At 63.2% G+C, this 114,745-nt stretch carries 106 protein-coding genes and 1 pseudogene (2 of these 107 only partly in view); 37 read left to right on the top strand and 70 right to left on the bottom strand.

Translation table 11 applies throughout. From position 1 onward, the window contains the following. The 9 genes from E7813_RS01295 to E7813_RS01255 form a co-directional block, all read right to left on the bottom strand. Positions 1–1,341, bottom strand: partial view of an MMPL family transporter gene (locus E7813_RS01295; RefSeq protein WP_291570057.1) — the 5' portion only. It extends 1,038 nt beyond the left edge of the window; 1,341 of the gene's 2,379 nt are visible here — the first part of the coding sequence; it begins with the start codon at positions 1,339–1,341; the stop codon falls past the left edge of the window. A gap of 204 nt (positions 1,342–1,545) precedes the next feature. Next, the gene (gene eutC, locus E7813_RS01290; protein WP_291570055.1) at positions 1,546–2,346 is read right to left on the bottom strand and encodes an ethanolamine ammonia-lyase subunit EutC; all 801 of its coding nucleotides are present in this window, start codon (positions 2,344–2,346) and stop codon (positions 1,546–1,548) included. Between the two features lie 6 nt (positions 2,347–2,352). Further along, positions 2,353–3,939: a B12-binding domain-containing radical SAM protein gene (locus E7813_RS01285; protein ID WP_291570053.1), complete on the bottom strand. Its 1,587-nt coding sequence runs from the start codon at positions 3,937–3,939 to the stop codon at positions 2,353–2,355. A gap of 168 nt (positions 3,940–4,107) precedes the next feature. Further along, positions 4,108–5,490, bottom strand: a complete 1,383-nt coding sequence (locus E7813_RS01280; protein ID WP_291570051.1) for an ethanolamine ammonia-lyase subunit EutB — start codon at positions 5,488–5,490, stop codon at positions 4,108–4,110. 709 nt (positions 5,491–6,199) lie between these two features. After that, complete coding sequence (locus E7813_RS01275; protein WP_291570050.1) at positions 6,200–6,652, bottom strand: GNAT family N-acetyltransferase; 453 nt, start codon at positions 6,650–6,652, stop codon at positions 6,200–6,202. A gap of 74 nt (positions 6,653–6,726) precedes the next feature. Beyond that, positions 6,727–7,389: an MIP/aquaporin family protein gene (locus E7813_RS01270; protein ID WP_291570048.1), complete on the bottom strand. Its 663-nt coding sequence runs from the start codon at positions 7,387–7,389 to the stop codon at positions 6,727–6,729. Continuing rightward, positions 7,389–7,805, bottom strand: coding sequence for an arsenate reductase (glutaredoxin) (arsC, locus tag E7813_RS01265; RefSeq protein WP_291570079.1), 417 nt, complete (start codon positions 7,803–7,805; stop codon positions 7,389–7,391). Before arsC ends, E7813_RS01270 begins: the two co-directional genes overlap by 1 nt. A gap of 2 nt (positions 7,806–7,807) precedes the next feature. After that, positions 7,808–8,278, bottom strand: a complete 471-nt coding sequence (locus tag E7813_RS01260; RefSeq protein WP_291570047.1) for an ArsI/CadI family heavy metal resistance metalloenzyme — start codon at positions 8,276–8,278, stop codon at positions 7,808–7,810. A gap of 11 nt (positions 8,279–8,289) precedes the next feature. Next, entirely contained in the window at positions 8,290–8,634 is a 345-nt protein-coding gene (locus tag E7813_RS01255) for a helix-turn-helix domain-containing protein (protein WP_291570045.1), read from the bottom strand. Between the two features lie 137 nt (positions 8,635–8,771). Here E7813_RS01255 and E7813_RS01250 point away from each other — a divergent pair, with 137 nt between their 5' ends. The 4 genes from E7813_RS01250 to E7813_RS01240 are packed head-to-tail and all read left to right on the top strand — an operon-like array spanning position 8,772 to position 11,526. Further along, positions 8,772–9,326: an SDR family oxidoreductase gene (locus E7813_RS01250; protein WP_363331142.1), complete on the top strand. Its 555-nt coding sequence runs from the start codon at positions 8,772–8,774 to the stop codon at positions 9,324–9,326. Next, entirely contained in the window at positions 9,266–9,529 is a 264-nt protein-coding gene (locus E7813_RS26090; protein WP_363331141.1) for an SDR family oxidoreductase, read from the top strand. The genes E7813_RS01250 and E7813_RS26090 overlap by 61 nt, the downstream gene beginning before the upstream one ends. 25 nt (positions 9,530–9,554) lie before the next feature. Continuing rightward, positions 9,555–10,811, top strand: a complete 1,257-nt coding sequence (locus E7813_RS01245; RefSeq protein ID WP_291570043.1) for an FAD-dependent oxidoreductase — start codon at positions 9,555–9,557, stop codon at positions 10,809–10,811. Between the two features lie 46 nt (positions 10,812–10,857). Next, the gene (locus E7813_RS01240; RefSeq protein ID WP_291570042.1) at positions 10,858–11,526 is read left to right on the top strand and encodes an amino acid ABC transporter permease; all 669 of its coding nucleotides are present in this window, start codon (positions 10,858–10,860) and stop codon (positions 11,524–11,526) included. Between the two features lie 131 nt (positions 11,527–11,657). Here the strand turns inward: E7813_RS01240 and E7813_RS01235 are convergent, their stop codons facing one another. From E7813_RS01235 to E7813_RS01215, 5 genes are all read right to left on the bottom strand, one after another. Further along, positions 11,658–11,843, bottom strand: a complete 186-nt coding sequence (locus E7813_RS01235; RefSeq protein WP_291570078.1) for a hypothetical protein — start codon at positions 11,841–11,843, stop codon at positions 11,658–11,660. Positions 11,844–11,984: 141 nt separating this feature from the next. Then, the gene (locus tag E7813_RS01230) at positions 11,985–12,863 is read right to left on the bottom strand and encodes a transporter substrate-binding domain-containing protein (RefSeq protein ID WP_291570041.1); all 879 of its coding nucleotides are present in this window, start codon (positions 12,861–12,863) and stop codon (positions 11,985–11,987) included. A 71-nt stretch (positions 12,864–12,934) separates the two neighbouring features. Beyond that, the gene (locus E7813_RS01225; protein WP_291570039.1) at positions 12,935–13,777 is read right to left on the bottom strand and encodes an amidohydrolase family protein; all 843 of its coding nucleotides are present in this window, start codon (positions 13,775–13,777) and stop codon (positions 12,935–12,937) included. 91 nt (positions 13,778–13,868) lie between these two features. Further along, the gene (locus tag E7813_RS01220) at positions 13,869–14,678 is read right to left on the bottom strand and encodes a hypothetical protein (protein ID WP_291570038.1); all 810 of its coding nucleotides are present in this window, start codon (positions 14,676–14,678) and stop codon (positions 13,869–13,871) included. 120 nt (positions 14,679–14,798) lie between these two features. Then, on the bottom strand, positions 14,799–14,960 hold the full coding sequence (locus E7813_RS01215) for a hypothetical protein (RefSeq protein ID WP_291570036.1): 162 nt from the start codon (positions 14,958–14,960) through the stop codon (positions 14,799–14,801). Between the two features lie 148 nt (positions 14,961–15,108). Between E7813_RS01215 and E7813_RS01210 the strand changes: the two genes are divergently transcribed. The 4 genes and pseudogenes from E7813_RS01210 (at position 15,109) to E7813_RS01195 (ending at position 18,926) form a co-directional block, all read left to right on the top strand. After that, entirely contained in the window at positions 15,109–15,888 is a 780-nt protein-coding gene (locus E7813_RS01210) for a sterol desaturase family protein (RefSeq protein WP_291570034.1), read from the top strand. 271 nt (positions 15,889–16,159) lie between these two features. Beyond that, the gene (locus E7813_RS01205; protein ID WP_291570032.1) at positions 16,160–16,783 is read left to right on the top strand and encodes a hypothetical protein; all 624 of its coding nucleotides are present in this window, start codon (positions 16,160–16,162) and stop codon (positions 16,781–16,783) included. Between the two features lie 163 nt (positions 16,784–16,946). Further along, positions 16,947–18,089, top strand: a pseudogene (locus E7813_RS01200) (glycoside hydrolase family 99-like domain-containing protein); the annotation flags it as partial. An 18-nt stretch (positions 18,090–18,107) separates the two neighbouring features. Beyond that, the gene (locus tag E7813_RS01195) at positions 18,108–18,926 is read left to right on the top strand and encodes a rhamnan synthesis F family protein (RefSeq protein WP_291570076.1); all 819 of its coding nucleotides are present in this window, start codon (positions 18,108–18,110) and stop codon (positions 18,924–18,926) included. Between the two features lie 168 nt (positions 18,927–19,094). Here E7813_RS01195 and E7813_RS01190 read toward each other — a convergent pair whose 3' ends face one another. From E7813_RS01190 to hpaR, 14 genes are all read right to left on the bottom strand, one after another. After that, positions 19,095–19,982 carry an MBL fold metallo-hydrolase gene (locus E7813_RS01190; protein WP_291570030.1) on the bottom strand — a complete coding sequence of 296 codons (888 nt, stop codon included), beginning with the start codon at positions 19,980–19,982 and terminating at the stop codon, positions 19,095–19,097. A 36-nt stretch (positions 19,983–20,018) separates the two neighbouring features. After that, positions 20,019–20,810 (bottom strand): alpha/beta hydrolase, encoded by a 792-nt coding sequence (locus E7813_RS01185; protein ID WP_291570027.1) that lies wholly within the window; start codon positions 20,808–20,810, stop codon positions 20,019–20,021. Between the two features lie 75 nt (positions 20,811–20,885). Further along, a complete protein-coding gene (locus E7813_RS01180) occupies positions 20,886–22,088 on the bottom strand; it encodes an NAD(P)/FAD-dependent oxidoreductase (protein ID WP_291570026.1) in 1,203 nt (400 codons plus the stop codon). Beyond that, positions 22,085–22,963: a transglutaminase family protein gene (locus E7813_RS01175; RefSeq protein ID WP_291570025.1), complete on the bottom strand. Its 879-nt coding sequence runs from the start codon at positions 22,961–22,963 to the stop codon at positions 22,085–22,087. The genes E7813_RS01180 and E7813_RS01175 overlap by 4 nt, the downstream gene beginning before the upstream one ends. Then, entirely contained in the window at positions 22,960–25,470 is a 2,511-nt protein-coding gene (locus E7813_RS01170; RefSeq protein ID WP_291570023.1) for a circularly permuted type 2 ATP-grasp protein, read from the bottom strand. The genes E7813_RS01175 and E7813_RS01170 overlap by 4 nt, the downstream gene beginning before the upstream one ends. Positions 25,471–25,498: 28 nt before the next feature. Further along, positions 25,499–28,786, bottom strand: a complete 3,288-nt coding sequence (locus E7813_RS01165) for a transglutaminase family protein (RefSeq protein ID WP_291570022.1) — start codon at positions 28,784–28,786, stop codon at positions 25,499–25,501. A 169-nt stretch (positions 28,787–28,955) separates the two neighbouring features. Then, positions 28,956–30,479 carry an altronate dehydratase family protein gene (locus E7813_RS01160; RefSeq protein WP_291570019.1) on the bottom strand — a complete coding sequence of 508 codons (1,524 nt, stop codon included), beginning with the start codon at positions 30,477–30,479 and terminating at the stop codon, positions 28,956–28,958. Between the two features lie 173 nt (positions 30,480–30,652). Next, entirely contained in the window at positions 30,653–31,429 is a 777-nt protein-coding gene (locus E7813_RS01155; protein WP_291570017.1) for an aldolase/citrate lyase family protein, read from the bottom strand. A gap of 96 nt (positions 31,430–31,525) precedes the next feature. After that, positions 31,526–32,611 carry a malate/lactate/ureidoglycolate dehydrogenase gene (locus E7813_RS01150; RefSeq protein ID WP_291570016.1) on the bottom strand — a complete coding sequence of 362 codons (1,086 nt, stop codon included), beginning with the start codon at positions 32,609–32,611 and terminating at the stop codon, positions 31,526–31,528. Between the two features lie 16 nt (positions 32,612–32,627). Further along, a complete protein-coding gene (locus E7813_RS01145; RefSeq protein ID WP_291570015.1) occupies positions 32,628–33,359 on the bottom strand; it encodes an ABC transporter ATP-binding protein in 732 nt (243 codons plus the stop codon). Beyond that, a complete protein-coding gene (locus E7813_RS01140) occupies positions 33,359–35,137 on the bottom strand; it encodes a branched-chain amino acid ABC transporter ATP-binding protein/permease (RefSeq protein WP_291570013.1) in 1,779 nt (592 codons plus the stop codon). The genes E7813_RS01145 and E7813_RS01140 overlap by 1 nt, the downstream gene beginning before the upstream one ends. Beyond that, complete coding sequence (locus tag E7813_RS01135) at positions 35,134–36,009, bottom strand: branched-chain amino acid ABC transporter permease (protein ID WP_291570011.1); 876 nt, start codon at positions 36,007–36,009, stop codon at positions 35,134–35,136. Before E7813_RS01135 ends, E7813_RS01140 begins: the two co-directional genes overlap by 4 nt. Positions 36,010–36,176: 167 nt before the next feature. Further along, positions 36,177–37,322 (bottom strand): ABC transporter substrate-binding protein, encoded by a 1,146-nt coding sequence (locus E7813_RS01130; protein ID WP_291570009.1) that lies wholly within the window; start codon positions 37,320–37,322, stop codon positions 36,177–36,179. A 202-nt stretch (positions 37,323–37,524) separates the two neighbouring features. Continuing rightward, on the bottom strand, positions 37,525–37,986 hold the full coding sequence (hpaR, locus tag E7813_RS01125; protein WP_291570007.1) for a homoprotocatechuate degradation operon regulator HpaR: 462 nt from the start codon (positions 37,984–37,986) through the stop codon (positions 37,525–37,527). A gap of 197 nt (positions 37,987–38,183) precedes the next feature. On the opposite strand from hpaR, the gene hpaH reads away from it, so the two are divergent. The 7 genes from hpaH to E7813_RS01090 all read left to right on the top strand — a co-directional run bounded on the left by hpaH (position 38,184) and on the right by E7813_RS01090 (position 45,508). Beyond that, positions 38,184–38,990, top strand: a complete 807-nt coding sequence (hpaH, locus tag E7813_RS01120; RefSeq protein ID WP_291570005.1) for a 2-oxo-hept-4-ene-1,7-dioate hydratase — start codon at positions 38,184–38,186, stop codon at positions 38,988–38,990. A gap of 34 nt (positions 38,991–39,024) precedes the next feature. Beyond that, positions 39,025–39,438: a 5-carboxymethyl-2-hydroxymuconate Delta-isomerase gene (locus tag E7813_RS01115; RefSeq protein WP_291570003.1), complete on the top strand. Its 414-nt coding sequence runs from the start codon at positions 39,025–39,027 to the stop codon at positions 39,436–39,438. Further along, a complete protein-coding gene (hpaE, locus tag E7813_RS01110; protein ID WP_291570001.1) occupies positions 39,431–40,978 on the top strand; it encodes a 5-carboxymethyl-2-hydroxymuconate semialdehyde dehydrogenase in 1,548 nt (515 codons plus the stop codon). The genes E7813_RS01115 and hpaE overlap by 8 nt, the downstream gene beginning before the upstream one ends. Positions 40,979–41,229: 251 nt before the next feature. Beyond that, positions 41,230–42,213: a 3,4-dihydroxyphenylacetate 2,3-dioxygenase gene (gene hpaD, locus E7813_RS01105; protein ID WP_291569999.1), complete on the top strand. Its 984-nt coding sequence runs from the start codon at positions 41,230–41,232 to the stop codon at positions 42,211–42,213. Between the two features lie 14 nt (positions 42,214–42,227). Next, positions 42,228–42,962 carry a molybdate ABC transporter substrate-binding protein gene (gene modA / locus E7813_RS01100; protein WP_291569997.1) on the top strand — a complete coding sequence of 245 codons (735 nt, stop codon included), beginning with the start codon at positions 42,228–42,230 and terminating at the stop codon, positions 42,960–42,962. A gap of 22 nt (positions 42,963–42,984) precedes the next feature. After that, the gene (locus tag E7813_RS01095) at positions 42,985–43,854 is read left to right on the top strand and encodes a fumarylacetoacetate hydrolase family protein (RefSeq protein WP_291569995.1); all 870 of its coding nucleotides are present in this window, start codon (positions 42,985–42,987) and stop codon (positions 43,852–43,854) included. Positions 43,855–43,882: 28 nt separating this feature from the next. Further along, positions 43,883–45,508 (top strand): thiamine pyrophosphate-dependent enzyme, encoded by a 1,626-nt coding sequence (locus tag E7813_RS01090; protein ID WP_291569993.1) that lies wholly within the window; start codon positions 43,883–43,885, stop codon positions 45,506–45,508. A 3-nt stretch (positions 45,509–45,511) separates the two neighbouring features. On the opposite strand, the gene E7813_RS01085 is transcribed toward E7813_RS01090, so the two are convergent. The 12 genes from E7813_RS01085 to E7813_RS01030 form a co-directional block, all read right to left on the bottom strand. Beyond that, the gene (locus tag E7813_RS01085; RefSeq protein WP_291569991.1) at positions 45,512–46,741 is read right to left on the bottom strand and encodes an MFS transporter; all 1,230 of its coding nucleotides are present in this window, start codon (positions 46,739–46,741) and stop codon (positions 45,512–45,514) included. An 85-nt stretch (positions 46,742–46,826) separates the two neighbouring features. After that, positions 46,827–47,480 (bottom strand): DNA oxidative demethylase AlkB, encoded by a 654-nt coding sequence (alkB, locus tag E7813_RS01080; protein ID WP_291569989.1) that lies wholly within the window; start codon positions 47,478–47,480, stop codon positions 46,827–46,829. Between the two features lie 6 nt (positions 47,481–47,486). Then, entirely contained in the window at positions 47,487–48,233 is a 747-nt protein-coding gene (locus E7813_RS01075; RefSeq protein ID WP_291569987.1) for a 2OG-Fe(II) oxygenase, read from the bottom strand. 260 nt (positions 48,234–48,493) lie between these two features. After that, on the bottom strand, positions 48,494–49,180 hold the full coding sequence (locus E7813_RS01070; RefSeq protein ID WP_291569986.1) for a DUF2848 domain-containing protein: 687 nt from the start codon (positions 49,178–49,180) through the stop codon (positions 48,494–48,496). Next, the gene (locus E7813_RS01065) at positions 49,173–50,522 is read right to left on the bottom strand and encodes an amidase (protein ID WP_291570074.1); all 1,350 of its coding nucleotides are present in this window, start codon (positions 50,520–50,522) and stop codon (positions 49,173–49,175) included. Before E7813_RS01065 ends, E7813_RS01070 begins: the two co-directional genes overlap by 8 nt. A 45-nt stretch (positions 50,523–50,567) precedes the next feature. Then, complete coding sequence (locus E7813_RS01060) at positions 50,568–50,882, bottom strand: hypothetical protein (protein ID WP_291569984.1); 315 nt, start codon at positions 50,880–50,882, stop codon at positions 50,568–50,570. Positions 50,883–50,886: 4 nt separating this feature from the next. Next, the gene (locus tag E7813_RS01055) at positions 50,887–52,227 is read right to left on the bottom strand and encodes an acyclic terpene utilization AtuA family protein (RefSeq protein WP_291569981.1); all 1,341 of its coding nucleotides are present in this window, start codon (positions 52,225–52,227) and stop codon (positions 50,887–50,889) included. Beyond that, the gene (locus E7813_RS01050; RefSeq protein WP_291569980.1) at positions 52,227–52,946 is read right to left on the bottom strand and encodes an ABC transporter ATP-binding protein; all 720 of its coding nucleotides are present in this window, start codon (positions 52,944–52,946) and stop codon (positions 52,227–52,229) included. The genes E7813_RS01055 and E7813_RS01050 overlap by 1 nt, the downstream gene beginning before the upstream one ends. Then, complete coding sequence (locus E7813_RS01045) at positions 52,936–53,667, bottom strand: ABC transporter ATP-binding protein (RefSeq protein ID WP_291569978.1); 732 nt, start codon at positions 53,665–53,667, stop codon at positions 52,936–52,938. Before E7813_RS01045 ends, E7813_RS01050 begins: the two co-directional genes overlap by 11 nt. Further along, the gene (locus tag E7813_RS01040) at positions 53,657–54,577 is read right to left on the bottom strand and encodes a branched-chain amino acid ABC transporter permease (protein WP_291569976.1); all 921 of its coding nucleotides are present in this window, start codon (positions 54,575–54,577) and stop codon (positions 53,657–53,659) included. Before E7813_RS01040 ends, E7813_RS01045 begins: the two co-directional genes overlap by 11 nt. After that, positions 54,570–55,496 carry a branched-chain amino acid ABC transporter permease gene (locus E7813_RS01035; RefSeq protein WP_291569974.1) on the bottom strand — a complete coding sequence of 309 codons (927 nt, stop codon included), beginning with the start codon at positions 55,494–55,496 and terminating at the stop codon, positions 54,570–54,572. The genes E7813_RS01040 and E7813_RS01035 overlap by 8 nt, the downstream gene beginning before the upstream one ends. Positions 55,497–55,539: 43 nt before the next feature. Further along, positions 55,540–56,784, bottom strand: coding sequence for an amino acid ABC transporter substrate-binding protein (locus E7813_RS01030; RefSeq protein ID WP_291569972.1), 1,245 nt, complete (start codon positions 56,782–56,784; stop codon positions 55,540–55,542). Between the two features lie 190 nt (positions 56,785–56,974). Between E7813_RS01030 and E7813_RS01025 the strand changes: the two genes are divergently transcribed. From E7813_RS01025 to E7813_RS01015, 3 genes are all read left to right on the top strand, one after another. Further along, positions 56,975–57,385 (top strand): Zn-ribbon domain-containing OB-fold protein, encoded by a 411-nt coding sequence (locus E7813_RS01025; RefSeq protein ID WP_291569970.1) that lies wholly within the window; start codon positions 56,975–56,977, stop codon positions 57,383–57,385. A 4-nt stretch (positions 57,386–57,389) separates the two neighbouring features. Then, positions 57,390–58,529 carry a thiolase gene (locus E7813_RS01020; protein WP_291569968.1) on the top strand — a complete coding sequence of 380 codons (1,140 nt, stop codon included), beginning with the start codon at positions 57,390–57,392 and terminating at the stop codon, positions 58,527–58,529. Between the two features lie 180 nt (positions 58,530–58,709). Next, on the top strand, positions 58,710–59,624 hold the full coding sequence (locus E7813_RS01015; RefSeq protein ID WP_291569966.1) for an SDR family oxidoreductase: 915 nt from the start codon (positions 58,710–58,712) through the stop codon (positions 59,622–59,624). 142 nt (positions 59,625–59,766) lie between these two features. Here the strand turns inward: E7813_RS01015 and ppc are convergent, their stop codons facing one another. The 3 genes from ppc to E7813_RS01000 all read right to left on the bottom strand — a co-directional run bounded on the left by ppc (position 59,767) and on the right by E7813_RS01000 (position 65,237). Then, positions 59,767–62,556, bottom strand: coding sequence for a phosphoenolpyruvate carboxylase (gene ppc, locus E7813_RS01010; RefSeq protein ID WP_291569964.1), 2,790 nt, complete (start codon positions 62,554–62,556; stop codon positions 59,767–59,769). Positions 62,557–62,746: 190 nt separating this feature from the next. Continuing rightward, positions 62,747–64,294: an acyl-CoA synthetase gene (locus E7813_RS01005; protein WP_291569961.1), complete on the bottom strand. Its 1,548-nt coding sequence runs from the start codon at positions 64,292–64,294 to the stop codon at positions 62,747–62,749. 130 nt (positions 64,295–64,424) lie between these two features. After that, positions 64,425–65,237 (bottom strand): crotonase/enoyl-CoA hydratase family protein, encoded by an 813-nt coding sequence (locus E7813_RS01000; protein WP_291569959.1) that lies wholly within the window; start codon positions 65,235–65,237, stop codon positions 64,425–64,427. A 108-nt stretch (positions 65,238–65,345) separates the two neighbouring features. Between E7813_RS01000 and E7813_RS00995 the strand changes: the two genes are divergently transcribed. After that, positions 65,346–66,218 carry an SDR family oxidoreductase gene (locus E7813_RS00995; RefSeq protein ID WP_291569957.1) on the top strand — a complete coding sequence of 291 codons (873 nt, stop codon included), beginning with the start codon at positions 65,346–65,348 and terminating at the stop codon, positions 66,216–66,218. Between the two features lie 69 nt (positions 66,219–66,287). Next, positions 66,288–67,865, top strand: a complete 1,578-nt coding sequence (locus E7813_RS00990) for a fatty acid--CoA ligase (RefSeq protein ID WP_291569956.1) — start codon at positions 66,288–66,290, stop codon at positions 67,863–67,865. A gap of 51 nt (positions 67,866–67,916) precedes the next feature. On the opposite strand, the gene E7813_RS00985 is transcribed toward E7813_RS00990, so the two are convergent. Then, complete coding sequence (locus E7813_RS00985; protein WP_291569954.1) at positions 67,917–69,191, bottom strand: acyl-CoA dehydrogenase family protein; 1,275 nt, start codon at positions 69,189–69,191, stop codon at positions 67,917–67,919. Positions 69,192–69,375: 184 nt separating this feature from the next. On the opposite strand from E7813_RS00985, the gene E7813_RS00980 reads away from it, so the two are divergent. Continuing rightward, the gene (locus tag E7813_RS00980) at positions 69,376–70,155 is read left to right on the top strand and encodes an enoyl-CoA hydratase-related protein (protein ID WP_291569952.1); all 780 of its coding nucleotides are present in this window, start codon (positions 69,376–69,378) and stop codon (positions 70,153–70,155) included. Between the two features lie 125 nt (positions 70,156–70,280). On the opposite strand, the gene E7813_RS00975 is transcribed toward E7813_RS00980, so the two are convergent. From E7813_RS00975 to E7813_RS00965, 3 genes are read right to left on the bottom strand one after another with little or no spacing between them, the layout of a single operon-like run. Further along, the gene (locus tag E7813_RS00975; RefSeq protein WP_291569950.1) at positions 70,281–70,661 is read right to left on the bottom strand and encodes a DUF6285 domain-containing protein; all 381 of its coding nucleotides are present in this window, start codon (positions 70,659–70,661) and stop codon (positions 70,281–70,283) included. Between the two features lies 1 nt (position 70,662). Next, on the bottom strand, positions 70,663–71,667 hold the full coding sequence (locus E7813_RS00970) for a phosphotransferase family protein (protein WP_291569948.1): 1,005 nt from the start codon (positions 71,665–71,667) through the stop codon (positions 70,663–70,665). Beyond that, positions 71,664–72,455 carry an enoyl-CoA hydratase/isomerase gene (locus E7813_RS00965; RefSeq protein WP_291569946.1) on the bottom strand — a complete coding sequence of 264 codons (792 nt, stop codon included), beginning with the start codon at positions 72,453–72,455 and terminating at the stop codon, positions 71,664–71,666. Before E7813_RS00965 ends, E7813_RS00970 begins: the two co-directional genes overlap by 4 nt. A gap of 169 nt (positions 72,456–72,624) precedes the next feature. Between E7813_RS00965 and E7813_RS00960 the strand changes: the two genes are divergently transcribed. Both E7813_RS00960 and E7813_RS00955 read left to right on the top strand, forming a co-directional pair. After that, positions 72,625–73,404, top strand: coding sequence for an SDR family oxidoreductase (locus tag E7813_RS00960; protein WP_291569944.1), 780 nt, complete (start codon positions 72,625–72,627; stop codon positions 73,402–73,404). A 49-nt stretch (positions 73,405–73,453) separates the two neighbouring features. Continuing rightward, positions 73,454–74,605: an aminotransferase class V-fold PLP-dependent enzyme gene (locus E7813_RS00955; protein WP_291569942.1), complete on the top strand. Its 1,152-nt coding sequence runs from the start codon at positions 73,454–73,456 to the stop codon at positions 74,603–74,605. An 18-nt stretch (positions 74,606–74,623) separates the two neighbouring features. Here the strand turns inward: E7813_RS00955 and E7813_RS00950 are convergent, their stop codons facing one another. Next, entirely contained in the window at positions 74,624–76,294 is a 1,671-nt protein-coding gene (locus E7813_RS00950; RefSeq protein ID WP_291569940.1) for an NAD(P)/FAD-dependent oxidoreductase, read from the bottom strand. A gap of 218 nt (positions 76,295–76,512) precedes the next feature. Here E7813_RS00950 and E7813_RS00945 point away from each other — a divergent pair, with 218 nt between their 5' ends. Continuing rightward, positions 76,513–77,646 (top strand): nitronate monooxygenase, encoded by a 1,134-nt coding sequence (locus tag E7813_RS00945; RefSeq protein ID WP_291569938.1) that lies wholly within the window; start codon positions 76,513–76,515, stop codon positions 77,644–77,646. A 106-nt stretch (positions 77,647–77,752) separates the two neighbouring features. Beyond that, positions 77,753–79,267, top strand: a complete 1,515-nt coding sequence (locus tag E7813_RS00940) for an acetyl-CoA acetyltransferase (protein ID WP_291569936.1) — start codon at positions 77,753–77,755, stop codon at positions 79,265–79,267. 6 nt (positions 79,268–79,273) lie between these two features. Here E7813_RS00940 and E7813_RS00935 read toward each other — a convergent pair whose 3' ends face one another. The 5 genes from E7813_RS00935 to ltnD form a co-directional block, all read right to left on the bottom strand. Beyond that, complete coding sequence (locus E7813_RS00935) at positions 79,274–80,467, bottom strand: efflux RND transporter periplasmic adaptor subunit (RefSeq protein ID WP_291569934.1); 1,194 nt, start codon at positions 80,465–80,467, stop codon at positions 79,274–79,276. Further along, entirely contained in the window at positions 80,457–83,642 is a 3,186-nt protein-coding gene (locus E7813_RS00930) for an efflux RND transporter permease subunit (RefSeq protein WP_291569931.1), read from the bottom strand. Before E7813_RS00930 ends, E7813_RS00935 begins: the two co-directional genes overlap by 11 nt. Before the next feature lie 271 nt (positions 83,643–83,913). Further along, complete coding sequence (gene otnK, locus E7813_RS00925; RefSeq protein WP_291569930.1) at positions 83,914–85,200, bottom strand: 3-oxo-tetronate kinase; 1,287 nt, start codon at positions 85,198–85,200, stop codon at positions 83,914–83,916. Then, the gene (otnI, locus tag E7813_RS00920; RefSeq protein ID WP_291569928.1) at positions 85,197–85,979 is read right to left on the bottom strand and encodes a 2-oxo-tetronate isomerase; all 783 of its coding nucleotides are present in this window, start codon (positions 85,977–85,979) and stop codon (positions 85,197–85,199) included. The genes otnK and otnI overlap by 4 nt, the downstream gene beginning before the upstream one ends. A gap of 24 nt (positions 85,980–86,003) precedes the next feature. Continuing rightward, positions 86,004–87,002 (bottom strand): L-threonate dehydrogenase, encoded by a 999-nt coding sequence (gene ltnD, locus E7813_RS00915; protein ID WP_363331140.1) that lies wholly within the window; start codon positions 87,000–87,002, stop codon positions 86,004–86,006. A gap of 24 nt (positions 87,003–87,026) precedes the next feature. Here ltnD and E7813_RS00910 point away from each other — a divergent pair, with 24 nt between their 5' ends. Continuing rightward, positions 87,027–87,698 (top strand): aldolase, encoded by a 672-nt coding sequence (locus tag E7813_RS00910; protein ID WP_291569924.1) that lies wholly within the window; start codon positions 87,027–87,029, stop codon positions 87,696–87,698. Positions 87,699–87,701: 3 nt separating this feature from the next. Here E7813_RS00910 and E7813_RS00905 read toward each other — a convergent pair whose 3' ends face one another. From E7813_RS00905 to E7813_RS00880, 6 genes are all read right to left on the bottom strand, one after another. After that, complete coding sequence (locus E7813_RS00905) at positions 87,702–88,406, bottom strand: ABC transporter ATP-binding protein (protein WP_291569922.1); 705 nt, start codon at positions 88,404–88,406, stop codon at positions 87,702–87,704. Next, entirely contained in the window at positions 88,390–89,121 is a 732-nt protein-coding gene (locus E7813_RS00900) for an ABC transporter ATP-binding protein (protein WP_291569921.1), read from the bottom strand. The genes E7813_RS00905 and E7813_RS00900 overlap by 17 nt, the downstream gene beginning before the upstream one ends. Beyond that, on the bottom strand, positions 89,118–90,098 hold the full coding sequence (locus E7813_RS00895; protein WP_291569919.1) for a branched-chain amino acid ABC transporter permease: 981 nt from the start codon (positions 90,096–90,098) through the stop codon (positions 89,118–89,120). Before E7813_RS00895 ends, E7813_RS00900 begins: the two co-directional genes overlap by 4 nt. Continuing rightward, positions 90,098–90,976, bottom strand: coding sequence for a branched-chain amino acid ABC transporter permease (locus E7813_RS00890; RefSeq protein ID WP_291569918.1), 879 nt, complete (start codon positions 90,974–90,976; stop codon positions 90,098–90,100). Before E7813_RS00890 ends, E7813_RS00895 begins: the two co-directional genes overlap by 1 nt. Positions 90,977–91,000: 24 nt before the next feature. Beyond that, the gene (locus E7813_RS00885) at positions 91,001–92,245 is read right to left on the bottom strand and encodes an ABC transporter substrate-binding protein (protein WP_291569916.1); all 1,245 of its coding nucleotides are present in this window, start codon (positions 92,243–92,245) and stop codon (positions 91,001–91,003) included. Between the two features lie 84 nt (positions 92,246–92,329). Next, entirely contained in the window at positions 92,330–93,154 is an 825-nt protein-coding gene (locus E7813_RS00880; protein WP_291569914.1) for a putative hydro-lyase, read from the bottom strand. 119 nt (positions 93,155–93,273) lie between these two features. On the opposite strand from E7813_RS00880, the gene E7813_RS00875 reads away from it, so the two are divergent. From E7813_RS00875 to E7813_RS00865, 3 genes are read left to right on the top strand one after another with little or no spacing between them, the layout of a single operon-like run. Continuing rightward, positions 93,274–94,188 carry a LysR family transcriptional regulator gene (locus tag E7813_RS00875; protein WP_291569912.1) on the top strand — a complete coding sequence of 305 codons (915 nt, stop codon included), beginning with the start codon at positions 93,274–93,276 and terminating at the stop codon, positions 94,186–94,188. A 38-nt stretch (positions 94,189–94,226) separates the two neighbouring features. Continuing rightward, the gene (locus tag E7813_RS00870) at positions 94,227–95,477 is read left to right on the top strand and encodes a Zn-dependent hydrolase (RefSeq protein WP_291569909.1); all 1,251 of its coding nucleotides are present in this window, start codon (positions 94,227–94,229) and stop codon (positions 95,475–95,477) included. Between the two features lie 18 nt (positions 95,478–95,495). Next, a complete protein-coding gene (locus E7813_RS00865; protein ID WP_291569907.1) occupies positions 95,496–96,407 on the top strand; it encodes an NAD(P)-dependent oxidoreductase in 912 nt (303 codons plus the stop codon). Positions 96,408–96,462: 55 nt separating this feature from the next. On the opposite strand, the gene E7813_RS00860 is transcribed toward E7813_RS00865, so the two are convergent. Then, the gene (locus E7813_RS00860) at positions 96,463–97,542 is read right to left on the bottom strand and encodes a tartrate dehydrogenase (RefSeq protein WP_291569905.1); all 1,080 of its coding nucleotides are present in this window, start codon (positions 97,540–97,542) and stop codon (positions 96,463–96,465) included. A 177-nt stretch (positions 97,543–97,719) separates the two neighbouring features. On the opposite strand from E7813_RS00860, the gene E7813_RS00855 reads away from it, so the two are divergent. Then, on the top strand, positions 97,720–98,496 hold the full coding sequence (locus tag E7813_RS00855; protein ID WP_291569903.1) for an SDR family oxidoreductase: 777 nt from the start codon (positions 97,720–97,722) through the stop codon (positions 98,494–98,496). Between the two features lie 17 nt (positions 98,497–98,513). Here the strand turns inward: E7813_RS00855 and E7813_RS00850 are convergent, their stop codons facing one another. Continuing rightward, the gene (locus E7813_RS00850) at positions 98,514–99,365 is read right to left on the bottom strand and encodes an alpha/beta hydrolase (RefSeq protein ID WP_291569901.1); all 852 of its coding nucleotides are present in this window, start codon (positions 99,363–99,365) and stop codon (positions 98,514–98,516) included. A gap of 112 nt (positions 99,366–99,477) precedes the next feature. Here E7813_RS00850 and E7813_RS00845 point away from each other — a divergent pair, with 112 nt between their 5' ends. The 5 genes from E7813_RS00845 to E7813_RS00825 all read left to right on the top strand — a co-directional run bounded on the left by E7813_RS00845 (position 99,478) and on the right by E7813_RS00825 (position 104,969). Beyond that, positions 99,478–100,902 (top strand): amidase family protein, encoded by a 1,425-nt coding sequence (locus E7813_RS00845; RefSeq protein WP_291569899.1) that lies wholly within the window; start codon positions 99,478–99,480, stop codon positions 100,900–100,902. Between the two features lie 112 nt (positions 100,903–101,014). Beyond that, positions 101,015–101,224 carry a ferredoxin gene (locus tag E7813_RS00840; RefSeq protein WP_291569897.1) on the top strand — a complete coding sequence of 70 codons (210 nt, stop codon included), beginning with the start codon at positions 101,015–101,017 and terminating at the stop codon, positions 101,222–101,224. Positions 101,225–101,307: 83 nt separating this feature from the next. Beyond that, complete coding sequence (locus tag E7813_RS00835; RefSeq protein WP_291569896.1) at positions 101,308–102,546, top strand: cytochrome P450; 1,239 nt, start codon at positions 101,308–101,310, stop codon at positions 102,544–102,546. Positions 102,547–102,746: 200 nt separating this feature from the next. Then, a complete protein-coding gene (locus tag E7813_RS00830) occupies positions 102,747–103,970 on the top strand; it encodes a bifunctional alpha/beta hydrolase/OsmC family protein (RefSeq protein WP_291569895.1) in 1,224 nt (407 codons plus the stop codon). Between the two features lie 45 nt (positions 103,971–104,015). Then, a complete protein-coding gene (locus E7813_RS00825; protein ID WP_291569893.1) occupies positions 104,016–104,969 on the top strand; it encodes a fatty acid desaturase family protein in 954 nt (317 codons plus the stop codon). Here E7813_RS00825 and E7813_RS00820 read toward each other — a convergent pair. Beyond that, positions 104,952–106,031 carry a YeeE/YedE family protein gene (locus tag E7813_RS00820; RefSeq protein ID WP_291569891.1) on the bottom strand — a complete coding sequence of 360 codons (1,080 nt, stop codon included), beginning with the start codon at positions 106,029–106,031 and terminating at the stop codon, positions 104,952–104,954. The genes E7813_RS00825 and E7813_RS00820 overlap by 18 nt on opposite strands. Positions 106,032–106,255: 224 nt before the next feature. Next, on the bottom strand, positions 106,256–107,281 hold the full coding sequence (locus tag E7813_RS00815) for a zinc-binding alcohol dehydrogenase family protein (protein WP_291570072.1): 1,026 nt from the start codon (positions 107,279–107,281) through the stop codon (positions 106,256–106,258). A gap of 182 nt (positions 107,282–107,463) precedes the next feature. On the opposite strand from E7813_RS00815, the gene paaI reads away from it, so the two are divergent. Beyond that, positions 107,464–107,928, top strand: a complete 465-nt coding sequence (paaI, locus tag E7813_RS00810; protein ID WP_291569890.1) for a hydroxyphenylacetyl-CoA thioesterase PaaI — start codon at positions 107,464–107,466, stop codon at positions 107,926–107,928. A gap of 23 nt (positions 107,929–107,951) precedes the next feature. Then, positions 107,952–109,283, top strand: coding sequence for a phenylacetate--CoA ligase PaaK (gene paaK, locus E7813_RS00805; RefSeq protein ID WP_291569887.1), 1,332 nt, complete (start codon positions 107,952–107,954; stop codon positions 109,281–109,283). A gap of 108 nt (positions 109,284–109,391) precedes the next feature. On the opposite strand, the gene paaE is transcribed toward paaK, so the two are convergent. From paaE to E7813_RS00770, 7 genes are all read right to left on the bottom strand, one after another. Continuing rightward, positions 109,392–110,474 carry a 1,2-phenylacetyl-CoA epoxidase subunit PaaE gene (gene paaE, locus E7813_RS00800; RefSeq protein WP_291569885.1) on the bottom strand — a complete coding sequence of 361 codons (1,083 nt, stop codon included), beginning with the start codon at positions 110,472–110,474 and terminating at the stop codon, positions 109,392–109,394. Between the two features lie 2 nt (positions 110,475–110,476). Then, positions 110,477–110,980 carry a 1,2-phenylacetyl-CoA epoxidase subunit PaaD gene (gene paaD, locus E7813_RS00795; RefSeq protein ID WP_291569883.1) on the bottom strand — a complete coding sequence of 168 codons (504 nt, stop codon included), beginning with the start codon at positions 110,978–110,980 and terminating at the stop codon, positions 110,477–110,479. Further along, positions 110,974–111,750, bottom strand: coding sequence for a 1,2-phenylacetyl-CoA epoxidase subunit PaaC (gene paaC, locus E7813_RS00790; RefSeq protein ID WP_291569881.1), 777 nt, complete (start codon positions 111,748–111,750; stop codon positions 110,974–110,976). The genes paaD and paaC overlap by 7 nt, the downstream gene beginning before the upstream one ends. Further along, positions 111,750–112,037 carry a 1,2-phenylacetyl-CoA epoxidase subunit PaaB gene (gene paaB / locus E7813_RS00785; protein ID WP_074280659.1) on the bottom strand — a complete coding sequence of 96 codons (288 nt, stop codon included), beginning with the start codon at positions 112,035–112,037 and terminating at the stop codon, positions 111,750–111,752. Before paaB ends, paaC begins: the two co-directional genes overlap by 1 nt. 27 nt (positions 112,038–112,064) lie before the next feature. Then, positions 112,065–113,048 carry a 1,2-phenylacetyl-CoA epoxidase subunit PaaA gene (gene paaA / locus E7813_RS00780; protein ID WP_291569878.1) on the bottom strand — a complete coding sequence of 328 codons (984 nt, stop codon included), beginning with the start codon at positions 113,046–113,048 and terminating at the stop codon, positions 112,065–112,067. 71 nt (positions 113,049–113,119) lie between these two features. Further along, complete coding sequence (paaX, locus tag E7813_RS00775; RefSeq protein WP_291570070.1) at positions 113,120–113,989, bottom strand: phenylacetic acid degradation operon negative regulatory protein PaaX; 870 nt, start codon at positions 113,987–113,989, stop codon at positions 113,120–113,122. Positions 113,990–114,098: 109 nt separating this feature from the next. Beyond that, positions 114,099–114,745, bottom strand: partial view of an alpha/beta fold hydrolase gene (locus E7813_RS00770; protein WP_291569877.1) — the 3' portion only. 124 nt of this gene lie beyond the right edge of the window; 647 of the gene's 771 nt are visible here — the last part of the coding sequence; the start codon falls outside the window, past its right edge; the stop codon is at positions 114,099–114,101.

Raw genomic sequence — 114,745 nt, 5'->3', positions numbered from 1 at the left:
ATAGACCGCTGCAAGACCGCCGACAAAAATCACCGCGATCAGGCTAAACAGGCCGGGGCGGCTGACCATGCGCACCGCGATCCAGTAACAAAAATTGCGTAACATCTGAACGCCGGCGTCGGCGCCCTGGAATTTCACGGCGAAGACCTTTTCGTTGCGTACCAGCAGCACCCCGAACACCGGCACCAGCGAGAGCACGGCGATCAGTGCGATGATGGTGGCGGCAAGTCCGGCCTCGCCAAACTTGCGGATCAGGTCGGAATCGGAAAATTGCAGGGCGATGAACGATATGCCGGCGGTGCCGTGAGTGAGCACGCAGGCCGGCCCGACCACGAGTACGGCGTTCTTGAACGCGGTGTATTTATCCTGGCCCGCGATCAGGCGGTCGCGCGCCGCGAAGGTGAGCTGCATCGAGTCCGAAAAACTGATCACCATGATCAGCGGCGTCATCACGTTCAGGAACATGTTGAGGTTGAAATTGGCCCAACCGAGGCCGCCGAGCGCCAGCACGATCGCGATAATCGGCGGGAAGGCGGCGACCACCATGAACGATATCTTGCGGAAGAAGATGATCGCGATGATGCAGCCGGCCAGGATGCCGAGGATATTGTAGGTCAGGCCGTCGCGCTTGACCGCGTTGCGGATTTCGAGCTGCATCACCGGAACGCCGGATAATTCCGCTTTAAGTCCGCTGCCCGAAAGATCATCGGCCATCAGTTTGCGAATGTCGCCGACGGTCTTGCTGAGGCTGTTGCTGGCGACAACCTCGGGTTCGAGCGACAGCACGATCAGCGCCAGCGTGCCGTCTTCGGACAACAGCTTGCCGCGGATGATCTCGTTGGTTTTGACGGTCTCGATGAACTTGTCGTAATCGGCGCCTTGCGGCAGTTCGGAGGGAAACAGCGCCGCCGGCAGCTTGCCCGGTGCCGGCGCCTGGCGCGCCGAGAACAGCGAAATCAGGCCGCGGGTGCCATCGACGAGTTGCAGGTCGGTGACGAGATCGCGCAGTTTCTCCAGATTGTCGCGCTCGAGCAGCGTCTTGCCTTCGACCACGACCAGCACGTCGAACTCGGTCGCCGGAAAGCGCTTGGTTTCCGCTTCGTACTGCTTGTAGTCCTTGGAATTGGAGCGGAACAACTGACTGAGCGAATCGTCGATCTTGATGCGCTCGATACCGAACAAAGCTGCAATGACCAGCCCGAGGAGGACGATGCAGGACAGCACCGGTTTCTGAACCGCGATGAGCCCGATCCGCTCCAGTCCGAAGGCGATGCTGGCTGTCGTTCGCTCCGGCTCGGTTTTCTCGACATGGACTTCACGGTCGCGATTCTTTTCGAGCATGCTTTGTCCAGTTCTCACATCGGCTCAATTTGTATAGCTTAAGTTCGCGGGCGCAAATGAAGCTGGACGGGCCACGTCCGATCAGCGCTAACCCTTGAAAACATGTGGTAAATTTGCCGCCAGAGGTGTAGCAGGTCTAACCGGCGCTTCGCAAGCAGGGCTCTCCTGTGCAAAATCGACGCGCGGGCGGCGATCTCGCCCCCGTTAAGTGGCGGGTTTGCCGGAATGGCTTGAACTCACCGTAATGCGCTGCGGCGTTCGGCCGCCGCTTTCGTCCTTTAATGCGACGCCGGTGATTTCCCGGGCAAGGCCTTCACGCACCAGCCACGCAATCCGCAACCCGGCTTCGTCGTAGCCGAGCCCCGCGCCATGGATGTTGGAAACGCAGTTGCGCTCTGCATCGGTGAGGCCGACTCTGGGCGCAAAGGTCAGGTAAGCCCCGAGACTGTCGGGAGCCGACAGCCCCGGCCGCTCGCCGATCAGCATGACGATCATGCGCGCGCCCAGGATGGCGCCGATCTCATCGCCCAACGCAACCCGCGCGCCGGAGGCGACCACGGCATGGCCGATCTCGATCCCGTCATCAGCCAACCGCGGAATGAGGCTCCGGACCAGTCCGACGGCATGCGCATTGACCGCCGATGGCGACAGGCCGTCACCGACCACGATCGCAAGCCGGCATGAACCGCAACGGCGGCTGGTCAGCAGGTGCCGCGACGCCTCGTCGAGCATCCGCCCCAGATCAGGCCGCCTGAGGTAGTCCTTGCGGTTGCGCGCGCGGCTTGCGACTGCGAATGCCTCAAGACCGAGATCGCCAAGACCGGCAGTAATGGCTTGAACATCGAATGCCGCATGAACCGCGTCGCGGGCCCGCGCATGGTCCAGCGTGAATTCGAGCAGCGCTTCGGTCGGCATGCTGGCCCCGGCCCGGCCGAGCCCGACGCGCGCCGGCGTCAGTTCCCGCAAATCCCGCAGCGAACGCGATGGCACCGATGGCGGCTTCATCGTTGGCTACTCGGCAGGGACCGACGCCTCGCCCAGCCGCAACGAATAATTCGACGCGATCTCCTGGCCTCGGGCAGCGCCGCGCGCGAACGTGATCAGATGATGGGCGATCAAGGTCACACTGATCAGACTCTCGATGTCGCCGTGTCGCAGCCGTGACAGGGCAAACTTCCAGAACACCTTGCGGTAGTCGCCGAGCACGCCGACCTTCCAGAAGATCTTGCCGAGCATGATCAGCCCGCGTTTGATATTGGCCCAAGTCTTCTGTTGCGGCGTCGAGGGCAACGGGATCCGGTTCGCATAGGTGTAATCGACCTGATACTGATAACGCGCGTAGAGCTTCTCCGGCTGATAGGCGATCCCCATGCATTTGCGCCACGAACTGACGACGTGGTCATAGGGCAATTTAAAATCGACGTTGGAATCGCGGCGGTCGTCGTTGATGAGCCGGTTTTCGCGCTCGAGGCGATCCCACAACGGCGTTTTGGGCAAAGCCTGCAGCAGGTTCATCGTCAGCAGCGGGATCCTGGATTCATCGACAAAGGCCAGCAACGCTTCGCCGGTTTCGGGCTTGTCGGTATCCAGGCCCATGATGATGCCGGAGACGACCTCCATGCCGTATCGATTGATGGTCTCGATCCCCTCCAGAATCGGGACCATCATGTTGTGGTCCTTGTGCATGGCCTTGAGCGCGTCCGGATCCGGGGTCTCGATGCCGCAGAAGATCGTGATGAAATAGGCATCACGCATCTTCTCGAGGATCTCCGGCCGCTTGGCGATGTTCAGCGTCGCTTCGCAGGCCAGCCGCATCACGTAGCCGGTTTTCTTCTGCCACTCAACCAGGTGCGGCAGTAAATCGAGCGCGGCCTTGCGGTTGCCGATGAAATTGTCATCGACGAAATACACCGAGCCGGTGACGCCGCATTCCAGCAGTTTGTCGAGTTCGGCGGTGATCTGCTGCGGCGTCTTGAGCCGCGGATTGCGGCCGTACAGTCCCGGGATATCGCAGAATTCGCACTGATAGGGACAGCCGCTGGAATACTGGATGCTGCCGAGGAAGTATTTTTTGACTTCGGCGAGTTCATAGGCCGGAATCGGAAACTTCGTCATATCGAGGCGATCGGCGGTCTTGAGCACCACCTGCTGCTCCGGACGCGAGGGATCGCGCGCGATCCGCGCGATCAGCTCATTGGTCGCGTCGCCCATTTCGCCGACATGGAGGTAGTCGAACGAGGGATAATAATCCGGGCAGGCGCTGACCGAGGGTCCCCCGAGCGCCACCGCCAGATCGAACGCGTGCGCCCGGCGGCAAATGTCGTTCATCTGCTGGCGCTGGATGTGCATGCCGCTGACGAAGACCGCTTCCGCCCACTCGAAGTCTTCGGCTGAGGCGGGACGGATGTTTTCGTCGATGAAACGGACCGGCCAGTTCGCCGGCAGATAGGCCGCGATCAAGAGCAGGCCCTGCGGCGGCATGAAGGCCTGGACGCCGTCGGTCAGGGGGTAGGCGTACTCGAAAGTGCCGAATGAAGACGTATAGCGCGGAAACACGCACAGAACGCGCCGAACCGTCTCAATACTTTCAACTCGCATCAAATTTCCTCTGCCGGCCCAGTGATCTAAGCACGCGCGTCAAAGTTGGGCTATAAATTCCTCAACATTGTGGCGGTGGTTCCAACCTGTCAACGGCGGGATGGTTGCGCTTATGGATCGGAAATAAGCGTTCACCCCCTCTTTCCCCTGTGGTGGCCGGCCTGCCCCTCACGCGAGCAGTCGCGAGGCAAAATCCGGGAGCAAGCCGGTACCGCCGGCCAGGCGAAAGTCGGCGCCGGCAAGCCCGCTACGAAACAGCCAGTCATCGTACTCCGGGGCCCGTTTCAGGCCAAAGAGGTCGCGAACATAGAGGGCGTCGTGGAACGAGGTGGACTGGTAATTCAGCATCACGTCGTCGGCCCCGGGTACCCCCATGATGAAGGTGACGCCGGCCGCGGCGAGCAGCGTCAACAGATTGTCCATGTCGTCCTGGTCGGCTTCGGCGTGGTTGGTGTAGCAAACGTCGACGCCGAGCGGCAGGCCGAGCAGCTTGCCGCAGAAATGGTCCTCGAGCCCGGCACGGATGATCTCCTTGCCGTCATAGAGGTATTCCGGGCCGATGAAGCCGACCACGCTGTTGACCAGCAGCGGATCGAAGGCGCGGGCCACCGCATAGGCGCGCGCTTCGCAGGTCTGCTGGTCGACGCCGTGATGGGCGTTGGCCGACAAAGCAGAGCCCTGCCCGGTCTCGAAATACATCACGTTGTCGCCGACCGTGCCGCGCCGCAACGATAGCCCCGCCTGATGGGCTTCCCGCAGCAGCGCAAGATCGATACCGAAACTCCGGTTGGCGGCTTGGGTACCCGCGATCGACTGGAACACTAGGTCGACCGGCATTCCCTGGCCGATCAATCCGAGCGTCGTCGTCACATGGGTCAGCACGCAAGCCTGCGTTGGAATTTGCAACGTTGCGATGATGTCGTCGAGCAGCCGAACCAATCCTCCGATGACTTCAGGATCGTCGCTGGCCGGATTGATGCCGATACAGGCATCCCCCGATCCGAGCAGGATGCCGTCGAGAACCGACGCGCTGATGCCCCTGGCGTCGTCGAAGGGATGATTGGGCTGCAGCCGCGTGCTCATCCGCCCGCGCAGGCCGATGGTATTGCGAAACCGGGTCGTGACCTCGCATTTCTTCGCCACCAGAATGAGATCCTGGTTGCGCATCAGCTTTGACACCGCGGCGGCCATTTCCGGCGTGATGCCGCCCGCGAGATTGCCGAGGATCTCGGTCGTGGCTGCGTCCGACAACAGCCAATCGCGGAAGCCGCCGACAGTAAGCGAGGACACGATCCCGAATGCCGCCGCATCGTGGCCGTCGATGATCAGGCGCGTGACCTCGTCCTCCTCGTAGGGGACGACCGCCTCAAGCAGAAATTGCTTGAGCGGGACATCCGCCAGCGCCATCCGTGCGGCGATCATCACCTCGGCGCTGTCGGCCGCGATCCCGGCCAGCCGGTCGCCGGAGCGGAGCGGCGTCGCCTTGGCCATGAGGTCGCGCAGATCATCGAAGGCGTAAATCGTGGCGCCGATGGCGTGGCGATAGATCATGGCCTTGCTTCCCGAACGAGGTTAAAGGTCAATGATCTATACATGAACATTTTGCATATGAGATAATCTCTCAACGTCGTCCCTGCGTTCGCAGGGACGACATAGGTGCGTGTTCGCGCCTGACGATTTTCAAATAGCCTCTCAACGTCGTTGCAAGCGTAAGCGAAGCAATCCATGTCGCAGCAAAAGAAGTTTGGATTGCTTCGTCGCTTGCCCTCCTCGCAATGACGAAAAGACACAGTTTCGCGATCTCGCGGCGCGATGCGACCGAGGTTTGCCAGAAAATTTCCTTCGCCTCGAAAGAGAGGGCGCAGGGAATGCCGGGCGCCCAATGCGCCCGCAGCCTGGCAGGGCAGAAAAACAAGCCATGCCAGCAAAGTCACCACGGTCACACCGGACATCACCCGGCATTCCCCGCACAATGGTTTTACGGCTTATTTCGCGCTCTCCCCGGTGACCGGGCTTTGTTGCCACCGTCATCGGCGGATAACTCCGACGACTTGACACCAGCGTCGGGGTGTCAGGACCACACGACTTCGCCGTCCGCGCCGGCGCCACTCGTCTTTGGCACCTCACGCGTCCACCGCATCCCGCCGCGCGTTGATGACGTTGCGCAACGCCCCTCTGTGGGCGGGACGCTGAAGGTATAGATTTGATTTGGGTCGGCTGTCAAGTTTAATTCTGAAATACAGAAATAAAATCGCAACCGTCACGATCGGTCCGCCGGGCGCTTGGCAACATAACCGGTCCGCACGCCCGGCTCAAAACCGCAGCTCTCGTAGAAACGATGGACCCGGCCGTCCTTCCGACCGCTTTGAAGCAGCACGTGATGGCAGTCCCTCGCCCAGGCTTCGGCGAGAGCAGCGCAAACCACAGCGCGGCCGTGGCCCTGACCGCGATATTCGGGGCGGGTCACCACGTTTTCGAGGAAAGCGTGGCCGCGGCCGCCGCGAAGAAGGTTTGGCGCGGTGATCAGCATGCAGGTCGCCGCGATCCCGGCGCCTGCATCCGAAACGAATACCGCCACGTCCTGCCGCGCCAGCATTTCCGCCCAGATACGCTGGGCACGTTCCGGTGGCTGCGCTATCGAACTCACTTCCGAAACCCGAAACAGATCGAGCAGCCGCTCCAGATCCGATATTTGGGCTGGTCTTGCCGACATCGATGCCCCGGAAGATCGATCCACCCCGGACAATTGCCGATCCGGGAGGCGTGATTCTATTGAACTCACCGAACTTAAGCGCTGTCAATCCAGAGCCAGCGGCTGACGGTGACCGCGACTGCCATTCCAACCAGCTGCGCCGCGATGAATGCAGCCACACCCGAAGGTGCGATCCCGGCGAAAGTGTCGGACAGCGAGCGTGCAATCGTCACGGCTGGATTGGCAAAGGATGTTGAAGCCGTGAACCAATAAGCCGACGTGATATAGAGGCCGACCGCGTAGGGAATGGCGGCGGGAGTTCGCGCCGCGCAGCCGAAGATCGTAAGCAGCAATCCAAACGTGGCGACTGCTTCAGCGAACCATTGCCCGGCGCCGGCGCGTGAATTGATCGAAAACTGCCATACCGGCAATTCAAACATCAGATGCGCCGCCCACACGCCTGCGATGGCCCCGATGATTTGCGCGCCGATATAGCCGGCGGCAATCGACCAGGGCAGTTCGCGCCGCAACGCGAGGGCGACGCTCACGGCCGGATTGAAATGCGCGCCGGAGAGCGGTCCGAAGATCAGGATCAGCACGGTCAAAATTGCGCCGGTCGGTATCGTGTTGCACAGAAGCGCAAGCGCGGCGTTCCCGCCCGCGAGCTTCTGGGCCATGATGCCGGAGCCGACGACAGCCGCCAACAGGAACGCGGTGCCGAGCCATTCCGCGAAGATGCGCCGCGCGAGGGACGGCATCAGCCCGCCGACGACCGTTTGTCGGCGACACGCTCGCCGTCTTCCTTGACGAACTCACCGCGCTGGGTCGGGAGCAATTCGATCACGGCTTCCGAAGGCCGGCATAAGCGAACCCCCTTCGGGGTAACCACTATCGGCCGGTTGATGAGGATCGGATGGGCCATCATGGCATCCAACAGCTGATCATCGGTCAAGCCCGCTTGGCCCAAGCCAAGATCATTGAACGGCGTGCCCTTCTCGCGCAGCAGCGATCTTGCGGTGATGCCCATGCGCTCGATCAGTTGTTTGAGCAGCGCGCGGGTCGGAGGGGTCTTCAAATATTCGATCACGTGCGGCTCGATGCCGGCATTGCGGATCATGCCGAGCGTGTTGCGCGAAGTCCCGCAATCCGGATTGTGGTAGATGATGACATCCATGACTAACAGCACGCCGAAGTCTTCGCCGCCGGCTGGGGAGCACAGCACGCGCCGTTCTGTTTCTCGTGCGCGATGCGCGCCTGGTTCTCGCCCGAGCCATCACCGTAGACGGTGCTTTCGCCGGTCGTGTGGAACGTTTCCCAGGCGATCCCGGCCGGATCATCGATCCATGACTTCTCCGATTTGGCGTAGCAGCATGTGGTCGCTCCCTGCTCGATGATATTGCCGCCAGCCTCCCGTAAGCGCGCATAGACCTCATGCAATTCATCGGTGTCCTCAACCTGAATGCCGAGATGATCGAGTCCGGGCTCGCGACCGCGCGTGGAAATCGCGAAGTTCACCCGCGGATCATCAAGCATCCATTTGGCGTAGTCGGTTTTGACCACGGCAGGTTTTGCCGCGAACAGCGCGGAGTAAAAGCCAATCGACTGTGGAATGTCGTTGACGGCGACATGAACATGCAGGCGCTTCATGGTCTTTCCTTTCAGGCTGGAATCTTCGTGCGCTTGCGCGCCGGCTTGCATTCGACGGCGGGCGCGCATGGCGCGCCGCCGCAGCAATTGTCGGTGAGATAGCCGAGCAGGGAATTCATCGTTTCGAACTGCGCGGCATAGATCATCGAGCGGCCATCGCGACGCACGGTCACGAGGCCGGCGGTCCGCAGCCGATCAAAATGGAAGGTCAGCGTATTCGGCGCGAGATCGAGCGCGGTGGCAACGGCACCAGCAGGCATGCCTTGCGGCCCGGCCTCGACAAGCAGGCGGAAAACATCCAGGCGGTTGTCCTGGGCGAGTGCGGCCAGGGCCGCGACGGCATCTGTTTTTTTCATATTTCAATGAATATCGAAATGACCGGGTGGCGTCAATTTTCATTTCAGCGTTTGTTGAAGTATTTTAAAGCCCCGCCGATGGACCCTTTTCGGACCTCGCGGTCACCTGTAGCTTGCCCAGTCAAAAGCGAGGATGCATGCGGGTTTCCATCATCACCGGCGGCGGGTCCGGGATCGGCGCCGCGGTCGCGCGCCGGCTGGCAAAACGCGATGAGAGCCTGATGTTGCATGGACAAGGCGCCGACGCGGCAGGGCTCGAGCGGTTGAAGGCCGTCGCCGCCGACTGCCAGCGTGCCGGCGCCGACGTTGCGTGGCACACCGGCGACCTGGCGCAGGCCGGGACGGCATTCGAGCTCGTTGGCGCGACGCGCAAAGCGTTCGGAAGCATCGATGCGATCGTCCATGCCGCGGGGTATGCCGACCGGCGCAGCTTCACGCAGTTGCCGCGTGCGAGCCTCGAACGGTCGTTCGCGGTGATGGCCACGGCGTTTCATGAGCTCGCGGCCGCCGCGCTGCCGGACCTGACGCGCGGACCGCAAGGGCGCGTCGTCGCCATCAGCAGTTTCGCCGCCACCGGTTCACGCCTGAGGCGACCTATCCGGGATCGGCGGCGGCCAAGGCCGCGCTCGAGGTGCTGGTCCGCTGTCTGGCGATCGAGCTTGCAAGCGCGGGCGCCACGGCCAATGTCGTGATGCCCGGCTACACGCGCAAGGATGCCGGCCTGTTGGGCGCGCTGGACCCAAAGACCTGGCAAGTGGTCGCCAAGGCCAACCCGATGGCACGCTTGGCCGAACCCGACGAGGTGGCCGCATTGGTCAGCTTCCTGTTGTCGCCGGAGGCCGGGCATGTGACAGGAGCCGTGTTGCCGGTCGATGGCGGGCTGACGCTGATATAGAATTCTCGGGGGGGAGATACGGCCGATGCCGGACAAGGTCACGGACAAGCAAGCGGATGTCGTCGTGCTCGGCGCGGGCATCGTCGGCGTGTCAGCGGCCTATGCCGCGCGGCGACGCGGGCTGTCGGTCGTCCTGATCGACCGGCGCGAACCGGGCAGCGAAACCTCCTATGGCAATGCCGGCATTCTCTCAAGCGGTTCGATCATGCCGCTCAACCAGCCACGACTCTGGCGCGCGTTGCCGGCCTATCTCGGCAACCGGCACCCGGCGCTGCGCTGGGATCCCGGCTGGGTTATCGCGAATATCGACTGGGTCGCTCGCTTCCTGGCCAATGCGGCGCCGTCTCGTATCAAGCCGCGGGCGACCGCCCTGCACGGGCTGATCGGCGCGTCGCTGAAACTGCATCGCGAATGGATCGTCACGGCCGGCGCGGCACAGCGCATCCGCGAGACCGGCTGGCTGAAAGCGTGGCGCAGCGAGGCCACGGAAGCGGCCAAGCAGGAGCAGGCCTTGCTGGCTGACTATGGCATCGAAAGCCGGCTTCTCGACCGCCAGGCCATCTCTGCGCTCGAGCCGAACATTTTGCCGGTCTACAAGGTTGGTCTCTTGCACACGCAGACGGCCTCGGTCGACTCGCCCGGCGCCGTGGTCAAGGCCTATGCCCGGATGTTCGCGAGCGCCGGTGGCGAGATCCGTCAGTCGGAGATCAGGGTTATCGCGCCGGACGGCGAAGGCTGGCGCGTGACGCTCGTGGAGGGCGCGATTTCGGCGCGCCATGTCGTGGTGGCGCTGGGACCGTGGTCGGCGGACCTGTTGCGGCCGCTGGGCTATCGTGTTCCCCTGGCTTTCGAACGCGGCTACCATCGGGAGTTCAAGCCGAACCCGGCACGTTCGTTGCAGCGTCCGATCCATGACGCCGAAGGCAGCTTCCTGATGACGCCGATGGAACAGGGGATCCGCGTCACCAGCGGCGTCGAGCTGACCGCCCGCGACGCGCCCTCCTCGTTCGCCCAGCTCGATCAGGTGGTCCCGCTGGCGCGCGGCGTGGTCGAATTCGGCGACGCCGTCGGCGAGCCATGGCGCGGAGCGCGCCCCACCCTACCCGACAGCCTGCCGATGATCGGACCGGCGCCGCGGCATGCAAATCTTTGGCTCGCGTTCGGCAACCAGCACATCGGCTTCACGACCGGGCCTGGGACGGGAGCTGCGATCGCCGCCATGATCGACGGCGCGCCGCCACCCTTCGAAGTCGGCGCCTTTTCGCCGGGCCGCTACCTCTGATGCCCGGCGAACGACACACGCGAGGCGCGCGGTCGCGGGAGCAGACATGAACTACGTTTGGGATTTCGCGATCCTCGGCAAATACAGCCACCTGTTCTGGCTCGGACTCGGCTGGACCATCGCCTACACCATCGGCACCATCCTGCTGGGAACAGCGATCGGTCTGATCGTCGGCATCCTTCGCCTGCGCCGCTTGCCGGTGATCGATTGGCTGCTGGTCGCCTACATCGAACTGTTCCGCTGCACGCCGCTGCTGGTCCAGATCATCTGGTTCTACTACGCTTTTCCGGTCGTCATCGGCGTGAATATCCCGGCGAATGTCGCCGCCGTCACCGTGCTGTCGCTCTATGGCGGCGCGTTTTACGCCGAGATCGTCCGCGGCAGCATCGAGAGCATTCACCGCGGACAATGGGACGCGGCGCAGGCTTTGGGATTGCGGCCATGGCGCGTGCTGCGGCTGGTGATCCTGCCGCAGGCGCTCAAGCCGATGATGGCGCCCTACGTCAACCAGTCGGTGACGCAATTGAAGAACACGTCGCTGGTATCGATCATCGCGGTTCCGGATCTCGTCTACAACGCGACGCTGATCAACGCCGAGACCTATCGGCCGCTGGAGGTCTACACCATCGTGGCCCTGATCTATTTTGCGATCCTGTTTCCGGCCACGCTGGTTGGACGCAGGCTCGAGAGCGGCCTGACCTACGACAAGGCGTGACTCTTGGCACTTTTGAGACATGCCAACGCGCTGAGAATGTCTGCTTTTCCGGTGTATTTCGAAAGTCCCGGCAGGATCGACAGGGCCGGTTTGACTCATTGCGGAACCACGCTCCGAAACGGCGCCTGGAATCATCGGATGCTGACAAAAGCGCCCCATGCGGCCGCAAGATCGGCACCGACAAGAACATAAAGCGGGTTGTCGCAAAACGTGCCACCGTACCGGCACATCTCAACACCCATGCTGCCCAACTCATGATGACCGGCGGCGTAAAATAGCCCGGACAGAACAACCAAAATGCCTGCCACGAAGAACATCTTGAGTTTCCGATCCAAAGCAACAGATGTGATAATGTACCACATTCGGAAATCGCACGGTAAGATTGCGAAAGCGTTCTGTGAAGACTTGGCTGAATACGCTCACTCGATGCGGTTTAGAAATTCTCTTCGAGAACCGCGTCAGATGTTGAGTTCGACCGGCACGTCTTCCGGCTTCACGCCGCTCAGCGCCAGGCCCTTGGTGAACCATTCGCGCATCTGGCCGATGCCACGGTTGTAGTCGACCCACACCGAGAGGAAATCGCGCCAACGCTTGTCGGGCTCGCGCCGCACCGCCATGCTGCTCGGGATGGCGACGCTGGGGGTTTGCAGGATCTTGTAAGTACCGAGGTTGGGGTTCTTGGCAATCGCGGTCAGGCCAAGCACCAGCGCATTGACCACGCAATCGACCCGGCCCGACGACATCTCGAGCATGACCTCATCGCGCGACTTCAGCGACTTGATGATCGCATTGGGCGCGAAACGGCGCGCGACGGCCTCGTTGGCCGAGCCCACGTCGACCGCGATGTTGACCTCGGGCTTGTTGATGTCGGCCCAGGTCTTGGCGTCGAGCCCCTTCCTGAGCATCGCGCCAAATGGATGAAGAAATACGGCGCCGCAAAAATCCACCACAAGCGCGCGCTGCGGTGTCGGATTGAGGGCGAAGCCGAGATCGATCTTGTTCGATTGCAGGTCGAGGATCGAATTTCCGTAAGTCGACTCGGTGTATTCAAGCTTGACGTCGAGAATCTTCGCGATGTCGTTGGCCATCTCGATCGAGAAACCGGACCAGTTGCCGGTGGCAAGGTCCTTGTTGAAGTAAGGAAGCTCGCCGGGCAGCACGGCAATGCGCAGCACCTTGTTGGCGCGGATGCGATCGAGCGTGTTGTCGGCCGCCGCCTGGGCCGATGCCGGGCCCGCCAAAGCGGATGCCAGCGCCGCGCCGCCGCCGACTGCGAGCGCGTAGCGTAGCGCTTCGCGGCGATCTTCCGAAACCTTGCCGTCATCCGATGGGGTCACGCATGCCTCCTGCATCAACTCGGCGGAGCCTAGCGCGGGCCCCGCGACGCGACAAGCGGCACCTGCCGGCACTAGCCCTTGTTCGGCGACCAGCGATAGGCCCTGGCGCAGGCGCCGCCCATCAGCATGGCCCGCTCGGTATCGCTCAGGCGGGTCGTCTCGAGGAAGGGCTTGACCGCCTGCTCGTAGTTGACGACGGCGAACGCGCGGGTCCAGTCGGTGCCCCACAGGCAGCGATCGAAACCCCAGGCATCGAAAATACGGGCCAGCGGATCCCAGATGTCCGGGAAAGGATACAGCTGCCGCGACAGCGTGCAGGCGCCGCTGACCTTGATCACCGCGTTCGGGCGCTTGGCAAGTTCGAGCACCTTTGGCAGATCGGCCCACGGCTGCGGCGGCGCCGGCGGCACGCGCGGCTGCAGGATGCCGAGATGGTCGATGATGAACCTGTTGTCGGGATGACGATCGATCAGCGCGGTGCCCGCCTCGAGGTTGCCCCAGCACAGCATGTTGACCGGGAAATCGTGGCGAACGGCCGCGCGCAGGATGCGGTCGATGCCGGGGTGATCGGGCGCGCACCCGTTCTCCTTGGTCAGCATGATGCGGACCCCGACCGCGCCCGGCGTCTTCTTCCAGTCGGCGACGACGTCGGCCACATCGGGATTGTCAGGGTCGACCGGCTTGACGATGGCCATCCGGCCGGGATGGGCCCGCTGCACGTCCACGGCGTAGCTGGCGTCATAGCGGTACATCGAAAACGAGGAGATGAAGATCGCGCCATCGACGCCGACCTTGTCCATCGCCGCCACCATCTCGTCGCCGGTGACGTGATCGGGCCAGTTCGGCACGGTGTGCCAGGGCCGTTTCGGCGTGTTGGCCTCGTAGGCATGGACCTGGGAATCGATAATGTTCATCGGGGCTGCTCCTCACTCATGATCAAACGCATCAGCCACCCCGATGCCACGACCGCGACCGACTGCGCAAGGCGGCCCCGAGGCGGGCCGGTCAGAATGGCATGCGGTGGCGAATCTCGTTGCCCAGGAAATTGCCCAGCCGCTTGCCGCGGTTGCGCAGGGTTCGCAGCAGCCCCTGATCCACGAAGTAAGTCAGCAGAATCGAATCGCGGGATTTCACGCGGTCATGAACGGGATCGGCCGAATGCCAGGTGTCGTCGCCGACCGCGAACGCATAGCCGGAGTTGGGCGCAAAGCGCATTTTCGCTCTCTTCGGCATCGAGCGGTCAGGCAGCCGTTCGTGGAAGATGGTGCCGATGTCCGTGTTGGCGTCGTCCTTCGGCAGATAGATCTGGACGGTGATGCCTTTCCACTGCGTATCGGTGTGCGGCCGGATCAGATAGCCGGGAATATCGCGCGTCAGGACCGGTATCGGATACATGCCGACCTTGGCGAAATCGGCGCCGAACCGCTTCGACAGCCCCGGCGCAAGCTTGCGGATGAACGCCTGCTTGACCGGCTCCGAACAAAGCGCCCTGCCGACCACGTCCCACAGCGCGCGTTTCTCCACCGGCAGATTTCGGATGTATTCCGGGAACAGGTCGATCTTCACCCGGGTATGGACGCCGTTGGCAAGATCGAGTTCCTTGCTGCGGCCATGCATCGGGCGATAGTCGGACGACTCCGGCATGAGCGCCAGGATTTTGGCGTACACGTCCTCCGGGAAAAGACGGTCGAATTCCAGATGAAAGAACGGCTTTTCCACCGCACGCGCGGCATCGATCGACCGCACCACGAATTCGGCCAAAGTCTCGACCGCCCGGCTGCGGTCGCCACTGTCAAGGAAGGTTGTCTGGTCCATCTCGTCAGCTCGATCCAGGAAGCGGAAATTCAGGCGAAACCTTCGCTGATTTAATCCCAAATCCAGCCAGCGTCTACGGCCCCAAGGCCTGGCGATGCCGCTCTATTGCTTTCCAACGGCTCATACGACCGCGCCATCCAGGACTACGATCAGGCGATCGGGCTCGATTCGAACAATGCCGGCGCGGTCAATCGCCCTCATTGTTCGATCGATCGATGGAACGGGTTCCACCGGATTTGCGGTGACTTCCAATTGCAAGCTTTTTTGCCGTTGTTCCTTCATGACTGCCTCATCAATTCGCGTTGACAGCGGCCTGACGGTTTTTTAGCTATGACTGCGAAAAGGGCGTTGGGGGCGGTAGTGAATCAAATTTCCCGGTTTGGTGGGCTATGTCGCTGCGGTTTGGCTGGTATCGCTAATCATCAACCTGATGGCCTATATCGTTTGCACATCGGCCGTCATTTATGCGTGTCGGCTGTTCTGGAAAAAGGGCCCGGCGGAAAATAAAATTCAGGGAAGGCAAGCCTCGCCGGCCGATGTTCGCCGTGAGATAACAAGCTCGCTCCGCACCGTGTTGATCTTTTCGATCACCTACACCGGCACCTATTTCGGCGTGAAGGCCGGTATCTTCACCGTATATTCGGGCATCGATCCTCTCGGCTGGGGCTACATGCTGTTCAGCATTGCCGCGATCATCGTGGCGCACGACGCCTATTTTTACTGGACGCATCGGCTGCTCCACCTTCGCCGGTTCGCCCGGTTTCATCGGACCCACCACCGGTCCATCACTCCCACCCCGTATTGCGGTTATGCCTTTGACATTTCGGAAGCGGCCATGCACGGCGTTTTTCTTCCGATCTGGCTGCTGATAGCCCCGATGCAGTTGCCGGCTCTCTGTATCGCCCTGGGTATCATGCTGATCCGCAATATCCTTGGCCATTCCGGCGTCGAGTTGTTCGGGCGCGGCCCCGAACGCAGCAAATGGTTCGGCTGGCTGGTTACCAATACCGACCACGATCTGCATCATACGACCTACCGTCACAATTTCGGATTTTACTTTACCTGGTGGGATCGTCTGATGGGGACCGAACATCCGGGCGCCCGCGAACTGCGGAAAACGTGGTGGTCGGGGAAACCAGCCGCGCTGGCTGCACGCACGGCCGGAGCCGGAAGCAAGCGGCAAATCGCCATTGAAACGGCGCCGCCCTAAACCGCAAAGGCCTTCGCGATCGCAAGCTATCCCACCTTGCGCGCTACACCGCATCCGGCGTGTGGCGCCAGGCCTCGGGATAAAGCGCATAGGCGTCCCCTCGCTGCGCCAATGCCGGAAAAATGCAGGTGCATCCCGGGGGCAAAAAGGGTAGATGCCCGCTTGCGACAGGCCGGCGATTGATTTATCCGAACAGGGCACCGATGCAACGGACTCTGATATCTTGCCGTACCAATTTGCTGTTGGATCGGGGCGCTAAAAGGACCTGGCTGTGCAACGTATCTTGCTTGTTACGGGAACGTGCGATGCGTTTCGCCCTGTCTCCGATATGACAATTCCGAGTCTCAAGGCCCTTGCAGACCAGTTTGGCTATCGGTTCGTGGTCGAATGGGAGATGAGCGCTGATAGTCTCCACCCGGCGTGGGCGAAATTGCCTCTCATTGTGGAGTCGCTCGACGGAGAAACCGATTTTGTTCTATGGGTGGATGCCGATATTATCGCAGTTCGTCACGACCGCGATATTCGAAGCGAAATCTCACCGTCTCATGATCTGCAGATCGTGCGGCATGATCACTTCGGACCTTACACTGAGCCCCACTACAACACAGGCGTGATGCTGATCCGAAATTGCGATTGGTCAAAGGACTTTTTCACCCGAGCATGGGAGTTGCGCCACGCGCGCGATTGGGCTGTCGTCGAGGAGTCGGCCATACATCATCTTCTTGGATTCCATGGCTGGGTTGACGGAAAACCGGATCAAGCGACCGCGGATACAAAGCACTTCACCTCATTGCCCTTGGAGTGGAATTCTGTTCCGGGGGGAAAATTGTCGCGCCCGATCCGATTCTCCATCACTACGCCGGTTATTCGATGGACGAGCGGCTTCGATTCATGACGAGAGACCTATCGACGCTCGGTCTCAGGCTCGGACTGACCGATCTGAGGAAGGCCGTTGCGAAAGATGTAAATGATTGGATTGCCGACATTGAGGATGCCAAACGCAGGATTGCCTGAGTTTGAACAGGATCTCGCTTGGAACTGTCAAGTCAAGTACCGCAATGAGTGCGAAAGAACCGCGTGTGAAAGAAAAAGAGTTCGAGATTTTGGATAACGTCAGCGATTATTTCGACTATTCTGCGGATGCGAGCCAAGATATTCGCTCTCTTTCGACGATGCGGACCCCAAAACCCGGCGTCAAGCTGGTGGCAACATATCTTCCGCAATTCTATCCTATCGAAGAAAACGACAAGTGGTGGGGGAACGGCTTCACCGAGTGGAGAAATGTCACCAGGGCTGTCGGTCACTATCAGCCGCGGCTGCCCACCGAGCTTGGTTTCTATGACCTTCGCCTGGGGAAAGTTCAGGAGCAGCAGGCCGCCCTGGCGAAGCAGGCCGGAATTTCCGCCTTTTGCTTCTATTTTTACTGGTTCAACGGCAAGACACTGCTGGAAACTCCGATCAAGAATTTTGCCGAGAACAAGAACATCGATTTCGAATTTTGCCTGTGTTGAGCCAATGACGACTGGAGCCGGGCATGGAGCGGCGACAGCGAAATCCTGATGCAGCACTCCTACGATGCACGCGACGATATCGCATTCATCTCGCATCTTTCGCCGTATCTGAAGAACGAAAAGTATCTGCGCGTCGACGGCAAGCCCCTCATCATGGTGTGGAGGCCGACCTTGCTGCCTGATGCTCGCGCGACCGTGCAACGGTGGCGCGATTGGTGTCTGGAAAACGGAATTGGCCCGATCCATGTTTGCTGCTCGCAGGCTTACGAGCGGCTGGATCCCGCAGAACATGGAATGGACAGCGCTTACCAAAATCCGCCGAGCGACACCCGTTGGATCGAACCTAATATCGATCGATTTGCGGGGCCGGTTGACTGGCTCAACACGAAATTCTCAGGTCGATTGTTCGACTATCGCTCGCTGGTGCGTCGCGCGCGCGGATTCGTTCCACCGGATTATATCCTGTTTCGCGGGGTTTGCCCGTCCTGGGACAATGAAGCGCGGCGTCCGGGAAGGGGAATGGTGTTAGTGGGCGCCAATCCGCAGAGGTACCTCGAGTATCTGGAAACGGTGCTGGACCAGACGCTCCGCGATGTACCCGATCCTGAAAGGCGAATGGTATTCATCAATGCGTGGAACGAATGGGGCGAGGGAGCGCACCTCGAACCCGATCGCCGCTTTGGTTTTGGCGATCTTGAGGCGACCAAGATGGCGACTTTGCGCTCGGCACTGCGGCATTGCAAAATCGATGAGCCCGAGCGGCTCGCGGTCGTAATCCACGCCTATCACATCGATCTTCTCGAGGAGTGCCTTGGATGGCTCAACGATCTCACCATACCGCATGATGTCTTCGTCACGACGGCGCACGACAGGCGGCCCATGGTGGAAGCGTTTATCGCGCGTCAGGGGTTTCCGGCGACGGTGATTTCGGCCGAAAATCGCGGCCGTGACGTCGCGCCATTCCTGCAAGTCTTGCAGTCCCTCGACTTTCGACAGTATGGGAAGATCCTCAAGCTGCACTTGAAAGGCTCAACTGAAGGCGGTCACGGATCATTGTGGCGAAGGGGCTTGTTCGATGCTCTCGCGCACGAAGCGTCCCTGAAGCAAGCTCTTGGGCTTTTCGAGAGCCATGCCGAGGTCGGCATATTGGGTCCGAGTGCATTTCTCCTCTCGATGAGGCCATTCCTCGGCCGTAACGAACAGGCAGTCCGGCGGCTGGCGGAGCGGATGGGCGTCTTCGACGCCGATCCTGACAAGGACACGTTCTTCGCGGGAACGATGTTTCTTGCGCGAACCAAGGCGCTGCTTCCATTGGGAGCCTTGGGCTTGCTTCCGGATGATTTCGAGCCGGAGCAAGGTCAGTCAAACGGGACGTTGGCTCACGCGATCGAGCGCGCAATTACCTATAGCACGAAGGCCGCAGGCCTCGAGGTCGCCGCCTTCGACGTGACGGACCGCGGCTTGATTTTTGAAGGTCGGCCGGATTTTCCATATGTCACGACGAGTGTTCGTGGTGCCTTCGCTTGACGGAAGTCTCAAAACTTCTGCTACCTGCCTGGCTTTCTTTTTTGGGGTGCCAACTTCGGTTTTGGGTCAAGAGAAAACTTCGGATCGAGCACTGTTAGCAGGCGGCAAATCACCATTGAAACGGCGCTGCCCTAACAGCAACCCTTCGCGGTCGGAAGCTATCCCGCACTACACCGCATCCAGCGTGGGACGCCAGGCCTCGGGATAAAGCGCATAGGCGTCCCCTCGCCGCGCCAGCCGCGCGAATGCCGGAAAATGCAGGTGCATCCCGGCGACCAGGATGCCATCGGCGGCGACGCGGTCGAACATGCGCTTGCGCGAAGCCGCCGCAGCGGCCAGATCGGTATCGAAGGCCATGCCGGCTTCGGGAAGCGCGGTCTGGACTTCCGGCACGTGAACGGTGTCGCCCCAGATCATCAACTGGTCGTTGCCGGATGCGATGAGAAACGCGGTGTGGCCCGGCGTATGGCCGAGGCTCGGCACCGCGGTCACGCCCGGAAACACCTCGCCCTGCCGGAATAATCGGGTCCGCTTCCGGTAAGGCGCGACCTGTTCGCGGCCCGCCAGAAAATACAGTTTTCGCGACCGCTCATCGACCCTGGCCATGGCGCCGTCGTCGAACCAGTGCGCCGGTTCGTTCTCGTGCATCGCCAGCTCCGCATTCGGAAACAACAACTGGCCGTTCGACATGTCGGTCAATCCCGCGGAATGATCCGGATGCATATGCGTGAGCAGCACGGTATCGATCGACTTCGGATCGATACCGGCCGCCGCTAGATTGCGCTGCACGAAGCCGGCGCTGGGCTGCAGGTAATTGCCCGAGCCGGTGTCGACGATCGCGATGCGGCCCTTGGCGTGGATCAGGAAAGTGTTGACGCTGGTTCGCCGCGCCGGCCGGAATGCGTCGCGCAGGATCCGGTGGGCCTTTTCGAGATCGACGTTGCGCATCACCTCGAGGTCGCCGTCGAGATAACCGTCGCTGATGGCGGTGACGACGATGTCGCCGATCTTGCGATGATAGACGCCGGGAATTTGCTGAACGGGTTGCGAAGTCATGTGAAGACCTTGATGCAATGAAGTGGATGGCTGGGCTCAGGCGCCGGCCGCGTTGAGGAATTCGTCGATGCAGGCAAAGATGAGATCGGGCGTCTGCACCGACATATAGTGCCCGGTCGGAACTTCGATATAGCATGAGCGCGGAATCGCGTCGGCCACGGTTTTGGCCAGCGCCGGCGGGCGCACGCGGTCGAGCGTGCCGCCGATCACGAGTACCGGGCAGCGCAGCCCGCCCAGTTCCCCCTGCATGTCCGTGCCGGCCAGCATGCGCCAGACCGTGGCGTAGCTCGAGGGATCGTTGCCGAGCCAACGCGCCCGGTATCGCTCGAAGCGCTTGATGTCGCCGCGAAGCTCCGGGGCATAGCCGTTTTTCATCGACTCCTCGACGGCGAACTCCATGCCGATAGCCTCGATGCCGACGAGACGCTCAAGTGCGGTGGCGCGGCGATCCGGTGCGACGCCGGTGGCGGGGCTGCCAACCGCGACCGCACTGGTGCGCTCGGGGTATCGGGCGGCGAAATGCAGCGCGATCGCCCCGCCGACGGCGATCCCGGCCAGCGCTACCTTGCCCTCGATCCCGGCATGATCGAGCAAGCCTGCGATATCGCCGGCCATGGCGCCGATGTGGAGATCGCCGCGCACCTTCTGCGACAACCCCGCCCCGCGGGTGTCATAGCGCAGCACCCGGCGGGATTCGGCAAACCGTGGCGCGACCTCGTCCCAGCTTTCAAGCGATCCGCCCATTTCGTGAACCAGCACCAGGGTGCGGTCACCCTTCCCGCTCAGCTCAAAGCGCAGCCCGACGCCGTCCAACTCTACGAATTCCATGCTGCGTTTCCGGCTGTCCTGTCTGGGATTTGCTGTTCATACCCGGTTGGCGGCCGATCTTCAAATCATCACGCCCTAATCCAGGACATCACGCCCCGCGGCATAGCCCGACGACCACGCCCATTGAAAATTGAAGCCGCCGAGGTGGCCGGTGACATCGACGACTTCGCCGATGAAATAAAGCCCCGGCACCGATTTCGACTCGAAGGTTTTCGAGGACAGTTCCGAGGTATCGACGCCGCCAAGCGTCACTTCAGCGGTGCGGTAGCCTTCGGTACCACTGGGCCTGACGCGCCACGCCTTCACGGCCGCGGCGACGTCAGCCAAAAATCTATCGGAGAAGTCGGCGACGCGCTCGGGTCCCCGGACTTCGTCTGCAACGGTCCGAGCCAGCCGCTTGGGGAGAAAGCCGGTCAGCACCGTCGCCAGCTCCTGGCGGGGATGCTCGCGCCGCGCTTGCTTTAGTTCGGCGAGAACATCGGTATCGGGCGCCAGGTCGATGACGATGTCCCGGCCGTCGCGCCAATAGGACGATATCTGCAGGATCGCCGGACCGCTCAGCCCGCGATGGGTAAAGAGCAATGCCTCATCGAAACTTGTCTTGCCGCAGCTGACGACGGCATCGACCGAAACGCCGGACAAATCCTTGAACCGCGCCAGCAGCGCGCTATCGAACGTCAGCGGCACCAGTGCTGCGCGCGGCGGCACGATCTTGAGGCCGAATTGCTCGGCGATCCTGTAGCCGAAGCCGCTCGATCCCATTTTCGGAATCGATGGTCCACCGGTTGCGACCACCACGGCCTTGCCGCCAAACTCGCCCTGATCGGTCGCGACCGTAAAACCGCCGCTGGTTTTCAAGACCGCGGAAATGCGCACGCCGGTCCGCAGCCGGGCAGGCCGGCATTCCTGCACCAGCATGTCGATGATCTGCCGCGACGAGCCGTCGCAGAACAATTGTCCGCGCGTCTTCTCGTGATAGGCAATCCCATAGCGATCGACCATCGCGATGAAATCGTGCTGGGTGTAACCGCTCAGCGCCGAGCGGCAGAACCGCGGGTTATCGGACAGGAAATTCGCCGGGCTGGTATGCAGATTGGTGAAATTGCAGCGACCGCCGCCGGAAATGCGAATCTTCTCGCCCGGATGTGGTGCCTGTTCGAGCAGCAGCACGCGTTTTCCGCGTTGGGCGGCGATGCCGGCGCACATCAGGCCGGCAGCGCCCGCCCCCAATATGATGACGTCATGGCTGTCGGGCGGCGGATGGCGGGCTGGCGTCATTCCACCAGCAGCACATCCACTGCGACGCTGAGCTTTTGCTTGCGCGAGCCGACGATGACGCCATCGACCGGCGAGACGTCGGAAAAATCCCGCCCTACGGCCAGGACGATGTGATCGCTCCCGACCACGATGTCGTTGGTCGGATCGAAACCGATCCACCCCAATCTCTCGCCGCACCACAGCGACACCCAGGCATGCGTCGCGTCGGCTCCCTGCAGGCGCGGCTTGCCCGGCGGCGGAATGGTGCGCAGGTAGCCGCTGACATAGGCCGCCGGCAGCCCGAGGCCGCGCAGGCCTGCGATCATCACATGGGCGAAATCCTGGCAAACGCCATGGCGCTTTTCGAACACTTCATTGAGCGGCGTGGAGATCACGGTCGCTTTCGCGTCGTACTTGAAGCCGGTGCGGATCCGGTGCATCAGGTCGGCCGCACCGGCAACGATGCCGCCGCCCGGCGGAAAACTCTGCGAGGCATAGCAGGTGACCGGCTGCTGAACCGGGACCAGCGGACTGGCAAAGACGTAACCGATCGGCGATGAAGGGCCGAGACTGGAAGCCTCGAATGCGAGGTCGCGGACACTCTCCCACGCCGGACTTGGCGCCGCGCGGTCCGGCGCGGTGCGGGAAACCGAAACGCGGGAACGGGAATCGATGCGAAGGGTGCGGTGCGGGGTTTCGATCAGCACGCTCTCGGTGTGGGTCCCGAAAAAGTCGTGGCGTATGGTGCGTTCCGTCGGGCGAGGCTTGATCTCGACGGTATGCGAAACCAGTTGCTGCCCATCGCCGCTGCGCGGCTCCAGCCGCAGCGAGCACCGGGCGAAGCTGACCGGACTCTCGTAGCTATAGGTGGTGACGTGACGGATGTCGTAGATCACGCCAGACCCGTCAGCTTCTCGGGCCGGCTCGCCGAGGCGCCGTGCGGGAAATAATGCGATCCGATGGCGTCGGCAAGACTGAGCAAATCCTGTTCCAGCGCGAACAGCGACTTGGTATCGAGCGAAGCTGCCTCCGCCGTCGTCAGCATCGCCTGCAAGCCGACCGCGAGGCGCTGTGGCCGCTCGATCAAACCGTTCTCCTTCAGGACCGGCAGGCTTGCGATGTGATCGTTGAGCGCCGAGACCTGAAAAGCAACCGATCGCGGATTGTAGGGATCCAGAACGACGAGGTCGCGCACCGGCGCCAGCAGCGGCCCGATCAGGTAGCGCGAGCGATAGGTGATCTGGCAATCCACCAGCGTCAGCAGGATGTCGAGGTCTTCGCCGCCGGCTTCATCATAGGCGAACTGGCGCGCGAACCGCGCAGTGTTGATGGCGCGTTCCGCGCGGCGTCCCATGTCGAGGAAGCGCCAGCCGGCGGCGCGATTCATGTTTTCCTGCGCCAGACCGGCAAAACTCGCGAGCTCCTGCAGCGTCAGTTCGGCGGCGCTGAGGACGCCCTCGTCGTCATCGACTTCCTGTGCCAGACGCTCCGTCATCTCGGTAATGACCTGCCAGGCGTCGGGCGACAGGCGCTCGCGCAGCGATGTCGCGGTTCGCTGCGCCGAGCGCAGCAGCGACAGTGCCGAACCGAACTTTTCCTCGCTTTGCAGGGCTTCCGCCGCGATCTTCGCCGGCTGCGCCCGCGTCGCCTGCGAAGTGGCGCCCCACGTCACCAACATCCGCTGCACGCGCTCGACCGACTGCTGCATGGCGGCAGCGCCCTTGCCGGGATCGCGCAGCGGCACGCCAAGCGCCCGGATCAGCCGCAGCGTCGCCTCGGCGCGCTCGAGATAGCGCCCGAGCCAGAATAAATTGTCGGCGGCGCGGCTCGGCACCCAGCCGGCGATGCGCCTGATCCGAACCGTATCAACCGCAGGCAGCAAGGTGGCGGTGGAGACCGCCTTGTCGGACACCACCCAGACGTCGGCGGCGCGCGCGCCATCGCCCATCGAGACCGCGCGGGCGTCGAGCTGATCGGCGATCCGGCAGAAGCCGCCGGGCATGATGGTCCAGCCGGCGGGCGTGGCCGCGGCAAACACCCGCAGCACGAACGGACGCGGCGTGATGCGCCCATTGTCCCATACCGGCGTGGTCGAGAGCCTGACCAGTTCCTGGCCGACATAATCGACGCCGCGGTTTTCGATTGCGGTCTTGAGCCGTTCCCGTTCTTCGTCCGACAAGCTGCCGGCGAGCACGGGACCGTTGCCGGGGAAACCGGGAACGCCGCGGCCGTAGGCGCCCTCGATCGCGACCTCGTCAAGCCGCGACAACACTTCCCTGCGCGCGTCCTTTTGCCCGCACCACCAGGTCGCGATATTCGGCATCTTCAAGTCTTCGCCGAAGAAACGCCGGCACAGGCCGGGCAGGAAACCCAATAGCGCCCGCGATTCCATCACGCCGGAGCCCGGCATGTTGGCGACGACGATGCCGTTTTTCCTCAGGACATCGATCAGGCCGGGCACGCCGAGCTGGGAGGACGCGTCCAGCTCCAGCGGATCGAGCGAATTGGAATCGACCCTGCGCAGCAGCACGTCGAGCCGCTTCAGGCCCGCGACAGTGCGGATATGAATGCGGTCGCCGCTGACGGCAAGATCGTCACCTTCGACCAGCAGAAACCCGAGATAGCGCGCCAACGTCGCATGTTCGAAATAGGTTTCGCTGAAAGCGCCCGGCGTCAGCAACCCGATGCGCGGCTCGTCGCGGTCGGCGCTGCCGCGCAAGGCATCGCGGAACGCTTCGAAGAACGGCGCCACCCGCTCGACATTCATCGACTTGTAGAGCGAGGCAAAGGCGCGCGACAGCACCAGGCGATTTTCCAGCGCATAGCCCATGCCCGAAGGAGCCTGGGTCCGGTCGCCCAGCACCCACCAGCGTCCGTCGGGCCCGCGGCCGACATCGGCGCCATAGATATTGAGGTAGCGGCCGCCGGGAGGCTTGATGCCGCAGACCGAGCGCAGATATTCGGGACTGCCGGCGATCGCCGCCGCCGGCATCGCGCCCTCCGCAACCAGGCGTCCCTCGCCGTAGAGATCGGCCAGCACCAGTTCGAGCAATTGCGCGCGCTGCACGATGCCAGCGCACAATTGCTGCCATTCGGCTTCGCCGATCAGCAGCGGCAGATGGCTCAGCGACCACATCCGATCGGAGGTCTCGCCGGGCGCGCGGTAGGTCACGCCGGCTTCCCGCAACTGCCGGTCGGCCGAGCCGAAGCGCCGTTCGATTTCGTTCGGCGTCAGGGCCGCGAAGGCGTCGAAAAACCGGGTCCAGACCTCGCGCGGCGCGCCATCCTGGGCGATGTATTCATCGGGAATGCCAGGCAGGCGGATATAGTCGCGCGTCCACTGCGCCACGCGGCGCTGGCCCGGACGGGCCTTGCTTCCCTGACTTCCCTGGCCGGCCGCCATACCGACTCTCCCGCAAATCGCGATATCCTCAATGCAGGAGCGGCGTCCGCAAGTCGAGGGTCAAGGGGAATTCAATTGTGCGTTCCTCCGGCGGCAGATCGATCTTGCCGGGGGTGTGGCCGTGATCCTGAAACCGGGCCAGCCGCCGCGCCTCGGCTTCGTAGGAATTGACCGGCTTGGTGTCGTAGCTGCGCCCGCCGGGATGGGCGACGTGATAGACGCAGCCGCCCAGCGAAAGGCCGTTCCAGGTATCAATCAGGTCGAATGTCAGCGGCGCATGGACCGGAATGGTCGGGTGCAGGCCCGACGCCGGCTGCCAGGCCTTGAAGCGGACGCCCGCCACGGCCTCGCCGGAGCGGCCGGTTTCGGTCATCGGCATCCGCCGGCCATTGCAGGTGATGACGTGGCGGCCCTCGACAAAGCCGGACGCCTTGACCTGAAGACGCTCCACCGACGAATCGACATAGCGCACGGTGCCGCCGGCCGAGCTCTCCTCGCCCAGCACGTGCCATGGCTCCAGCGCCTGGCGCACTTCCAGCGCCACGCCGCCATGATGGACACGGCCGAACGCCGGAAAACGAAACTCGAGCTGCGCTTCGTACCAGTCGGGCGAAAAATCATAGCCGGATTGCCGCAGTTCGGCGAGCACGCCGAGAAAATCCTCCCAGAGGAAATGCGGCAGCATAAAGCGATCGTGCAGCGTGGTGCCCCAGCGCACGAACTTGCCCTGTTGCGGTTCGCGCCAGAGTTTTGCGATCAGCGCCCGGATCAGCAATTGCTGGGCCAGGCTCATGCGGGGATCAGGCGGCATCTCCAGCGCGCGAAACTCGACCAGCCCGAGCCGGCCGGTGGTGCCATCGGGCGAATAGAGCTTGTCGATACAGATTTCGGCGCGATGGGTGTTGCCGGTGATGTCGACCAGGATGTGCCGGAACAGCCGATCGACCAGCCACAGCGGCGCTTTCACTTCCGGCGGCGGCACATGGGCCAGCGCGATCTCGAGCTCATAAAGACCATCATGCCGGGCCTCGTCGATGCGCGGCGCCTGGCTGGTCGGGCCGATGAACATGCCCGAGAACAAATAAGACAGCGACGGATGCCGCTGCCAGTACAGCACCAGGCTCTTGAGCAGATCCGGGCGGCGCAGGAACGGCGAATCCTCGGGCTTGCCGCCGCCGACCACCACATGATTGCCGCCGCCGGTGCCGGTATGCCTTCCATCGATCAGAAAACGGTTGGCGCCGAGGCGCACTTGCGCAGCGTCCTCGTAAAGCCCGAAAGTGATGTCGACGGCGTCGCGCCAGTTCGCCGCCGGCTGGATGTTGACTTCGATCACGCCGGGATCGGGCGTCACCTTGATGACCTCGACGCGGGGGTCGAATGGCGGCGGGTAACCCTCGACATGCACCTGGATCGCCATCTCTTCGGCGGTCGCCTCCACCGCCGTCACCAGTTCGAGATAATCTTCCAGTCGCTCGACCGGCGGCATGAAGGCGCAGAGAATGCCATCGCGGATCTCGATCGATATCGCGGTACGCACGCCGCCGGATCCGATTTGTTGCTCCTGCACCTGTTGGGCCGGTGCGGCCTCAGCCGGTGTTGCGCCGTCGTAGACTGGCAGTTCATCGCGCGGCGCCATAGGATCCTGCTCGGCGATGTAGGGATATTCGTCGGCGGGAATATGCGGCAACGAGGCGATCGGCAGCCGCAGCCCGAGCGGGGAATCGCCCGGGGTGAGGAACAGGTTGCCGCGGCGCAGTTTCCAGCGCTCGCTGCGCCAGCGCGAGGAAGATTTGCCTGCATCCGCATTCCAGCGCTGGATCGGCAGCACAAAACCCTTGGGAACATTCAGTCCCTGATCGAACACCCGCGCCATGCGCGAGCGCTCTTCCGGATCGGACAGTTTGGAATCGGAAGGGTCGACGTTCGGCGGCAAGCCTGCTTCCTTCTGCAGCCAGTGCGAAGGGTCTTCGAACGCCGGCATGATGAATTCGGAATCGATGCCGAGTTTTTGCGCAGCCGCTTCCGCGAAACGCTCGGCCGCCGCGATATCGGCCTCGCGCGGCCCTTCGACCTTCGCGATCAGGTCGGAGTTCTTCCAGATCGGCACGCCGTCCTTGCGCCAGTAAAGGCCGAACGCCCAGCGCGGCAGGCTTTCGCCCGGATACCATTTGCCCTGCCCGAAATGCAGCAAGCCACCCGGCGCGAACCGGTTCCGCAATCTTCTGATGAGATCGTCGGCAAGCCCGCGCTTGGTCGGACCGACCGCGGCGATATTCCATTCCGCCGATTCCAGATCGTCGACGGAAACGAAAGTCGGCTCGCCGCCCATCGTCAACCGCACGTCACCGGCTTTCAGGTCGGCATCGACCTGCTCTCCGAGCCTGTCGAGGCGCGCCCAGGACTGGTCGGAAAACGGCCGGGTGATGCGGGGCGCTTCGCGGATGCGCTTGACGCTCATCTCGAAGCCGAATTCGACATTGGCAAACCCGGCGCTGCCGCTGATCGGCGCCGCCGAGCGGTAATGCGGCGTGGCGGCGACCGGAATGTGCCCCTCGCCGGTCAGCATGCCCGAGGTGACGTCGAACCCGATCCACCCCGCGCCGGGAAGATAGACTTCGGCCCAGGCGTGCAAATCCGTAAAATCGTTCTCGACCTCGCGCGGGCCTTCGACCGGATCGATGTCGGGACGCAGCTGGATGAGATAGCCCGAGACGAAACGGGCGGCGAGCCCGAGATGCCGGAAGATCTGGATCAGCAGCCATGCGGAGTCGCGGCACGATCCCGCGCCCGAGACAAGCGTCTGCTCCGGCGTCTGGATGCCCGGCTCCATCCGGATGATGTAGCGAATCTTCTTCTGCAGTTGCGCGTTGAGATCGACCAGGAAATTGACCGTGCTCAACGCTTCCCTCGGAATATCAGCCAGATAGGCCGACAGCAGCGGCCCGGGCCGTTCGGTCACAAGATACGGCGCGAGTTCGGTCTTGAGATCGTCGGTGTAGACGAAGGGGAAACTATCGACATAAGGTTCGACGAAAAAGTCGAACGGATTGATCACGGTCATCTGCGCCGAGAAATCGACCTCGATCTTCAGCTCGGTGGTTTTTTCCGGAAAGACATAGCGCGCCAGCCAGTTGCCTTGCGGGTCCTGCTGCCAGTTCACGAAATGATTTGCCGGCGTGACCTTGAGCGAATAGCTCAGGATCGGCGTGCGCGTGTGCGGCGCCGGCCGCAGGCGGATGGTTTGAGGGCCCAGGTCGATCGGACGGTCGTATTTGTAGTGCGTGACGTGATGTAGTGCGACGAAGATCGACACAGGCAGGCTACTCCAGCAGCTTTTTTAAGCAGAACACTGGTTCGGAGCGCGATCAAGCACTAACAACGGGCAACGCATGCCTATGGGAGGGGCGGTTTTAGGGGCGCTTTGCACCGGTATTCGTCATGGCCGGGCTTGTCCCGGGCATGACGGACATCCTCGGGACAGTCTACATCGTCGCCCCGAGCACCCAGGGCGCAAACTCGGCGCCGCCAAAGTCAAAGCCCTCGCTCTTGGTCGGCTGTCCCGAGGCGGTCTTCAGCATCAGCTCGAAAATGCGCTGGCCGCATTGCTGCACGGTTTCCTCGCCATCGAGGATGGTGCCGCAATTGACGTCCATGTCGTCTTCCATCCGTCGGTACATCGCCGAATTAGTCGCGAGCTTGATCGAGGGCGCGGGCTTGCAGCCGAACACGCTGCCACGGCCGGTGGTGAAGCACACCATGTTGGCGCCGCCGGCCACCTGGCCGGTCGCCGCCACCGGGTCGTAGCCCGGCGTGTCCATGAAATTGAAACCTTTCTTGGTAATGGCTTCGGCGTAATTGACGACATCGACGAGGTTGGTGCTGCCGGCCTTGGCCATCGCGCCCAATGATTTCTCCAGGATCGTGGTGAGGCCGCCGGCCTTGTTGCCGGGACTTGGGTTCGCGTTCATCTCGGCACCTTCGCGCATCGTGTATTCTTCCCACCAGCGCATCAGCGCCACCAGTTTCTCGCCGACCTCGCGGCTGACGGCGCGGCGCGTCAGCAGATGCTCGGCGCCGTAGGTCTCGGGCGTCTCCGACAGGATCACGGTGCCGCCATGCCGCACCAACAGGTCGCTCGCCGCCCCCAGCGCCGGATTGGCCGAGACGCCGGAATAGCCGTCGGAGCCGCCGCATTGCAGCGCCACCATCAACTCGCTGGCCGATACCGGCTCGCGCTTGACGTTGTTGGCATCGACCAGTGCTTCCTTCACAAAGGCGACGCCGGCTTCCACCGTCTTGCGGGTGCCCCCGATTTCCTGGATTTCGAGTTCGCGCAGCCGCCCCGCAAGCTTCTGCTCTTTCATCAGCCCGCCGATCTGGTTGACCTCGCACCCCAGACCCAGCACCACCACGGCGGAAAAATTGACATGCCGGGCGTAGCCGCCAAGCGTGCGGCGCAGGATCGTCAAGGGCTCGTCCTGGGTCATGCCGCAGCCGGTCTTGTGGGTCAGCGCCACCACGCCGTCGACATTGGGAAAATCCGCCAGCGGATTGTCATGGGTGAACGGATTCTTCTTGAAGATGTCCGCGACCATGCCCGCGACATGCGCGCTGCAATTCACCGAGGTGAGGATGCCGATATAGTTGCGGGTCGCGACCCGCCCGTCGGGACGCACGATGCCGTCGAAGGTCGCGGGCAGATCGAAATTCGGCGTCGGCATGACATCGACGCCAAAGGCATAATCCTTGGCGAAATCGCCCATGCCGCAATTCTGGGTATGAACGTGCTGGCCCGGCGCGATGGGGACGGTCGCAAAGCCGATGATCTGGCCGTAACGGCGGATCGGCTCGCCTACCGCAATGGGCCGGATCGCCACCTTGTGGCCGGCCGGAATCCGTTCGACCGTGGTGACGCCATCGGCCACCGCCATGCCCGGCGGCAGGCTCGAGCGCGCAATCAGCACGCCATCATCGGGATGCAGACGGATGACAGGGGCCGGGGCCATGGGAGGTCTCCTGAGTTCTACACCTCTCCCCGTCCTCTACGGGGAGAGGTCGGATCGCCCTTGCGATCCGGGTGAGGGGCGAGGCACGATGTCAAACTTTACCACTGCATTCGTGGAGACAGGCCCCTCACCCCGACCCTCTCCCCGCAAGAGCGGGGCGAGGGAGAAGGAAGTTACGCCTTGCCGCCGCTGTCCTTGCGGGTCTGCGCGATCTGCATCTTGGCATAGGTCGCCATCAATCCGCTTTCGTTCGACAGCGTCACCAGCCTGAAGCCCATGTTGATCGCGCGCACCGCGCCTTCGGCGCCGCTGCAGTGAATGCCGGCGTAGAGGTCGCGCTTGCCGCATTCCTTGACGATCTTCTCGTAGATCTTGAGAATTTCCGGCTCGTCGCGATCGAGCTTCGGCACCAGGCCATAGGAGAAGCCGAGATCGGAGGGACCGATATAGACGCCGTTGATGCCCTTGACGTCGAGGATCGATTCCATGTTCTCGACCGCCGTCTTGGTCTCCATCATCGGCAGCAACACGATCTCCTCATTGGCGGTCTGCTGGTAGGTGCCGGCCGAGCCATACATGCCGGAACGGATCGGGCCGTTCGAACGCGTGCCGCGCGGCGGATATTTCGAATAGGAGACCAGGTTTTCCGCTTCCTGCCTGGTGTTGATCATCGGGCAGATCACGCCGTAGGCGCCGCCGTCGAGCACCTTGCCGATGATGCCGGGCTCGTTCCAGGGCACGCGGACCATCGGCGTCACCGGATGGGCGTGCATCGCCTGAAAGCACTGTACCATCGACTGGTAATCCTGCACGCCATGCTGCATGTCGACGGTGACGCTGTCGAAGCCGCATTGCGCGATCACTTCGGCCGAGAAGCCCGATGGAATCGCGAGCCAGGCGTTCACCACGGCGTTGCCGGAAGCCCATACTTTCTTGACGTTGTTTGCCACTTTGTTTCCTTCCCTGTGTCTAAACTCGCCGTCGCTGCGAGCAGCCTGGCGACGAAGCCATTTTCCGTCCGCTTCGTTCGCAATGACGGTACTAAATCACTCGGTCGCCCGCTGGATGCTTACTTCGCTGACACCGACTTCGCGGGCGGTGTTCACTATCGCAGCCCAGGTATCATCCGGCAATGGCACGCCGTTTTTGCTGCGATCGGCGCGCATCTTCCGCTCGGGGTCGCCGGGGATCAATACCGCATCGACGCCGGCGACCGGTTTGGTGGCCCGGATAAAGTCGACATAACGCGAGATTTCGCCATCGAAGAAGTTGCTGGTGTCGACCACCCTGGGGTCGACATAGATCGCGAACATGCCGTTGGCGAAACGCCGGTCCGGCGCGGTAGCACCGGTGCCGGTCAAGGCGCCGCCGAGCAGTTCGCAGATGAAAGCAAGGCCCGAGCCCTTGTGCTCGCCGAAAGCGCGGATCGCCCCTGTCCCCTTGGTGTGGTCACGCGGGCCATCCGCGCTGTGCGGCCCGTACAGCACCGCCGGATCTTCGCTCAAGGTGCCGTCGGCATCGATCAGCGCGCCCTTCGGCAGTTTCTTGCCGCCGCGGCTGGCGACCAGCACCTTGCCTTCGGCCACGATCGAAGTGGCGAAATCGAGCACGATCGGATCCTGGCCCTGGCGTGGAATGCCGACGCAATAGGGCGCGGTCGACAGCCGTTTCTCGACGCCGCCGTAAGGCGCAACCAGCAGCGAGCCCGCGGCATTAACAAAGTGGATCGACACCAGCCCTTCGGCGGCCGCCATTTCCGCCCAGTCGCCGACCCGGCCAATATGCCCGGCATTGCGCAGCGCCATCGCGGCAAGGCCCGCCTTCTTGCATTTGTCGATGCCGATCCGGACCGCCTGCGGCGTGACGGTTTGGCCATAGCCGAATTTGCCGTCGACCACCGCCAGCGACGGCGTATCGACCACGACTTCGACGGTCTGGTCGGGAACCACCGAGCCCATCTTCTTCCACCTGATATAGACCGGCACCCGGATCACCCCGTGACTGTCATGTCCGGTGAGGTTCGCGGTCGTCAGATACGTCGCGATCCTTCTTGCCTCTTCGGGCGAGGATTCCGAATGGGTGAAGACCTCGGCGACGAAGTTGATCAGGTTTTGAAGTTTGATGGTGACCATCGATCAGGTGCTCGCTTCAGGCAGTTACTTTGGCGTGACCGCCGCCGAGATAGGCGGCAGCGATGGCTTCATTGCCCCACAATTCATCCGGCTTGCCGCCGAGCACGATGCGGCCGGTTTCCAGCACGTAGCCGTGGTCGGCGACCGAAAGCCCCATGCGCGCGTTTTGCTCGACCAGCAGGACCGTGGTGTTGCGCCTGATCTCGGAGATGATCCGGAACACCGCCTGCACGATCACGGGCGCGAGGCCCAGCGACGGCTCGTCCAGCAGCAACAGCCGCGGCTTCGCCATCAAGCCGCGCGCCACCGCGACCATCTGCAACTGGCCGCCGGACAGGGTCCAGCCCAGCGCGTTGGAAAACGGCCTGATGTCGGGGAACAGGTCGAACATCGCGTCGGCTTCGCGCGACAATTCGGATTTCGCCGCCCGGCGGTTCGAGCCGCCGAGCATGATGTTTTCCTTGACCGAGAGTCCCGGGAATATCCGCCGTCCCTCCGGCACGTGGGAGATGCCGAGCCGGACGATGGCTTCAGGACCGAATCCCGCGATCGATTGGCCGTCGAACAGGATTTCACCGGCCGCGGGCTTCGCCAATCCCGAGATCGCCCGCAGCGTGGTCGATTTGCCGGCGCCATTGGCGCCCAGCAGGGTCACCACCTGCCCTTCATCGACGCTGAGCGAGACGCCGCGCAGCGCTTCGATCTCGCCGTACAGCACGATCAGGTCGTTGATCTGAAGCAGCGCCATCAGTCGGTCCCGAGATAGGCGGAGACGACATCGGGATGGCGCAGCACCGCCATGGATTCGCCGTCCGCGATGCGGCGTCCGAAATTGAGCACGGTGATGTGCTGGGCGGCCTCGCTTACCAGCGTCATGTCGTGGTCGATGATCAGGATGGTCAGGCCCTGCGCGGCGATGCGCTTGAGCAATTCGTGCAATTCCATCTTCTCGCTGGAATTCAATCCGGCCGCGGGCTCGTCGAGCAGCAACAAGGTCGGATTGGCGGCGAGCGCGCGGGCGATTTCGATCAGCCGCTGATGACCGTAGGAAAAGCTCGAGATCAGCTCGTTGGCGCGGACGCCGAGGCCGACGAAGGTCAGCGCCGACATCGCCCGCTCCGTGAGCGCATCGCCGCCATTGCCGAGCAAGGTGTTGCCGGGCCGCTCGGCCCCGATCACCACGTTCTCCAGCGCCGTCATCGAGCGGAACAGCCGGATGTTCTGGAACGTCCGCCCCAACCCTGCGGCCGCGCGCTGATGCGGCGGCATGTCGGTGACGTCGGTGCCGTCGAGGATCACCCTGCCCGCGGTCGCCTTGTAGAGACCGGACAGCACGTTCAGCGTCGTGGTCTTGCCGGAACCGTTCGGACCGATCAGCGCGTGCACGCCGCCGCGCCGCACCTCGATATCCACATCGTCGACCGCCTTGAGGCCGCCGAAATATTTCGCGAGGCCTTTGACTTCGAGCACGATGTTGCCGCCGATGGTCGCGGGCTTGAGCAGCAGCGCCAGGCCCGCGGCATGCACCCTCGCCTTGGCACGCCAGCGCGCGGTGGCGAGGTTGACAAAGCCCCAGATGCCGTCGGGCATGTAGCGGATGATCAGGATGACGGATAATCCGTAGATCGCCAGATACAATCCGGGAACGCTTTTCAGGAATCGCAACCATTCCGGAATCAGGATCAAAAGGCCGGTGCCGATGGCCGATCCGATCGGCGAGGCCACGCCGCCCAGCAGCGACATCGTCAGGAACACCACCGACTCGGCGAACGAGAACTGGTCCGGGCTGACATAGGCGAAACCGCCGGCGAACAGCCCGCCGGCCAGTCCTCCCAAGACAGCGCTCAACGCAAAAGCTGAAACCTTGGTGCGGAACACGTCGATGCCGACGACGCCTGCGGCCAACTCGTTGTCACGCACCGCGCGCATGGCCCGTCCGAGCCGGGTATCCGACAGATGCCACACGGCATAGCCGACCAGCGCCAGCATGGCGACGCAGAACGCCAGATACGACTGCGCGGACGTGAACAGATCGGGCCGGCCGATGTTCGACACGCCGTCCGGGCCGTGGGTGAGCCAGATAGTGTTGATCATGACCAGCGTGACGATCTGCTGAAACGAGATCGTCACCATCGCCAGATAATGCCCGCCGAGCCGCAGCGTCGACATCCCCAGCAACGCGCCGGCAAGCAGCGCCAGGATGCAGCCGCCGGCAATGCAGAACCAATAGCTGAGGTGGTAATCCGAGGTGCCGATGCCGACCGCATAGGCGCCGAGACCGAAGAAGGCCGCCTGCGCCAGGTTGATCTGCCCGCACAGGCCGAGCACGACGGAGAGGCCGAACACCGCGATGGCAAAGGTGGTCGCTTCCATCAAAATGTTGAGAATATAGCCGTCGAACTGCATCGTCGCGGCGAGCGCCACCAGAACAGCGGCGCCGATGAAATACGGCAGATGCCGCAACAGCAGCGGCCTCGTGCGCGGCGCGGATACCGCGATCGGCATGTTGTCGCTGGGGGCGCTCATGCTTTCTCCGCGACACGTTCGCCGAAGATGCCTTGCGGCCGGAATATCAAAAAGGCCACCAGGACCAGGAAGGCAAAGCCGTCCTTGTAGGGCACGGAAATATAGGCGGCGCCGAAGGTCTCGATGATGCCGAGCGCAAGACCGCCGATGATCGCGCCGGCGACATCGCCGAACCCGCCGATGATGGTGGCGGCGAAGGCCTTCAGCGCAATCGTCGAGCCCATCTGGATCGAGACGAACAGCACCGGCGCCACCAGGATGCCGGCGAGACCGCCGAGCACCGCCGAATAGATGAAGGTTATCATGATCATGGTGGAAACGGAGATGCCGAGCAGCGAGGCCATCTCCTTGTCCTGCGAGGTCGCCTGCAGCTTCTTGCCGAGCATGGTGTGTTCGAAGAACCAGTAGTTGAAGATCACCAGCACGATCGTGACGGCGATGATCAGCAAATACTGGCTGTCGAGATAGACCGGCCCAAGCTGGATGCCGGGCGTGTCGAACCATCCCTCCAGCACCTGCGGCTGCGGGCCGTAAATCGCCAGCACGGAATTGGCGAGCAGGATCGAGGCGCCGATGGTGGCGATGATGACCGGCAGGAAGGTGCGATGCCGCAGCGGATAATAGACCCCGAGATTGAAGATCGCGCCGAGCAGCGCCATGCCGGCCAGCGCCAGCAGGAACGACAGCCAGTACGGCCAGCCCAGATCGACGGCGAACACCACCATCAGGTAGGCCGCGACCATCGAGAATTCGCCTTGCGCGAAGTTCACCACATTGGTGGCGCGGAAAATCAGCACGAAGCCGAGTGCCACCAGCGCGTAGACGGCGCCGATGCCTATCCCGGTGAACAACAGTTGTAGCGCGAGATCCATGAAAAACGCTCGGTCGGGAGATCGGTGGGCCGGCTATCGGTGATTGCCGGTATTGCCGAGAGGCCGATATCCGGTCGGAGAAATTCGCGCAAACGTCAAGCGGTTGCGCGAACCCGGGGTTTGAAACGCGCCGGCCCGCTCCCGCCGGGAGAGGGCCGGCAACGCGGTCAATCGTTGAAGTCGATATGCTTGTCGTAGACGATCGTACCCTTTTCGTTTCTCACGACGTTGTAGCCGTGCAGGCCGTCGCCATTCTGGTCGAAGTTGTATTCGCCTTCCGCGCCGGCGAATTTTTTGGTGGCAAGAATGGCCTCGCGGATTTTCACCGGATCGGTCGAACCGGCCTTGTTGATTGCCGCCGACAGGATGGTCAGGGCATCGTACGGCCAGGCGCTCTGGTTATCCGGCGCGGTCTTGTAGGCGTCGCGATAGGCCTTGCCGAAGCTCTTCGAGGCTTCGCTGGAGTCTTCCGCGTAGTCGGCCACGCCATAAGTGCCGAACAAAGCGGGGCCTGCGAGCTTGGTCGAGGAAACCGCGACCACCGAGGGCGAGCCGACCCAGGGAATGTTGACGCCGAGCTGGCGCAATTGCCGGGCGAAAATACCGAGGTCGTTCTCGAAGGTGAAGTAGGTGCCGAGCACGTCGGCGCCGGACTGCTTCACCGCCAGCACGACCGGGGTGAAATCCTGGCTCTGGTTGGCATAGCCCTGATCGAGCACCGCCGGGGTGCCGAGCTTTTCCAACGCCGAGGCCAGCGCCTTGCCGCCGGCGGTGCCGAAGGCGTCGGTCGAATGCACGATCGCCCACTTCTTCTTGCCGAGCGTGTTGACGCCGTAGTCGGCGATGACGCGGCCGGAATAGCTGTCATTGGGGCGGAAGCGGAAAAGCCACTGGTTGCCCATGTGGGTGAGCGCAGGATCGGTGCCGCCGATCATCACGGGCTTGCCGAGCTTGAGCACGTCGGGCGCCATCGCATGCACCTGGGTGGAGCGGATCGAGCCCAGGAAGCCGACAATGTCGGACTGCGCGGCGAGCTTCGAGAACGCCAGCACGATGCCGGGATTGGTGGTCTGATCGTCCTCGATCACCAGTTCGACCTGCTTGCCGAGCACGCCGCCAGCCTTGTTGACGGCTGCGAGCGCGAGTTTGGCGCCGTTCTGAGCCCAAAGACCCTGTTCAGCGGCGGGGCCAGTCACCGGCACGCACATGCCGATCTTGATGGTTGCTCCTTGCGCGCGGGCGCTGCCAATCACATAAGGTGCGGTAATACCAACAGCCAATCCGGCCGTGAAGTCGCGTCTCGTAAGCGTCATACAGTCCTCCCGTGAAGCCAGCTTCAGCGCTGGCCTTCTTTAAGTTCATGAGTTTGAGCGAAAAACCGTCCGGGTGTCTACGTCGTGTCGCCGCAAGAGTAAATTGATATCGCATCAATTTCCGCCTTCGCCCGCCTTGCTCAAACAATAAGCAGCACTGGAGCTATGCGGCCCATTCACGGCATCATGCAAATTTGCGTCGTCAGCCGCGGTTGGCTTGCGAATTTCCCTCGACGCGCAACTCCGACAGGCTGTTTTCCAGTGCGGCCAGCATGTCCTGCAGATCGGCGAGCTTGTGCGCGCCGTAACGCCGGGTCATGGCCGCGTAGATCGCCTCCGAGGTTGGCGCCACCGCCTCGATCAGCTTGAGGCCCCTGGCGGAGATCGAGACCATGCCGCGGCGCAGGTCGGCTTTCGCCACCCGGCGTTCGATCAAATGCCGCGCTTCCAGGTCGCGCAGGATACGAGACAGGCTCGGGCCTAGCAGAAACGCGACCCGCGCCAGTTCGGTGACCTCGATGGTGTCGACCGAAGCCAGCGCGCGCAGGATGCGCCATTGCTGTTCGGTCAGCCCGTGATCGCGCAACGACGGACGGAAATGCCGCATCACGGCCTCGCGGGCGCGCAACAGCGACATCGGCAGCGAGCGGGAGAATTCGCGCATCGGCACCCGCCGGATTTTATCCTTATCCGCGGGGTCGACGCTTTTGGGTGATTTTTTTCGCGTCATCCTCAATCGTCCAGAGACCCATGATTTTGCGTTGCAGCAAGCCGCAATTGGATTTGATCGGCATCACTTAACATGTTAACCAGATTTCCGCATCCCCTTTTCGCCGATCCGTTTGTTGCGATTGAGTAAGCATGGCCCTCACCAACGACGATATCCGCCGCGCCGCCGAACGGCTGAATCAGGCGGAGAAGACGCGCAAGCAGGTCCGGCAGATTTCGCTGGATCATCCCTCGATCACCATCGAAGACGCCTACGCCATCCAGCAGGCGTGGATCGAGATCAAGCTGGCCGAGGGCCGCACCATCAAAGGACACAAGATCGGCCTCACCTCGAAGGCGATGCAGAGCGCGCTTGGTATCGACGAGCCCGACTCCGGCGTGCTGCTCGACGACATGTTCTTTGCCGATGGCGGCGTTGTGCCGACGGACCGCTTCATCGGCACCCGGGTCGAGGCGGAGCTCGCGTTCATCATGAAGCAGCGGCTGGGCGGCCCCGGCTGCACCTTGTTCGACGTGCTCAACGCCACCGATTTCGTGGTTCCCGCGCTGGAAATCCTGGACACGCGGATCGAGCGGGTCGACCCCGCCACTAAATCGACCCGGAAGATCTTCGATACCATCGCCGACAACGCGGCCAATGCCGGCATCGTGCTGGGCGGCCGGCCGATCCGCCCCTTACAGGCCGATCTGCGCTGGATCGGCGCGCTGTGCTATCGTAACGGTCAGTTGGAAGAAACCGGGCTTGCCGCCGGCGTGCTCAATCACCCCGCCACCAGCATGGCGTGGCTGGTCAACAAGATCGCTCCCCTGGGGCTGGCACTAGAACCCGGCCAGGTGGTGCTGTCGGGGTCGTTCATTCGCCCGATCGAGGCCCGCAAGGGCGACACGATTCAGGCCGACTATGGCCCCTATGGCACGGTGAGCTGCTACTTCGGTTGAGGCCTTCGAAAAACAGTTGTTGGAGTGAACAGACATGCCGCATTTCACCCTCGAATATTCCGCCAATCTGGACGCGCTGGTCGACATGGGCAAGGTCGTCGAGGTGGTCCGCAAAGCCGCGATCGAGACCGGAATCTTTCCCATAGGCGGCACCCGGGTCCGTGCCATCAGGTGCGAGCACTACGCCATCGCCGACGGCAGCAAGCATTTTGCGTTTCTCGACATGGTGCTGCGCCTCGGCGAAGGCCGCGATCTCGCCACCCGGAAGAAGGCGGGCGAGCACGTCTTCCATGCGCTCGCCAGCTATCTCGACTCGGTCTTCGCTAAAGCCAAGTTCGCGCTGTCGTTCGACATGCAGATCAACGACAAGGAAACCAGCTGGAAGCGCAACAACATCCATGAAGCCCTGAAGGCGGAGGCCGCGAAAGTGGAGCCGGCACATGGATAAGGTCACGCCGAAGGACGTATTCGCCGCCAATCGCGACCGCACCGCGCCGCTATTGGCCAGGCTGAAAGCCGACGGCATCGGACACCTCATCGACGGCAAGATCGTGCCGTCGATCTCGGGTGCCACGTTCGAGACGAAATCGCCGATCGATAACGCGGTGCTGGCAACGGTCGCGCGCGGCTCACCCGAGGATATCGATCGCGCCGCAACGGCTGCGGCGCAGGCGTTCAAAGCCTGGCGCGACATGCCGGCGGCGATGCGAAAGAAGCTGCTGCATCGCGTGGCCGACGCCATTGAAGACCGCGCCGACGATATCGCCGTGCTCGAATGCATCGACACCGGCCAGGCCCATCGTTTCATGGCCAAGGCCGCGGTCCGGGCCGCGGAGAATTTTCGCTTCTTCGCCGACAAATGCGCCGAGGCCCGCGACGGCCTCAATATGCCCGACAACGAGCACTGGAATATCTCGACGCGGGTGCCGATCGGCCCCGTGGGCGTGATTACGCCATGGAATACGCCGTTCATGCTCTCGACCTGGAAGATCGCGCCGGCGCTGGCTGCCGGCTGCACCGTCGTGCACAAGCCTGCGGAATGGTCGCCGGTGACGGCCGACCTGCTGGCGAAACTTGTCAAGCAGGCCGGCGTTCCCGATGGCGTGCTCAACACCGTGCACGGCATCGGCGAAGAGGCCGGCAAGGCGCTCACCGAGCATCGCGCGATCAAGGCGATTGCGTTCGTCGGCGAAACCGCGACGGGAGCGGCGATCATGGCGCAGGGCGCGCCGAGCCTGAAGCGCGTGCATTTCGAGCTCGGCGGCAAAAATCCCGTGATTGTGTTCGACGACGCCGATCTCGACCGCGCGCTCGATGCGGTCGTGTTCATGATCTACTCGCTCAACGGCGAGCGCTGCACCTCATCGAGCCGGCTTTTGATCCAGCAGAACATCGCCGACAAATTCATCGAAAGGCTCACCGCGCGCGTGAGGGCATTGAAGGTCGGGCACCCGCTCGATCCCGCAACCGAAATCGGGCCGCTGATCCACCAGCGGCACCTGGAGAAAGTCTGCGCCTATTTCGACGTGGCGCGGAACGACGGCGCGGTGATCGCCGTCGGTGGCAAGCCGCATGACGGCCCCGGCGGCGGGCATTATGTGCAGCCGACGCTGGTCACCGGCGCGCATGCCAAGATGCGCGTCGCGCAGGAGGAAGTGTTCGGGCCATTCCTGACCGTCATTCCGTTTCGCGACGAGAACGACGCGATCGAGATCGCCAATTCCGTTCAGTACGGCCTGACCGGCTACGTCTGGACCTGCGACATGGGCCGCGCCTTGCGGGTGGCCGATGCGCTGGAGGCCGGCATGATCTGGCTGAATTCCGAAAACGTCCGCCATCTGCCGACGCCGTTCGGCGGCATGAAATCCTCCGGCATCGGCCGCGACGGCGGCGATTATTCGTTCGACTTCTACATGGAAACCAAGCACGTCTCGCTCGCCAAGGGGACGCACAAGATTCAGCGGCTGGGACTAGAGCCGGGCATCTGATGATGTGTAACGCAGCTAGATCGACAACAATGGTGCGCTCCCTCTCCCACCCAACTCGGGTTTACCCGAGCTGGGCATTTCAAATTGTCGAAGTCGGATATATCCGACTTCGATGTGGGAGAGGGTTGGGGTGAGGGGTTACGCTCCATCGACAGACCTAACCCCTCACCCGAATCGCATCTGCCGATGCGATCCGACCTCTCCCACAAGGGGAGAGGTAAGGAAGAACCCGACTCTCTAGGATAACGCCGATGCCCGTCCCTACCCACATCTTCTATCCCCCCTTCAACATCGTCCGCTCCAGCCACGCCGTGCTGGACGTTGTCGACCTGAATGCCAGCCGCGAGTTTTATGAAAACACCGTCGGCCTTCACGTCGAGGATCGCGACGACCGGGCGGTATACCTGCGCGGCAGCGAGGAGCACCAGCACCACTCGCTGGTGTTGCGCAAGGCGGCGACCGCCGCCTGCAACCGCCTGGGATTCAAGGTCGGCAACGAAGGCGATCTCGACAAGGCCGCGACGTTCTTCTCGGAGAACGGCGTCGCCTATGCGTTTGCCGAGCAGCCGTTCCAGGGTCGCACGCTTCAGTTCACCGATCCCTTTGGATTCCAGATCGAACTCTATGCCTCGATGGAAAAGCGCCCGCATTTGCTCCGCCGTTACGATCTCTACAAGGGCTGCCATCCGCAGCGGCTCGACCATTTCAACGTGTTCGCCGCCGAAGTGCAGGACACCGTCGACTTCTATGCGCGGCTGGGTTTCCGGCTGACCGAATACGCCGAGGAAGACGGGCCGAATGGCCGCATCGCCGCGGCGTGGTTGCACCGCAAGGGCAACGTGCATGATTTTGCCCTCACCAACGGCAACGGCCCTCGTCTGCACCACTTCGCCTATTGGGTGCCGACCGCGATGAACATCCTGCATCTGTGCGACGTGATGGCCTCGAGCGGATTCTTGAAGAACATCGAGCGCGGGCCCGGCCGTCACGGCATTTCAAATGCGTTCTTCCTCTATATTCGCGATCCCGACGGCCATCGCATGGAACTCTACACCAGCGATTACTTCACCCTGGACCACGATCACGAGCCGATGCGCTGGTCGCTGAAAGACCCGCGGCGGCAAACGCTGTGGGGCGCGCCCGCGCCGCGCTCCTGGTTCGAGCAGGGCTCGCCGTTTCCCGGACAGAAGATACGCGATCCGCTGTTCGTCGCCGATGTCACGGTCGCGGATTAGGGCGGCGGGGTCGCATGAAAATGCTTTTGCTCGGACTGGCGGTTGCACTGCCATCGGTCGCCGGCATGAACGCCGCCGAACTCAAGGTATTGGCCGGCGGCTCGATGACCGGCGTGTTGAACGAACTCGGCCCTCAGTTCGAGCGCGGCTCCGGCCACAAGCTTGCAATCCATTTCGATTCCACTCCCAATCTGATCAAGCAGGTCACTAGCGCGCCGTTCGACCTCGGCGTGGTTCCCATCGATGTCTTCAGGGACGCCGCCGCCAGGGCCCGCTTCGGCCCCACCGTCAACATCGCGCGCGTCGGGTATGGGGTCGCGGTGCGCGCGGGCGCGTCCAAGCCCGATGTCAGCACGCCGGATGCGCTAAAAAGGACACTGCTCGACGCCAGGTCCATCGCCTACCTGCCGGCCAGCGCCGCCGGCGCTTATGTTTCCAGCGTGTTCGACCGTCTCGGCATCGGCGAGGCGATGAAGGCCAAGACCAGGGCGCAGACCTCGACCACGGCGATTGCGGAAGCTGTCGCTAAAGGCGATGCCGAGCTTGGGGTGTTTCTGGTCAATGTGCTGATGGCGCCGGGCGTCGAACTCGCCGGTTCATTCCCCGGCGAATTGCAGCAGGAACTGGTTTTTGCCGCCGCCGTCGCCACGGACAGCCAACAGGCGGATGCCGCCAAAGCGTTCATCGATTTTCTGACCAGCCCCGCCGCCACTGCTGTAATCAGGGCCAAGGGCATGAACCCCGGCTGAGACAAGGTTAATTGGATATCAAATGGCTCCTCCGCGCCTTGCTACCTACTCCTTCAACGGAACCACCCGATACGGCGCGGTCGTCGACGGCGGGATGGTCGACCTAACCGCGCGCTTCGGCAAGGACTATCCGACGCTGCGCGAGGCCATCGCCGCCGGCGCGCTGCTGAAACTGTTCGAGGATGCGGCGCGGCGTTCGCCGGACCATGCGCTGGACGCCATCACCTGGCTGCCGCCGATACCCGCGCCGGAAAAGATCATCTGCATCGGCGTCAACTATCCCGATCGCAATGCCGAATATAAAGACGGCCAGGACGCGCCGAAATATCCCAGCATGTTCCTGCGCACGCCGCGCTCGTTCGTCGGTCACCTGACGCCGCTGGTTCGCCCGCGCGCCTCGGCGCAACTCGACTATGAGGGCGAAGTGGTCCTGGTGATCGGCAAGCCCGGCCGCCACATCCCCGAAAGCAACGCACTCGATCACATCGCCGCGGTCACGCTGTGCAATGAAGGCACCATCCGCGACTGGGTCCGGCATGCCAAATTCAACGTCACCCAGGGCAAGAATTTCGAATCGACCGGCAGTCTCGGACCCTGGATCGTACCCTATACTGATGAGGCGCAGATTGCCGATATCCGCCTCACCACCCATGTCAACGGCGAGTTGCGCCAGCAAGACCGCACCAGCCGCCTGATATTCGGCTTCCGCTATCTCATCAACTACATCTCGACCTTCACCACGCTGGTGCCCGGCGACGTCATCGTCACGGGAACGCCGACGGGCGCCGGCGCGCGGTTCGAGCCGCCGTGCTATCTCAAGCCCGGCGATGTCATCGAGGTCGAGGCCGAGAACATCGGCGTGCTTCGCAACGGTGTGATCGACGAAGTGTGATTGTGTCTGTGAAGGATTGGAACAGCTGATGGCTGCAACTTCGGGCGGCGAGGCAATCGTCAACGGGCTGGTCGCGCACGGCGTCGATACCGTGTTCGGGTTGCCCGGCGCGCAGATCTATGGATTGTTCGACGCCTTTCATCAGGCGCAGTTGAAGGTGATCGGCGCGCGCCACGAGCAGGCCTGCGGCTACATGGCCTATGGCTATGCGCGATCCACCGGGCGGCCCGGCGTGTTCAGCGTGGTGCCGGGCCCGGGCGTATTGAATGCGGGTGCGGCGATGCTGACCGCGTTCGGCGCGAACGAACCGGTGCTGTGTTTGACCGGACAGGTGCCGACCCAGTTCCTCGGCAAGGGCCGCGGCCATCTGCACGAGATGCCGGATCAACTGGCGACTTTGCGCAGTTTCGTCAAATGGGCCGACCGCATCGAATATCCCGATGCCGCACCGGCCCTGGTGTCGCGCGCGTTTCAGGAGATGCTGTCGGGACGGCGCGGTCCGGCCGCGCTGGAAATGCCGTGGGACGTGTTCACCCAGCGGACCGACGTCGCCGCTTCAAAACCGTTCGACCCCTTCCCGGCGCCGCAGCCGGACACCGAACGCGTCAAGGCCGCCGCCGCAATGGTTGTCGCCAGCAAGACGCCGATGATTTTCGTCGGCAGCGGCGCCATTCATGCCGCCGATGAAATCCTGGAACTGGCGGAGATGATCGACGCGGCGGTGGTGGCGTTCCGCAGCGGCCGCGGCATCGTCAGCAACGCCCATGAACTCGGGCTGACGATGGCTGCGGCTTACAGGCTGTGGCCGCACACCGACCTGATGATCGGCATCGGCACGCGGCTGGAATTGCCGACCATGTCGCGCTGGCCGTTTCGCCCCGACGGGCTGAAATCGATCCGCATCGATATCGACGCCTCTGAAATGCGGCGGTTCACACCCGACACCGCCATCATTGCCGATGCGAAGGCCGGCACCCGCGACCTGCTCGCCGCGGTGCGCAAGTCCGGTTACGCCAAGACCAAAGGCCGCCGTGCCGCGATCCGTGACGCCTCGGCGGAAGCGCTAAAGCAGATACAGCGGATCCAGCCCCAGATGGCCTATCTCAACATCCTGCGCGCGGTGCTGCCCGCGAATGCGATCGTGACCGATGAATTGTCGCAGGTCGGTTTTGCCTCCTGGTACGGTTTTCCGATTTATGAACCGCGCACCTTCATCACCTCAGGCTACCAGGGCACGCTCGGATCTGGCTTTCCGACCGCCCTTGGCGCCAAGGTCGCCAACCCCGGCAGGCCGGTGGTCGCCATCACGGGAGACGGCGGCTTCATGTTCGGCGTGCAGGAATTGGCCACCGCGGTGCAGTTCAACATCGGCGTGGTGACGCTGATCTTCAACAACAACGCCTATGGCAATGTGCGGCGCGACCAGCGTGAACGTTTCGACGGCCGCGTGGTGGCATCCGACCTCGTCAATCCGGATTTCGTCAAGCTCGCGGAATCCTTCGGCGTCGCCGCGGCCAACGTGAAATCGCCCGAGACCTTTCGCCCGGCGCTGGAAAAGGCGCTGGCACACGGCGGCCCCTATGTGATCGCGATCGACGTGCCGACGGATTCGGAAGTGAGCCCCTGGGCGTTCATTCATCCGCCGAAGCCGTAGCCGTCAAAGCGGGCGCGCTTGCATGCTTTGCTGCGCCCGCGACGCGGCGATCACCAACAGGCCAGCGCCTGCGACCGCCCAGCACGCCACCGGCGTCCACCGCAGCAGCGGGGCATATTCCGGCAGCTTCTGCAGTCCGCCGGCGACCGCCGCCATCCGCGCAAAGGTCGCCAGCGCCAGCGCGGAAAACACCAGCCCAAGCACCTTGCCTTCGGCGCCACTGTCCCCGATCGCCAGAGCCGCCGCGATTGCGCTCATCAGCATGCAGCCCCAGGCGGCACCCGCGATGAATTGCGTGACGATCAGAAGATTGAGGCTGCCGGCGAGCTCCGCGCCGACCACGGCCAGCGCGCCGAGCAGGCCGGCCGCGCCCATCACGATCAGGCCGCCGCGGCGCCGGGTGATGACGCTGGCCGGGAACATCGCAATATTGAAACCGATCCAGAACACCGGCATCAGCCATTGCAGATCGGCCGGCTTGGCGAAACGCAGATAAAACGGCGCGCTGTTGATGCTGAAATGCAACTGGTACCCCAGTGCAAGAATGACCATCGATGCAATGAAAATCACCGGCACCCGGCCGAGCCGTGGCGCAGCTTCGGCCGGCTTGCCCGGGGACTGCTGTGCAAGACGCTCGACCCTGGACAACCCCAGCGCAGTCAGCAGCAGCACCACGCTGGAAATCACAAAGGGAATCCGCGCGTCCTGATCGCGCAAGACGACGCCGAGATAGGGCGATACCGCCCCGGCCAGTCCGTAACCGAGCATCGCCAGCGCCGACAGGAACGGGATCTGTGGCTTGGCGCGGTGTTTTCCAAGCAACGTCAGCGGCGGGGCGCGCAACGCCGACGAGGTGACGGCCCAGATCACGATCAACGCGATGAACCAGACTTGGGCGCCGGGTCCGGTGCCGGCTACAAACGGCAGCGCGACAAAGGCCGCGCATGAAAGCGCGGTCACGGCCCCGACGAACACGCCGAGCCGGCCGACAAAGGGCGCGATCCTGTCGGCGGCGATGCCCATCGCGGTATCGGTGAGGGTGAAGATCGCCTGATCCAGCATCAGCACGAGAATGACCGAAGACGGCGCGATCCCGACTTCCGCGGCAAGCTTCGGCAGATAGATCAAATAAGTGGTCCAGCCCAGCGTGAACACCAGCTGCAGCACGGCAAGATACACGCCGGTGCGATTGGCAGCGCTTGTATCGACGGTTTCAACCAGGGTTTTGCTCATGTCACGTCCTCGGCCCGCGCAGCATAAACCAGGGAATGCTTCGATGGAAAGGCGGGCGCCTTTCTGTCTTGCGGGAGAGAGAAGTTCACCGCGCCTTGCGGAAGGTCAGGTTGATGCGTTGCCGGCCCATCAGGACATGTTCGCCGTCCGCCAGCGGGGCGACACCGTGAAAGTTAAGCCGCGCCGGACCGCCCCATACCGCGATGTCGCCATGCTCCAGCCGGTAACGCTGCGGCTTGTCGCTGCGCTTTAGGCCGCCGAACAGGAAGATCGCCGGCAAACCCAGCGACACCGAGACGATCGGTGCGCCGAGATCGCGCTCATCCCTGTCCTGGTGCAGCGACATCCGTGCACCCGGCTGGTAGCGGTTGATCAGGCACGCATCCGGTGAAAAGTCCGCAAAGCCCGCTTCCGCCGCCGCCAGTCCGGCCAATGCGCGGAACGATGCCGGCATGGCCGGCCACGGCTTTCCTGCTGCGGGATCGTTGGCGTCGTAACGATAGCCGGTGCGGTCGGTGACCCAGCCCGCGCCGCCGCAATTCGTCATCGCCACCGACATCGAATGACCGCCCGGCGTTACCATGTGCCGAAACGGCGCCTGCGCGACGATCGCGCCGATGTCAGCGATCACGTCGGTTTCGAACGATCGCGCGAAACCGCGCAACAGCACCGCGCCTTCCGCCATCGCCTGCCGTGACGGGCATCTATCGGCAATGCTTTCAAATAGATCGGCCGTCAAGTGAACTCATTTCGCGTCGTGAAAGATCACCCCGATGGTATGGCGGCGGCCGGAGCGGAGCCGGCTGACGCCATGGCGCAGATTAACCCGGTAGAATCCGCGCGTCCCCTGCATCGGCCTGACATGCACAGCAAAAGCCACCGCGTCGCCCTGCGCGAGCGGAACCACTTCGGGACGCGACTGCATCCGCGGCCGCTGCTCGGTCAGCACGAATTCGCCGCCGGTGAAATCGCGTCCCGGTTGCGACAGCAGGATCGCGACCTGCAGCGGGAACACATGCTCGCCGTAGAGGTCCTGATGCAGGCAGTTGTAGTCGCCGGCGCCGTACTGCAGCAGCAGCGGGGCCGGCCTGACCTGACCAGCGGCATGGCACCGCCTGAGGAACGCATCATGGCTTTTGGGGTAACGGATCTCGATGCCCATGGCCTCGTTCCAGCGATTGGCCACGTTGTAGAGCTGCGCGTACAGCAAGGGGCGCAGTTCCGCGACCAGGTCGGGCAACGGATAGGAGAAATATTTGTACTCGCCGCGCCCGAAGCCGTGGCGTCCCATCACCACGCGGCTGCGGAACTTGCCGTCGTCCGGATAGAGGGCTGACAGCTCGCGGCATTCGTCGGGCGAAAGCAGGCCTTTCAAGACGGCGCAACCCTGCGCATCGAGATCGGCGCTGGCCTGGGTCCAGTCGATGGCTTCGACGCGGTCGGCGATGCCGGAGGGCGCGGGATGAACAATGTGATTGGCTGCAGGTTTCATGCGGTAAGCTTACAGGCGCGACGAGTTCACGCCACCCGATTTCCGGAGAGCCTTGACCTCTTCCGCTTGCGGGGGAGCATAGGCCGCCTCTGGCGGCCGTCCTTGAATAAGAACGCCGAAGCGAAGCTTCGGCTACGGCACTCGCCAGAGCGCGGCGGGTGAGGGGAACTCTCTCCGCTTGCACTGGTGCCGCCGAGAGACCCCCACCCAGCCCTCCCCCGCAAGCGGGAGAGGGAGCAGACTATTGCTGCGGCTAGCCTTCAGCCCAATACCGGCAACTCAATCACGTCATAGGCATGCCTGATCACGCGCTTGAGAACAGGGTCTTCGAGTTCATACTCGAACCGGCTGGCGGGGCGGATGCCGCCCTTCGCCGCGAAGGTGCCGCCGAACATCGCGCAACCGTCGGGCAGTCCTTTGTCGCCGAAGGCGCCCCGCACCAGTTCCGCAACAGCAAGCATGCTGTCGAGCGCGCCTTCCTGGTACAGCACGCGCGCGCCGCCGATCGTTGCAAAGGCACGCAGGATCATCCGGTCCCAGTGATCGATGACTTCTTCAAGTTCCCACAGCACCGGCGCCATCACCTTGTCGCACATCTGCTTCGAAACCGTGATGCTGTAGGTTTCAACCTTGCGATCGGTGTGATCGGAACCGAGGCCGACGAAGATGCGGCCCTGCCAGCCGATCAGGACGAATTCGACCTCGCCGCTGGAATTCCCGCCACTGACTTCGATGCTGTCGTCCGTCGTCAGCCGTCGGGCCGAGACGCGGTAATAGATCGGCGTGGTCGCGGGCCGCGCGATGCCGATCGCCTCCAGCTCGGCGATGTGCTTGTCGCGGGCGACCGGATCGCGGCCGGTCCATCCGGCGATCACGGCCTGATCGATCGCCAGCGTCAGTGGCGTCGTGGTGTCCTGGGCGTCGACGGTGAATGCAAGGTCAAACACGGATGGCGGCCTCCATGCCGGCGGCAAGTTCAAAGATGCGGCGGTCCGATCCGGCCGATGCGGCCAGCATCAGCCCGACCGGCGCTTCGCCTTCGCGATGCGCGGGCAGCGAGATCGCACAACCGTCGAACAGGTTGACCAGCGCGCAATTGCGCAGCGACAGCAGGTTCGCCTTGGTGAAAGCGGCGTCGTCGGCGAGATCAGCGATCCGCGGCGGCGTGTTGGCGGTGGTCGGCATCACCAGCGCGTCATAGGGCGCGGTGCGTCTTTCCATGCGCGCAATCAGCGAGCGCCGCTCGCCGAGTAGATCGATATAATCCGCCGCGCTCATCTTTTCGCCGCGCAGGATACGCACCGACACCCGGGGATCGTAGACGTCTCCCTTGCTGGCGATCAGATAGCGATGCCAGGCATAACTTTCGGCCGCGGCAAAGCCGCCCTTGGCGTTCATCTGTATGACGTCGAGAAATTCCGGCACCGCGATCCGCTCGATCGACGCGCCCTCGCGGGCCAGCGTCTCCAGGGCGCGCTGGAAGGTCTTTGCCACCGTGTCGTCGAGATCGTCGAGCGCCAGCGTGGTCGGCACCGCCAGCCGCATGCCTTTGATGGAGCGCGGCTGCAGCGGAATCAACGGCTCGTCGGCCAGTACGGAATCGAGCACCGCGCAGCACCCGACGGTGCGCGCCAGCGGACCGAAACTGTCGAGCGAAAACGACAGCGGCACGCCGCCGTCAAGCGGGACGCGCCGCTGCGTCGGCTTAAAACCGACGATGCCGTTATAGGCCGCCGGAATCCGGCACGAGCCGCCGGTATCGGTGCCGAGCGCACCGTGTGCCATGCCGTCGGCAACTGACACTGCCGCACCCGACGACGATCCGCCGGGCACATGGCCGACGTTGCGATTCCAGACGCTTTTTGGCGTGCCGAAATGCGGATTGATGCCGATCCCGGAATAGGCGAACTCTGTCATGTTGGTGCGGCCGATCACGATGAAGCCGGCCCGGCGCAGCCGCGCCACCACGGTCGCGTCGGTTTCCGCCGGCGCCGAATCCTCCAGCGCCCGCGAGCCGGCGCGCGTGACCTGTCCCTTGATGTCGAACAGGTCCTTGATCGAAACCGGAATGCCGGCGAACGGCGACGGCGCCGCCCTCACCTCGCGCAGCCGGTCCATGGCTTCGGCGGCCTCGATCGCGGCTTCAGCATCGACATGGATGAACGCCCGCTGGCCCTCGCCCGAGGCATCGGCTATTCTGGCAAGGCACTGATCGACCAACCGGCGGGCGCTGGTGCGGCCGGCTTCGAGGTCGGCGGCCAGCGTCGCGAGCGTCGGAGTATTCTTCACCATCTATTCTCTCCGTCATGGCCGGAACAGGTCCGGGCATGACGACTAAGGGTTGGAATCCTCGATGTCCAGATCGAGCAGCGCCGAACTGAGCGACTTGCCATGCGCGTCGAGCGCCAGCGAGCGCGTCACGCCGCCGCCAAGCGCGTTGGTCATCACGAAATTCAGCGCAGCAATATTGGGCAGTTCGTAGCGGACCACCTCGCCTTCGACGACACCGGCAAAATGCGCTTTCACCCGCGCGCCGGTGACTTGCGCCAGCAGCAGCGGATAATGCTTCGCGTCATAGGCGATCACGGAAATGTTGGAGATGTTGCCCTTGTCGCCGGTGCGGGAATGGGCGATCTCGCGCAGCTTCATGGCGTCAACTCCCCACGAAACGAACCTGCGGCCTGGCGAGATCGCGCGGCAGCAGGACGGAGGCGACCGCGACTACATCGCGCGCCGATTTGAACGCACCGCCGCCGGCCGCCGGACCATTGGTATAGAGCGTTTCGACCTCGTTGCCGATCCTGATCGCCTCGCGCAGATTTTCGGTGCGCCCGGCCACGCGCACGCGCACTTCATAAGGCTCATTGGCGCGGGCAGAGATTTGCGCGCCGTGCAGCGAGTCGACGCCGATCAGTTCGAACCGCAATTCGCTTGCGGCAACACCTGTCAGTTTCAGCCGCTCGCGCACGATCTCCAGCGCCAGCCGTCCCCGCGCCAACGCACCGGGGCCGGCATAGGAAATCTGGCCCTCGCCGATAAAACTGTCGACATAGCCGACCGAGACCTTCAGCGTGTCGGTTCGCCTGGCGCCGCGACCACCGCTGACGCGCACGCGATCGGGCGCGATCTCCTCGACCTTTACTTGCGAAAAATCCGCGACCACGTCGGGCTGGATGTACTGTCTGGGATCGTGCACCTCGTAGAGCAATTGCTCGCGGCAGGTCTGCGCCGTCACGGCACCTCCGGAGCCCGCGACCTTGGTGATGACGAGATCACCGTTCTCGCCGACTTCGCCGATGGGAAAGCCGAGCCGCGCCAGATCGGGGACATCCTTGTAGCCGGGGTCGGCGAAGTAACCACCGGTGATTTGCCCGGCGCATTCCAGCAGATGTCCGGCGACGGTGCCCTGCCCCAGCAGATTCCAGTCATCCATCGCCCAGCCGAAGGCATGGATCATCGGCGCCAGGAACAGTGCCGGATCGGACGCGCGCCCCGTGATGACGACATCGGCGCCTTGCGTCAGCGCCTGCGCCATCGGCTCGGCGCCAAGATAGGCGTTGGCCGAGAGCAGCCGGTTGCCGAATTGCTTGATGGTGCCGTCGAACTCCATGATCGGCAGGTCGCCGTCCTTGCAGGCATCGAGCACGTCGTCGCCGACGATGGCAGCTATTTGCAGCGACGGCAGGCCAAGCGACTTCGCAATCTCGGCGGTCTTGCGGGCTGCGGCGAGCGGATTAGCCGCGCCCATATTGGTGACGATCTTTATGCCTTTCGAGGCGCAGGCCGGCAGCACCGCGCGCATTCGCTCCTCGAGCAGCGGATCGTAGCCGCTGTCGGGATTTTTCATCCGCGCCTGCTGCGCCAGCGCGACGGTACGTTCGCCGAGGCACTCAAATACCAGGTACTGGATGTCACCCTTTTCGGCGAGTTCGATCGCCGGTTCGATGCGATCGCCCGAATAGCCGGCGCCCGATCCTATCCTGATGGTTCGCATCACTTCAGCCCGAAATAGGCGCGCCGCAGCGCTTCGTTGTCGGTCATTTCCGCAACCGTGCCGGAAAAGCGGATGCGCCCGCCTTCGAGCACGAACACCCGTGTCGCGACTTCCAGAAAGCCGATATTCTGCTCGGCAATCAGAAGCGCAAGGCCCCGACCGCGCAAATCGCTGAGGATTCGAATGACTTCCTTGACGAACAGCGGCGACAACCCCGCCGAGGGTTCATCCATCACCAGAAGCCGCGGCTCGGCGGCGAGCGCCTTGGCAATGCCCAGCATCTTGCGCTGGCCGCCGGACAGACTCGACGCCGGCGCGCGGCGCTTGTCGCGCAATGCCGGGAATACGCCATAGAGTTCCTCGACCCGGGCGCCGGAATCGGCGTGGCCAAGCGCCTGGGCGCCGACGCGGATGTTTTCCTCGATCGACAGATCCGGGAATACCGCAAGCTCCGACATGTAGGTCATGCCGAGCCGCATCCGGTCGCTGGAGCGCATCCGCGTCACGTCTTCGCCACCGAGGGTGATCGAGCCACGGCGCGCCTCGATCAGGCCGACCAGCGATTTGAGGAACGTGGTCTTGCCCGCGCCGTTCGCGCCCAGCAGCAGCACCGTCTCGCCGGCGCGCACGTCGAGATCGACGCCCCATAACACCTGCATGGTGCCGTAACCGGCATCGACGCCGGCGGCCTGCAGCAATGGGGCTGCTTCAGGCGGCATGCTCGCCTCCGAGGAACACTTCGATCACCTGTGGCACCTGGACCGCGACCGCAAGCTTGCCTTCGAAAATCTCCTTGCCGGCGTTCATGACGATGACGCGATCGGTGATATGTTCGATGAATCCCATGAGATGCTCGACCACGATGATTGCCATTCCGCCTTGCGCCAGCGCCTTGATGCGCTCGGCGATCCAGTCGAGTTCCGCCGGGTTGAGCCCGGCGGCGAGCTCGTCGAGCAGCAACAGCCGCGGCCGGGTGGCGAGCGCACGAACGAGATCGAGCATCTTCTGCTGGGCGTTGTTCAGATCGGCCGCCGGCCGGTCGGCGACATCAGCGAGCCGGTATTCGTCGAGCAATGCGGCCATCTCTGGCGGCGCCACCGCGGCGCGACCATAGGCCAGGGCCACCGCGATATTCTGCCGTACCGTCAGCGACAAAAATGGTTTCGGAATCTGGAAGGTGCGGTTGATGCCGCGATGGACCAGCCTGTGCGATGCGACCCCGCCGAGCGAGGCGCCGTCGAACGTCACCTCGCCGCCGTCAGGCGCGTAGAGGCCGGAGATGACGTTGATCGCGGTGGTCTTGCCGGAGCCGTTGGGACCCACCAAGCCTAAGATTTCGCCCGGCGCGCAATGAAAGCTCAAACCGTCGAGCGCATGAAAGCCGCCGAAGCGCTTGACGACGTTCGAGACGTTGAGAATGGGTGCCGATTCAGGGGACATGCCAGCCCCTGCGTGTTGCCAGCGAAACGAGGCCGGCGGGGAGAAACAGCACCAGTCCCATGATCAGGAGGCCGTAGATCAACTGGAAATATTGCGGCGTGGTGAAGCCGATCAAATTGTAGATGCCGTAGAGGATGATGACGCCGACGATCGGGCCGGAGATGGTCGCGACGCCGCCAAACAGCGCGAACACAATGGCAAAGATGCTGAAATCGCCGCTGAAGACGTTGTCGGGATAGAATACCGAAACGTACCAGGCATAGACGCCGCCGGCGAGGCCCGCCACCAGCGCCGAGGCCAGCCAGGCGATCACGCGCATCCGCACTACATTGACCCCCGCCATCGAGGCGCTGACGGCATCCTCGCGCACCGCCTGCAAGGCGAGACCAAAACCGGAGTTCTTCAAAAACACCACCGCACCCAGCGTCAGCGCCAGCACGGCGAGGGCCGCCGAATAGGCCAGCGTCGGATTGAAGGTGCCGGTGAGCGAGACGCCGTAGGGCCCGCGCGTGATGTTCTCCAGCGCCGGATTGGCGACGAAGTGCAGCACCGCCAGCGACGCCGCAAGATTGGCGATGGCAAAATAAGCACCCGACAGGCGCAAGAGCGGCGTCAGCAACAGCCCGAGCGCCACGCCCACCAGTCCGGCCGCGAGCACCGCGATCACGGCCGGGGCCTGATAGTGCATCACCAGGATCGCAAAGCCGTAGGCGCCGGCGCCGAAGAAGCCGACATAGCCGAACGGCAGATAGCCGGTGAAACCGTAGATGATGTTGACGCCCTGGGCGAGGATCAGGAAGATCACGAAATTGAACAGCAACAGATGATTTTCGTAGACGCCGGGCAGCACTGCAAACACGGCAAGCAACGGCGCGACGATGAACAGGGTGTGTTTGAAGGCGCTAGGCAACGCGCACCCGCCTTCCCAACAGCCCGCTTGGACGCAGCAGCAGGATGAAAATCAGAAGCACGTATGGCAACAGATCGGCCCATGAACTCAGATAGGTCTGCACCAGCATGTAGCAGACGCCATAAACGACGCCGCCAAGCGCGGTCCCTAGGGGATTGCCAAGCGATCCCAGCACCACGATGGCAAATGACGTGACGGTCGCGTCCGCACCGAATGCCGGCGTCACCGACCCGAACATGAAAGGCGCGAACACGCCGGCGACCGCCGCCAGTCCCAATCCGATGCCAAAGGCCGCGGCGGAGACGCGATCGACATCGATGCCGGTCGCAAATGCCTCGTCGCGCCGCGACATCACGGCACGGGTCAGCGTACCCAGCCGTGTCCGGTACAGATAGACATAGACGAAGGCGATCGCGATCAGGCTGGTGATGGATGCGATCACCCAGGAGGCCGGAAATCCCTGGCCGAAGATCTGGATCGGGCCGCCGCTATCCGGCGTGCCGCCGAACAGTTTTATCTTGATGGTCTGGAACACCGTGCCGAGCGCGCGGCTCTGGATCGAACGCTCGCTGGTGCCGAAGAAAATCGTCGTGACCGCCTCGATCACCTGCGACAGCCCGAAGAACAGGATGATCGACAGCATTTCCGGGTTCACCGAACCCTGCAGCCGCGGCACCAGCACCCAGTACAGCAGCATGCCGACCAGCACGAATAGCACAAAGGCCAGCGGCACCGCAAACAACGGGTCGATGCCGGCAAGCGTCACCACGCCGAAGGCGACGAACGCGCCAAGCATCAGAAAGTCGCCATGCGCAAGATTGACGATGCGCATGACACCGAACACGAGATTGAGGCCGATACCGACCAGACTGAAATACAGGCCGAACAATACGCCGGCGACGAGCGCGTAAATCAGCATCGGCGCCTCACCCCCGGCGTCCGGTTCTCAGCCCGCCATCGCCTCATGGACGCGGATAGACAGGCTTGCCGGTGGCGGTTTCGTGCGGATAGACCGAGATGAACTTGAGGTGACCATCATGGAGTTCAAGCTGCCCCATCGGCGTCAACTCGCCGATCTGGCCGCCCATCTCGTCCAGTGCGAAAGTGCCGTCGAGCGTCTTGAGTTGCCCGGACAGGCTGAACGTCGCGCGGCGCAGTTCCATCTGATCGAGGCTGGTCGCCACCGACAGCGTCTTCTCCAGAATGAGCCCCGTGGTGTATCCGGCCACGGCGTTGAAGCCGAACTCGATCTTGCCGTCGGGGTATTTCTTCTCCCAGGCGGCTCTATAGTCCTTCATGTTCATGCCGAAATTGACCGGATAGTCCAGCTCGGAGGGCGGCACATAGGTGAAGACGTGCTCGAGGCCCTTTTCGCCGACGTTCTTTTCGAGAAGCTCGGTCTCGAGGCCGGCATAGATGCAGAACAGCATCTTGAACTTGACGCCGACGTCGGCCACGTTGCGCAGGAATGCGATGTCGTTCGGCGCGTAGCCGAAATGAATCACCGCGTCGGGGCTGGTGTTGTTGATGTTGTTGATGATCACGGTGTAGTTGGTGGTCTCGGTCGGAATGCCCTGGTCGTAGACGATCTCGATCGGCGCACCGGAATCCTTGACGAATTTGCGGAAGGCGTTGGCCTGCGTTCCGGTAAATTCATTGGTCGAATACAGAATGGCGATCTTCTTGATGCCGAGGCCCGGTCCATCCTGCGAAACGAAATCCGCAACCGGTTTGGGCCAGATCGTCGAAACCGGATCCGCCATCAGTGCGATGTAGGGATTGTCCTTGGAAAAGAAGCTGGCGCCGGTTCCGGTCTGGTCGAACAGGAACATCTTATGGTCGCGCGCGATCGCCACTGCGGGCGCCGTCAGCACCGAACCGGAGTCGGCGACCAACAGGTCGACCTTGTCCTGGGTGATGAGCTGGTTGTAGAGCGTGGAAGCGGTCGCGGTGTTGCTCTGGTCGTCGTAGGAGACCAGCTTGACCGGGATTTTCTTATCGAATGCCTTGACGTAAACCCCGCCATCGGCATTTTTCTGGTCGATCCAGAGCTTGAGCGCGCTGTAAACCGGCATCGAAATCGAGGCGAAGCGCCCGGCCGACGCATAGAGCGTGCCGATCTTGATTTCCGCCGGCGCATCCGCGGCATGGGCCGGCATCGCCAGCGTCAAACCCGCGGCCAGCACCGCACCCGTGATCTTCGACATGTGAAATCCTCCCGATTTTCTTGGTTCTGACGCCAATCTAACGCGGGGGGTGACGGGGATACAAGCGTTACCGCCTCATCCATTATGCGTGTGCCGGAATAGGCGGCATGCGCGCGCTTTGCTGGACCATTGACGGCGGGCAGTCCAATGTCGCATCAAGTTCGCAATAATACCGGAGGGAATGACCGACATGGCCGAGCCCGCGCGCGCGCGACCGAAACCGACACCGGAAACCCAGCATTTCTGGGATGGCACCCAGGCGGGTGAGTTGCGGCTGCAGCGTTGCGACGCCTGCGCCAACGTCTATTTCCCGCCGCGCCCGTTCTGCCCGTCCTGCGCCTCGCGCAAGGTCAGCGTGTTCAAGGCCAGCGGCAAGGGCAAGCTTTACAGCTACGTGATCCATCACCGCCCGGTGCCGGGCTTCACGCCGCCTTACGCCATCGCGGTGGTGGAACTCGACGAAGGTCCGCGGATGATGAGCAACATCGTCGATTGCCCGCAGACGCCCGAGGCGCTCGAACTCGACATGAAGCTGGAAGTCGCGTTCGAGAAGCTCGACGACAAGATCACCCTTCCCCTGTTCCGTCCTGCGAAGGGCTAGCATCATGCGCAGGAATCAAGTCGCCGTGGTTGGTGCTGCCGAAACCACCGAACTCGGCGTTATCCCGAATGTCTCGCAGATCCAGTTGCATGCCGATGCGGCACTCAACGCCATTGCGGACGCCGGATTGAAGCTGTCCGACATCGACGGCTTCGCCACCGCGGTCGAGACCCCGCAGCAGATCGCGCATTATCTCGGGATCACGCCGACCTGGGTCGACGGCACTTCGGTCGGCGGCTGCTCGTTCATGTTGCATGTCCGCCACGCCGCCGCAGCGATCGAGGCCGGGTTGTGCAAGACCGTGCTGATCACGCATGCCGAAAGCGGCAAGTCGAATATCGGCCGCACCCCGCGCATGACCGGTCCCGACAGCCTCAACGGCCAGTTCGAGCTTCCCTATGGCGTCTCGACCCCGGCCAGCATGTTTCCGATACCGGTGCTGCGCTACATGAAGACCCACGGCATCACCCATGAGCAGATCGCGATGGTCGCCGTGGTGCAGCGAGAGTGGGCGGCGAAGAATCCGCGTGCCACCATGAAGGCGCCGATCACGGTCGAGGACGTGCTGAATTCGCGGATGATCGCCTACCCGTTCCGGATCCTGCAATGCTGTCTGGTCACCGACGGCGGCGGCGCGCTGATCCTGACCTCGGCGGAGCGCGCCAAAGATTTCAAGACCAGGCCGGTCTATATTCTCGGCACCGGCGAAAGCGTGGAGACGCCGATGGTCAGTCAGATGAAGACTTTCGATTCCTCGCGCGCCTTCAAGGTTGCGGGGCCGCTCGCGTTCAAGGAAGCCGGCATCACCCACAACGATGTCGATCACCTGATGATCTACGACGCGTTCGCGCACCTGCCGCTCTACGGCCTCGGCGACCTCGGCTTCATGCCGCATGAAGAGACCGGCAAGTTCATCGCCGACGGCAACACGCGGCCCGGCGGCAAGCTGCCGCTCAACACCAATGGCGGCGGCCTCAGCTACATGCATTCGGGCATGTACGGCATGTACGCGCTGCAGGAAAGCGTGCGGCAAATGCGCGGGATCGCACCGGCGCAGGTGCCGGGCGCCAAGATTTCCGTGTGCCACGGCGTCGGCGGCATGTTCGCGGCGAGCGGCACGATTATTTTTACGAACGAGAAGTGAAGGGAGCGCCGCTCCCTCAGCTCCCTCTCCCCGTTCTTCACGGGGAGAGGGTTGGGGTGAGGGGCCCTCTCAACAGCCGGACTCGCGGAGAGTCCCCCTCACCCGAAATTCGCTTCGCGAATTTCGACCTCTCCCCGCAAACGGGGCGAGGTGACCAGGAACGCACGCGGGAGAAACACCATGACCAAGTCACTTCGGGATAAATCCATCATCGTCACTGGCGCCGGGCGCGGCATCGGGCGGGAGATCGCGCTGCTCTGCGCGGCCGAAGGCGCCAAGGTGGTGGTCAACGATCCCGGCGTGGCCGCGGACGGATCGGGGTCGAGCGCGACACCGGCCGAGGAAGTGGTCGAGGAAATCAAAAAGCGCGGCGGCACCGCGGTGGCCAATTTCGAAACCGTGGCGGAAGCGATCCCGGCCAGCAGGATCGTCAAGATGGCGGTCGACAGTTTCGGCAAGCTCGACGGCGTGGTCAACAACGCCGGCATCCTGCGCGACGCGATCTTCCACCGCATGAGCATCGACGCGTTCGAGTCCGTCATCAAGGTCCACCTGATGGGTTCGTTCTATGTGTCGCACGCCGCAGCACGGCTGTTCCGCGAGCAGGAGAGCGGCGCGTTCGTGCATTTCACCTCGACCTCGGGCCTGGTCGGCAACTACGGCCAGGCCAACTACGCCGCGGCGAAGCTCGGCATCGTGGGCTTGTCGAAATCGATCGCGCTCGACATGGAGCGCTTTCACGTCCGCTCCAATTGCGTCTCGCCGTTCGCCTGGAGCCGGCTGATCGGGACCATTCCGACCGAGACCGAAGCCGAGAAAGCGCGGGTGGCGAAAATTCAGCAGATGGGACCGGAGAAGATCGCGCCCGTGGTGGCGTTCCTGCTCAGCGACGCCGCCAAGGATGTCACCGGGCAGATCTTTGCGGTGCGCATGAACGAGATCTTCCTGATGAGCCAGTCGCGCCCGTTGCGCTCGATCCACCGCGCCGAGGGCTGGACCCCGCAGACCCTCGCCGACCACGGCATGCCGGCGCTGAAGTCGTCGTTCTACAAGCTCGACCGCTCCGCGGATATTTTTAATTGGGATGCGATTTGAGAAGCGGCCCCATAACCGGTGTCGTCCCGGCAAACGCCGGGACCCGCAATCCCGGTCGTCTGTTGTCAAAAGAAGGTCTTTGCCACCGCGCCAAAACGCAAGGACACGGCGTATGGGTCCCCGCATGCACGGGGACGACACTCTACCCGCTGTTCCTCAACCCCGCCGAAATGCCGTTGATGGTGATCTGAATCCCGCGCAGCACCGCCTCGTCGGGATTTTCGGCGCGGTTGGCCTTCAATAACTCGACCTGCACGTGGTTGAGCGGATCGAGATACGGAAACCGGTTGCGGATCGAGCGTTCCAGCAGCGGATTGCCTTGCAGCAGCCGCTGCTGCCCCATGATGTCCAGCAGCATGTCGATCGAGGTCTGCCACTCCTGCCGGATGCGCCCGAAGATGCTGTCGCGCAACTTCACGTCGGGTACCAGTTCGGCATAGCGCGAAGCGATTGCGATCGAGCTTTTCGCCAGCACCATGTCCATGTTCGACAGCAGCATGCGGAAAAACGGCCACTCCCGATAAATCTCTTTCAGGAACGGCATGCCCTTGTCGGGATGCGCCGCGACCCATTGTTCCACCGCGCTGCCAAAGCCGTACCAGCCCGGCAGCATCAGGCGGCATTGCGCCCAGCTGAAAACCCAGGGAATGGCTCTGAGGTCCTCGATCTCGCGGGTTTTCTTGCGCGAGGCCGGCCGGCTGCCGATGTTCAGGGTGGCGATTTCGGTGATCACGGTCGAACCCCAGAAATAATCTGCAAAACCTTCGGTTTCGTAGACCAGGCCGCGATAAGCCCTGAACGCCAGCGCCGACAGTTGGTCCATGGCCTTGAGGTATTCGCCCGACGGCGCGCTTTGCCGCGGCAGCAGCAGGCTGGCTTCGAGCGTCGCGGCGGCGAGAATCTCCAGGTTGTTGCGGCCGACTTCGGCGTTGGAATATTTGCTGGAGATGATCTCGCCCTGCTCGGTGATGCGGATCTGGCCGTTCACCGCACCGCCCGGCTGGGCGATGATGGCGTCATAGCTTGGGCCGCCGCCGCGGCCGACCGAACCGCCACGGCCGTGGAACAGCCTCAGGCGAACCCCGTGACGCTCGAACACTTCGACGAGGCCGATCTCGGCCTTGTAGAGTTCCCAGCCCGAGGTGACGAAGCCGCCATCCTTGTTGCTGTCGGAATAGCCGAGCATCACTTCCTGCACGCCGCCGCGGCTGTCCACCAGCTTGCGATAGTCATGCATCGACAATAGCCAGTCCATGATCGCCGAACTCGCCTGCAAGTCCTCGATGGTTTCGAACAGCGGCACGATGTTGAGCGCACTGCGCCCGGAGGGATCGACGAGACCGGCTTCCTTCAAGAGCAGGGCGACCTCCAGCATGTCGGAGACACCCTTGCACATCGAGATGATACATTGGGGGATCGCGTCCTCGCCATAGGCGTGATGCGCCGCGGCGGCCTCATGGAAGATCGCGAGCTCCCCCACGGTCTCGTCGCTGTATTTCACGAAGGCCGAGGTCAGCGGCCGCGGGTCGCGCAGTTCGCTGGTGAGCAGCGCGATCCGCGCATCTTCGCTCAGGGCCAGATAGGAGGAGCCGGGGTTGGCGGAGTCCAGCAGTTCGGCAACGGTGCGTTCGTGCACGGCGGAGTTTTGCCGCATGTCGAGACTGGCGAGATAAAAGCCAAAACAGTCCGCCGCCCGGCGCAACAACCGCAGCCGCCCGCGCGCGATAACTCTGGAATTGTTCGCGATCAGCGAGCGATCGAGAATGTCGAGATCGGCCTTGAACTCCTTCGCGCTGGCATAGGGCGCCGCTTCCCCTACCGGCGGCCGGTTGGTTTCCACCTTGAGCTCGTGCGCGGTGGCGGCGAGCCGCGCATAGATTCCGGATACCGCCAGCCGATAGGGTTCGCCGCTTCGGTGCGGAGAGGTATCGGGCGAGCGCTGCGCCAGCGCGCGCAATTCGTCGGAAACATCGGCAAGGTGTGCGGCGATCGACAACTCGCCGCCCAGCGCGTGCAATTCCTCGAGGTAAAACCGCAACACGCGGCTTGAATGCAGGCGCAGCGTGCCGCGCATCACATCCGCGGTGACGAAGGGATTGCCGTCGCGATCGCCCCCGATCCAGCTTCCCATCTTCAGGAACGACGCCAGCTCGCCCTGCGCGTTGTTGTCTTCCTCGTTCAGCCGGTCCTCGAGCGCGCAATGCAGCCGCGGCACCTCGCGCAGGAAGGTGTAGTCGTAAAACGACAATCCGTTGCCGACCTCGTCGAGCACGGTCAGCTTAGTCCGGCGCAGGAGATTGGTCTGCCACAGCGTCAATACTTCGCGCCGCAACTGTTCGCCGCCTGCAGCACTCTCCTCCGCCGTGAGTTGCACCCGCTCGCGCCGGTCGAGCAGTTCGGCGATCTCCATTTCGCGATCGATGGTGCTCTTGCGGCGCACCTCGGTCGGATGCGCGGTCAGGACCGGGCCGACCAGGGCGCTTGCGAAAAAGCTTCGCAAATCCGCCGCGCTGAAACCGGCCGCGCGGGCGTGCGACAGCGTCAAGGCGAGCGTGCTTGCCTTCGGTGCGCCGGGCTTTCCGCGCATCTGCCGAATGTTGTTCTGGTCCTCGGCGATGTTGGCGAGATGCGAAAAATAGCTGAAGGCTCGGACGATGCGCACGGTATCGCTGGTCGACATACCGTCGAGGATGACTTCAAGCTCGCGCCGCGCCGGTTTGTCGTCATCGCGATGGAACCGGATCGAGGTCTGCCGGATGCGCTCGACCAGGTCGAACACGTCGGCGCCTTCCTGATCGCGCACGGTGTCGCCGAGGATGCGGCCGAGCAGCCGGATGTCTTCGCGAAGCCGGACATCCTCCTCGAGGGCGGCGATCTCTTCGCTGCGATTGCTGCGCGCGTCAGGGTCGGAAGGCATGATCTGGGTCGACATCACTAAGCTCCAGAAACTGCCCGGCCTCTTTCAGTCGCAATTTTTGGAGGCGGATGCAAGATCAAGAAAAAGGCGATGGCCTCCATCGTCCGACAGACCCAGAGGTCGCTTTCTATCGATAGACCGGAACCCCTCATCCGTCTTCGCTTCGCGAAGCCACCTTCTCCCGCAAGGGGAGAAGGTAAGAAGGTCAAATCCTCCGCCCTGCCCGCTCCCAATAGGGATCACGCAGGCGGCGCTTGAAAATCTTGCCGGAATCCTCGCGGGGCAGATGGGACTGGATTTCGAGGTGTTTCGGCACCTTGTAATCGGCGAGACGGGTCTTGAGTTGAGCGCGGATCGCGGCGATATCCAGTGCCACCCCTGCCTGCGGTTCGACCACCGCCATCAGCGCCTCGCCGAATTCGTCATCGGGAATGCCGAACACGGCGCAGTCGTGAACCCCCGGCACTGCATGCAATGCGGCCTCGATTTCGGCCGGATAGATGTTGACGCCGCCCGAAATCACCATGTCGCGCTTGCGGTCGCAGAGGAAGACATAGCCGTCGGCGTCGATATAGCCGACGTCGCCGGAAGTGATGAACCCGTCGCGCTCGATCTCGGCGCGCTTTTCCGGCTTGTTGTGATAGGTGAAATCCGGATTGCCCGTGACGCGGGAATAGATCTCGCCGATCTCGCCTTGCGGCAGCGGATCGCCGTTTTCGCCAAGGAAACGCAGCTCGACACCGTCCAGGATCTTGCCGACAGTGCCCGGCTTTTTGAGCGCATCGGCGGAGTCCGCGAAAGTCAGTGCGCTGGATTCGGTGCTGCCGTAATATTCGTAGATCACCGGCCCCCACCATTCGATCATCGCCCGCTTCACATCCGATGGACAGGGTGCCGCGGCATGGATGACGTGGCGCAGCGAAGAAGTGTCATATTTCCGGCGAATTAGTTCCGGCAGCCTCAACAGCCGGATGAACATGGTCGGCACCATGAAAACGGTGTCGATCCTCTCGGCCTCGACCAGCGCTAAGAATTCCTCCGGGTCGAACCGCGGCATCAGCACCAGCGCGCCACCAAGGCGTCCGGCGCGCAGGCCGAATGAATTCGGCGCGGCATGGTACAGCGGACCCGGCAGCAGTCCCCGCACATTGGGCACCAGGCCATAGATCAGCGCCCGCGTCCGCTCCGACGCGGTGGCCTGCTCCAGCGTCGGCGCGGTCCGCCGCACGCCTTTGGGGTGTCCGGTCGTGCCCGAGGTATAGATCATGTTTTGCGGCTGCGGCAGCGCCGGACCGTCATAAGGCGCTTGCTGCTTCAGCCAGGCTTCGAGATCGGTTGCAAAGTCCGGCGTGGCGAGATGATCCGGATCGATCTTGTAATGCGCGAGGATTTCCGGCGGCGTTGGGGCGCTGAGCACGGTGACGCCGCCGGGGATCGTGCCGCGCAAGGGATGCAAGAGGTCGGCATGACCGATCAAGACCGACGTTCCGGAATCCCCCAGCACATAGCCGACCTCCTCCGGCTTGAAATGCCAATTGACCGGCACGGCGTAGGCACCGAGCCGCATCGCGGCATAGGCCGCCTCGATGAAAACGATGTCGTTGCGCATCAGGATGCAGACGCTGCCGCCCTGCCGGACACCAAGCTTCGAGAACCCGCTAGCGATACGGGCGGCGCGCTCGGCGACTTCGGCGTGACTACGCTTTCGCTGGCCGCTGACGATGCCGAGAAAGAGAGAGGATGTTTCGGTCATTATGTTTTTTGTTGTTGGCGAGATAGTTTCTTCGTCATGGCCGCACTTGTTCCGGTTATCCACGTCTTCGTTGTTCAATGCGGAAAGACGTGGATGCCCGGGACAAGCCCGGGCACGACGGTGTTTGGGCTCAAACATCCGCAAAACGCGGTGGGCGCTTGTCGATATTGGCGCGGACAGCCTCAAGCTGGTTGGCGCCGCCCATCAGCTTCATCTGCTCGACGGACTCGGCCAGCAGCGCCGGCCCGGGATCGACGGAGAGATTATTGAGCAGACGCTTGGCGGCGCGGATGGCTTGCGGGCTCTTGCCGGCGATCTCGCGCGCCACTTCGAACGCGGCGGCGCGCGGATCGTCGCAGATCCGGGTGGCAAGACCGTAACCGAGCGCTTCCTGCGCCGAGAAAATCCGTCCCGTGTAGGTCAGCTCGCGCAGGATATCGTCGCGCACGAGGCTCGCCAGGATCGGCGTCCCCGCCATGTCGGGGATCAGCCCCCATTTGATCTCCATGATCGACATCCGCGCATCGGGGCTGAGGAAGCGCATGTCGGCGCCGAGCGCGAGCTGGAAGCCGCCGCCGAACGCCACGCCTTGGATCGCCGCGATCACCGGAACCGGCAACTGCCGCCATCCCCAGACCGCCTGCTGCGGAAAGTTGGCAAGCCCATGGGTGCGCGGGGTCAGGTCGCGCTTTTCGCCGCCCGCTATCCCGTTACCGCCGCCTTCCTTCATCGCGGCGAAACGGCCCATGTCGAGCCCGGCGCAGAACGACCGGCCTTCGCCGGACAGTACTACCGCCCGCACGGCCTTTTCCCTGGAAAGCCGGTCGCTGGCGGCAACCAGCGCATCGAACATGGCGGCGTCGAGCGCGTTCATCTTGTCCGCCCGCACTAGGCGGACATCGGCGACGCCGTCCGAAATCGTGACCCTGACGCGGTCATCCATCAGCGTTTCTCCCTGCCCTTGTTCGTTGTTGCCGCTTTACAGAAAGGCGTTGTCCGGATTTAGTCAATCAACCAATTAACAGACAATCCCTCAGGGCGGAAACGGCAGATGTACAGCGAACAGCTTCTCGCGGGACGGCGCATTCTCGTCACCGGCGGCGGAACCGGGCTCGGCAAGTCGATGGCGGCGCGCTTCCTTGAACTCGGCGCCGAGGTTCATATCTGCGGCCGCCGCAAAAGCGTCTGCGACGAGACCGCCACCGAGTTGATGGACCTGCATGGCGGCCGGGTGACCAGCCATGGCGTCGATATCCGAAATCCGCTCGCGGTCGACGAGATGATCGAGACGATTTTCAGGGAAGGCCCGCTTACCGACCTCATCAATAACGCTGCCGGCAATTTCATTTCGCGCACCCAGGACCTGACGCCGCGCGGCTTCGACGCGGTCGCCAACATCGTGATGCACGGCACCTTCTATGTGACCCACGCCGTGGGCCGGCGCTGGATCGCCAATAGGCAGCGCGGCAATGTGGTGTCGATAACCGTGACATGGGTGCGCAACGGCAGCCCCTATGTGGTGCCCTCGGCGATGAGCAAGTCGGCGATCCACGCCATGACCATGTCGCTGGCAACGGAATGGGGCCACTACGGCATCCGGCTCAACACGATCGCGCCCGGCGAAATCCCGACCGAGGGCATGAGCAAGCGCATCAAGCCCGGCGACGAAGCCGGCGCGCGCACCATCGCGCAGAACCCGATGGGCCGGGTCGGCAAGATGGAGGAACTGCAGAATCTCGCGGTGTTCCTGATTTCCGGCGGCTGCGACTGGATCAACGGCGAGACCATCGCGATGGACGGCGGCCAGGCGCTGGCGATGGGCGGCAATTTCTATCAGTTGCGCGACTGGTCCGATGCCGACTGGACCCAGGCGCGCGATTCGATCAAGGCGCAGAACGAGAAAGACAGGGCTGCGAGGGGGTAACGCGTTGTCGTCGTCCCCGCGAAGGCGGGGACCCATATACCGCCACTGTAAAAATCAAACGGGAGAAACATGTCCTATATCGATGCAGCGCCGGATCTGGCCGACATCATTCGCTTGCAGGGCAAAGCCCGCGGCGACACCATGGCGTTCGAGTTCGAGGGACGGCGGACCAGTTATGCCGAGCTCGACGCCCACACCAACCAGGTCGCCCATGGCCTCAAGGCGCTTGGCGTCAAGCCGCGCCAGCGCATCGCCTACCTCGGCAAGAACAGCGACATCTATTTCGAGCTGCTGTTGGGTGCGATGAAGGCCAATGTGGTGATGGCGCCGGTCAACTGGCGGCTGGCCGGACCCGAGATCGCCTTCATCGTCGAGGATTGCAAGGCGCCGGTGCTGTTCGTCGGACCGGAATTCACCGGGCAGGTCGACGCTATCCGGGCGCAACTGCCGAGCGTGCGCACCTTCATCGTCACCGAGGGCAAGACAGCAGGCTGGCAGGATTTTGCGAGCTGGCGCGATGCGCAAAGCAGCGACGACCCCAAGGTGCCGATCGAGCCCAATGACATCGCGATCCAGCTTTATACCTCCGGCACCACCGGAAAACCCAAGGGCGCGATGCTGTCGCACGCGAACTTCCTGTCGCTGGTGCGGGCCGGCGGCAGCGAGCGGCCGGACTGGAACAAATGGTCCGAGGACGATGTCTCGCTGGTGGCGATGCCGGTGTTTCATATCGGCGGTTCCGGCTGGGGCGTGCTCGGTCTCTATCACGGCGCCAAGGGCATAATCGCGCGCGAGTTCGATCCGACCAAGGTGCTGGATTTCTTCGAGCGCTCCGGAATTACAAAACTGTTCATGGTGCCGGCCGCGATGCAATTCGTGGTGCAGCAGCCGCGCGCCCGCGAGGTCGATTTCTCCAGGCTGAAATACATGTTGTACGGCGCCTCGCCGATCCCGGCCGCGCTGCTGAAGGAATGCATCGAAGTCTTCAAATGCGGTTTCGTGCAGATGTACGGCATGACCGAAACTACCGGCACCATCGTGGCCCTTCCGCCGGAGGATCACGTCGAGGGTCTGGAGCGGATGCGCTCGGCCGGCAAGGCGTTGCCCGGCGTGGAACTGGCGATCCTCGACGCGGACGGCAACAAATTGCCGCCGGGCGAAGTCGGCGAGATCGTGACGCGGTCCGGCTCCAACATGGCCGGCTACTGGAATCTGCCGGAAGCCACCGCCAAAACGCTCGGCAAGGACAACTGGCTGCGCACCGGCGACGCCGGCTACATGGACAAGGACGGCTATCTCTATATCCACGACCGCATCAAGGACATGATCATCTCCGGTGGCGAAAACATCTATCCGGCCGAAGTCGAAAGCGCGATCTGCGATCACCCTGACGTGGCCGAAGCAGCTGTCGTCGGCATCCCCGACGACCAATGGGGCGAGGCGGTCAAGGCGGTCGTGGTGATGAAGCCGGGCAAGCAGGCGACGGCATCCGACATCATCCGCTTCACCCGCGAACGCATCGCCGGCTTCAAGACGCCAAAGTCAGTGGATTTCATCCAGGCTCTGCCGCGCAACGCGTCAGGCAAGATACTGCGGCGGCACCTGCGCGATCCCTATTGGGCGGGCAAGGATCGCCAGGTGAATTAGCCCGTCATTGCGAGGAGCGCAGCGACGAAGCAATCCGGTTTCTTCGCGGCTTCAATGCTTACCCGCCCCCATATATCCGAACAGAAATCCCGCCACCTTCCGCTTCTGGATTTCCTCGCTGCCTTCGGTGATGCGGTAGCGGCGGTGATGGCGGTAAATGTGTTCGAACGGCTTGTGGCGCGAATAGCCCATGCCGCCATGCACCTGCATGGCGCGATCGGCGGCCTCGCAGCACAGCCGGTTTGCCCAGAAATTACACATCGACACCTTGTCGGACAGGGTGTGCTCGACCTGCGCCTGCGTTAGCTGGTCCATCTCCCACGCGGTCTTGCGGATCAACAGCCGCAGCATTTCCGCCTGCGTGGCCAGTTCCACCAACGGCCACTGGATCGCCTGGTTCTCGGCCAGCGCGCGGCCGAACGGCTTGCGCTTGCGCGCATAGCGCACACTCTCCTCGATGCAGTAGACGGCCGCACCCAGTGAACTGGCGGCCTGCCGGATCCGGTTTTCGTGCACGAAGCATTGCGCCAGCGACAATCCGCGGCCGACCTCGCCGAACAGCGCATCGTCGGGCACGAACACATCGGTAAAGCTGACACGCGGATGGTCGGTCGGCATGTTGAAGGTCCACATGTATTCCTCGACCTTCACGCCGCTGGCTTTGGCCGGCACCAAAAAGCAGGTGATGCCGCGCGCGTCGCCGTCATCGCCGGACGTTCGCGCAAACAATGCACAATGGGTGGCGACATGCATGCCGGTGGTCCACATCTTCTCGCCGTTGATGACCCAGCCGGTGACGCCGTCGCGGGTGGCCTGCACCGCGCGGGTTTCCATGTGGGTGGCGTCGGAACCGTGTTCGGGCTCGGTGAGGCCGAAGGTGATGCGGAATTTGCCGGTGATCGAGCCTTCGATCATCGCTTTCTGGTCGTCGCGGCCGTAGCGGTCGAGCATGGTGACCAGCGGCAAATTGCCGACGATCGAATGCTCGTTCTGCAGGTCGTTGTGCAGGCCAAGGCCCTTTGCCGCGAAATGCTCGCGGATCACGGCCATCCAGAGATTGGAGCCATCCTTGCCGCCGTAGCGTTTCGGAATCGCAAAACGCAGGTGCCCGGCGGCTTCGGCGAGATTCTTCACCCGTCGCAGCAGCGCTTCCCATTCATGCCGCGGCAGCCCGCCCTTTTCGAAATCCGTGCGCGCCCATTCGCGGCGGTGATCGAAGAAGCGGATGTTGTCGTCGGCGTCCTCGATCGGCTTGATCTCGCGCGCGATGAAGCGGTCGAGTTCATCCAGATAGGCGACAAGGTCGGCCGGCAATGCAAAATCCAAGGCGCTACTCCCAACGATATTTTATTGTTGCTGCGATGCCGCGTGGCTGCGCGATTAAGGTGGCAACCGCAAACCAAGTCAAGCGACCGAATATGGCTTGTGAGGCAGCCGCGATCTGCTTAATTGGACGACAGCGGATGCAGGCGAAAGTCCCCGCAACGAAAAATAATCGATGGGAGCGAACATGGACCTGAAGTTCTCCAAAGTGACCCGCAAAGGCCCGATCATGATCGTGACGCTGTCGCGTCCCGAGGTGTACAACGCGCTCCATACCGACGCGCATTTCGAGCTGAACAGGGTGTTCAACGAATTTGCCGCCGATCCCGAACAATGGGTCGCGATCGTCACCGGCGCCGGTGCCAAGGCGTTCTGCGCCGGCAACGACCTGAAATGGCAGGCGGCAGGCGGAAAACGCGGCTGGGACACCGGCGGCTTTGCGGGCCTAACCTCGCGCTTCGACCTCGACAAGCCTGTTATCGCCGCCGTCAACGGCGTCGCCATGGGCGGTGGCTTCGAGATCGCATTGGCCTGCGACCTCATCATTGCCTCGGAGAACGCGACCTTCGCGCTGCCCGAACCGCGCGTCGGCCTCGCCGCCCTCGCCGGCGGATTGCAGCGGCTGCCGCGCCAGATCGGGCTGAAGCGCGCCATGGGCATGATCCTGACCGCGCGGCATGTCACCGCGCGCGAGGGCCATGAACTCGGCTTCGTCAACGAGGTGGTGCCGCCGGGCGAAGCGCTGGCGGCGGCCGAACGCTGGGCCGAGACCATCTGCAAGAACTCACCGATGTCGATCCGCGCGTCCAAGCAGGCGATCCAGAAGGGTCTTGCGGTCTCGCTGGAGCAGGCGATCACCGAGCAGCGCGAATACCCGGCCGTGAAAGCGATGGCGGCCTCGCAGGATTATATCGAAGGACCGAAGGCGTTTTCGGAGAAGCGCCCGCCGAAGTGGGCGGGGAAATAGGTCTTTCGTCATTCCGGGGCGCGACGAAGTCGCGAACCCGGAATCCATAATCACCGTTGAGAATATGGATTCCGGGTCTGCGCCAGGAGGCGCACCCCGGAATGACGAAAGTGCGTCGAGCGCGGCTATTCGCCTTTTTTCTCCAGCTCCCTCTTATACGCCGCGTAATTCGGCTGATCGACCGCGAGCTTGTCCATCGTGGTCTGCCAAAGGTGATCGGCCAGCCCCGGCGTCTGCAGATCGGCGTTGCCCTCGGCGATGCGTCTTGCGAGCGCGCGGTTGAGTTCGCCGAGCGTACCCTGCATGTCCAACAACCCGGTCAGGCGTGCGGCTTCCGCCGCATCGCCGGCCTGCGCCTGCGCGAACTGGCGCGTCACCAGATCGAGCGCATTGATCGACACCCGCAACTTGAACGCGAGGTGTCCCGATATCTGCGGCGCGATCTCGGCGCGCAGGAAATCCGCGACCGCCTTGATCAGTTCTTCCGGTGTCGGCTCATCCTGCATGTCATCTACTCATGTTGAGGGCATGATGCCGCGGCGCAAGCAACCGCAACAGATCGATCTCGGTTTCCGACGCGCGGCGGCCGATCATCGCGCGCTCGATGGAATGCTCGGGCCCAGCTCGAAACCGCTGCATCATGCCGCAGCACATCACGCCCCAGCGCAGCGTCCCCATCACCTCCCAGAACCTCACCCGTTCGGGGTAGACGCTGCGCCCTGCGGTTTCATATCCGGCAAACAGTTCTTCGCGTGTACCAAAGCCGCCGACCGGCTTGTCGATTTCGCCGAAGCGCCACGAATTGACGCAGATCCAGCCGAGATCCTCCATGGGATCGCCGCTGTGCGCGAGTTCCCAGTCCAGCACCGCGCGGATGCCATGGGGACCGATGATGAGATTGCCGTGGCGGAAATCGCCGTGCACCAGCGTCACCTCCCGGGATGGCCCGGGATCGTTGTCGCGCAGCCAGCGCAGCGCCAGTTCGAATACCGGCCGCGGCCAATTGAAGCTGCGGTAATCCTGCTCGAGCTCGGCAATTTCGCGTCCCGCGGTCATGCGGCGAAGCGCCGGCAGTTGCAACAGGTCGAGGCCATGGACGATGGCGAGGACTTGCCCGAGCTGGCGCGCGAGTTTCGGACGGGCTTCTGCAAATTCGTCGTCGCGCAGGATCTTGCGCGGAATGGTTTCACCCTCAACCCGTTCCATGATGAAGCCGGTGCCGAGTTCATCCTGCGGGTGGAGCACGTGCAGCACCCGCGGCGACGGCACGCCAGCTTCATAGGCGTGCTGCATCAGCACCGCTTCGACATTCAGTCCGGCAGCGCGCGCGGGTGCGGCGCCATAGCCTTGCGGCGCGCGGCGCAGGATCGCGCCGATATTGCGCGCGGGGTACACGATATCGAACGACCAGGTCTCCTGGCTGGCGCCGCCGGAAAGCCTGACAGCATCGATCACGCCGGTCGCGCCCGAAAACCGGGACATGACGCAGCGCGCAAGCAGCGCCTCCATCATCTACCTCTGAACTTCGCGGGGCGTTTCTCCAGGAACGCGGTGACGCCCTCCTTGAAGTCTTCCGCGGACCCTGCGATCCGCTGCGACTCGAATTCCAGATTGAGCTGGTCTTCGAACGAATTGTCCGGGCTTTCCCAGTACAATTTGCGGATCAGCGACAGCGCGATGGTCGGCCCATTCGCCAGTTCGTGCGCGAGCTTCATGGTTTCTTCCATCAAGGCCGCATCGTCATAGACCCGATTCACCAGGCCCCATTCCAGCGCCTTCTCGACCGGCAGCCGCTCACCCATCAGCGACAGTTCGACCGAGCGCGCCTTGCCGATCAGCCGCGGCAGCAGCCAGGTCGATCCGCAGTCCGGCACCAGGCCGATGCGGCGGAAGGCCTGCAGAAAATACGCCGAGCGCGCGCACAGGATCATGTCGCCCATCAGCGCGAAGCTCATGCCGGCGCCGGCGGCCGGACCATTGACCGACGTGACGATCGGGCAATGCAGGTTGCGCAGGCGGCGCAGGAACGGGTGAAACCCGGTTTCCAGCGCGGCGCCGGCGTTGCTCCGGCCCGGCTTCTGGTTGTTGCGGCCCTGAAGGTTGGCGCCGGTGCAGAACGCGCGCCCGGCGCCCGTCAGCACGAGACAGCGCACCTCGGTTTTCCTGTCACCGATCTCGTCAAGAGCTTCGGCAAGGCCGCCGAGCATGTCCATCGAGACTGCGTTCATCACCTCCTGGTGGTCGAGTTTCAGGATCGCCACGGGGCGGTCGAACTCGAGCGTAACGTGTTTGAACTGCATGTGTTTCCTCGCGAGGTGCGGCCCGCACGGTCGTTTGCGGCCCGGCCAATTCAGATGGTCTCGAACTCATATTTGATTTTCCGGGCGGGCTTGTCCATGGTCGTCTCAGGACATCCGTCCGCCACTGGACCCGCGGCCCAACGCGCGCCAAACCCACGGAAACGACCCCATGAATATCTTCGATCTCTCCGGCCGCACGGCCGTCATCACCGGCGGCAATGGCGGCATCGGCCTTGGCATCGCGCAGGCGCTGGCGGCTGCCGGGTGCAACGTCTCGATCTGGAGCCGCAACGCCGACAAGAACAAAAACGCCGCCGCGATCATGGCCGGCTGCGCCGGCAAGGTCGATACCCGTATCTGCGACGTCAGCGACCCCGCCTCGGTCAAGTCGGCGATGGCCGCGACGTTGCAGGCATTCGGCCGGGTCGATGGCTGCTTTGCCAATGCCGGCATCGGCGGCGGCGGGCGCCACGCCTTCATCGACCGCACCGAGGAACAGTGGCGCAGCATGTTCGCGACCAACCTCGACGGCGTGTTCCATGTGTTTCAGGCCGCGGCCCGTCATATGACCGAGCGCGCCACGGCTGGCGACGCGTTCGGCCGGCTGGTCGCAACTTCGAGTCTCGCATCGCTGTTCGGCACCGCGCGCAACGAGCACTACGCCGCGACCAAGGCCGCCATCAACGCGCTGGTCCGCGCGCTCGCGGTCGAACTGGCGCGCCAGGGCGTCACCGCCAACGCCATCCTGCCCGGCTGGATCAAGAGCGAGATGACCGCCGGCATCATGGCCAACGAGAAATTCGTCGCCAACGTGATGCCGCGGATTCCGATGCGGCGGTTCGGCGAGCCCGCGGATTTCGGCGGCATCGCGGTTTACCTGATGAGCGGGGCGTCCTCGTACCACACCGCCGATTGCTTTGTGATCGACGGCGGCTATACCGCGTTTTGACTGCGAGCAGAACGAAGCAATCCACCATCCTCAACAAGAGATCATCCAGATGCTTGGCTCGCAGCGCGACCTGTTCGAGATGCCGCGCAATATCTGCTATCTGAATTCGGCCTCCTACAGTCCACTGCCGCTGCGAACTCAGCAAGCGGCCCGCGCCGCGGTTGGACGCAAAGCCATGCCCTGGACGCTCGACGCCGCGTTCGCAAACGGCCAGCACGAGCGCGCGCGGGTTGCGGCTGCCCGCCTGATCAACGCCGACCCGGCCGACATCGCGCTGATACCCTCGATCAGTTACGGAGTGGCGACCGCGGCCAAGGTTCTGACGATCCCCCGCGGCACGCGCGTCATCGTGCTGGAAAACGATCATTCCTCTCCGGTGCTCGAATGGCAAACGCGGGCCGATGCCGAGGAGTTTACGGTCGAGACGATTCGCCGTCCGGCAGACGGCGATTGGACTTCAGCGGTTCTGGCGGCGATCGAACGATCGGGCGCACCCCTGGTCAGCCTCGCCTCGATTTCATCGGTGCATTGGTCCGATGGCGGGTCGATCGACATCGAAAAAGTCGGCGCGGCCCTCCGGCAGCGGGGAGCGATGTTCCTGATCGATGCGACGCACAGCGCCGGCGTACTGACAATGGACGTGCGGCGCCTCGACCCGGATTTTGTGATTTTTCCGACCTACAAATGGCTGCTCGGACCCTACGGCAGGGCCTTTCTCTACATTGCCAGGCGCCATCAGGGCGGTATCCCGCTTGAGCAGACCGCGTTCGGCCGCCGCGACGTGCGCGCCGAGAACGAAGTCTATTTCACGGATACTCGCTACGTTCCCGACGCCCGGCGTTTCGACATGGGCGAGCGCGATCATTTCATTTCGATGGAAATGGCCTCGATCGGCATGGAAATGATGGCTGAGTGGAGCCAGGCCGCCATTGTCCAGCGTCTCCTGATGCTGACCGAACGGATCGCGGAAGGCGTGCGCGGGTTCGGCGTCGGCGTGCCGGAGCGCCGTGTGCGGGCACCGCATATCCTGAGCCTTGGCTTCAAGGATGGGTTGCCGGCGGGCCTCGTTGAGGGACTCGCAACCGAGGGCGTCTACGTCGCAGCGCGTCTTGGCCGCATGCGCATCTCTCCCCACGTTTTCAACGACGAGGCCGATGCCGATCGCTTCGTTGCGGCGTTGGGTCGGCGGTTGCGGGGCTGACGGAGCCGCCGACGGCGCTCAAGACGCCGCTGCAGCGCGCGGATGCTCCGCAGCCGTCATCGCAAACCCCTCATAGCCCTTTGCCGCGACGTCGTTACAGATTTGCCTGTAGACCGCGACGCCGCCGATATAGGGCATGAAGATCTGCGGCTTTCCCGGGATGTTGGCGCCCATGTACCAGGAGTTGGCCTGCGGATAGAGCGTGGTTTGCGCGACCTCGTTGACGTGCGCCACCCACTTTTCCTCGGCATCCTTTTTCGCCTCGATCGAAACCAGGTCGCGGTCGCGCAGGTAAGAAACGCAGTCGGCGATCCAGTCGACATGCTGCTCGATCGAGACCATCATGTTGCTCAGCACCGAGGGGCTACCGGGGCCGGTGATGATGAAGAGGTTGGGAAAGCCTGCGCTCATCACGCCGAGATAGGTTTTGGGGCCCTCCGCCCATTTCTGGTTGAGCGTCTGCCCGTTGCGGCCGCGGATATCGATCCTGGCAACCGAGCCGGTCATCGCGTCGAAGCCGGTGGCCAGCACCAGCGCGTCGACCTTGTAGTCCCTGGCCCCGGTACGCACCTCATTTGCGGTGATTTCCTCGATCGGGTCGGACTTGATGTCGACCAGCGTCACATTCGGGCGGTTGAAGGTCGCGAAATAATCCGTGTCGATGCAGATGCGCTTCGTCCCGATCGGATGGTTGTTGGGTTGCAGCAGTTTGGCGGTCCCGGGATCCCTTACGATCTCCGCAATCTTGCCGCGGACGAAATTCGCAGCGGTGTCGTTGGCCGCCTTGTCGATCGCAAGATTGTTGTAGACCGACATGAAGGTGAGGCCGCCGCGGCTCCAGCGCGCTTCGTATTTCACACGCCGTTCGTTGTCGCCGTCGTCGAGCGCGCCTCGGTCGGGCAGTTCCTGCAGGATGCCGTTCTTGGTCTCCTCGCGCGCTACGCGTCTGAGTTCCGGATAGTTCGAGCGGAACGAATCCCGCTCTTCCGGCGTCAGCGCCGCGTTGCGGGCGGGTATGGAGAAATTCGCGGTGCGCTGAAATACCGTAAGATGGCTGGCCTGCTCGGCGATCACGGGCACCGACTGGATCGCCGACGATCCCGTGCCGATCACCCCGACGCGCAAGCCCGTGAAATCCACCGGTTCATGCGGCCAGTGCCCGGTGTGATAGACCTTGCCCTTGAAGCCGGCGAGACCCTTGATGTCGGGCATCCGCGCATTGGAGAGACAGCCGGTGGCGAGCACGACGTATTTCGCCACGACGGTGTTGCCGTCGGACGTAGTCACCGACCAGGTGTTGGCCTCTTCGTCGAACGCCGCCCGATCGACGCGGGTGTCGAGCTGGATGTCCTTACGCAGATCAAACCGGTCGGCGACGTGGTTGGCGTATTTCAGAATCTCCGGCTGCGGCGCATAGCGCTCGCTCCATTCCCAGTCCTGCTGCAGTTCGTTGGAGAACGAATAGGAATACTGCATGCTCTCGACATCGCAGCGCGCGCCGGGATAGCGGTTCCAGTACCAGGTGCCCCCGACATCGCTGCCCTGCTCATAGACGCGGGCCGACAATCCGAACCCACGCAGCCGGTGCAGCATGTACATACCGGCAAAGCCGGCGCCGACCACCACGACATCGTAAGTCCCGGCGCCCACAGCTCGGTTTTTGCCTGAAACGGATGGCAAGGCGGACATCTATACGCGCTCCCCTGGGATTTCTTTCGAACCGCAATTTAGCATTCTATCCGCAGCATGAAAGCGCAAGTGACAAAACGACCCTTCCTCGCCTCTCCCGGCGCAGAGCGGTACGAAGGCGATCCCCCGGCTTGGCATGACCGCCCCCGATGCGCTAGCGTTCTCGCAACATTGGAAAATGCAGCCCCGACAAGCTGCCGCAGGGAGTGAACACAACCATGAAATCACCGATCTGCGAGATGCTGGGAATTGAGTTTCCCTTGCTGGCTTTCAGCCATTGCCGCGACGTGGTAGCCGCCGTCAGCCGCGCCGGCGGCTTCGGGGTACTCGGCGCCACCACGCATTCGCCCGAATCCATCCAGCGGGAACTGAAATGGATCGACGACCACGTCGACGGCAAGCCCTATGGGCTGGACGTGCTGATCCCCGAAAACATCTCGACCTCGGGCGAAAAGAACGTCACCTGGAAAAGCCTGGAGGCGCGGGTCTCGCCCCAACATCGCGACTTCACCCGCAACCTTCTGAAGAAATACGGCGTCGAGCTGACGACGACCGAGGTCGATCCCCATCAGCCGCAGCCGTTCGACGCGACGCGCGCGCTGGAGGTGCTCGACGCCTCGTGCAGGCACCCGATCCGCCTGATTGCGAATGCGCTGGGCGTGCCGCCGAAGGCGATGATCGAGATGGGCCGCAAGCACGGCGTTCCCGTTGCAGCCCTGGTCGGCGCCAAGGAACACGCGATCCGTCAGGTCGCAGCCGGCGTCGATATTCTCGTGGTGCAGGGCACCGAGGCCGGCGGTCATTGCGGCGAAGTCTCGACCATGGTGCTGGTGCCCGAGGTGATCAAGGCGATCAAGCCGATCCGCGATGTGCCAGTGCTGGCCGCGGGCGGCATCATGACCGGGCGGCAGATGGCCGCGTGCATGGCAATGGGCGCCGCGGGCGTGTGGACCGGCTCGGTGTGGCTGGCGACCGTTGAATCCGAGACCACCGAAATCTTCCGCGAAAAGATGATCGCGGCCTCCTCGCGCGACGCTATCCGCTCCAGGGGCCGCACCGGCAAACCGGCGCGGCAATTGCGTTCGGTCTGGACCGACGCCTGGGATCGCGGACCCGACAGCCCCGGGGCGCTGCCGATGCCGCTGCAAAGCATCATCAGCCGCGACGCGTTCGACTCGATCGACCGTTCGGCGGCTGCCGGCAACGCGAAGGCGCGCGACCTCGTCAGTTACTTCGTCGGACAAGGCGTTGGCCTGATCGACAGCGTGAAATCCGCGGGCGCCGTGGTGCAGGAATTCAAGGAAGAGTTCGCCGAGGCGGTTGAGCATCTGAACGCGCTGGTAGCGGAATAGTGGCACAGGCCTCGTCATTGCGAGGAGCGTAGCGACGAAGCAATCCTATGGATCGCTTCGCTCGCAATGACGGCTGAAGCGAATGAACGAACGCGAAAACAAGAAAATGGCGAATACAGCCGTCTCCGAAGACCGCATCCCCGTCATCGTCGGCGTCGGCGAGATCGTCGATCGCCCGCAGGAAATCGCGGCGGGACTTGAGCCACTCACGTTGCTGGTCGAGGCGCTCAAGCGCGCCGAGCAGGACAGCGGCGGCAAGTTGCTTGGCGAAATCCAGTCGCTCGACATCGTCAATTTCCTGAGCTGGCGCTATCGCGATCCGGCCACGCAGCTCTCCGATCGCCTTGGTATCAAGCCGGCGCATGCCTATTACGGCCCGGTCGGCGGCGAAAGCCCGATCCGCTACCTGCATGAAGCCGCACAACGCATCGCGCGCGGCGAATGCAGCGTTGCTGCGGTCTGTGGCGCCGAAGCGCAGTCTACCGCTACCAAGGCCGAGCGCGCCGGTCTCACACTGCCGTGGACGCCGTTCGCACATGATGTCCCTGAACCGAAACGCGGCGCCGCGTTCCAGAAGCCGATGGCCGTGAAGCTCGGCGTATTCAGGCCGATCACGGTGTATCCGTTTTATGAAGCGGCCTCTTCGGCGCATTGGGGCCAGACCCCGCGCGAGGCGATGGCGGAATCCGGCCAGTTGTGGTCGACCTATTCCAGCGTCGCGTCGCAAAACCCCAATTCATGGCTGAAGCGGCGCTTCACGCCGGACGAGATCACAACACCGACGCCGGACAACCGGCTGATCGCCTGGCCCTATACCAAGCTGATGGTGGCCAATCCGACCGTCAACATGGGCGGAGCGATCCTGATGACCAGCCTGGCAAAGGCGCGCGCTGCCGGAATTGCCGAGCATCGCCTTGTTCACATCTGGGGTGGCGCTTCGGCGGAAGAGCCACGCGACTATCTCGTCCGCGACCAGTTTTTCGAGAGTCATCCGCAGAACGCCGTGCTCAAGGCGATGATGGACCTTGCCGGCGGCGACGGCAAGGCATTCGACGCGATCGAGCTCTATAGTTGCTTTCCCTGCGTGCCGAAAATGGCGCGGCGGACCCTCAGCCTCGGCCCCGACGTGCAACCGACGGTGACCGGCGGCCTGACGTTCTTCGGCGCGCCGCTCAACACCTACATGACCCATGCCGCCTGCGCGATGGTGCGGAAGCTGCGCGATGGCGCCCGGCTCGGCCTGCTCTACGGCCAGGGCGGTTTCGTCACCAAGCATCACGCATTGGTCCTGTCGCGCGCGAAGTCGCCGGCTGCGCTGGCGCAGGACACCAGCGTGCAGGCCGATGCTGATCGGCATCGCGGCGTGGTACCGGAATTCGTCACCGAAGCCACCGGCAAGGGTACGGTCGAAAGTTTTACCGTGATCTATGGCCGCGGCGGCGAGGTCGAGCACGGCGTGGTGATGATGCGCACGCCGCAAGAAACCCGGGCGCTGGCACGGGTGCCCGCAAGCGACAGCGCGACGCTGGCGCATCTTCTGAACATGGATCGCACGCCGGTGGGTTCGCTGGGCGATATCGTTAGCGCGGATGATGGCGTGCTGGAATGGCGGGCGGGTTAGTGGCCCCTACCCCTTGCTGTCCTGTCCTTCCGACACCGTCGCCGGCCTGCCCTTGGCGCCAACGACGTGAACCTGGTCGCCATCGGCCATGCCGTCGGGGGGGGCGACGATGACGCGGTCGTCGGCGGAGATGCCCGACGCCAGTTCGATGTCGCGGCCGAGATCGCGCGCGATGGTCACTGTCTTGAACAGCACCCGGTCGTCCGAATCCACCGTCGCCACGCGCAGGCCGTTCTGGTTGAAAATGAGGGCGCTGGCGGGAATGTGCAGCGGCACTCCCTCGCGCACCAGAGACATGCGCACATTGGCGTAGCCGCCCGGCATCAACTCGCCGCCGGCATTGTCGAGCCCGAGCTGCATCCGCGTGGTGCCGGAACCGACATCGACCGATTGCGACGAAGCTTCAACGGTGGCGGAAAAAGTACGGTTGGGATAATCCGGCACCGAGATCACGGCCTTGGCGCCGAGCCTGATCGCGGGCACGTAGTTCTGGGGGATGTTGACGTAGACTCGCAACTTCTTGATGTCGGAAATCACGAACATTGCCGGGCCGGCGGTTCCCCCGGCGTTAATCAAGGCGCCGACGTCAGTGGAGCGCGCGGTCACGATACCGTCGAACGGCGCCGTGATCTTCTTGTAACCGGCCAGTGCCTCGAGCCGTTCGACATTGGCCTGGCTGGACTTGACCGAAGCATTCTTGTTGGAAAGATCGGCGGTGCGCTCGTCGATTTCCTGCATCGAAACGAAATTCGAAGCAATCAGCGTCCTGCGGCGGGCCAGCGTAACTTCCGACAATTTCGCGCTGGCCTGCTGGTTGGCGAGGTCGGCGCGCGCTTGCAGCAGTTGTTGGTCGAGGTCCGGGGCCTCGATCTCGGCAATCACTTCGCCAGCCTTGACTTGTGCACCGATATCGGCGGTCCAGCTCTTGAGATAACCGCTGACGCGGGCAAAGATCGGCGCACGATAATACGCCTCCAGCCGGCCGGGCAGGTCGAGTGTCGCAGCAAGGGCCCTGGCATCAGGCAGCACCACGGCCACGGTCGGGACAGCCTGGTTGTCGGTCCATTCGCGCAGCTTCGCGCTCGCTTCCTCGCGCGCCCGGATGCCGGTTATCACCACCAGCACCGCGGCAATTCCGGCTACCAGCCCGAAAATGCCCAGCTTCCGGCGAGAGACCGGCGGGCTTTGCTCAGTGGACATCGGGTGTCTCCGGTAAGGCGGCCGCTTTGGCGCCCTGCTTTTTATGTACCATACTGAACACCACGGGGACAAACATCAGCGTCGCCACGGTAGCAAAAAGCAGGCCACCGATCACCGCACGTCCGAGCGGCGCGTTTTGCTCGCCGCCCTCGCCGAGGCCGAGCGCCATCGGCGCCATGCCGATGATCATCGCCAGCGCGGTCATCACCACCGGGCGAATGCGGACGAAGCCGGCTTCGATCGCCGCGGCGACGGGATCGCCGAGTTCATCGTAGCGCTCGCGCGCGAAGCTGATCACCAGCACGCTGTTGGCGGTGGCGACACCCATGCACATGATCGCACCGGTCAGCGCCGGCACCGACAGCGTGGTATGCGTCGTGAACAACATCCAGACGATGCCGGCAAGGGCAGCGGGCAGCGCCGTGATGATCACGAACGGATCGGACCATGACTGGAAATTCACTACGATCAGCAGGTAGATCAGCACGACGGCGGCGAGCAATCCGAACAGCAGCCCGGAAAACGCGCTGTTCATGGTCTGCACCTGGCCGAGCAGCACCACCGAACTGCCCTTCGGCACCTCCTTGGCGGTATCCGCGATCTGCCGCCTGACGTCGGCTGCGACCGCGCCGAGATCGCGTCCCTGCGGCGTCGCGTAGATCTGCACCATCGGCTGGATGTCGTATTGCGAAACCACCGCGCTTGAAGTCGAACGCGTGATGTCGGCGATACCGCCGAGAATAGGCGGCGTGTCGGTGTTGCCGGCGGTAATCGGCAAGGTCTGCAGCGCGCTCAGCGAATCGATCTGATATTGCGGGGTTTGCATGACGATCGAATACGACACGCCATTGTCCGGATTGAGATAGTAGGTGGGCGCGACCTGCGCGCTGCCGGCCAGATTGACGCCGAGGCTGTTGGTGACGTCGCGTTCGGTCAGCCCGACATATTGCGCGCGGGTCCGGTCGACGTCGATATTGAAGCTCGGATAGTTGGGCGATTGCTGGATGCGCGCATCGGCAATGCCGGGTATCTGGCGAATCCGCCGCAGCAGTTTATAGGCGTAGGCGAAATTGGCATTGAGATCCTGGCCGCGAACCTGAAGGTCGATCGGCGCCGGCGCGCCGAAGTTCAGGATCTGGTTGACGATATCGGCCGGAAGGAAAGCAAACGTCATGCCGGGGAATGCCCGCGGCAATTGTTCGCGTAGCGCCTTCACGTAAGATTCGGTGGGACGGTGGTCTTCCCTGAGCTTGATCTGGATATCGCCGTCCTGCGGGCCGGTCACCCCCGTGTTGTTGTAGGTCATGTTGATGCCGCTGATCGGCATGCCGATATTGTCGGCCAGCGTATCGATTTCCGCAGGCGGAATGATCTTGCGGATCGCCTTCTGTACTTCGGCGAACTGATTGGCGCTTTCCTCGACGCGGGTGCCGACCTGGGTGCGCACGTGCATCAGGATCGAACCGGCATCGACGGAGGGGAAGAAATTCCGCCCCAGAAACGGCACCAGCAGGAACGAAGCCACAACGAAGCCGAGGAAGCCGATCACGAAAATCGGCCGCCGCGCCATCGCGAGCGACAGCAGGTCGCGATAAGCGCCGCGCCACCGCTCGAAGCCTGCCTCAAAGCCGCGCTGGAACCTGACCAGGGGATTGCGCGACGGCGGCGGTGCATCGGCGGCGCCATGGTGCAGATGCGGCTGCAACATGTACATCGCCATGGTCGGCACCAGCGTTCGCGACAGGATGAACGACCAGATCATCGCAAACACCACCGCCTCCGCCAGCGGCACGAACAGGAAGCGCGCGACGCCCTGCAGGAAAAACATCGGCACGAACACGATGCAGATGCACAACAGCGAGACGAACGCGGGGACCACGATCTGGTTGGCGCCATCCAGGATCGCGGTACGAACTTCCTTGCCATGCTCCAGGTGCCAGTTGATGTTCTCGATCGTGACCGTGGCCTCGTCGACGAGGATGCCGACTGCGAGCGCGAGGCCGCCGAGCGTCATGATGTTGAGGGTTTCGCCGATCGCCGACAGCATCGCGATCGCGCCGAGCACGGAGAGCGGGATCGATATCGCGATGATAATGGTCGAACGCCAGCTTCCCAGGAACAGCAGGATCATTAAGCTGGTCAGCAATGCGGCGATTATGCCTTCGCGGGCGACGCCGGTAATGGCGCCGCGAACGAATATCGACTGATCGCCGATGAACCCGATCTTCAACTTGTCGGGAAGTGTGTCCCTGACGTCGATCACCTTCTGCTTGATGCCCGAGATAATATCCAGCGTCGAAATGTAACCTGCCTTCAGCACCATCATCAGAACGGAGCGATTGCCGTTGACATGGACGATGTTGGTTTGCGGCGGATTGCCGTCGCGGACGCTGGCCACATCCCGCACATAGACCATGGCGCCGTTGACGGTCTTGATCGGAAGGTCGCCAAGCTCTTCCATCTTGAGCGGCGAATTGTTGAGCTGGATGTTGTATTCGAAATTGCCGATCTTCTGCGTACCCGCCGGCGAGATAAGGTTCTGCGCGGCGAGTGCGTTGGCGACGTCCTGGCCGGACAGGCCGCGCGCCTGCAGCGCCGACAGATTGAGATCGATCTGCACCTCACGCTGCTTGCCGCCATAGGGATAAGGGATCGCGGCGCCGGGAACCGTCACCAGCGGCGTGCGCAACTGGTTGATGCCGATATCGGCGAGATTTTGCTCGGTGAGGCCTTCGCCCGACAACGCGACCTGGATGATCGGAACCGTGGATGCGCTGTAGTTGAGGATCAGCGGCGGCGTCGCGCCGGGCGGCATCGCCTTGATCAGCGTTTGCGAAATCGCGGTGACCTGGGCGTTGGCGATACGGATATCGACATTCGGCTGGAAGAAGATCTTGACGATGCCAAAACCGTTGTAGGAATTCGCCGCGATGTGCTCGATGTCGTTGACGGTGGTGGTCAGCGCGCGCTGAAACGGCGAAATCATGCGTCCCGCCATCTGGTCCGGCGGCAGGCCGGTGTACTGCCAGACCACGCCGATCACCGGGATTCGAATTTCAGGAAAGATATCGGTCGGCGTGCGCAGCGCCGCGAGCGGTCCGATGATCAGGAGCAGCAGCGCGAGCACGACAAAGGTGTATGGCCGGCTCAGGGCAATGCGGACCAGTGCTGTCATGCAACGGGCAATCCTGGGGCAAGGCTAGCCAGCGGGCCTGGAACTCGCGGGCTCAAGGGAAATCGTCGGCGCTGATTTAACCGAACTGCGCCGAAAATGCCAACGCGCCGCGGGAATTCCCGCGTGCCGCCGGGCGATATCGTTAACCCCGCCCACAATAGCAGCGATGCTCGCAAAATGTTGATGCTGGCCGGGCCCGGTCACCATCTCGTGAATGATCGTCAGCGGCCATTTCCGAAGGTTTTCTTCCGTTCAGGCAGGGCCGCGCCGTTCAGCGCATCAGCTTCAAAGCATCGCTGAAAAACTCCGGGCCGCCGAAGTTTCCAGACTTCAGAGCCAGCAGCATCTCGCCCTCTTTGGCGCCGACGGCGCGAAGCACCGGCACGCCGGCGGCGATTTCCGCGCCGACCAGAAAGCCGGGAATCCGAAGGCGATCCACCACCGCCCCCGAGGTCTCACCTCCGGCGACCACCAGCCGCCTTACCCCCGATCCGACCAGTCCTTCGGCGATATCGGCCATCGCCTGCTCGATTGCATGGCCGGCGGCATCGCGGCCATGGCGCGCCTGCAGCGCCGCGACCTGGTCCGGCGCCGAACTGCTGGCGATCAGGACCGGTCCTTCGGCCAGGCGCGCCTTGGCCCAATCCAGCGCGCGCCGGGCTTCGGCCTTGCCCGCGACAATCTGTTCGGGATCGAGATGCAGCACGGCCATCGCCTGTTCGGCCTTAGCGATCTGCTGAAGCGTCGCCTGCGAACAACTGCCGGCGAGACAGGCTGCGGAACCGCCGACCGGAGCATCGGAAATCGCCGTGGCATCCGGTTTGACCCGCCCTGACGCCACCAGCGCGCGGGCAATCCCGAGGCCTATACCGGAAGCGCCGACGGAGACCCGATGATCGAGCGCCACCGTGCCGATGGTTTCGAGGTCGCGCGCGAATACGGCATCCGCGACCGCTGCGCCAAAACCTTTGCTGGAAAGCTCGTCAAGACGCGCGCGCACCGCATCCGGTCCGCGCGCAATAACCGCGAGATCGGCAAGGCCGATTTTGGTCTTGCTCTGGCGCGCCAGCACCCGCACCAGGTTGGAATCGTGCATCGGATTGAGCGGATGGTCTTTCAGCGGGCTTTCGTTCAGCGGGACTGAGCCCACGAACAAATTACCCTGATAGACCGTGCGGCCGGTCTCGGGAAACGCCGGCGTCACCAGCACGATCGTGTCGCCGGAATCGGCGCGCAGCGCGTCCATCACCGGGCCGATATTGCCGGCGTCGGTGGAATCGAAGGTCGAGCAGATCTTGAACAGCACGTGCGCCGCACCCCGCCCGCGCATCCATTTCTCAGCGGTACGCGCGTGCGATACCGCAAGAGCGGCCTCGATGGAGCGGCTTTTCAGCGACACCACGACCGCATCGACTTCGGGCAGCGCCAGATCGTCGGAGGGAACGCCGATGGTCTGCACCGTGCGCAGGCCGCAGCGGGTCAGCGTGTTGGCGAGATCCGACGCCCCGGTGTAATCGTCGGCGATGCAGCCCAGGCAGATATTTCTGGCCGGCGTCACGGCTTCACTCCGGCATACGGCTTGAACCAGCCCAGGCCATCGGTGGTCTTGCCCCGCGGGTTATATTCGCACCCGACGAAACCCTTGTAGCCGAGACGATCGAGTTCGCCGAACAGGAACGGGTAGTTCAGTTCCTCGCCATCGGGTTCGTTGCGTGAGGGGATGCTGGCGACCTGGATATGGCCGATCAAAGGCATCATCTCGCGCAGCCGCATGGTGACGTCGCCATGGATGATCTGGCAATGATAGATGTCGAACTGCAGCTTCAGATTCGGGATTTTCAGCTCATCGATCAGGTCGCGGGCAAAGACAAAGTCGTTGAGGAAATATCCGGGCACGTTGCGCGGGTTGATCGGCTCGATCACCACGTCGAGACCGTGGGGTTCAAGAAATTCGGCGGTCCACGCCACCGATTTGCGAAACGCCGCCACCGCCCTGGCGTCCTTGCGATCGGCAATTCCTGCCATCAGGTGCAGGCGCTTGACGCCGGTCGCCTTGGCGTAAGGCAGCGCGGTGCGCAGGCTTGCCTGCAGGTCGGCGAAGCGATCCGGTAGCGCCGCAAAGCCTTTCTCGCCGGCGTCCCAATTGCCCGGTGGCAGGTTGAACAGCGCCTGCGTCAACCCGTTGCGATGCAGCCGTTCGCCGATCGCGTCAGCCGGATGCTCGTAGGGAAACAGGAATTCCACTGCGGTGAAGCCGGCTCTTGCTGCCGCGTCGAAACGCTCGAGGAACGGCACTTCGGTGAACATCATGGTGAGATTGGCGGCGAAACGGGGCATCGACTGTCCTCTTGTTGTATCAGGCTACTTCGGCTCGCCCGGCAATTGCGTGCCGGTGACGCGGGCATACATCCGCGCCACCGAGGCGTCGTCGTCGCGGCCCATGCCGGAGGCCGCCGTCATCAGAAACATCTGCAGCGCCGCGGCCGCCACCGGCACCGGGAATTTGGCGGTACGCGCCATATCCTGGATGATGCCGAGATCCTTCACGAAAATTTCCACCGCACTTCGCGGCGCGTAGTCGCCATCGAGTACATGCGGCATGCGGTTCTCGAACATCCAGGAATTACCGGCCGAAGCGGTAATGACTTCATAGACCTTGCGGATATCGAGGCCCTGTTTGGCCGCAAACGTGATCGCTTCCGAGGCGGCCGCGATATGCACGCCGGCAAGCAGTTGGTTGATCATCTTGAACGCGGCGCCCTGTCCTGCGGCATCGCCGAGTTCGTAGAGTTTCGCCGCCATGGCGTCGAGCGCCGGACGCGCGCGGGCGAACGCCGCCGGACTGCCGGAGGCCAGAATGGTGAGCTCGCCTTGTGCCGCGCGCTGCGCGCCGCCCGAGATCGGCGCATCGAGATAGTGCCGGCCACTGGCCTCGAGTTGCTTCGCCAGCCGCCGGGCGACGTCCGGGTCCATGGTCGCGGAGGAAACGAACACCGCATCTTTCGCCAGCGTTTCGGCGACACCATCCTTGCCGAACAGTATGGTTTCGGTCTGGACGGCGTTGACGACCACGCTGACGACGATATCGGCGGCTCTCGCGGCCTCTGCCGGCGTCCTGGCGCCCGCTCCGCCGCCTGCGACGAACCGCGCCACCGCATCCTCGGAAACATCGCACCCGGTGACAGCAAAACCGGCGCGCCGCAGCGAGGTCGCCATGCCGAACCCCATCGAGCCGAGCCCAATGACGGCGACGTGTTTTGGTGAGACGGTTTCAGGCATGCGGCGTTTCCTGTTTTCGTTGTTGGGCTCTGGATAACACGGCTTGGCCGCGCTGCCAAAGCATGGGACAACTCGACCCAAGGAAGCTGCCCAAGAAAGCTGCCTATGAATGAAACCAGACTCCGCGAGGAAATCTGCCGCCTTGGCCGCTCGCTGTTCGAGCGCGGGCTGACGCCGGGCTCCTCGGGCAATATCAGCGTCACGCTGGAAGACGGCGGCTGGCTGGTGACGCCGACCAATGCCTCGCTCGGCTCACTCGACCCGGCGCGGCTGTCGCGGCTCGACCCGAACGGAAAGCTCGTCTCCGGCGATGCCCCGACCAAGGAAGTGCCGCTGCATACCGCGCTGTACCAGACCCGCACCACCGCGCGCGCGGTAGTGCATCTGCATTCGACGCATTCGGTGGCGCTGTCGATGTTGCCGGAAATCGATTCACGCGCCGCACTGCCGCCGATGACGGCCTATTACCTGATGCGCTGCGGCTCAACGGCGCTGGTACCGTATTATCGGCCCGGCGATCCCGCGGTCGCCGGTGCGATCAAGGGTCTCGCCGGGAAATATGCCTCGGTATTGTTGGCCAATCACGGCCCGGTGGTCGCCAGCGAGACGCTGGAGAGCGCAGTGTATGCGATCGAGGAACTGGAAGAGACCGCAAAATTGTATCTGCTGCTGCGCGGGCTCAACCCGCGTTATCTGACGCCGGCGCAAGTGGCGGAGCTGTCGAAGGTGTTTGGGCTGGAATTGCCGGAGCATCACGATCACCCGCAGACGCCCTAGCGATCACAATCCCAGATACGCCTTGCGCACATCGGGATTGCCCTTGATGTCGGCCGCAAGCCCCTGCATCAGCACCCGGCCGGTCTGCAGGATGTAGGCGCGGTCGGCGATGTCCAGGCACTCCGCCATGCGCTGCTCGACGATCAGCACGGTCATCCCGGCGTCGCGGATGCGTTTGACCGCGGCGAAGATTTCGTCGACCAGTTTCGGCATGATGCCCTGCGACGGCTCGTCCAGCATCAGAAGCCGGGGCCGCGTCATCAGCGCGCGGCCGATCGCCAGCATCTGCTGCTCGCCGCCGCTCAGGGTTTCGGCACGCTGCTCGAGCCGTTCCGACAGCCGCGGGAATAGCTTGAACACCAGGTCAAGCGGCCCGTCACGGTTTGTCTCGCTGCGGTACATGTAGCTGCCGAGCCGCAGGTTGTCGCGCACCGATAGCCGCGGAAACAGCCGGCGGTTTTCCGGCACATAGGCGATGCCGCGCGCCGTGATCAGGTGCTGCGCCATGCCGTCAATGCGCGCGCTATCGAAGGTCACGGTGCCGGAGCGCGGACGCTCGGCGCCGGCAATCGATTTCAGCAGCGTCGATTTGCCGGCGCCATTGGCCCCGGCGACGCAGACGATCTCGCCTTTGGCGACCTCGACGCTGACCGCCGAGATCGCGACCAGCCCCTGATAGGCGGTGGTGACTTCATGCACCGACAGCATGACGGTCCCCAAGATAGGCGCTGATGACTTTCGGATCGCGGACGATATCGGCCGGCTTGCCCTCGACCAGCACCTTGCCGAGATCGAGCACGATGGCGCGGTCGACCAGCGGCATCACGATTTCCATCACATGCTCGACCATCAGCACGGTGACGCCGGTGGCGCGGACCCGGCGCACCAGTTCGACGCCGGTCTGCGCCTCGATCGGCGTCAGTCCCGTCAGCACTTCATCGAGCAGCAGCAGCTTCGGCTCGGTCGCCAGCGCACGGGCGACCTCGAGCCGGCGCTTTTCCGACGGGATCAACTCGCTGGCGAGAGCGTCGGCGCGCCCGGCAAGGCCGGCGAACTCCAGCACCTCGTAGGCCTTGCGGCGCGCCTCGCGCATGATGGTGGTGCGGATCAGCGCGCCGACGATGACATTGTCGATTACCGTCATGGTTTCGAAGCTTTTGACCACCTGGAAGGTGCGCCCGATGCCACGCTGACAGCGCTCCGCCGCCGGCATAGCGGTAACGTCTTCGCCGTTGAACAGAATCGAGCCCTGGGTTGGCGGCAGCACGCCGGCGATCAGGTTGAACAGCGTCGACTTGCCGGCGCCGTTGGGACCGATCAAGCCGACGATCTCGCCGCGCCCTACCGAAATCGAGATGTCGCTGTTGGCGATCAGGCCGCCGAAACGCTGCCAGACGCCGCGCGTTTCCAACAAGTGCGTCATCGGACCATCGCCTTGCGCCGGCGCGAGAACAGTCCGACCAATCCCTCCGGGCGCGCCAGCGAGATCAGCACGATCAGCGTACCGTAGACGATCAGGTCGACGCCGCGGCCGGAGCCGCCGATGAAGGAACGCGTCAGCTCCGTGAGCGGGATCAGGATGACGGCACCCAGCACCGGTCCCCACAGCGTGCCGATGCCGCCGAGCACCGCGGGCAGCGCCATTAGCAGCGAGAACTGGAAGCCCATGACGCTTTCGGGGTCGATGTAGGACACGAATTGCGCGTAGAAGCTGCCGCCGACCGCGGTGAGAAAGGCCGAGACCGCGGCAGCCCCCATCTTGGAATTGAACACGACCACACCGAGGCTTTCGGCGGCGTCCGGGTTGTCTTTGACAGCGCGCCACCAATAGCCCCATTTGGAATCTTCCAGCCACCAGGTCACGAGCCACGCGACACAGGCCAGCGCGAGGGCAAAATAGAAATAGGGAAGCTTGCTGCGGGTGAACTGAAAATTGAGCCAGCTATCGTGGCGGACGGGAATATCGATGCCGAGTGCCGCCCCGGCCCAGTTCCAGTTCTGGAACAACAACAACGCGATTTCGGCAATGACGATGGTGGCGATGACGAAGTAATGTCCGCGCAGGCGAAAACAGGGATAGCCGAGCGCCATCGCGATCACGGCCGAGATCAGGCCGCCGCCGAGCATGCCGAACCACGGCAGCACGCCGAATTTGGTGAAGAGAATGGCGGTGGTGTAGGCGCCGAGCCCGAAATAAAGCGCATGGCCTAGCGAGATTTGCCCGCAATAGCCGCTGAGGATATTCCAGCTCTGCGACAGCGCCGCATACATCAGCGTCAGCACCATGATGTTCTGGACGTAGACGTCCTTGACGAACAACGGCACCAAGGCCGCGATCACCGCCAGACAGGCTGCGACGATCAGGTCGCGGCGGCGGCGCGTGGCGAACGGCATGTCCATCAGATCGACCCGAACAGGCCACGCGGCCGGATGAAGACCACCAGCAGATAGACCGCGTAGATGCCGACCGACTTCAGCGACGGCGGCAGGATCAGTGCGGTGGAAGCTTCGACCAGGCCGACGACGATGCCGCCGGCAAAGGCCCCGAACACGCTGCCGAAGCCGCCGAGCGCCACCGTGACATAGGCAATCAGCGCGAACGAGGCGCCGACGTCGGGGTAGATGTAGAAGAACACCGCCATGATCGCGCCGGCGAGCCCGACCAGCGCCGCGCCAAGTCCCCAGCCCAGCGCAAACACCTTGTTCTTGTCGATGCCGACCAGCGCCACGGCGCCGGCGTCCTCGCGCGTCGCTTCAAGGGCGCGGCCGAAATCGGTGCGGTTGATGAAAAAATAAAGCGCGGCGAAGGCCGCGATCGACACCAGCGCCCCGACCAGTTGCGGCACCGGCAGGAAGATGCCGGCGATCGATATTGTTTTGCCGCCCAACCATGAATGGGTGACGCTGCGATAGTCCGGCGTGAAGAAAAACTGCGCGAGGCCGCGCATGACGATGGCGAGCCCGAAGGTGGAGAAGATCTGCACCATGCCGGCATTGGCTTTCGCCCTGACCGCAAAGCGCACGATCAGGAGATAAACCACCGCGCCGAATACGAACAGCGCCGCCGCGACCAATGGCGCTGCCAGCAACGGATCGATGGCAAAGAACGCGAACAGAAAGAACGTCGCGTACATCGCGATCATCAGGAACTCGCCGTGGGCGAAGTTCACGACGTCCATCAGGCCGAAGATCAGTGCCAGCCCCACCGCGATCAGGCCGTAGAGCAGTCCCATCAAGAGGCCGCTGGCGAGACTCTGGATGATGGTCTCGGCTGTCACGGCCCCCGCCCCCGCGCGATCCGCTTACTTCATCGGCCAGACGGCTTCGGCGACCGCGGCTTGCGGCGGGGCGATGGTGACGAATTTGCCGCCGACATATTGCAGCAGCACCGGATCGGCATCGTTGTTCTGGCCCATCTCGTCGAACTTGATGCGTTTCCACGGCATGATGGTCTGCTCGCCCGGGATATCGGTCGCTACGAGTGCCTCGCGAATCTTGTCTCCGTCGGTGGACTTGGCGCGATTGATGGCGTCGGCCATCACGATCAGGCCCATGAATTGCCGCGACGTGAGGTCGTTGAAATCCTTGCCGGACTTTTCCTTGAACATGGCGTTGATCTTGCCGACCATCGGCCGCTTGGTGGCCAGATCGAGCGAAAAGGTGCCGCGCGAGATCACGCCTTCGAGCTTGTCGCCGACCGCATCGTACAGCGCCTTTTCGGAAAAGCCGGCGTCCTGCGCGACGATGGCGTTGGGCTTGTAGCCGAGTTCGGCCATGGTCTTCACCAGGAGGATGCCGTCGGTGGTGTAGCTCGAGGGCATCAGCACGTCGGCGTTGGCGGCCTTGAGCTGCTGCACTTCGGCCGACAGCGACGGCGAATTGGAGCGGTATTTGATGTCGGCCAGCACCTTGTAGCCCCGATCGCCCGCCAGCTTGAGCTGGGCGTTGCCGGAATCGGTACCGAAGATGGTGTCCTCGTGGAACAGCGACAGCGTCTCGATCCTGGTGCCTTTCTTCTTCATGGCATCGAAGAAGTCGAACATCGCGGCGGAATACATCTCGTCATGCGGCGCGGCGCGGAAATAGAATTTCAGACCGCGGCGATGCAGGCTCGGCGAGGAATTGTCCGCCGATATGAACGGGATCGAATAGCGCTCGCAAATCTGGCTGACGGTAACCGCGACCGCGCTCTGATAGGTGCCGATGACGGCGCAGACCTTTTCCTGCGTGATCAGGCGTTCAGTCTCGGCGCGGCCCTTTTGCGGATCGGCCTGGTGGTCGGCGAAAACCAGCCGAATTTTGGCGCCGCCGAGGCCGGCTAAACCCGCGTCCTTTGCCAGCGGCAGATCGAAATCGTATTTGTTGTTGATGATTTCCGCCGCGATCTCATACGCCTTCTGGGCATCGACGCCCTGTTGGGCGCTGGCGCCGGAAAACGGATAGATGATACCGATCACCACTTCGGCGGTTTGGGCGCGGGCCGCGATCGGCAACAGCGCTGCGGTGGCGGTAGCTCCAAGCAATACGTTTCGGCGGGTGACGGTCATTGCGATATCCTCTGTTGATCTGTTTCTATCGATGAAACGATTGAAGGAGACGGTAAAGCCTCAAAGAACGGCAATGGCTGCTCATTAAAGCACAGCCAGTTGCTTGTTCTTCAAGTCCGTCACCAGCATCAGTCCGGGCGCATGCGTAATGGCAAACGGCAGCTTCGCCGCCGCAATCACCGCCTGCGGTGTCACGCCGCAGGCCCAGAATACCGGAATTTCATCCGCCTCGACCGGCACCGGGTCGCCGTAGTCGGGTTTGGCGATATCGGCGATGCCGATCGAATGCGGATGGCCGAGATGAACCGGCGCGCCATGGACCGACGGAAAGCGCGAGGTGATCTGCACCGCTCGGATCGCGTCGGCCGGCTTAAGCGGCCGCATCGACACCACCATCGGGCCGGCGAACGGCCCGGAGGGCGCGCAGGCGATATTGGTACGATACATCGGCACGCGCACCTTGCGTTCGATGTGACGGATCGGCAGGTCCTCCGCCATCAGCGCTTCTTCAAACGAGAACGAACAGCCGAGCACGAACGCGACCAGATCGTCGCGCCAATGCGCCATGATATCGGTCGGCTCTTCCACCACCTCGCCGTCGCGCCAGACGCGGTAGCGCGGCAAATCGGTGCGGATATCGAGATCGATCCCGAGCGAGGGAATCCTGGGATCGCCGACGTCGGACATGCCGATCACGGGACATGGTTTGGGATTGAGCTGGCAAAACCGGTGAAATGATGCCGCGAGTTTTTCCGGCAGGATGGCGAGATTGCCCTGGACGAAACCGTTGGCGACCCCCGCCGTGCTCGACGCCATGCCGGCACGGCAGGCATGGCGGGCGGCGACGCTTGGCGGCAGTCCGGTGTCCGCGCGATCCGAAAGCCGTTCCGTTCTCGCCAGGCTGATCATGATCGATCCCGCTGTATTTTGCTCGACACAGAATGGCACATATGGCTACCATAATGTCTAATCGTTGTTTTTAATCAAGATCGATAAATCAGATTTATCAATCTGCGGGCGACGGATGCATGGCTGACTTCAAGGCAATCGAGACCTTTATGTGGGTCGTGACGCTCGGCAGTTTTCGGGGCGCGGCCCAGAAGCTCAACACCACCCAGCCTGCGATCTCGCAGCGGATTGCGCAACTCGAACGCGAGGTCGGGATTCGGCTATTGCAGCGCGACCGGCGCATGGTGCTGCCGACGCCCGGCGGGCGGCAGATGATGGTCTATGCCGAGAAGCTGATCGGCCTGCGCTCGGAAATGCTGGCCGCAGTCGGCGACCGCTCGGCGATGCGCGGCGTATTGCGGCTCGGCGTCGCCGAAACCATCGTCCACACCTGGCTCTCGCAATTGATCAAGAGCGTCAATCGCGCCTATCCTAATCTGTCGCTCGAAATCGAGGTCGACATCACCTCGAATTTGCGGACCCGGCTGCTGGCGCAGGAAATCGAGCTAGCACTCCTGCTCGGACCGCTGACGGCGCCGAACGTCAGCAACCGGGTGCTGTGCGACTATCCCGTGGGTTTTCTCGCCAGTCCCGCGCTTGGATTGGGCAAGGGACGGCTGACGGTGCATGACCTCGCGAAATTTCCGATCATCACTTTTCCGCGCAGGACCCAGCCCTATGAAATCGTGCGCTCGCTGTTCAACCGCCCGGACCTGCCGCCGATGCGGCTGCACGCCAGCGCCTCGCTGGCGACCGTGATCCACATGGCGATCGAAGGCCTCGGCATTGCCGTGATCCCGACCGCGATCGTCGAGAACGAAATGGCCGACGGTCGGCTGCAATTACTGTCGACCAATCTGCAGATACCGCTGCTGACGTTCTCGGCAAGCTGGCTGGCTTCGCCCGACACCGTGGCGGTCGAGCGCGTGGCCGAACTCGCCGCCTCGCTGGCGCAGGGAAGCGTTATTGACGCGCCGCTGCAAGCGCGTCATTGAAAACGATCGCGTGCGCGCGTGCCCGACGGAATAACTCCATGACCAAGATCGCCTCCAACCTGCAGATCGATTCGGCCCGGCTCTGGGAGACGATTCACGAAACCGCGAAATTCGGCGCCACGCTGAAAGGCGGCGTGCGGCGGCTGACGCTCGGCCCCGAAGACAAGCAGGTACGCGACTGGTTCCGCAGGGCATGCGAGGCCGCGGGCCTTGAGGTGCATGTCGATGCGCTCGGTTCGATGTTTGGCTTGCGCCGGGGACGCGACATGACGAAGCCGCCGATCGGACTCGGCTCGCATCTCGACACCCAGCCGACCGGCGGCAAGTTCGACGGCGTGCTCGGCACGCTGGCGGCGCTCGAAGTCGTCCGCACGCTGAACGACGCCGGGATCGAGACGGAAACGCCGATCTGCATCGTCAACTGGACCAACGAGGAAGGCTCGCGCTTTGCGCCGGCGATGATGGCCTCGGCCGCCTATGTCGGCGATTTCACCACCGACGACATCCTGTCGCGCAAGGACGCCGAAGGTGTCACCGTGGCCGAGGCGCTCGACAGCATCGGCTATCGCGGCGCGAGCCCGGTAGGCACGCAGAAATTCACCAGCTTCGTCGAACTGCACATCGAGCAAGGGCCGATCCTCGAAGCCGAGGGCAAGACCATCGGCGTGGTCGATTCCGGCCAAGGCGTGCTGTGGTATGACGGCAGGATCACCGGCTTCGAGAGCCATGCCGGCTCGACACCGATGCCGCTGCGCCGCGACGCGCTGGCGACCTTGTCGGAGATCGTGCTGGCGATGGAGCGCATCGCCGGAAAGCACGGCCCCAAAGCGGTCGGTACCATCGGCGAGGCCGTCATCGCCAATCCCTCGCGCAACGTCATTCCCGGCGAGATCGCCTTCACCGTCGATTGCCGCAGCGCCGATGCCGCGATCATGGACACGCTCGACAAGGACTTGCGCGCAGCCGTCGCCGAGATCGCGGCGCGCCGCAAGGTCGAGGTCGTGCTCGACCTGATTTGGCGCAAGCCGCCGACCCATTTCGATCCGAAACTGGTCGATGCGGTGGAGAACGCCGCCAAGGCGCTTGGCTATTCCCACCGCCGCATCACTTCCGGCGCCGGTCACGACGCCTGCAACCTCAACACCCGGATTCCCGCGGCGATGGTGTTCGTGCCCTGCAAGGACGGCGTCAGCCACAACGAGCTTGAGGACGCCACGCAAGCCGATTGCGCGGCGGGCGCCAACGTATTGATGCATACGGTGCTGGCGCTCGCCGGCGTCGCTTCCTGACCTTTTAAGGAGATTTCAGTGCGCGGAGTCTTTGTCGATGCCAACGGATCGCTGGCGGATATTTTTCAACGGCTCAACAAGCCCGGCTATCCACCGGTGCACATCAACCGCAACCCCGATATCGCGGCGGAACAGATCCCCGCATTGCTCGACGGCGCGGAGATCGTGGTGATCGATCACACCGCCTTGCCGACCGATGTGGCTCGGCGCTGCGCTGGCCTCAAGCATGTGGTGTTTCTCGGCACCGGCGCGCGCAGCTACATGAACCCGGAGGAGCTTGGCCAACTCGGTATCGAAGTTCATCTGATCAAGGGCTACGGCGACACCGCGGTGGCCGAATGCGCCATCGCGCTGATGTGGGCGGCGGCGCGAGGGCTAGCCCAGATGGACCGCGAGATGCGCGCCGGCAACTGGCTGCGCGAGGACGGCATGCAACTCACCGGCAAGACGTTGGGCCTGATCGGCTTCGGCGGGATCGCCTCGGAAGTCGCCCGCATCGCGCTTGGCGGCGGCATGCGCGTGCTCGCATGGAACCGGTCGCCGAAGAGTTTTACAGGCGTGGAGTTCGTCACGCTGGAGAGACTGCTCGCCGAGAGTCAGGTCGTCTCGCTGCATCTGTTGCTCAACGACGAGACCCGCGGCTTTCTCTCAAGCGCGCGCATCGTGGCGATGAGACCGGGCGTCATCCTCGTCAACACCGCGCGCGCCGCGATGGTCGATGAGGCCGCCATGATCGCCGCGTTGAAATCGGGCCACATCCAGCATGCCGGGCTCGACGTCTTCAACACCGAGCCGCTCCCGGCCGACCATCCACTCACGAAGCTGCCCAACGTGACGCTGTCGGCGCATTCGGCCTTCCGCACACCCGAAGCGAGCGAGAATCTGATGGCGGCGGCGTGGGAGCACTGCCGGAGGATCGCCAAGGACTAACTAGCGCAACGCGTTCTTACTTTCCTTCTCCCTTGGGGGGAGAAGGAAGAGGTCCCTACTCCACCATCTCCGCCACCGCCTTGCCGCACGCCGCCGTATCGGCATTGCCGCCGAGGTCGCGGGTGCGCAGTGTGCGTTCGCCGAGCGTGCGCTCGATCGCCTCGACAATCGCCGCGGCGGCTTTCTTCTCGCCGAGATGCTCCAGCATCATGGCGCCGGACCAGATCATGCCGATCGGGTTGGCGATGCCCTGCCCGGCGATGTCGGGCGCCGAGCCGTGCACCGGCTCGAACACCGAGGGGAAAAGGCCGGGCGGGTTGATATTGCCCGACGGCGCAATGCCGATGGTGCCGGTGCAGGCAGGGCCGAGGTCGGACAGGATGTCACCGAACAGGTTCGATCCCACCACGACGTCGAACCAGTCCGGATGCAGCACGAAATTCGCGGTCAGAATATCGATGTGGTACTTGTCCCACTTCACCTTCGGATAGTTCTTCGCCATCGCCTCCACCCGCTCGTCCCAATACGGCATGGTGATGGAAATGCCGTTGGACTTGGTCGCCGAGGTCAGGTGCTTCTTCGGCCGCGACTGCGCCAGCTCGAACGCGAACTTGAGAATGCGATCGACGCCGACCCGCGTCATCACGGTCTGCTGGGTGACGAATTCGCGATCGGTATCCGGGAACATCCGCCCGCCGACGGACGAATATTCGCCTTCGGTATTCTCGCGCACCACCCAGAAATCGATATCGCCGGGTTTGCGGTTGGCGAGCGGCGACGGCACGCCCGGCATCAGCCGAACCGGGCGAAGGTTGACGTATTGATCGAATTCCCTGCGGAATTTGATCAGCGACCCCCACAGCGAAATGTGATCGGGAATTTTTGCGGGCCAGCCGACCGCGCCGAAATAGATCGCGTCATGCTTGCCGATCCTGGTCTTCCAGTCCTCCGGCATCATCTCGCCGTGCTTTTCGTAATAATCCCAGGAAGCGAAATCGAAATGATCGAAATGCAGGCTGACGCCATGCTTTTTCGCCGCCTGTTCCAGCACCCGCAATCCTTCCGGCGCCACTTCCTTGCCGATTCCGTCGCCGGGAATGACCGCGATCCGGTATTGCTTTTTTTGGTCGCTCATCGAAAAATTCCTTTGGTCTTGCCGGGCCGGCAACGCCGGTCATTCGATTGGATTGCAATGGACCAAACTTGGCCGCCGCGCAACGCTGCAGTGCAATGTTGACCGTGTTGGCGACGGCAGCCTAACAGTAGAAACTCCCTCACCGGTCAATCACCGAACCAATGAAGCGAGAACCCCATGGATCTGCATTTGCGCGGCAAGCGCGTCCTGATCACCGGCGCATCGAAGGGTATCGGTGCGGCCGCCGCCGAAGCCTTTGCCGAGGAAGGTTGCCATCTCCGCCTTGCCGCCCGCAGCGGCGATCAGTTGAAGGCGCTGGCCGAGCGCCTGCGATCGGCGCATCAGATCGACGCCACCGCGCATGTCGTCGACCTGCGCAAGCCCGAGGACATCGCGCGGCTGGTGAAGGATGCGTCCGATGTCGACATCCTCGTCAACAACGCCGGCGATATTCCCGGCGGCTCGATCGACAAGATCGACGAGCCGACCTGGCGTCATGCCTGGGAGCTGAAGGTGTTCGGCTACATCAATATCACCCGCGCGATCTACGCGCAGATGAAGGCGCGCGGCCATGGCGTCATCGTCAACGACATCGGCGCCGCCGGCGAGAAGTTCGACGCCAACTACATCTGCGGCAGCGCCGGCAACGCCGCACTGATGGCGTTCACCCGCGCGCTCGGCGGCAAGAGTCTCGCCGACAACATCCGCGTGGTGGGGATCAATCCGGGCCCGGTCGGCACCGACCGCCACGTCACGCTGCTAAAGACCCGCGCCAAGCACCAGTTCGGCGACGAGAACCGCTACAAGGAATTCCAGAAAGGCCTTCCGCTCGGCCGCCCGGCGCATGCCAGGGAGATCGGCGATCTCATGGCGTTCCTGGCCTCCGATCGCTCGGGATATACCTCGGGCGTGATTTACACGGTCGATGGCGGAATCAGCGCTGGCTGGGGATAGCTGATGATTGGCAAGCGCTACTCAGCTACTCGTTCGAACAACTGCCGGACCAGCGTCGTGATCCGCCCCTTCGGCGAAACCAATTGATCCATGATGGTGAAGTGATTGGCGCCGGGGATCTCTTCGTAGGTCACTGGCAATCCGTACTTGGCGCGATGCCCGGCAAAATCCGCGGTCTGTTGGCGCAATAGCGGCAATTCAGCGCTGCCGGCGACCAGCGACAGCGGCTTCATCGGCCCCCCAGCCTGCATCATCGGCGAGTTGCGACGGGAGGCGGCTTCATCCAGGCCGAGCTTGACGTTGAGATAGCTGTGGCGGATCGGCTCTAAATCGTAGATGCCGCTGATGGCCATGCCCGCTTTGACCTGCGGATGCGACAGCGCCATCGCGGTCAGATGCCCGCCGGCGGACCAGCCGGACACCACGATCCTTTTGGGATCGCCGCCGAGCGCAGGCAATTGTCCGGTCAGAAAGTCCAGCCCCTTGTGGATTTCCGCGACGATCTCGTCGAGCGTCGCATCCGGCGCCAGCGTGTAGCCGAACAGTGCGACGTTGATGCCGTGCGCCATCGGGCCCTCGGCAACCAGCGAGAACACTTCCTTGGCGCGGGTCTGCCAGTAGCCGCCGTGGATAAACACCAGCGTCGGCCCGCCATCCGCGGCTTTGAGGAAATCGATCCGGTTGCGCTCGCGCGGGCCGTATCGGAGATCGAGATGCTGGGGATACCGCGCCCGCATCTCGGCGGAAAGCCGCTCCCAGCGGGCAGCCATGTCAAAGCTTCCGGCGACCGCAACGCCATTGTTGAGACCGAGATCAATGTCCTGCTGGCTCATGCCGCGCCAGTCGGGCGCGTCGAACGGCGTGGTCATGCGCATCTCCAATCGATAAAATAAAACCTCCGCGTTTCCACTTTGCCGGAAAATGTTTTACACGGCTATACAATCCGCTATCGAGAAGCGGAAACGCTGGGAGAACGTTCAAGTGGCATCCGATCAGGGACTGGTGCGGGCAACGGCCTGCGCCGTGATAGACAAGCTCAACGCCGGCGAAGTCACGCCGCTCGATCTGCTTGACGTGCTGGAACAACGCATCGCCGAAGTCGACGGCAAGGTCAACGCCCTGCCGACGCTTTGTTTCGATCGCGCCCGCACCCACGCCAGAGCGCTGATGAAAAAACCCGCCGGCGAGCGCGGCCTGCTCGCAGGGCTGCCGATCCCAATCAAGGACCTGTTCAACGTCGAGGGGGTGCGCAACACCCAGGGCTCGCCGATTTTCAAGGACACGATTTCGACGCGCTCCGACCTCGTGGTCCAACATCTCGAAGACAATGGCGGCGTGGTTTACGCCAAATCCAACACCCCGGAATTCGGCGCGGGCGCCAACACCTTCAACGAGGTGTTCGGCGCCACCCTCAACCCCTGGGACGTTTCGCGCTCGGCCGCCGGCTCCTCGGGCGGTGCTGCGGTGGCGCTTGCGACCGGCATGGCGTGGCTCGCCCATGGCACCGACATGGGCGGCTCGCTGCGCAATCCCGCCAGCTTCTGCGGCATCGTCGGCATGCGGCCGAGCATCGGCCGCGTCGCCCACACCCCAGTGTCAAGCATCGACCGCAATCTCACCGTCCACGGCCCGATGGCCCGCAACGTCGAGGATCTCGCGCTGTTGCTCGATGCCATGAGCGGCGAGCATGCGGCCGATCCGTTGTCGCTGCCCAAGCTGCCGGACTCGTTTCTATCAGCCGCGCGCTCCGGCAAGGGGCCACTGCGCGTCGCCTATTCGCCCGATCTTGGCATCACTCCCGTCGACCCTGAAGTCGCAGCCATCACGGCCAAGGTGGCCGCCCGTTTCGCCGAGGCCGGCGCCGTCGTCGAGCAAGCGCATCCCGACCTGCGCGAGGCCCATGAGTGTTTTCATGTACTGCGCGCATTCGATTTTGCGATGACCAAGGCGGAGTTGCTGCGAACCAAACGCGACATGCTCAAGCCCGAGGTGATCTGGAATATCGAGGAAGGCCTCAAGTTATCGGTGGAACAGATTGCGCGCGCCGAAGCGCAGCGCGTCGAAATGACGGCGCGCACCGTCGCATTCTTCGGCAAATACGATCTGCTGCTGACGCCTGCCACCATCGTCGCCCCCTTCCCGATCGCAGATCGCTACGTCGCCGAATGCGCCGGGAAAAAATTCGAGAACTACGTCGAGTGGCTCGGCATCGTCTATGCCATTACGCTGGTGTGCTGCCCGGCGCTGTCGCTGCCTTGCGGATTCACCGCAACCGGCCTGCCGGTCGGATTGCAGATGGTGGCCGCCCCGCGCGGCGAGGCCCGGCTTCTCGCCGGCGCCAGGGTGCTGGAAGATATTCTTGGCGTACGCGGCACCACGCCGATCGATCCGAGGCCCGCCAAGTAACCGGCCCGAAGCCAGAAAAGCCACGATTTGGGCGCTGGCGGACGACGCCGGCACCGTTATAATCGCCCGGAAAACACGCGGCCGATCGGCGCGAGGCAGGGGAACGCTCAGGATGTCCGGAAAGCTGAAAGTACATGTCGACCAGGACAAATGTCAGGGCCACGCCCGTTGCAAGTCGCTGGCGCCTGAACTGTTCGAGCTCGACGAATTCGGCAATGCCCATGAAGTCGGCGACGGCGCCGTGCCTGCGGGCCTTGAGGACAAGGCGTGGCTTGCCAAGGCCAATTGCCCGGAAATCGCGATTGAAGTCACCGAAGAGTGAACCGTTTGGTGCCGCCGATTTGAAAACTGCTGATTTTCAGCGCCGTGATAGATCAAGCGAATAAAGCAGAGGAATTTGTCCTGATGTCCGACCCCGTCCGCGCCATGTCCAGTCCCGCGCCCACAATGCCCGATCACCCTCCCGTCACCGACTGGGTGCACGATTTCGACCACACCGACCCGCGCTGGACCGAGAATCCGTTTCCGATCTGGGACGAATTGCGGGCCGAATGCCCTGTCGTTCACACCAAGCGCTTCCTCGGCTGCTATCTGCCGACCACCTACGAGGCCGTGAAGCAGATCGCCTATGACACCGAGCATTTTTCCTCGCGCCGCGTCATCGTGCGCGACATCAGGCCTGACATCACGCAGTCGGCGCCGCCAATCACCTCCGATCCGCCCGAGCACAAGCCGGCCAAGCAGTTGCTGCTGCCGCCGTTCACGCCCGACGCGATGAAAAAACTGGAGCCGAGGGTTCGCGCCATCTGCAACGAACTGATCGACGAATTCATCGCGGACGGGAAATGCGACGCCGCTGCGCGCTACACCAAGCACATTCCGGTTCGCGCCATCGCCCACATGCTCGGCATTCCCGAAAAGGATGGCGATCTCTTCATCAAATGGATCCACGAGATACTCGAACTGGGCATCAAGGATGACGGGATCATGATGCGCGCGATCCATGAGATGAGCGGCTATTTCGCCGGCCATATCGAGCATCGCAAGCAACACCCGAGCGACGACCTGATCTCGACGCTGATGAAGGCCAGGGACAAGAACGGCGAGCCCTTGTCCGACATCCACGTGCTGGGCTCGCTGCGGCTGCTGCTGATCGCCGGCATCGACACCACCTGGAGCGCGATCGGCTCCTCGCTGTGGCATCTGGCGAAAACTCCCGCGGATCGCGACCGTCTGGTTGCCGAGCCGGAATTGATGCCGTCAGCCGTCGAGGAATTGCTGCGCGCTTATTCGCCGGTAACGATGGCCCGCGAAGTGATGAAGGAGACGGTGATCAGTGGCTGCCCGATCAAGCCCGGCAACATGGTGCTGCTGTCGTTTCCCGCCGCCAACCGCGATCCCGCGATGTTCCCCGATGCCGACAAGGTGCAGATCGACCGCAAGGAAAACCGCCATGCCGCCTTCGGCCTTGGCATCCACCGCTGCGTCGGCTCCAATCTCGCGCGCATGGAAATGACCGTGGCGATCGAGGAATGGCTGAAGCGAATTCCGGATTTCAGGCTCGACCCGGCCGGTCAGGTCACCTGGTCGGAAGGCACCGTGCGCGGACCGCGGCAGCTTCCGGTGCTGTTCGGGAAGAACTGAGCTAGCGATATCGTTTCAAACCGTCATGGCGCGCCAGCGGGTCGCGCGAATGCGCGCCCGATGACCGGCTCCGCGGAACAATCCACAGGACGAACGCGACGTTCTGGATTGCTTCGTCGCCTCGCTGTTCGCAATGACGGCATCCTTCGCGCCGACCTCTCCCATTGGGAGAGGTGAAGACCTCGCCATGGAGACCGACCATGCCAAATGAACGCTTCCAATTCACGGGCTCGGACGGCCAGCAACTTGCGGCCTCGCTCGACCTGCCCGAACGGGAGCCGCTGGCTTATGCGCTGTTCGCGCATTGCTTCACTTGCGGCAAAGATGGACTGGCGGCCAAGCGGATCGCGACCACGCTGGCGGCCAGGGGCATCGCGGTGCTGCGCTTCGACTTCACCGGTTTGGGCTCCAGCGAAGGAGATTTCGCCAATACCACGTTCTCTTCGAACGTCGCCGATCTGGTGCGGGCTGCCGATCATCTGCGCGAAATCCGCAAAGCGCCGGCGATCCTGATTGGCCACAGCCTTGGGGGCGCGGCCATCCTCGCCGCCGCCGGCCAAATTCCGGACGCCAAGGCGGTCGTCACCATCGCGGCACCTTCCGACCCCGCCCATGTCACCGGCCTGTTCAAGGAACGCATCGAGGACATCCGCAAGCACGGCAAGGCCCAAGTCTCGCTCGCAGGCCGGCCGTTCCTGATCAGTCGCGAATTCCTCGACGATATCGCCGAACATGGCCTGATGGCGCATGTCGCGAAGCTGCACAAGGCGCTGCTGATCATGCATTCGCCGACCGACGACACCGTCGGCATCGACAATGCCACGCATATTTTTGTCGCAGCCAAGCATCCCAAGAGCTTCGTGTCGCTGGCCGGCGCGGATCATCTTTTGACCGGCAAGCGCGACGCGGCCTATGTCGCCGATGTCATCGCCGCCTGGGCCGCGCGCTACCTCGATCCTATGGCCGCCGAGCAACCCGCCGATCTCGGCGAAGCTGCGCGCAACGTCGTGGTTCGCGAAACCGGCAACGGCAAATTCCAGCAGATGGTGACGGTCGGTCCGCATCGAATGCTGGCGGATGAGCCGGTGGCAGCCGGCGGCGAGGATAGCGGACCCGGCCCCTATGACTACGTGCTGGCCGGGCTAGGCGCCTGCACCTCGATGACCATGCGGCTTTATGCCGACCGCAAATCGCTACCGCTCGAACGCGTGACCGTGACGCTCAAGCACAGCAAGATCCATGCGCAGGATTGCACCGAGTGCGAAACCAAAGACGGCATGCTCGACCAGATCGATCGCACCATCGCCATGGCAGGTGCACTCGATGCCGAGCAGCGCAACAAGCTGATGGAAATCGCCGACAAGTGTCCGGTGCATCGCACCCTCACCTCGGAGATCCACATCGTGACCCATGCGGCCGATTGACGAGCGGACTAGCCGGCGTATCATCGTCCGACAAGGAATCTGACCATGCCGGTGGTAGCCCGCGTCGACCCGAGAGCCGTTTTTACGCCGGAGCGATGGAGCCGGCTGACATCGCGCAGCTCATTGCGCGGCATGTGGCTCGTGCTTCATGCCTGGGGCACCATCGTTGCGGCGATCGCGCTGGTCACGCTGTGGCCCAATCCGCTGACATGGCTGGTCGCGGTGACGGTCGTTGGCGCACGCCAGCTCGGGCTCGCGATCCTGATGCACGAAGCCGCCCATGGCGGGCTTCACAGCAACAAAGCGATCAATGAATGGACCGGACAATGGCTGTGCGCGGTGCCGGTCGGCGCCGATCTTGCGAGCTACCGTTCCTATCATCTGCAGCATCACAAATTCACCCAGCAGCCGGAGGATCCCGATCTTTCGCTGTCGGCGCCGTTCCCGATCACGCGGGAGAGCTACACCCGCAAGGCGATCCGCGATCTCACCGGACAGACGTTTGTAAAGCAACGCCTGCCCCTGTTCCTGTCGCTGTTCAAACGCAAGATTGCCGATGAAGCGGTCTCGCATGAGAGCTTCGTATCAAGCGGCGCCGACAAGATGGCGCGATTTCTCGGCCTGAATGCTCTGCTGTTCGGCCTGTTCTGGCTGGCCGGCGCGGGCATCTGGTTCTGGGGCGTCTGGGTATTTGCGATGGCAACCTGGCTGCCGCTGGTGACGCGGATTCGGAACATTGCCGAACATGCCTGCACATCGACGGGCGAGGACCCGTTCAGCCACGCCCGCACCACGCGCGCCAACCCGATCGAGCGGTTGTTGATCGCGCCCTATTGGGTGAACTACCACGCCGAACATCATCTCTTCATGTATTTGCCGTGCTACCGGCTTCCCGAGGCGCATCGGCTGTTGATCGAAAAGGGCCTGATCGAACGGATGGAAGTACGGCCCGGATATCTCGACGTGATGCGACTGGCGACCTCAAGCCAGCGGGCCTGACCGCGCATCCTGAGAGACCAACGGCTGCACACGAAGCACCCCGCGCAACCCCGCGGCCGTACCCAGTAAAATTCCGGCGACGGCAACAAACGAGGCCAGCGCCAGCGTCGACAGGCCGGTGAGGCCCTGCCCGATCGAGCAGCCATAGGCCATCGCGCCGCCGGCTCCCATCAGCGCCGCGCCGCCGATCGAGCGCAGCATGTGGCGCGGCGAGGTATAGCCTTCCCAGTGAAAGCGGCGCGTTACGAGCGCCGTTATCAGGCTTCCGGCGAATACACCGGCGACCATGGTGATGCCGAAATTCAGCGTCAGCCCCGTCGACAGCATGGCGTATTGCACGGTGTCGGCGATCGGCGCGACGAAGGTGAGCGAAGTGACCGGCACGGGATTGAAATCGTCGGCGGCGAGATAACCGGTCGCGAACCATCCTGCGGCCACCAGCAGGCCGACAATGAGCCCCGCGGCGATCTGTCCCCAAGCGCGCTGGAACGGCGCGTGCGCGAATGCAAAGATGATCAAGGCCCCCGCTATCGCCGAAGCCGCCAGCGTGCGTGCGAAAGTTTCGCCAACGCCCAGCGTCGACAGCAACGCCGGCAGGGAAATGACCATCGGCGTGGCCTGCGACACCTGCAGCACGGCGATCCGCGCCGGCGCAAACAATCCTTTCAGCGTCATCTGCGCGGCGATGCCGAGCACGATCACCACCACGAACGAGCGCAGATTGCCGCGGCCGAGCAATACCAGCGCGCGCGAGCCGCAGCCGTTCGCAAGCACCATGCCGTAACCGAACAGCAATCCGCCGATGAACATCAGCGGCGCCGAAAATGACGGTTGCAGATAAATCGATTTACCGAGATCGACGACGCCGCCTTCCGCCAAAAGCTGCGTCGCGGCGATGGCAACGCCAAGCGCCAGCGCGTAGGTCCTGATCAGGCGGCTGTCGCCATCGGCCCACCAGCCGCGCAGGCCGCTGAGCAAACAAAAGCCGCTCAACAGACCGACCGCGCCATAAACGAGACCGATCAGCAATCCGCTCACTGCGATAATATAGCCACCGCCCACTGGTTTTTTCCTCGGCTTTCCACAGCTGTAACAGCCGGCAACCCGTCAAATAAGATATGATCTTACGGTTGCTATAAGGCCTTGAGCATGGCGCCGTCCACGGCTCGCAGGGCCTAAGAATGAAGCTATCGCTGGGCGCATCGCAAAGGGAATAAAACCCTCGCTCCAAATCGCAACTCGATGGTTTTCGTTCCCATTAAGGATTCTAAAAAATACCGAACCGCCTATTTTGAAGGCTGCAAGATCACCCGGTCGCGCGACGAACCGGCGACTGCGAGAAAAGCAGCCTTGGCTTGTTCCAGCGGATAGATTGCATTCGGATGAATCGGAAACGGCTTGAGGTTTCCGCTGGCGAAGCCCGGACCGAGTTCTCTCAGCACCGCGCCGGTCGCAATTGACGATAGTCCCAGCGTATCGATGCCGACATAGGTATGCTGGCCGCGATAGAATTCCAGGATATCGAACTGGACGGTTCGTTCGATGGTCGCGATCAGGATTTGGCGACCCCGCAACGCCAGCGATCGATGCGCGGCCTGAAAATAGGGATCGCCGACGGTATTGAACACGATATCGGCGCCCTTGCCGCCGGTCAGTTCGCGGACGCGTGTAGCAACATCGGTGGCTGAGGAAACGATGACCTCGACATTTGAATTGGCGTGGCCTTCGTAAGGCTCATTCTTGCGCACCACGCCGATCACGCGTGCACCGTTCCAGCTTGCGATCTGCACCGCGGCCTGTCCGACCTTGCCGTTGACGCCCATCACCAGCACCGTCTCATGGCTGTTGGGTATTCCGGCACGGCGAAAACCTTCCATCGCGGTGACGAAGGGAACGCCGATCCCGGCGGCTTCTTGCCATGACAGATTTCCCGGTTTCGCCACCACGGCATCGGTCTCGACGGCCAGATGGGTGGCATGGGTGCCGTCGCGCCGGATGCCGAGGTCGCCCGAAGAGCCGAACACCTCGCGTCCGATCCAGTCGGCCGGGCCATCGATCACGACGCCCGCGTAGTCGCGGCCGGGCGTGCGGGGAAATACCGCGTAAGGCATCAGGCCGGTCGCGGCCTTCACGTCGGACGGATTGACCGCCGCCGCCTTGACCTCGATCAGCAACTCGCCTGCGGCACGCGACAGCGTACGCCGCTCGACCGAGGGCGCCAACGAGGCCGGATTGTCCGCCTTCGCCGGCAACCGCACGCAGCGGGCGTCAACGGAAACGGGCGGACGGTCAGGTTTTTTGGGCGCAGTTATGATGAATGCTTCCTGTTTTCAGTACGACTTTTCGGACGCTTTTGTGCCTGCGGGGGTCGTTGACAGCATCGCCGCTTCGCCTCATGACTAGCCGACTGACCGCTTAGTTCAAGAGGCTTGTTCCAACAAGCCCGTGCCTGGAGGATCGTTTTGCATCCGTTGCCGATTGCGGAGAGACCTCAGTGAACGTCAAGGCTTCCCTGTCGCCCGACGATCTCGCGCGCGCCTGTGCGGAGGCGATGTGGAAGGACGACGACGCCAGCAAGGGCCTCGGCATGGAGATCCTCGCGGTCAGACCGGGTGAAGCCACGCTGACGATGACGATCCAGCCGCATATGGTGAACGGTCAGCGAATCGCCCATGGCGGCTTCATTTTCCTGCTGGCGGATTCGGCCTTTGCATTCGCCTGCAATTCCCACAACGAGCGCGCGGTCGCGGCACAGTGCAATGTCTCCTTCATCAGGCCGGGCAGGCTCGGCGACCGGCTGGTGGCAACCGCACGGGAAATCTCGCGCAGCGGCCGTTCCGGGATCTACGATGTGCGCGTCACATCAGATGACAGCGTGATCGCCGAATTGCGCGGCCATTCGCGCACCGTCGGCGGCAGCTGGGTGCCATCGGCTGCAACCGATGCCAAGTTGAAATAAGCAGTCATTCAGGGAAACGCGAGATGGCTTCGACCAATCCTCACTCCAGCAAAACCGGTTATCGCGCCGAGATGGACGATGCCGAACGCGCGTCCCGCGACGAAATCACCGCGCTGCAGACTAGGCGCCTCGCCTGGTCATTGGCGTATGCCTACGACAACGTCGCGCATTACAAAAAAGCCTTCGACAAGGCCGGTGTGCATCCGAAAGATTTCTGGAAATTGTCCGATCTCGCCAGCTTTCCGTTCACGGTGAAGGCCGACCTGCGCGACAATTATCCGTTCGACATGTTCGCGGTGCCGCGTGAGAAACTGGTCCGCGTCCATGCTTCCTCGGGCACCACCGGCAAACCGATCGTGGTCGGATACACCAGGGCCGATATCGAGATGTGGTCGGATGTGATGGCGCGCTCGATCCGCGCCGCCGGGGGCCGCACCGGCATGATCATGCACAACGCCTATGGCTATGGCCTGTTCACCGGCGGCCTCGGCGCGCATTACGGCGCCGAGCGTCTCGGCTGCACCGTGGTGCCGGTGTCCGGCGGCATGACCGAGCGGCAGGTGCAATTGATCAACGACTTCAAGCCCGACATCATCACGGTGACGCCGAGCTACATGCTGGCGATCCTCGACGAATTCAAGAAACAAAAACTGGACCCGCGCAAATCGTCGCTGAAGTTCGGCATCTTCGGCGCCGAACCCTGGACCAACGCGATGCGCGCCGAGATCGAGACCGCATTCCACATGGATGCGACCGACATTTACGGCCTGTCCGAAGTGATCGGGCCCGGCGTGGCGCAGGAATGCGTGGAGACCAAGGACGGCCTGCATATCTGGGAGGATCATTTTTATCCTGAAGTGGTCGATCCCGAAACCGGCGCCGTACTGCCCGACGGCGAAAAGGGCGAGTTGGTGTTCACCTCGCTGACCAAGGAAGCGTTTCCCATCATCCGCTACCGCACCCGGGACCTGACGCGGCTGTTGCCGGGAACCGCGCGGCCGGGCATGCGGCGGATGGAGAAGGTCACCGGGCGTTCCGATGACATGATCATTCTGCGCGGCGTCAATGTATTCCCGACCCAGATCGAGGAAGTGTTGCTCGCCACCGATTGGTGCGGCGGTCATTTCATCATCGAGCTGACCCGCGAGGGCCGGATGGACGAGATGACGGTGTTGGCGGAAGCGCGCCCGGAGAACTGGGACGGCAGTGGCCTCGCCGAGCACACCGAGCGGGTCACCGCCTACATCAAGAACACCATCGGCATATCAACCCGCGTTCGCGCAGTGGCGCCCGAGACACTGGAACGCTCGCTGGGCAAGGCCAAGCGCGTGTACGATAAAAGGCCGAAGGGGTAAGCCCGTCATTCCGGGGCGCGCGCAGCGCGAGCCCGGAATCCATAACCACGATCAAGCGTATGGATTCCGGGCTCGCGCCAAAAGGCGCGCCCCGGAATGACGGCCTTTTCAAACGTGATCGTAATCCACCGTCACCCTGTCCGACACCGGCCTTGCCTGGCACGTCAGGATGAACCCCGCCTTCAGTTCCCACGGCTGCAGCGAATAGTTCACTTCCATCTTCGCATCGCCCTCGACCAGCTTGGCGCGGCAGGTTGAACACATGCCGCCCTTGCAGGCGAACGGCAAATCCATCCCCGCACGCAACGCCGCATCGAGGATGGCTTCGCCCTCTGCGACCGGCACCTCGCGGCGCTTGCCGTCGATGATCAGCGAGGCCATCGCCTTCGGCGGCGCCGTCACCGGCACCGGCGTTTTGGCGCGGGGTCTGCCGCCGAGCCCGGACACGAAGCGCTCGACGTGAATGCGGTCCGCGGCGATGCCGATATCGCGGCAGGTCGACTCGATATCCTCGCTCATCCCGGTCGGGCCGCAGATGAAGACATGGTCGACGCTTGAGGCCGGCACCAGCGAGCGCAGCAGCACCCTCACCTTCTCGCCGTCGAGCCGCCCGTGCAGGATCGCGATATCCTGCTCTTCGCCGGAGATCACATGGAATACCGAAAGCCGCTGCATGAAGCGGTCTTTCAGTTCTTCCAGCGCTTCGCGAAACAGCATGCCGCCGCTCGAACGATTGCCGCAAAACAGGAAGAACCGGCTGCCCGGCTCGCGTGCCAGCACGCCCTTCACGATCGAAAGTATCGGGGTGATGCCGGAGCCGGCGGCGAAGCCGACATAGACCCGCGCCTCGCCGGGCGCGAGCGGAATGCCGAAACGGCCGGTCGGCGTCATGACGTCGAGTTCGTCGCCGGCCTTCAATTCATCGGCAGCCCAGCTCGAGAACGCGCCGCCATCGACTTTCTTCACCGCGATGCGCAACTCGCCATCGTCGGGGCCGGAGCAGATTGAATAGGACCGGCGCACTTCCTCGCCGTCCATCGTCGTCCTCAAGGTCAGGTACTGTCCCGGGGCAAACCGGTAGTCGTTTGCAAGCTCTTCCGGAATCGCAAAGGTCAGCGACACCGCGTCGGCGGATTCGCGGCGCAGGTCGTTGACGGCGAGACGATGGAAGCGGGGAATCGAAGCCGACATCGTCAATGACATTTGAAGTAGTCGAACGGCTCGCGGCAGCTCTTGCAGCGCCACAGCGCCTTGCAGGAAGTCGAGCCAAATTCGGAAAGCACTTCGGTATCTTCCGAGCCGCATTGCGGACAAGCGACCTGCTGTTCGCCGAACAGCGCACGGCGGCCGCTGCCTGCCTGCGGCGGCGCGATGCCGTATTCCTTGAGCTTGCGGCGGCCGTCGTCGCTCATCCAGTCGGTGGTCCAGGCCGGCGACAGCACGGTTTGCACCTTCGGATTATGAAAACCCTCGCGCTCGAGGGCCAGTTCGATCTCCAGCGTGATCATGTTCATCGCAGGACAGCCGGAATAGGTCGGCGTAATCGCCACCTCGACGCGGCCGCCGGATACCGCGACATCGCGGAGCACGCCGAGATCGGCGATGGTGAGCACCGGGATTTCGGGATCGACCACTTGTGCCGCGACATCCCAGGCGCGTTGCCGCAACTCGGCATCGTCGTGCACGGCGGCTACCATGTCGCCCCCGGAAACGTCCGCTGCATCGACTGCAACTCGCTGAGCAGATGCCCGAGATGTTCGCTGTGCCGGCCGCTGCGGCCGCCCTGCTGCATCCAATCGCTTTTCGGCAACGCAAGCGTTGCTTCGCCCACAACATCGGAAATCATCGCAAGCCATCGCGATCGCAACGTCGCGGGATCGACGGCAATGCCGGATGCGATCAGGCTGCGCTCGCTGTCGTCGGCTTCAAACATTTCGCCGGTCAGCGCCCAGAGATCGTCGATCGCCGTTTGCGCGCGGCGATGGCTTTCCTCGGTGCCGTCGCCGAGCCGGACCACCCATTCCGAGGAATGCCGCAAGTGATAGGCGCTTTCCTTTTCGGATTTCGCCGCGATCGCCGCCAGCGTCGCATCACCGGATTTCATCATCGCGCGCCAATACAGGTCGGCGAAAGCCGAGTAGAAGAATTGCCGCAGCATGGTGCGCGCGAAATCGCCGTTCGGCTGTTCCAGCAGCAACAGATTGCGGTACTGCCTGACATCGCGCAGGTAGGCGAATTTGTCCTCGTCGTTGCCTTTGCCTTCGACCTTGGCCGCGTAGGAATAGAGCTCGCGCGCCTGGCCCAGCAGATCGAGACCCATGTTGGCGAGCGCCATGTCCTCTTCCAGCGCGGGCGCATGGCCGCACCATTCCGACAGCCGATGACCCAGGATCAGCGCGTCGTCAGCCCGGCGCAGCAGGTACAGCACCAGCGGAGTTTCGGAGACGGAGATCGAAGCGGTGGCCATCACATATGCCCGACTTCATCCGGCACGTCGTAAAACGTCGGATGACGGTAGATCTTGGATTCCGCCGGCTCGAACATCATGCCCTTCTCGGCGGGATCGGACGCGGTGATCGCATTCGACGGCACCACCCAGATCGACAGGCCTTCGCCGCGGCGGGTGTAGATGTCGCGCGCGGCCTGCAGCGCCAGGGTCGCGTCGGTGGCGTGCAGCGAGCCGACATGCTTGTGCGCGAGGCCGTTGCGGCTGCGGATGAAAACTTCCCAGAGCGGAATGTTCGGCGTGGCCATCATGGCCTCCCTGAATATTGTTGCAGCTTAGGCCGCGGCCTGGCGATTCCTGCGCTTCGCGGCATAGGCCAGCGCCGCCTCCCGCACCCAGGCGCCCTCTTCATGCGCCTTGCGGCGCGCCGCCAGACGATCGCGGTTGCAGGGTCCGTTGCCGGCCAGCACCGCATTGAATTCGTTCCAGTCGATCGTGCTGTATTGCCAGTTGCCGGCTTCGTTCTGCGTCATGCCGGGATCGGGAATGGTCAGCCCCAGAAACTGCGCCTGCGGCACCGTCGCATCGACGAATTTTTGGCGCAGTTCGTCGTTGGAGAAGCGCTTGATCTTCCATTTGGTCGAGTTATCGCTGTGCTGGCTGGCCTTGTCGGGCGGACCAAACATCATCAGCACCGGCCACCACCAGCGATCGAGCGCGTTCTGCGCCATCGCCTTCTGCTCTTCGGAGCCACGCGCCAGAGTCAGCATGATCTCGAAACCCTGGCGCTGGTGAAACGATTCCTCCTTGCAGACGCGGATCATCGCGCGCGCGTAGGGTCCATAGGAGCAGCGGCACAGCGGAATCTGGTTCATGATGGCGGCGCCATCGACCAGCCAGCCGATCACGCCGATGTCGGCCCAGGTCAGCGTCGGATAGTTGAAGATCGACGAGTACTTGGCTTTCCCGGCCAGCATCAGGTCGACCAGCTCTTCACGCGAAGCGCCGAGCGTCTCGGCCGCGGCATAGAGATAGAGCCCGTGGCCGCATTCGTCCTGCACCTTGGCGAGCAAGGCCGCCTTGCGGCGCAGCGATGGCGCCCGGGTGATCCAGTTGCCTTCCGGCAGCATGCCGACGATTTCAGAATGCGCGTGCTGCGAGATCTGCCGCGTCAGCGTCTTGCGATAGGCCGCGGGCATCCAGTCGTTCGGCTCAATGCGGTCTTCGGCGTCGATCCGAACCTGAAACTGCGCGGCGCGGTCAGCGTCCTCGACATGACGGTCTTCGGCGTCGGAGGTGTTGAGCGCTTGGGTGTACATGGCCGGTCTCCGCGGCAGATCAATTAATATATAACAGAAAATGCAAATATCAAGTTATTTTTGTAACATAATTACACCTCGATAAACCGGCGCGCCAGATCCGGGCCGGCCGCAGGCAGCGGCCCTTTTTCGTTGCTGGCATTGCGGTCAAGCCATTGTTCGGACGCGGGAAGTACGCCCCGATAGATTTCCCCGCAGAGCCGGCGGGCCGCCCGGCCCGGCCAGTCCCCGGGCAACAGGGCCGTCGGCAGCAACGGATCGCGCAGCACCACCCGCCGGTAATGGTGGATCAGCAAAATCCGCGCGGTGAAGGCGTCGATATCGGAAAGCATTTCGCGGCGATCGATCCAGCCGCGCAAGGGCTCGAAGATCTTCATGAATTTCAGATAGGCATCCGCAGTGCGATCGAGCGGCCAGCTTTCGCGCAGCAATCGGCGTCCGCTGTCATCCTCGGCGGACACTTCCAGCCGGATCGCACGCGCGGCTTCTTCCGGAACCGGCACGCCCGAGGGCGCGATCCACACTCCGGGCAGCGGACTGCCAAAACCTGCATTCTTCAGCGCGTCACGGCAGGCGTCGCGATCCTCGGCAGCGCCGATCAGCAGAAGCTCGAAACGCCCGGTCCAATCCGGCGCCGGCGGATCGTAGATATGTTTGGTGGCGGCATCGAAGGTCTGCCGTCCCTTCTTCACCAGCCGATAGAAACTGTTGCGGCCGATCTTGTTACGTTCAAGCCAGCCGTCGCTCGCCAGCCGCGACATCGCGGTGCGTACCACCCCGTTGTCGATGTCGAGGGTCTCAAAAAATTTCAGCAGCGTGCCGAGCCAGACCGAGCCGCCGCGCGGCACGATCGCATCCCCAAACACGGTGATGACGATGGAGCCGGTGCGCGAGGGTTCGCGCTTGAGCTGTTCGATGATGCGGGCAAGCGGATGCGCCATCGGCAACGCATAGCGCGTTTTGAGGATTTGCGACAACGGCGGGGCTCAGCCCCGGCCTGCTGCCTGCTCTCCCTCGCCCCGCTCTTGCGGGGAGAGGTGAAGTGAGCGCTTACCTTGCAGGATCCGGATAAACGATGCTGCGCCAGCCGCTGCGGTCGAACGGCGCCCATTTGCCTTCCGGCTGCGCCAGCCGGTCGGCCACCGCATAGACCGCGGCCGGATGATGGCCCATGCCGCAATGGCTGCTTTCGACTTCGATATTCTCGGACAGCGCCGACGGCTTTTCCATGCAGCCCTGCCAGGCGCAGATGCCGTCGGTGCGGCTGAAGATCGCGGTGGTCGGCACCGGCGGCGTTTCAGCGAGTGAGCTGCCGAATCTGCCATCGTCTTCATCGGCGCGGCGGCCGCTTGCCATTTCATAGACGCGCCAGGCGTTGGTCGCCTTGGGGCTGCCGGCGAATGGGCTGCCGAGCGTGATCACCGAGCGCACGCGATCCGGCATCATCTTGGAAAGTTGCCGCGCGTAGAGGCCGCCGAGGCTCCATCCGACCAGGCTGATCTTGCGGCGATGGGTGTCGCTCAACTCCTGCACCAGATCGACCATCGCACGCTGCACGCCGTCGCGCAGGCCGAGATTGCGGCCCTGACGCCAGCCGCTGACGGCATAGCCACGGCTTTTCAAGAAGCTGCGCAGCGGACGGGTCGAGGTGTCCGAAGCCACCAGCCCGGGCAATACCAGCACCGGATGGCCGTCGC

The organism is Bradyrhizobium sp. (assembly GCF_004799405.1).
Taxonomy (GTDB): domain Bacteria; phylum Pseudomonadota; class Alphaproteobacteria; order Rhizobiales; family Xanthobacteraceae; genus Bradyrhizobium.
The sequence above is the reverse complement of the archived record's forward strand: the minus strand, read 5'-3'. Positions and strand labels throughout refer to the sequence as shown.

Coding starts and splice junctions, on each gene's coding strand:
- E7813_RS00840 (WP_291569897.1), top strand. CDS start 101,015: ATGTCCGGAAAGCTGAAAGTACATGTCGACCAGGACAAATGTCAGGGC.
- E7813_RS00830 (WP_291569895.1), top strand. CDS start 102,747: ATGCCAAATGAACGCTTCCAATTCACGGGCTCGGACGGCCAGCAACTT.
- E7813_RS01115 (WP_291570003.1), top strand. CDS start 39,025: ATGCCGCATTTCACCCTCGAATATTCCGCCAATCTGGACGCGCTGGTC.
- E7813_RS01255 (WP_291570045.1), bottom strand. CDS start 8,634: ATGAAAAAAACAGATGCCGTCGCGGCCCTGGCCGCACTCGCCCAGGAC.
- paaE (WP_291569885.1), bottom strand. CDS start 110,474: ATGTCGGCTTCGATTCCCCGCTTCCATCGTCTCGCCGTCAACGACCTG.
- E7813_RS01150 (WP_291570016.1), bottom strand. CDS start 32,611: ATGGTCACCATCAAACTTCAAAACCTGATCAACTTCGTCGCCGAGGTC.
- paaK (WP_291569887.1), top strand. CDS start 107,952: ATGGCTTCGACCAATCCTCACTCCAGCAAAACCGGTTATCGCGCCGAG.
- E7813_RS01275 (WP_291570050.1), bottom strand. CDS start 6,652: ATGTCGGCAAGACCAGCCCAAATATCGGATCTGGAGCGGCTGCTCGAT.
- E7813_RS00970 (WP_291569948.1), bottom strand. CDS start 71,667: ATGATGGAGGCGCTGCTTGCGCGCTGCGTCATGTCCCGGTTTTCGGGC.
- E7813_RS00870 (WP_291569909.1), top strand. CDS start 94,227: ATGACCAAGATCGCCTCCAACCTGCAGATCGATTCGGCCCGGCTCTGG.
- E7813_RS01225 (WP_291570039.1), bottom strand. CDS start 13,777: ATGAACATTATCGATTCCCAGGTCCATGCCTACGAGGCCAACACGCCG.
- hpaH (WP_291570005.1), top strand. CDS start 38,184: ATGGCCCTCACCAACGACGATATCCGCCGCGCCGCCGAACGGCTGAAT.
- E7813_RS01060 (WP_291569984.1), bottom strand. CDS start 50,882: ATGAAGCTGCGCGAGATCGCCCATTCCCGCACCGGCGACAAGGGCAAC.
- E7813_RS01130 (WP_291570009.1), bottom strand. CDS start 37,322: ATGACGCTTACGAGACGCGACTTCACGGCCGGATTGGCTGTTGGTATT.
- E7813_RS00955 (WP_291569942.1), top strand. CDS start 73,454: ATGCTTGGCTCGCAGCGCGACCTGTTCGAGATGCCGCGCAATATCTGC.
- E7813_RS01140 (WP_291570013.1), bottom strand. CDS start 35,137: ATGAGCGCCCCCAGCGACAACATGCCGATCGCGGTATCCGCGCCGCGC.
- E7813_RS00850 (WP_291569901.1), bottom strand. CDS start 99,365: ATGACCACGCCGTTCGACGCGCCCGACTGGCGCGGCATGAGCCAGCAG.
- E7813_RS00885 (WP_291569916.1), bottom strand. CDS start 92,245: ATGACCGTCACCCGCCGAAACGTATTGCTTGGAGCTACCGCCACCGCA.
- E7813_RS00880 (WP_291569914.1), bottom strand. CDS start 93,154: ATGATCAGCCTGGCGAGAACGGAACGGCTTTCGGATCGCGCGGACACC.
- otnI (WP_291569928.1), bottom strand. CDS start 85,979: ATGCCCCGTTTCGCCGCCAATCTCACCATGATGTTCACCGAAGTGCCG.
- E7813_RS00980 (WP_291569952.1), top strand. CDS start 69,376: ATGGACCTGAAGTTCTCCAAAGTGACCCGCAAAGGCCCGATCATGATC.
- E7813_RS01235 (WP_291570078.1), bottom strand. CDS start 11,843: ATGTTCTTCGTGGCAGGCATTTTGGTTGTTCTGTCCGGGCTATTTTAC.
- E7813_RS01095 (WP_291569995.1), top strand. CDS start 42,985: ATGGCTCCTCCGCGCCTTGCTACCTACTCCTTCAACGGAACCACCCGA.
- E7813_RS01195 (WP_291570076.1), top strand. CDS start 18,108: ATGGCGACTTTGCGCTCGGCACTGCGGCATTGCAAAATCGATGAGCCC.
- E7813_RS00835 (WP_291569896.1), top strand. CDS start 101,308: ATGTCCGACCCCGTCCGCGCCATGTCCAGTCCCGCGCCCACAATGCCC.
- eutC (WP_291570055.1), bottom strand. CDS start 2,346: ATGAAGCCGCCATCGGTGCCATCGCGTTCGCTGCGGGATTTGCGGGAA.
- E7813_RS01135 (WP_291570011.1), bottom strand. CDS start 36,009: ATGGATCTCGCGCTACAACTGTTGTTCACCGGGATAGGCATCGGCGCC.
- E7813_RS01085 (WP_291569991.1), bottom strand. CDS start 46,741: ATGAGCAAAACCCTGGTTGAAACCGTCGATACAAGCGCTGCCAATCGC.
- E7813_RS00860 (WP_291569905.1), bottom strand. CDS start 97,542: ATGAGCGACCAAAAAAAGCAATACCGGATCGCGGTCATTCCCGGCGAC.
- E7813_RS01280 (WP_291570051.1), bottom strand. CDS start 5,490: ATGATCTATCGCCACGCCATCGGCGCCACGATTTACGCCTTCGATGAT.
- paaB (WP_074280659.1), bottom strand. CDS start 112,037: ATGGCCACGCCGAACATTCCGCTCTGGGAAGTTTTCATCCGCAGCCGC.
- E7813_RS00825 (WP_291569893.1), top strand. CDS start 104,016: ATGCCGGTGGTAGCCCGCGTCGACCCGAGAGCCGTTTTTACGCCGGAG.
- E7813_RS01020 (WP_291569968.1), top strand. CDS start 57,390: ATGCGCAGGAATCAAGTCGCCGTGGTTGGTGCTGCCGAAACCACCGAA.
- E7813_RS01190 (WP_291570030.1), bottom strand. CDS start 19,982: ATGACTTCGCAACCCGTTCAGCAAATTCCCGGCGTCTATCATCGCAAG.
- E7813_RS01285 (WP_291570053.1), bottom strand. CDS start 3,939: ATGCGAGTTGAAAGTATTGAGACGGTTCGGCGCGTTCTGTGCGTGTTT.
- E7813_RS00855 (WP_291569903.1), top strand. CDS start 97,720: ATGGATCTGCATTTGCGCGGCAAGCGCGTCCTGATCACCGGCGCATCG.
- arsC (WP_291570079.1), bottom strand. CDS start 7,805: ATGGATGTCATCATCTACCACAATCCGGATTGCGGGACTTCGCGCAAC.
- hpaR (WP_291570007.1), bottom strand. CDS start 37,986: ATGCGCGAATTCTCCCGCTCGCTGCCGATGTCGCTGTTGCGCGCCCGC.
- E7813_RS01220 (WP_291570038.1), bottom strand. CDS start 14,678: ATGGACCAGACAACCTTCCTTGACAGTGGCGACCGCAGCCGGGCGGTC.
- E7813_RS00975 (WP_291569950.1), bottom strand. CDS start 70,661: ATGCAGGATGAGCCGACACCGGAAGAACTGATCAAGGCGGTCGCGGAT.
- E7813_RS00945 (WP_291569938.1), top strand. CDS start 76,513: ATGAAATCACCGATCTGCGAGATGCTGGGAATTGAGTTTCCCTTGCTG.
- E7813_RS00875 (WP_291569912.1), top strand. CDS start 93,274: ATGGCTGACTTCAAGGCAATCGAGACCTTTATGTGGGTCGTGACGCTC.
- E7813_RS01000 (WP_291569959.1), bottom strand. CDS start 65,237: ATGGATGACCGCGTCAGGGTCACGATTTCGGACGGCGTCGCCGATGTC.
- E7813_RS00960 (WP_291569944.1), top strand. CDS start 72,625: ATGAATATCTTCGATCTCTCCGGCCGCACGGCCGTCATCACCGGCGGC.
- E7813_RS01075 (WP_291569987.1), bottom strand. CDS start 48,233: ATGAAACCTGCAGCCAATCACATTGTTCATCCCGCGCCCTCCGGCATC.
- E7813_RS01160 (WP_291570019.1), bottom strand. CDS start 30,479: ATGGCCCCGGCCCCTGTCATCCGTCTGCATCCCGATGATGGCGTGCTG.
- E7813_RS00905 (WP_291569922.1), bottom strand. CDS start 88,406: ATGCTGTCGGTGCATGAAGTCACCACCGCCTATCAGGGGCTGGTCGCG.
- E7813_RS00935 (WP_291569934.1), bottom strand. CDS start 80,467: ATGTCCACTGAGCAAAGCCCGCCGGTCTCTCGCCGGAAGCTGGGCATT.
- paaX (WP_291570070.1), bottom strand. CDS start 113,989: ATGGCGCATCCGCTTGCCCGCATCATCGAACAGCTCAAGCGCGAACCC.
- E7813_RS01270 (WP_291570048.1), bottom strand. CDS start 7,389: ATGCCGTCCCTCGCGCGGCGCATCTTCGCGGAATGGCTCGGCACCGCG.
- E7813_RS01005 (WP_291569961.1), bottom strand. CDS start 64,294: ATGACCGAAACATCCTCTCTCTTTCTCGGCATCGTCAGCGGCCAGCGA.
- E7813_RS01090 (WP_291569993.1), top strand. CDS start 43,883: ATGGCTGCAACTTCGGGCGGCGAGGCAATCGTCAACGGGCTGGTCGCG.
- E7813_RS01045 (WP_291569978.1), bottom strand. CDS start 53,667: ATGTCCCCTGAATCGGCACCCATTCTCAACGTCTCGAACGTCGTCAAG.
- E7813_RS00900 (WP_291569921.1), bottom strand. CDS start 89,121: ATGACGCACTTGTTGGAAACGCGCGGCGTCTGGCAGCGTTTCGGCGGC.
- E7813_RS00995 (WP_291569957.1), top strand. CDS start 65,346: ATGTACAGCGAACAGCTTCTCGCGGGACGGCGCATTCTCGTCACCGGC.
- E7813_RS01050 (WP_291569980.1), bottom strand. CDS start 52,946: ATGCCGCCTGAAGCAGCCCCATTGCTGCAGGCCGCCGGCGTCGATGCC.
- E7813_RS00930 (WP_291569931.1), bottom strand. CDS start 83,642: ATGACAGCACTGGTCCGCATTGCCCTGAGCCGGCCATACACCTTTGTC.
- paaD (WP_291569883.1), bottom strand. CDS start 110,980: ATGGTAGCCGCCGTGCACGACGATGCCGAGTTGCGGCAACGCGCCTGG.
- E7813_RS00950 (WP_291569940.1), bottom strand. CDS start 76,294: ATGTCCGCCTTGCCATCCGTTTCAGGCAAAAACCGAGCTGTGGGCGCC.
- E7813_RS01030 (WP_291569972.1), bottom strand. CDS start 56,784: ATGTCGAAGATCACGGGTGCGGTGCTGGCCGCGGGTTTGACGCTGGCG.
- modA (WP_291569997.1), top strand. CDS start 42,228: ATGAAAATGCTTTTGCTCGGACTGGCGGTTGCACTGCCATCGGTCGCC.
- hpaE (WP_291570001.1), top strand. CDS start 39,431: ATGGATAAGGTCACGCCGAAGGACGTATTCGCCGCCAATCGCGACCGC.
- E7813_RS01240 (WP_291570042.1), top strand. CDS start 10,858: ATGAACTACGTTTGGGATTTCGCGATCCTCGGCAAATACAGCCACCTG.
- E7813_RS00940 (WP_291569936.1), top strand. CDS start 77,753: ATGGCGAATACAGCCGTCTCCGAAGACCGCATCCCCGTCATCGTCGGC.
- E7813_RS01250 (WP_363331142.1), top strand. CDS start 8,772: ATGCGGGTTTCCATCATCACCGGCGGCGGGTCCGGGATCGGCGCCGCG.
- E7813_RS01210 (WP_291570034.1), top strand. CDS start 15,109: ATGGCCTATATCGTTTGCACATCGGCCGTCATTTATGCGTGTCGGCTG.
- paaA (WP_291569878.1), bottom strand. CDS start 113,048: ATGTACACCCAAGCGCTCAACACCTCCGACGCCGAAGACCGTCATGTC.
- E7813_RS01035 (WP_291569974.1), bottom strand. CDS start 55,496: ATGCTGATTTACGCGCTCGTCGCCGGCGTATTGTTCGGCCTGTATTTC.
- E7813_RS01025 (WP_291569970.1), top strand. CDS start 56,975: ATGGCCGAGCCCGCGCGCGCGCGACCGAAACCGACACCGGAAACCCAG.
- paaC (WP_291569881.1), bottom strand. CDS start 111,750: ATGGCCACCGCTTCGATCTCCGTCTCCGAAACTCCGCTGGTGCTGTAC.
- E7813_RS01170 (WP_291570023.1), bottom strand. CDS start 25,470: ATGGCGGCCGGCCAGGGAAGTCAGGGAAGCAAGGCCCGTCCGGGCCAG.
- E7813_RS01180 (WP_291570026.1), bottom strand. CDS start 22,088: ATGACGCCAGCCCGCCATCCGCCGCCCGACAGCCATGACGTCATCATA.
- E7813_RS01245 (WP_291570043.1), top strand. CDS start 9,555: ATGCCGGACAAGGTCACGGACAAGCAAGCGGATGTCGTCGTGCTCGGC.
- E7813_RS00895 (WP_291569919.1), bottom strand. CDS start 90,098: ATGGACATGCCGTTCGCCACGCGCCGCCGCCGCGACCTGATCGTCGCA.
- E7813_RS00990 (WP_291569956.1), top strand. CDS start 66,288: ATGTCCTATATCGATGCAGCGCCGGATCTGGCCGACATCATTCGCTTG.
- ppc (WP_291569964.1), bottom strand. CDS start 62,556: ATGTCGACCCAGATCATGCCTTCCGACCCTGACGCGCGCAGCAATCGC.
- E7813_RS00965 (WP_291569946.1), bottom strand. CDS start 72,455: ATGCAGTTCAAACACGTTACGCTCGAGTTCGACCGCCCCGTGGCGATC.
- E7813_RS01260 (WP_291570047.1), bottom strand. CDS start 8,278: ATGAAGCGCCTGCATGTTCATGTCGCCGTCAACGACATTCCACAGTCG.
- E7813_RS01015 (WP_291569966.1), top strand. CDS start 58,710: ATGACCAAGTCACTTCGGGATAAATCCATCATCGTCACTGGCGCCGGG.
- E7813_RS01145 (WP_291570015.1), bottom strand. CDS start 33,359: ATGGCGCTGCTTCAGATCAACGACCTGATCGTGCTGTACGGCGAGATC.
- hpaD (WP_291569999.1), top strand. CDS start 41,230: ATGCCCGTCCCTACCCACATCTTCTATCCCCCCTTCAACATCGTCCGC.
- E7813_RS01055 (WP_291569981.1), bottom strand. CDS start 52,227: ATGCGAACCATCAGGATAGGATCGGGCGCCGGCTATTCGGGCGATCGC.
- E7813_RS00910 (WP_291569924.1), top strand. CDS start 87,027: ATGAATGAAACCAGACTCCGCGAGGAAATCTGCCGCCTTGGCCGCTCG.
- E7813_RS01185 (WP_291570027.1), bottom strand. CDS start 20,810: ATGGAATTCGTAGAGTTGGACGGCGTCGGGCTGCGCTTTGAGCTGAGC.
- E7813_RS01215 (WP_291570036.1), bottom strand. CDS start 14,960: ATGAAGGAACAACGGCAAAAAAGCTTGCAATTGGAAGTCACCGCAAAT.